Source organism: Paractinoplanes aksuensis (assembly GCF_024137025.1).
GTDB lineage: Bacteria > Actinomycetota > Actinomycetes > Mycobacteriales > Micromonosporaceae > Actinoplanes > Actinoplanes aksuensis.
On record NZ_JAMYJR010000026.1, the window covers coordinates 55,479 to 169,668 of the forward strand.

A 114,190-nucleotide genomic window follows, 5' to 3' on the forward strand; every position below is an offset into this window, starting at 1 on the left:
CACCCCCAGGGGGCCGCCGCCTAATCGCCTCCGGGCGAGCCGGGGAACCAATCTTTCCGGGGTGCATCCGCGCAAGCGGTAGGGATCACTTCCGTCCCGAACCCGTCAGCTAACTCGGTCGGCGGCCGACGGAAGGAACAGGTGTGCGGCACAACACTGTCCGGCGAAGATTGGCGTCCATGACGGCGCTGCTCGTCGCTCTCTCCGGCCTCATGGTCGCGGTGGCCGGTCCGGCCGGCGCGGCGCCCGGTGACAACGGTGACGACGGCGAGGGCGCTCCCAAGTCACTGATCCAGCAGCTCGAGGCGGCCTCCAAGGGCTTCGTCGAGGCCAAGGAGGCGCTGGAGCTCTCCCGCAAACGACAGACCCGGTTGGCGGCGCGGGTCAAGCAGCTCGACGCCGAACTCGCCCCCCGGCAGGCCGCGATCGACGAGATCGTCCAGCAGTCGTACCGGACCGGCCGCCTCGGCCCGATGACCGCGTTGCTCACGGCGAGCTCGTCCGGCAGCTTCCTCGACCGGGCCGAGACGCTCGAGACGGTGGCGGTTAAGGAGAACGCGGCCGTGGCCGAGCTCAAGGCCAACCGGGACGCGCAGCAGCGGGCCAAGCTGGCCATCGACGCCGAGGTGCGGAACCAGCAGAAGCAGGTCAACCTCATGGCCAAGCGCAAGATTCAGGCCGAGAACGCGCTGAAGGCGGCCAACACCGGCGGGGACGCCGACGAGCCGACCGACAAGCAGGCCAGTTCGAGCGACAAGGCCACTGCCGCCCCGCGGAACAAGGACGGCTCACTGCCCGACGAGAACTGCACCGAGAACGACCCCACCACCAGCGGCTGCATCACGCCCCGCATGCTGCACGCGCTGAAGCAGGCCCAGGCCGACGGCTTCACCCGCTACGTGGCGTGCTTCCGCGAGCAGAACAGCGGGGAGCATCCCAAGGGGCAGGCCTGCGACTTCGCGGCCGAGAAGAAGGGCTTCGGCGGGGTCGCGTCGGGCGGCGACAAGACGTACGGGACGAACCTGGCCAACTACTTCATCAGCAACTCGAGCCGGCTGGGCGTGCTCTACGTCATCTGGTTCAAACGCATCTGGCTACCGAGCAGTGGCTGGAAGGCGTACTCCCGCGGAAACGGGGACCCTTCCAGCGACCACACGAACCACGTCCATCTATCTGTTAGATAGCTTCGCTTCGCTCAGCAGGCAAACGCCTCTCTAGCTGGTGAGCAGGGGCGCGATTTTCCGCCGTCCGCAAACCCCGCGGCCGTCGAAAAACCGAGCCCCTGCTCACCAGCGGCGTTTGCGACCTACGACTCCTACCCCTACTTGCTGACGTAGGTCTCGTACTCCTTCAGCACGTCGTCGGTTGTGCCGTCGGCCCGGATCACGCCGGACTCGAGCCAGATGGTGCGCTCGCACGTGTCCCGGATCGACTGCTCGCTGTGGCTCACCAGGAACACCGTGCCGGCCTCTTTGCGCAGGTCGCGGACACGCTGCTCGCTGCGCTTGCGGAACTTGGCGTCACCGGTGGCCAGGGCCTCGTCGATCAGCAGCACATCGTGCTTCTTGGCCGCCGCGATCGAGAACCGCAGCCGGGCCGCCATGCCGGACGAGTACGTCTTCATCGGCAGCGAGCTGAAGTCACCCCGCTCGTTGATGCCGGAGAACTCGATGATGCCGGGCGCCTGCTCCTTGACCTGGGCCGGCGTCATGCCCATGGCCAGGCAGCCGAGTTCGACGTTGCGCTCGCCGGACAGATCGTTCATCAGGGCCGCGTTCACCCCCAGGAGGGACGGCTGGCCGGCCGCGAAGATGCCGCCGCCCCGCTCGACCGGCAGCAGCCCGGCGATCGCCCGCAGCAGCGTCGACTTGCCGGAGCCGTTGGTGCCGATCAGGCCGATCGCCTCGCCCTTGTAGGCCACGAAGCTGACGCCCTTGACCGCGTGCACCTCGCGCACGGCCCCGCTCTTCTTGCCCGTCACGATCCGCTTGAAGCTGGCCAGCGGGGTGTTCGAGCCCGCCGCGGCCGACCCGTAGATGCGGTAGACGACGTGCGCGTTGTCCGCGATGACGGTTGGTTCCCGCTGGTCAGCCACGGCCGTAACCCTTTTCTCCGCGCCAGAAGTACACATAGCCACCGAACCCGACGAGCACGGTCCAGATCGCGGCCTGGACCCACAGCCACGGAGCCGGAGTGGCCAGCTCGACGTTCTCCATCAGCGCGTGCCGGACGAGCTCGATGTAGATCAGCATCGGGTTGGACTCGACCAGCGCCAGCTGCCAGCCGTCGATCCGCTCCGCGAAGAACGTGACCGGGTAGAGCACGGCCGACCCGTACATCCAGATGCGCAGGATGTAGGGAATGAGCTGGCGGATGTCGGTGACCTTGGAGATCAGGCGGCTGACGAACAGGGCCAGGCCCGTGTTGAAGATCGTCTGGAAGATCAGGGCCGGGATCAGCAGCAGCCACTGGACCGTGATCGGCTCACCGGTGAGCAGCACGATCGCGATCAGCACGACCATCGAGGCGAGCATGTTGCGCACCTCGACCAGGCTGACCGCGATGGGCAGGCTGGCCCGGGGGAAGTGCAGAGCCCGGATCAGCGCGATGTTGGCCGTGATCGACTGCGAGCCGGCCTGAACCACCGACTGGGTGAAGCCGAAGATGAAGACACCGGCACACAGGTACGCGATGAAGTTGTCGACGTCCTGCTTGGTGTTGATCAGGACACCGAAGATCAGGTAGTAGACGCCCGCGTTGATCAGCGGCGTGAGGAGCTGCCAGACCACGCCCAGCTTGGTGCTGCCCAGCGAGGCGCTCACTTTGGCGTTGGCGAACGCGGCTATGAAGTGGCGGTAGGACCACAGGTGCCGGGTGTATTCCGGCAGCCGGGGCAGGCGCCCGGCCTTCGTCAGGCCGTGACTGCGGGCCAGCTCGGTGAGCGATGGCCCGGTGTCGGAATCGGCAACCGCCGTCTGAGCCATGGGGTGGTGCTCCGATCTCGTCGGCCCGTGCGGGGTGCTGGGCCCTGGTTCCTTAGGCGAGAACACATAAGCAGCATGTCAAGTCGCTGCCGATGGAACGGCTTCGTATCGACGTGCGGAGAGGTTATCCGACCAAACGGCGGAACGCAACCGTTACGTCCTGGCGTATAGTGACCGCGTGGCGACAGGAAAGCGTGCACCAGCCGGAGCGGCCGTACTGCGGAGCGACATCACCGTCGCGATCCGCGACGCCGTGATGTACGAGCTGGCCGAGGTGGGTTACGGCCGGCTGTCCATCGAGGCAGTGGCCCGCCGGGCCGGCGTCGGTAAGACCGCGATCTATCGGCGTTGGAGCAACAAACTCGAGATGGTTCTCGAGATCGTGTCGGACGTGGCCGGGCGCAGCGTGCCCCTGCCCGACACCGGCAGCTTCGCCGGCGACCTCCAGCTCATCATGATGATCGTCAGCCGGGCTCTGCAACACCGGATCGCGTCCCAGATCATTCCCGACCTGATGGCCGAGGCGGCCCGCAACCCGCAGATCGCCGAGACCCTGCAGAAGGCCCTGCGCACCCACCAGCAGGCCGTCGGCGAGAAGCTGGTCGGTCAGGCCGTGACCCGCGGCGAGCTGCCCCAGGGCACCGATCCCGACCTGGCCGTCGACCTCATCCTGGGCCCGCTGTACTGGCGGCTGGCCGTCTCGCGCAGCAAGCCCGACAGCGACTACCTCGACAAGTTGATGGCCGCGGTGACGGCCGCCCTGCGCAGCACGGCGGACTGACCGCAACCGGGTTGCACCGGCCGGTTGGTGCGAGACGGCCACCCGGCGGCCGAAGGGGAGGGCTCCATGCCCCCTGACTTCGGAGCCTTCATGCACCAACACGTGGACACCGCCGTTCTGGACGCGGCCGCCCTTTTCGCGATCGCCATGGGCGGGCAGGCGGCCGAGCAATCCGGCCCCCCGGGGCGTGGGCCCGCGAAGGTCGCTGTCTCGGCGCCGGTCGGTAGCTGGCTCAGCGCGGATGGCACAGTTCGTCTGGATATCAGGACTGACGGAACGTACGCGGGGAAGGTGGCGGGGCGCAAGCGCCGTCCGCACGGCACTTACGCCCTCACCGGCCGAACCCTGACCCTCAACGACGACTCCGGCCTGCGGACGCCGGTGGCCGTGGGTGACGACGTGCTCGAAATGGCCGGCCACCGGCTCGGCCGGGCCGGCTGACGCTCAGTGCTCCGGGCCGTCCGGCCGGGCCCGCCGGGGCAGCAGGAAGGACAGGCCGAAGGCCAGCGCCAGCAGCGCGAACGCGACCCCGGCGGTGCCGATCGTGGCGTCCTCGAAACCCTGCCGCGGCACCAGCGCGAAGAAGATCGTGCCGAGCACGGCCAGGCCGAACGCTCCCCCGAGCTGCTGCACCGAGGTGAGCGCCCCGGCGGCTGAGCCGGTCTCCTCGTCGTCGACGCCGGCCAGCACGATGTTGAAGAACGGCGCCATCGCCAGGCCCATGCCGGCCCCCATCACCAGCAGGGCCGGAGCCAGCCGCCACGGAGTGACGGCGGCGCCGGCCAGGCCCACCGTGGTCATGAAGCCGACCGTGCCGGCCATCATCACCGCCGTACCGGAAAGCAGCAGTTTGCGACCGTATCGCTCACTCAACCCCGAACCGGCCGCCACGAACCCGGCCAATGTGCCCAGGGCTTGCGGCAACGATGTGAGACCAGCTTTGAGCGGCGAATAGCCGAGCCCGACCTGCAGATAGATGGTGAAGACGAGCCCGGTGCCGATGAGGGCCGCGAAGAACACCAGGCCGACCGCCAGCCCACCGGTGAACGCGCGCTTGCGGAACAGGCTGAGGGTGACCAGCGGGTCGAGGCCCCGGCGCTCACGACGGCCCTCGTAGAGCGCGAACAGCCCGAACACGACCACACCGGCCGCCAGCAGCCCGAAGCACCAGGCCGGCCAGCCCAGCTCGCGGCCTTGGACCAGCGGATAGAGCAGCAGGAAGGCGCCGACCGCGGCCAGCACCACCCCGAGGCCGTCGAGGCGGGGGGAACGCTCGCTCTTGAACTCGGGCAGGAACTTGATCGCGCCGATGATCGCGAACAGGCCCAGCGGCAGGTTGATGAAGAAGATCATGCGCCAGCCCGAGCCGAAGAAGTCGGCGTCGACCAGCCAGCCCGCCAGAATCGGACCGGCGACCGAGGACAGGCCCAGGACCGGCCCGAACGTGCCGAACGCCTTGGCCTGCTCGGCCGGCGAGAACATCTGCTTGATCATGCCGAGGCCCTGGGGCAGCATCACGGCGCCGAACAGGCCCTGCACGGCACGGGCGGCGATCAGCTGGGCCGGGGTCTGGGCCAGCGCGCAGGCCAGCGAGGCCAGGGTGAAGCCGGTGGCGCCGATCAGGAACAGCCGGCGGCGCCCGTAGATGTCGCCCAGGCGACCACCGGTGAGCAGGCCGATCGCCATGGCCAGCGTGTACCCGGCGCCCAGCCATTGGATCAGGCTGTACGACCCACCGAGCTCGGTGCGGATGGCCGGGCCGGCGATGTTGGTGACGAGCGCGTCGAGCAGGTCCATCACCTCGACGGTGAGGATCACGAACAGCGCGACCCAGCGGTAGCGGTAGAGCGGGGGTTGTCTCGATTGCTCGAGTACGGCATCCATGGTGTGCGACCCTCCTGACGAACGGTGTTCGTTGACCGAACACCGTTCTACGCGCGAACAGTGTTCGTCGCAAGGTAAATTCGCCTACGTGACAGAACTGCCCTGGCCGCCCGGCGCCCGGCCCGCCCGGCCCGCGAAGACTCCCCTGGCCCGGGGACCGATCGTGCGGACGGCGCTGCGGATCGTGCGCGACGAGGGGGTCGACGCGGTGAGCATGCGACGGCTCGCGGCCGAGTTCGACACCGGGCCGTCCAGCCTGTACGCGCACGTGCGCAACAAGGACGAGCTGCTCCAGCTGATGTTCGACGAGATGTGCGGCGAGGTCGGCGTACCGGAACTCGATCCGCCCCGCTGGAAGGAGCAGATCAAGGAGCTCGCCCGGGCCGGGCACGCCGCCATGGTCAGCTACAACGACCTGGCCCGGGCCGCCCTGGCCACCATCCCCAGCGGCCCCAACGCGCTGCGGATCTCCGACGCCATGCTCGGCATGGCGCTGGCCGGCGGCGTCCCGTCGCGGATCGCCGCGCTGGCCCTCGACCGGATCTTCCTCTACATCACCGCCGACGCCTACGAGTTCTCGATCTGGCGCCGGCAAGCGGCCGGCGCCGCCAAGCAGACGTTCGTCGACTCCATCTCCGACCGGTACCTCGGCTACCTGCGCCGGCTGCCGCCCGCGGACTACCCGAACCTCGTCGCGCACGCCGACGACCTGGTCGGCGGCGGTCCCGAGGCCCGCTTCGACCTGGGCCTGGAGCTGCTCGTGGACGGCTTGGACAAGTACACGACAAAATCGGCTTGAGATAAGTCGACATCCCCGGTAGTTGATCGCACCGTCCAGTGTTGATACTGGGACCATGGAGGGCGAGATCGATCCGGGTAGACGGCTGCCGGTGCCGGTCACCGTGCTCGGCCCCCTGCACCTGCTGGCGCAACGTGTGCACCGTCTGGCCAACACCGGCCACGGTCACGAGGCGCTGAAGGCGGCCGACGCCTATCTGGCCATCGCGCACGCCGTCGGTGACAACCGCACTGTCCTGTTCCTCGTGCAGGGGCAGATGTACGCCAACCTCTACATGGGACGCCTGATCGAGGCGGCCGACCTCGGCGAGCGGCTGCTGCGGCTGCATCAGGCGGCCGGCTCGACGCTGGGCGAGGCCAAGTGCTTGTGCGACGTGGCCCAGGTCGACGTCCTGCGTGGACGCTACTTCGTCGCCATGCGCAATCTGGCCCGGGCGGCGGTGCTGCTCGATCTGCCGTACACCGATTTCGGGCGGCGCATCTCGGCCCTCTGCTCGTTCGCCGAGGCGGCCACGGCGGCTGAGATGTACGAGACCGCGGCGACCACGTACGAGAAGCTCAGCATCACGCACGCCAACTTCGGCCTGGTCCACGCGGCCACCCTGCTCTACTGGGGGCTGCGGCTCAGCCACGTCGGCCGGCACGACGAGGGGGCGACCCGGCTGCGGCGCAGCGCCGAGATCACCCGCCGCCAGGTCGAGCAGCGCCCCGACGACATGGTGGCCACCGCCATGCTGGCGCTGGCCCTGGCCAAGCTGGGTGACGTGGTGCCGGCCGAGAAACTGGCCCGCGAGGCGGTCATGCCGCTGCGCCAGTCCGAGAACTTCCGGTACGCGCGGGTGGCCCATCTGGCCCTCGGCATCAGCCTGCGTACCCAGGGTGCGCTGGCCGAGGCCCGGACAGAGTTCGTGGCCGCCCGCGAGCTGTGCGCGTTCAGCCCCCGCCCCGACGAGAAGCCGATCATCCGCTTCGAGATGGCGCTGACCGCCCTGGCCACCGACGACGGCCAGGCCGGGCGGGACATGTTCGAGGCGGTCGAGGGGCAGACCCGCGAACTGTGGCGGCTGCGCATGCAACGGCTGGCCATGTTGCGCCAGGCCCGTCAGCGCGAGGAGTCCGAGGCCGCCCGCGAACGGGCCGAGCGCGAGGTGCTGCGCGACCCGCTGACCGGGCTCGACAACCGGCGCCGCTTCGACCTGCTGATGGACCGCATCGACCGCGGCCTGACGGCGGCCCCGCTGGTGCTGCTGATCGTCGACGTCGACCACTTCAAGGCCATCAACGACGCGTACTCGCACGCCACCGGCGACCGCGCGCTGCGCGAGGTGGCCCGGATCGTGCGCGCGCACTGCCGGGCCGAGGACGTGCCGGTCCGCTACGCCGGCGACGAGTTCGCCGTGTTCCTGCAGGGTGATCTGGCCATCGGGCGCGAGGTGGCCGAGCGCATCCGGGCCGCCGTCGCCCGCACCGACATCATTCCCGGCGTACGCCTGACCGTCAGCGTCGGTCTGGCCGTGCTGGGCGAGGGCATGTCCGGCGAGACCCTGTTCCGCGAGGCCGACGATCGGCTCTACGCGGCCAAGTGGAGCGGCCGCAACACGATCTCGTCGTAGCCGGTGGCCCCCTTACTTCGGTTTGACGATCCCCGAGCGGCCGCTGTAGAGGCTGCGCGAATTGTCCGGACCGCGCGGGGTGTCCGGGGCGTCGAGCCACACGACGTACGCCGCGCCGGGCGTCAGCCCGCCGATGGTGGCACTGCCGCTGCAGCCGCTGCCGGTGGTCACCGTCTGCCACTTCGGCTCCGGCTGGGCCCCGCTGACGATCTCTTGCGGCACGGCGGCCACCCGGTAGACCTTGCCGTAGCGGGCGGGCCACTCGACCTTCAGTGAGCCCGCGCCCGGCGTCACGACCAACGGGATGAGGACCTGGCCGACGTCGATCTGCCAGGGGATCGCGCAGGCCGAGCTGGTGGGCAGGAACGAGACCGGGGGCAGCGCGGGCGGATACGAGCCGCCGCGCCGGGCCGCCGGGCTCGAGGTGGCCTGACCCGGCACGACGTTGACCCAGGCCTCGCCCGGAGCGGCGGTCGGGCTGGCACCGGTCGACGGGTTCGCACCGCCGCACGCGCCCAGCAGGAACGGCAGCACCGTGAGCAGGCAGACTCGGCGCATCTCTCCCCCCTTTCCCCTCCCGTTCGGCGCGGAAGAGCGGAGGCTTAGGCCTGGCCGGTCGTTCCGCGTACCACCAGGCGCGGCGGGATCACCATCTCGCGATGAGCGACCGGCGCGCCCTCGATGCGCTCGACCGCCCGGGCCACGGCCAACGTCGTCATGGTCTCGATGTCCTGCGCGACAGTGGTCAGATCGATGTGCGCGAGCCGGCTGAAGCTGCTGTCGTCGTACCCCACGACGCTGATGTCGCCCGGCACCGAGAGCCCGTGCCGCCGCAGCACGTCGAGCAGGCCGGTGGCGCTCAAGTCGTTGAAGACGGTCACCGCGGTCGGCGGCTGGTCGAGCAGCTCCCGGGCCGCGCGGGCGCCGTCCTCCTCGCCGAAACCGCCGATCACCACCCTTTCGTACGCCTGCAGGCCGTGCCCCCGCATGGCCTCGCGGTAGCCCTGCCGCCGTTCCGCCGACGACAGCCACCGCCCGCCGTCGACGTGCGCGATGTTCTGATGCCCGAGCGCGACGAGATGATCGACGGCGAGGTGGAGCCCGCGCCCGTCGTCGGTGCGCACGACGTCGACCTGCCGCTGCCGCACCGTCCGCATCATGGCCACCACGGGCAGCCGCCCGGCCAGGGTGGCCAGTTCGGCCGAGGGGATGCGCGGCCCCAGCAGCACGAGGGCGGCGCACCGGTCCTGCAGGAGGCCCGAGATCGCCGTACGCTCGTCGCGCCTGGGGGTGACGGCGCTCAGAGTGAGCTCGTAGCCGACCCGCTCGGCCGCGTCGTAGAGGCCGGTCAGCAGGTCGTCGTGGAACGGGTGCATAACCCCGAAGACCACGCCGAGCAGCCGGCTCTGCCCGCTGCGCAACAGGCGGGCCCGGCTGTCGGGCTGATAGTCGAGCTGCCGCGCCACCTCGAGCACGCGGGCGCGGGTGGCCGCGCTGGCCCCCGGCGCGTCCCGCATCACGATCGAGACGAGCGCCACCGACACGCCCGCCGCCGCCGCCACATCAGCCAGGGTGACCCGCCGCTCGCCGCTCATGATCCGCTCGCTGCGGCCGTCAGGTGTGGCCGGGTGACCCGCCGCTCGCTGCTCATGAACGGAGAATTTACCTGTGATCACTAGAACGTTCTAACCCCGACACGACTAGAACGTTCTAGAGTCGGAGTCGTGGAGAACCTCACCGCCGGCCGCCGCTGGGCGGCCCTGCTCGCCCTCGCCCTGGGCGGCTTCGGCCTCGGCCTGACCGAGTTCGTGGCCATGGGCCTGCTACCGAACATGGCGCAAGACCTGCTGCCCGAGGCGTACGCCCGATCGGCCCCCGACGCGGTCGCCACAGCCGGCTGGATGATCACGATCTACGCCCTGGGCGTGGTCGTCGGCGCCCCCACCATCGCCGCCGTTTCGGCCCGCCTCCCACGCCGGCGCCTGGTGCTCGTGCTGCTCTCGACGTTCGTCATCGGCACCGTCGCCTCGGCCCTGGCCCCCACATTCGGCCTGGTGCTGGCCGGACGCTTCGTGGCCGCGCTGGCCCACGGCGCCTACTTCGGCGCGGCCGGCCTGCTGGCCGCGACCATGCTCGGCCCCGGCAGCCAGGGCAAGGGCTTCGCCATCGTGCTCGGCGGCCTGACCGCGGCCAACGTCTTCGGGGTACCCCTGATCACGGCGTTGGGCCAAGCTGCGGGCTGGCGCATCGCCTACCTGGCGGTGGCTGGGGTATTCGCCTGCACGCTGCTGTTCGTGCTGTTCACCGTGCCCGAGGTGGCGGCCGCGCCGGGCGGTTCGCCACGTTCGGAACTGGCCGCCTTCAAATCCCCGCACGTCTGGCTGGCGGCGGCGGTGGCGGCGATCGGGTTCGGCGGGTTCTTCGCGGTCAACAGCTACATAGCGCCGGTCACGACCCACGTGACCGGGCTGCCGGAGTCGTACGTGCCGTGGGTCCTGGCCGTCATGGGCATCGGCATGACCGCGGGCAACGCCCTGGGCGGTTTCGCCGCCGACCACAACTTGCGGCGCAGCGTGCTGCTCGGGTTCGTCGCGATGATCGGGACGATTGCCCTGTTCGGCCTGGTGGCGTCCAATCCCATCGGGCTGTTCGCCGGGGTGTTCCTGGTGGGGGCGGCGGCGCTCTTCATCGGGCCGGCGCTGCAGGCGCGGTTGATCGCGGTGGCGCCCGGAGCCCAGCTGATGGGGGCGGCGGTCAACCAGTCCGCTTCCAACGTCGCCAACAGCGCGGGGGCGGCACTGGGCGGCGTGGTGATCGCGGCCGGCTGGGGTTACCTGTCATCGGTGTGGATCGGTGTTGCGCTGGCCGTGGCCGGTCTGGCCCTGGCCGTCGTGAGCCTTCGACTGGACCCGGCCACGTCCAGCACCGAACCGTCCCGGGAGCCGGCCACGGTCTGAGCCGCCGCCGCGGGCACACTCGTGCTCCGGCCGGCCGAACCGTTCCGTCCCGCGCTGGCGATGGTCTGGACTGCCGAAACTCCCTGCGTACCCGTTTCGCCCAATGTGGACGACGTGGCGGCCGTGCCGCTCGCCGCGGTCGGCTGGGGCCCCGCGACGTAGCTGGCCGGACTTTTCGACACGGTTGGCTGGGCTGCACGGCGCGAGTGGTCGGGCTGCACAGCGTGGCGGGTTGGATTGCGGGACGCGGTTGGCTGTCCCGGACGGCGGGTTGGGCTGCACGACGCGGTTTGGCTGCGCCGGGCGACGGGTTGGCCTGCGCGACGCGGTTTGGCTGCGCCGGGCGACGGGTTGGGCTGCACGACGCGGTTTGGCTGCGCCGGGCGACGGGCTGGGCTGCGCGACGCGGTTTGGCTGCGCCGGGCGACGCGGTTGGCTGGGCCGCGCGACGTGGCTGGTCGGGTCGCACAAGGCGAGCCGGCCCCGGGTTGAATATCCAGGGGCGCCACGTTATCGCGAAACGGGCGCCGATCTGGCACTTCGGAGTTCAGCGTGTGGATAACGCTCGAGCGAGCCAGCGGCAGCCGTTGCGCCTGTGGATAACGCGGGGGGATTTTCAGGCTCACGTCGTACCGTCTGGGCCCGCCCCCTGGTGGGGTGGGGTGGGCTGGTGGGTTGAGGTCTTGGTGTTGGCGCGGGTGGGGCGGCGGTGGGTCAGCCACCAGAGCATCAGGGCCGCTGCCAGCAGGCCTGGTCCCATGTGTACGGCGAGGACGCCGGCCAGGTGGGGGCCGCCCCAGTCGTTGCGGTAGGTCGACGGGTCGCCGAAGTCGATCACGAAGGGTTCGGCCACTGCGCGGACGATGAAGTACAGACCGATGACGAAGACAGGTATGCGCCACATGCCTCCGGACGCTAGGCCCGCAGCTCGCGTCCGAGGAGGGGGATAACCCCCAGATCGCCCCGAATTCGTCGGCCTCGCGCCGTCGGAAGGCGCCGGCCCTCAGCCGGGCCCGCAATCATCGGGTGCCTCCGGCAAGACCTGCGCCCAGCCCGCGCTCGGCACGCGTCTCGGGCAAGGGCAATGCCCACGCCCGGCTCGGGGGTGTGTGCCCCGGGCCGGGGTGATATTTACGCTGGGCTGGGGATTGTCGGGAGGCCGGCGTCGCGCCAAGCGGCGAAGCCGCCGTTCAGGTCGGTGGCTCGGTGCAGGCCGAGGTCTTGCAGGGCGGCCGCCGCCAGGCTGCTCGTATAACCCTCCTGGCAGGTGACGATGACCTCCAGGTCGTAGCTGTCCGCGAACGGCAGCCGGGCGTCGCTGCGGGGGTCGAGGCGCCACTCGAGCACGTTGCGTTCGATGATCACGGCGCCGGGGATCTCGCCGTATTGGGCCCGCTGCGCCGCGGGGCGGATGTCGACCAGCACGGCACCTCGGCCCACTGCGGCCGCCGTCTCCAGGGGGCCTACTCGGGTGAGGCGCGTGCGGGCGTTGGCCAGGATCTCGGCGATGCTCAGGGAGCCGGCCGGGGCCGCGGTCACCACTGGGCGCCGGCCCGTTCGACCGTGAGCACCTCGAGGCTTGCCGCGCCGAGGCGGTACTTGGTCATCGTGGTGAGGGCCGGGCCGTACACGTGGACGCTGATGGCGGGGCGGTGCGAGCGGTTCGTCATGCGGTGGACGTGGTGGGAGCCGAACCTGCGGCCGGCTCCTTCGCCCAGTTCGCGGGAGGTCACGCGGGGCGGGCGGCCGTCGGTCAGGGCCACCGTGTCCTCGGTGAGGGTGCCGCCGAAGACGTGGAACGCGCCGGCCGAGCCGCCGTGGTCGTGCCATTCGGTGCCCTGGCCGGGGAGCCAGGTCAGCAGCCAGACCTCGTGGTCGTCGGCGACGTGCAGGCGGTGGTACCAGCGGTCGACGGGGTTGAAGCGCGGGGCGACGGGCCACTGCTCGGGGGCGTCGGCGAAACGGGCGGCGACGGCGAGATGGTCGGGACGGGCGTCGACGACAGTCACGGGAGCTCCTCGCTTTTATACATTGCCTATCAGTCCTATAGGTTTAGGGCCACACTACCGTCCGCGGGGCCGGGGTGGCGGGAAGTCGGCCGAACAGGATCATGTGGTGTCGCGCACCACGGGGAAACCGCTGGTCAGCGGGGACAGCAAGCGCTGGCGCACCGCGCCAGATCGATCGCCAGGTCGGCGATGAGAGGGATACCCATCCGCTGCATGGTCAACATGCTGGCCCGCGGGCGGCGCCGCGTCAAACGCCTTCCAGAGTGTGAGAGCGAGGACAAATGGCGTCGGCCGAATCGCTGAAAGCGGGACAGATTCGCGAAACCGCGAGATCGGATATATCCGGATAGGTTGCGAGAATTTCGATTGCGCACAGTGACGGCTCGGCTGAAGTTGATATTGCGGTCCGTCGATCTGTCCCGAATCCGCCCCGGACAAGGGGATTCGCGCGCTCGAGGGGCACTGTCCACTGGCGGGATCTGAAAGAAGCTCACGGCAGTTAGCCTCTTTCTTTACCAAGCGCGAATGACGCCCTCCGGAGTCGTCCCGATACGCTCCGTAAATTAAATGCGCTGTTGTATCACCGGATCGGCTCACGGCCTCAGCCGTTAAGGCGGAAATCAAGCTGAGCAAGCGCTGGGCAATCGAGAAAGCTATATGGTGACCTCGCCGCCGAGAACCGGTGCCGGAGGCAGCCTCGCCCCCTCCTCCGACCCCCCGATCAACGAGGACGGACACGTGTTGAAGTCACGCCGCGGTCTCCTAGCCGCCGGCCTAGCGGTTGCCGTGGTCGGCGCCATCGGCGTCGTTTCTACGGTGAGTGCGGGCGCCGACCAGATCGCGAGCCCGCCTGAGGTGAGTGCGAGTGCGGCCGCGGGGGGCGCCGACGACTCGCCTGATGCCGAGAGCGACGAGAGTCCCGACGCCGACGCGGTGGTGGCCGGCGCCGCGCAAGCGATTGCGCCGCCGCCGACGCTGCCCTGGGGCGACAAGCCCAAGCGGATCAAGAAGGGCCGCGCCGGCGCCACCAGCAAGACCCTGAAGGCCGAGGGCCTGTCGGCCGCCGCGCCCGACGCGAGCGGTTCGCTCGTGCCGCGGCCCCGGTACGGCCCGAAGGGGCGCAGCGGCGGCAAGGCCGGCGTGATCCGCACCGAGCAGACCGAAGCCGTGCCGCCGAAGCCGGTGGGCCTGAAGGCCGCCGACAGCAACGTCAAGTACCTCTACAACGTGGGCTCGCAAGGCGCCGACACCGCGGGTGTCTTCGCCAACGTCACCATCGGCAAGCCCGATCTCGACCGGCTCGACTTCCACTCGCTGGCCGAGGTCGCGCTCCAGTCGAAGGACGGTAAGCAGATCGTCGAGATCGGCTGGACGGTCGACCGCCTGGTCAATGGGGACGACGACCCGCACCTGTTCGTCTTCCACTGGATCAACGGCGAGCCGACCTGTTACAACAAGTGCGGCTTCGTCCAGTCGAGCAGCACCATCAAGCCGGGCGACACCCTCACGTACGGCGTCACCAAGAAGTTCGGCATTCAGTACGTCAAGAACGCCTGGTGGGTCGCGTACGACACCGAGTGGGTCGGGTACTTCCCCGAGAGCATCTGGAACGACAAGGGCATCGAGTTCAAGCGCTCCGGTCTGCTCCAGGTATTCGGCGAGGTCGCCGCCGGTCGTGACTTCCCGTGCGGCACCGGCATGGGCAACGGCACCATCCCCGAGAAGGACACCGCGGCTCGGTTCTCGAGCGTCGGTTACGTCGACGGCCCGCCGGTCGACCTGTACATGCGCCCCGAGATTCCGAACACCAAGGCCGGCGAGGCCCCGTTCTTCAAGGTGATCGCGGCCAAGGACACGACGGTCGACCCGCCCGTCGACTCGAAGCGCTCGTTCCGTTACGGCGGCCCGTCCAAGCCCGATTCGTACTGCAAAAAGCCTGAGAGCTGACATGTGACGCGATGCCCGGTCCCGGCGAGGGGGACCGGGCATCGTTCTGTTCCGGGCCCGGTCGAACCGAGTTCACCATTGCGGTGTACAACGTGGTGGCGGATCGAGGTCGGGAGGGCGGGCGCGCATGAGGCGACGGGTGAGCCCCGACGAAGAGTTGATGACCGCGCTCTACACCGAGCACTACGCGGTTCTGCTCAGCTTCGTCCTGCGCTACGTGCACGACCGGCACCGAGCCGAAGACCTGGTGCAAGAGACCCTGTTGCGGGCCTGGAAACACATCGACCACCTCGATCCCGACCCCGGCCGCACCCGCTCCTACCTGCTGACCATCGCCCGCAACGTGGTCACCAACGCGTGGCGGGCCGAGCAGCGCCGTCCCCACCTGGTGGCCGACGAGGCCGCGGTCAACGCGATGCCGTCGGCCGACAACGTCGACCGGATGGTCGAGGGCTGGCTGGTGGCCGAGGCGATCGAGCGGCTCTCGGCCGACCACCAAGCCGTGGTCCGGGCCATGTATTACGAGGGGCAGAGCGTGGCCGACGCCGCTCGCCAGCTCTCGGTGCCGGAGGGCACGGTCAAGTCCCGGGCCTATTACGCGGTGCGGGCCTTGCGCACAGTGTTCGAAGAGATGGGGGTGCTGCGGTGAGCACCGACCACGATGAGCTGCACCGTCTGCTCGGCGGCTACCTGCTGGGCGGCCTCGACGAGACGGACACCGACCGGCTCGACGCCCACCTGCGCGACTGCGACCGCTGCCGTGACGAGCTCGACCGGCTGGCCGCCGTGCCCGAGCTGCTGCGCCGCCTGCCCGAGGCCGAGCGGGCCGATGATGACGACGACGTCGCCGCCGCGCCGATAAGCATGTCGGCCCGCCCGAGCCAGGCCAACATCGACGGCCTGCTGCGGCGCATGCGGGCCGAGCGTTCCCGGCAGAGCCGCATGGCCGGTTTCCGCTGGCTGGCCGCCGCAGCCGTGGTGCTGGTGGCGGTGGCCGTCGGGATCGGGGTGCTGCGCGGCAGCCGTGAGGAACGGCAGCCGCAGGTGCTGCCGAGCCCCGAGCTGGTGACCGCGCAGTTCCAGGCGGCCCAGGGCAGCGGCCTGGCCGGCCAGGCGGTGCTGACGCCGAAGACGTGGGGGGTCTCGGTCTCGCTCGATGTCAGCAAGCTCACCGGGGACGGCCCGTTCCACTGCCATGTCCGTGGATCGTCCGGGCAGGTCGAGCAGGCGATGGTGTGGGGACCGACCCCGAGCGGCAACGCCAAGGTGATCGGGGCCAGCTCGATCCAGCTGCGCAACGTGCAGCGGATCGAGGTGCAGGACGGCGCCGGCCACCTCCTGGGTACGGCCGACGTCGATTAAGTCACCCTTCGCAGCCGTACGAGATAGGTCTGGGCCACCACGACCAGGGCCAGGAACGTACCGCTGATGACCTGTTGCCAGTTGCTGTTGACGTTGCCGACCTGGTTGATCAGGTTCTGGATCACGCCGAGCAGCAGCACCCCGGCGATCGTCCCGGCGATGGTGCCGGCGCCCCCGGTCAGCAGTGTCCCGCCGATGACGACGGCGGCGATCGCGTCCAGCTCCATGCCGGTGCCGAGCACGGTCACGCCCGAGCCCAGTTTGGCCGCGTTGATCGCCCCGGCCAGACCGGCCAGCAGACCGGAAAGAACGTAGACCCAGACTTTTGTACGCCGGACCGGCACTCCCATCAGGCTGGCCGCGTCCTCGCTGCCGCCCACCGCGTAGACCGACGCCCCGAACCGGCTGCGCGCCAGCACCACCAGGCCGATCACGACCAGCGCCGCGACCAGCCACACCTGGTAGCCGATGTCGAGGAACGAGCCGTTGCCGAGCTTGCGGAATGCGTCGTTCCGCACCAGATAGGTGTCCGAGCCCTCGGAACTGATCGCCCGCATGAGTCCCCGGGCGCCGAGCAGCGCGGCCAGTGTCACGATGAAAGGCGCCATTCTCGTGTACGCGATGAGGAGCCCATTGACCACGCCGATCGTCCCGCACACAGCCAGGGGCAGCAGGAACGCAGCCAGGATCCCGTACTGCGAGGCCCAGGCGGCCAGCACGCCCCCGAGCACGTAGAGCGACCCCACCGACAGGTCGATGCCGCCCGTGATGATCACAAAGGTCATGCCCAGCGCGATCAGCATCGGCGGCGCGGCCGCGACCAGGATGGTGGCCGTGTTGTCGAGGCTGCGGAAGTTGGGGAACGTGGCCAGCGCGATCAGCACGACGACGATCAGCACGGCCGGAGCGCCCTGCCGCTGCACGGTGCCGACGATCCGGTCGGTGCGCTCGGCCTTGCGGACGTCCTCGACCACGATCGCTGAAGGCTCCGATGCGAGTCCCATGGTCATCGGGTCTTCCTCTCTCGGGCCACGTAGACCGCGACCAGGATGATCACGGCCTGCACCATCTCGGTCGTGGACGGCTGCAGGTTGTGCTTGATCATCGTGGCGATGACCAGTTGCATGAGCAGGGCGCCGGCCACGGTGCCCAGCACGCGGACCTTGCCGCCGGTGAGCGGGGTGCCGCCGACGACCACGGCGGTGATCGCCGACAGCTCGATCAGCAGCCCCACCGAGGAGGCGTCACTGGACTGGATGCGGGCCACCGAGAGCAGGCCGGCGATCGAGGCGAGCACCGCGCACACCACGTAGACGGTGATCAGCACCCGCTTGACCGGCAGACCGGCCAGTTCGGCGGCGGGCCGGTTGCCACCGATGGCCAGCAGCCGGCGGCCGAACACCGTGCGGCGGATGACGAACCCGACCACCAGCACCAGGACCGCAGCGACCCAGACCAGCACCGGGATGCCGAGCAGGTCGCCCGAGCCCAGGTAGAGGAAGTCCTGGTTGCGGATGTCGACGAGCTTGCCCTCGCTGATGACCACGGCCAGCCCGCGGCCGCCGACGAACAGGGCCAGCGTGGCCACGATCGGTTGCAGCCCGACCTTGGCCACCAGAATGCCGTTGATCAGGCCGACCGCGACCCCGGCCAGCAGCGCGACCAGGACGGCGGCGATCACGCCGTACCCGAGATAGAGCGGGATGAAGGCGGCGGCCAGGGCCATCACCGAGCCGACCGAGAGGTCGATGCCCTCGGTGCCGATCACCAGCGCCATGCCGAGGGCCACGATCACGATCGGCGCGACCTGGATCAGCTGGATGCGCAGGTTGCTCCAGGTCGCGAAGTACGGCGTGAAGAAGATGTTGTAGACGACGAGCAGGACGATCGCGGCGTACACCCCGTACTTGGGCAGCCAGGTCTTGATCTTGGCGGAGTCGACGACGGGCCGGGCGGCCACCGTTTCCGTGCTCACGGGTGGGCCTCCGTTGCGATGGTCGCCATCAGGTCCTCGGTGGTCACGTCGGCGCCGGTCAGGGTGCCGACCACGACACCGTCGCGCAGCACCACCACCCGGTCCGAGCCCTCGACCAGCTCCTCGGCGTCGGACGAGACCAGCACCACGCCCAGCCCCTCGGCCGCCAGTTCGTCGATCAGCGACTGGACCTCGGCCTTGGCGCCGACGTCGATGCCGCGGGTCGGCTCGTCGAGCAGCAGCACCTTGGGGTCGGTGGCGAGCAGCCGGGCCAGCAGCACCTTTTGCTGATTGCCGCCGGAGAGGTCGCCGACGGCCTGGTCGGGGCTGGACGCCTTGATACGCAGCCGTTCGATGTAGCGGTCGACGATCTCGTCGACCTTGCCGTCCGAGACGAAGCCGAACCGGGAGACGCGGGGGAGCACGGCCAGGGCGATGTTCTCGCGCACCGACAGCCCGGGGACGATGCCCTCGGCCTTGCGGTCCTCGGGCTGCACGGCGATGCCGAACTCCACGGCCCGTACGGGCGTGGGCTTCTTCAGGTCCTGGCCGTCGACCTGGATGTCGCCGCTGTCCAGGTGGTAGGCGCCGCCGATGGCCTTGATCGTCTCGCTGCGGCCGGCGCCGAGCAGCCCACCCAGCCCCACGACCTCGCCCGGCCGCACGTCGAAGCTGACGTCGTGCAGCTTGTGGCGGCTGTTCAGCTCGCTCACCCGCAGCACGGGCGCTGCCTCGGTGTCGCCGGTGGCCGTGCCGGAGAAGGCGGTCGCACCCTCGCGGCGTACTTCGGCCATGTCGCGACCGAGCATGAGCGAGACCAGTTTGATGCGCTCCAGGTCGGCGAGCTTGCCGGTGTGCACGAGCTTGCCGTCGCGCAGAATCGTCACCGCGTCGCAGATCTGATACAGCTCGTCGAGCCGGTGACTGACGTACACGATGCCGATGCCGCGCGCGTGCAGATCGCGGATGACCCCGAACAGGGTCTGCACCTCGCGTGGCTCGAGCGACGACGTGGGCTCGTCCATGATGACGACCTTGGCGTCGATCATCACGGCCCGGGCCAGCGCGACCATCTGCTGCGCGCCGAGGGCGAGTGTGCCCAGCCGGCGCCGGACGTCCGCGGTGACGCCGTACCCGGTGAGGATCTCGCGGGCCTCGCGGTCCATCCGCTTGCGGTCGATCAGGCCGAGGCGGGTGCGCGGTTCGCGGCCGAGGAAGAGGTTCTGGGCCACGCTCATCAGCGGGACGAGGTTGACCTCTTGATAGATGGTCGAGATGCCGGCCTGCTGGGCGTCCATCGGGGTGCCGAACCGGGCCGGTTGATCCTGGTAGCGGAGCTCGCCCCCGTCGGGTTGGTAGACCCCGGTCAGCACCTTGATCAAAGTGGACTTGCCCGCGCCGTTCTCGCCGACGAGCGCGTGCACCTCGCCCGGTTGCAGGGTGAAGGAGACCTGGTCGAGGGCGCGCACGCCCGGAAATATCTTCGAGACGTCGTTGACTTCCAGCAACGCCATTCAGTTCTCCTCCGTACCGGGGCCGGGCCGGGTGATCAGGGCACCACCCGGCCCGGCTGCTCTCGCGCTACCCCAGTGGGGCAGCGTTGTTCCAGGTGGCATCGGCGTTGTAGCTGCCGGTGCCGTCCCACGTGTTGCCACCGCCGTTGGTGGCGATGTAGACGGCTTCGGCGTAGTGCCGCCAGAAGTAGCCGGGGTAGTTGATCGATTCGAGCGAGACGTTGCCCGCCCCGCCGTTCAGCGCGGGCTGACCGCAGAAGGTGGCGTCCTGCTGGAACGTCGCCGACCCGTCGTTGGTCGCCGTCTGCAGGCGGTAGCCGGCGTGCCGCAGGAAGCGGCCCGGGTAGTTGACCGATTCGAACGTGTAGCAACTGTTGTCGGCCAGGCCGGTGCGGACCGTGAACGTGGCGTCCTGCCGGTCGGTGACCGCACTGCCGGTGGTGATCACGTCGGTGCGGGCCAGGCTGTCCCGGTGCCGCAGGTAGCGGGTGTCGTAGCCGGGCGTGGTGACCCGGAACGACCGGTTCTGCCCGACGGTCAGGTCGGCCCCGCTGCGCCACAGCGGCGCGCCGACGGCCCAGGTCGCGTCGTCGTTGAACGAGCCGCCGGTGCTCGCCTCGACCCACACCTGCTCGGCCCGGTGACGCAGGTAACGGCCGGGGAAGTTGGCCGACTCGAGCGACGTGCCGCCACCGGAGAGACCGGGCCGGGCACAGAACGTGGCGTCCCCGGCGAAGGAGCCGCCGGTGTTGGCCTCGCGATAGACCTGGGAATTGCGGTGCCGCAGGTATTGACCGGGGAAGTTGCGCGACTCGAACGAGTAGCAGGCCGCGTTGGACAGGCCCGGGCGCACCCACCAGGTGGCGTCCTGCCGGTCGGTGGTCGCGCTCGCCGTGGTCAGCACGTCGGTGCGGGCGGCGCCGGCCGCGTGCCGCAGGTAGCGGTTGGTGTAGCCGGGCGTGGTGACCTTGAGTGAGGCCAGCCGGTTGGTCGAGAGCGTCCCGCCACTGGCCGCGCCCAGCACCCGCAGGTTGACCTCACGGACGCGGGCGAAGTCCATCTTGCGGATCTGCCGGTCGTACGTGAAGAAGCCGTTGAGCTCCTCCTCGACGTCGGTCGGTTCGGTGTAGACCGAGCCGGACAAGCCGTTGCCGTTGATGAGGTCGACCATCCGGCCCGTGATCTGCACGTAGCGGCTGGTCAGGGCGTTGGTGTCGGGCAGCCACTCGTACGCGAACTTGCCGCTGGTCGGCCATTCGTGCCCGGCGACGCGCAGGCCCAGACCGCCGTACTCGCCGTTGACCGCGAAGCGGGTGGCCGTCGGCGGGCGGGTGATGCCCGGACCGACGTACATGTGGTCGTCGATCACGTCGCCGTTGCCCGGGTCGGGGTCGGAGTCGCAGCAGTTGGAGCCCGAGTTGTGGTTGACCATCCGGGTCGTGTCCCAGCTTTTGACCTCCTCGGCGATGCGGCCGGAGTCGTACTGGCCCCAGCCCTCGTTGAACGGCACCCACTGGACGATCGACGTGATGCCCTTGTGCTCGTCGACCATCTCCTTGAGCTCTTTCTCGAACCGCGTGCGGCCCACCGCCGACGGCTCGCGGCCGCTGGCCAGGGCGGGCATGTCCTGCCAGACCATCAGGCCGAGGCGGTCGGCGTGGTAGAACCAGCGGTCGTTCTCGACCTTGATGTGCTTGCGGACCATGTTGAAGCCGAGCGCCTTCTGCTGCTCCAGATCGAAGCGCAGCGCGGCGTCGGTGGGCGCGGTCGAGATGCCGTCGGGCCAGTAGCCCTGATCGAGGGTGCCGAGCTGGAAGACGAACTTGCCGTTGAGGGTCGGACGCAGCACGCCGCCGAGCACGGCCTTGCCCAGCGAGCGCATGCCGAAGTAGCCGCCGACAGCATCACCGCTAGCCAGGGTCACACGGAGGTCGTACAGGAAGGGATCGTCGGGGCTCCACAAGCGAGCATTGGGCACCGGTACGCGGAACGACGACCCGACCGTGCCGGTGGCCGAGCCGACGACCGTGCCGTTGGTGAGCACCTGCGCGGTGACCTGCTGGCCGCTCGCGTTGGCGGCCTGCACGACCAGGTCGAGCCCGCCGGCCGACACGTTGGGAGTGGTGTCGAGGCGGGTGATGCGGGCCGGATTGGTCGGCTCGAGCCACACCGTCTGCCAGATTCCCGAGTACGGCGTGTACCAGATCCCGCCCCGGCTGAGCCGCTGCTTGCCGACCGGGATGTCCTGGGAGTTGGTCGGGTCCCAGACGCCGACGATGATCTCGTTGCTGCCGCCGCGCAGGGCATTGGTGATGTCGTACGAGAACTTGTCGTAGCCGCCCTCGTGCGTGCCGAGCAGGGTGCCGTTGACCCACACCTTCGACTGCCAGTCGACGGCGCCGAAGTTGAGCTGCACGTTCCGGCCCGACCAGCCGGCCGGAATTGTGAACGTGCGCCGGTAGTAGGAGTAGTCCTGTCGCCGCATGATTCCCGAGAGCGCGCTCTCGATCGGGTACGGCACGAGGATCTCCTCGCCGAGGGTTTGACCCGTCGGCGGGGTGTTGATGTTGGACGCTCCCGCGAACTGCCAGATGCCGTTGAGGCTCTGCCAGTCGGTGCGGGTGAGTTGGGGACGGGGGTACTCGGGGAGCGGGTTCGTCGTGCTGACCTGGCCCGACCACGGGGTGGTCAGCGGCGGCGTCTTGGGGACGAACGCCGCGGCCGGTCCGCTGGTCGCGACGAGCGTGCCGGCGGTCGCCGTCAGCGCGGCCACGGCGAGGGCCAGCAGTCTTCGGGGATGTGCGGTCACGTTCTCTCTCCTTCTAAGAAGTGAGCCGTGCGGGGATGCACACATACTGACGTGAACGCACACAGTCAGCAATAGACATGCTTCAATGTCTGGACGGGCCCGGCGGCCTCGACCGCCGGGCCCCTGCTCAGTACGCGCTACCGATGTCCGACTTGGCGTTGTCTGTACCGTATTGCCGGTCCTCGATGATGATGTCCTGACCGACCGGTTCGCCGTTGAGGAACTTGGTCGCCGTCTCGAACGCGAGCGGGCCGAACCGCGGGTTCGACTCGATCACCGCGGACGCCCAGCCATCCACAATGGCCTGCACAGCGCCCTTGGTGCCGTCGATCGACACCACCTTGACGTCGCCGGCCTTCTTGCCCGCGCCCTTCAGCGCGGTGATGGCGCCGAGGGCCATTTCGTCGTTCTCGCCGTAGATCCCGTTGATGTCCGGGTTGGACTGCAGTAGTTGCTCGGTGACTTTCTGCCCTTCCTCGCGGGCGAAGTTGCCCGTCTGTTCGAACACGACCTGGATGTCCGGCGCGATCTTGGCGATCTGGTCCTTGAAGCCGCTCGTCCGCAGCGTGGTCACGTTGTTGCCGGGCGCGCCCAGCAGGATCGCGACCTTGCCCTTGTTGCCCATCGCCTCGGCCATCTCGTCGGCCGCGCGTTTGCCCTGCTCAGCGAAGTCCGAGCCGATGAAGGTCAGATAATCCTGACAGGGGTCGGCGTTGATTTTGCGGTCGATCGTGATGATCGGGACCTTCTTGGCCGCGGCCTTGGCGAAGACGGAATCCCAGCCGTCCGAGTTGAGCGGGGCGATCACCAGCAGCTGAACACCGGAGTCGATCATCTGCTCGACGTCGCTGATCTGCTTGTTGAACTGGGAGTTTGCGTTCGTTGTCGTGAGATTCGTGATGCCCTGCTTGGCCGCCTCGTCCCTGATGGACTGCGTCTCGGCGATGCGGAACGGGTTGGCCTCCTTCTCCGACTGGGAGAAGCCGACCTTGGCCGTCTTGAGGTCGAACTTGGTGCCGCCGAATTGCTCAAGTGTGCAGGTCGCAGCGCTGGGGTCGGCCGACTGCACAACCTGGGCGCCGGCCGACGCGGGCGTGTCGCTCGCCGTCGTGCCGTCGTCCTCGGACTTGGCGCAGGCGCTGGTGAAGAGAAGGGCCGCACCTAGAATCGCGGCTGCCGGCCTCCAGCGACCGGGGAAAACGCTCATGACAGAGCTCCTTAGCGGTGGATGTGACATCGGGGAGTAACCACCTCGAAACACATTCACGCACTATCAAACTTTTTCTGTCAAGACTCCGCACCATTGACGCGCACGAATGCACGCCATTCAAGATCGTCTTTGTCTGATCGGCTTGATCAAACCATGGGAGTCGATGTCCGCGCGACGTCCCAGCGCGCCGACATCGAGGCGTACAGGCGGCGGGCCTCCTCGGGCCGCTCGCCGCTGAGCGCCGCCGCGTCCTCGAGGGCGGCGGCCAATTCGAAGGTGCGGCCGACCTTCCGGTAGTGCTCGGCTGCGGCCCGGGCCGGCGCCGGATCGCCCAGCAGGAGCGCCTGACAGCGCAGGTTGGCCGCGTACGCGCGAGCCGGCCGGACCTCGCGCGCGGCCTCGGTCGCGCAGATCTCGGCCGCCCGCTCGGCCACCTCGGGCCGGTGGTGCCGGCGGGCCAGCCGCAGCACGTCGGGCAGCCACTGGTGGCGCAGCATCATCGGCGCGTACGCCGGTTGCAGCAGCGGCCCGAGCAGGTCGAGCGCCTCGTCCGGCCGGTTCCGTTGCTCGGCCGCCAGGGCCCGCGCAACCAGCAGGAAGTCGCAGTTCTCGCGCTCGGCCTCGCTGGCCGGCACCGCGTCGGCCGCGCCCAGGTGAGCCGCCGCGAGATCGCGCGCGTCGCGGTGCAGGGCGATCAGCGCGGCCACCCCGTGCAGCAGCATGGTCACCGCGCCCGGCTCGCGCTGGCCGTGGAACGTGATGCCCGGCCCGTCCTCGGTCACCGCGCCGATCTCGGCCAGCGCCTCGTCCCAGCGGCCTACCCAGTAGTCCTGCACCGCGGCCGCCACCTGAAGGCCGGCCGGCGCCGTACGCAGTGTCTCTTGTGCTTCGTCGAGACGGTCGAGGTTCTGCAGCGAGAACAGCCGGTTGTCGAGCAGGTCGACATACGTCCCGGCCAACTGCGGGCGGCCGCGCACCACGTCGAGGGCCCGATCGACGTACTCGAGCGCGCGCTCGTGGTCGCGGCGGATCGAGCTGGTCAGCCAGATCGTCTGCAGGGCGAAGGCTGTCTCGTAGGGCTGACCGGCCGCCACCGCCTCGTTGTAGACGGTCGTCGCCCGCCGTTCGGCCGTGTCGAGGTCGTCGAGGTCGCCACGGCGGAAGTTGGCCAGCAGAACCCGGTGCCGCGAACGCCAGATCGCCGGCACCCGGTCGTCGTCGACCGCCTCGTGCAGCATCGCCTCGGCTTCGACAGTCTCGCCGCGGTGATGACGCATGGTCGCGAGCAGTTGCCGCATCTCGGCCCGGTCGCCGGGATCACCGGCCAGGCTCATCGCCTCTTCCGCCTGGTGCAGCGGGACGCGTCCGCGCCGGTACTCGAGGCGCACCAGCCCGACCAGCAGAATCGCCCTCTCCTCGGCCGAGGGCAGATCGGTGGCGAGCGTACGCCGGATCAGGTCGCCCGCGATCTGCGGCGCCCGGCGCACGACCGCCGCGTGATGGGTCACCAGCCAGTTCAGCACCCACGAGTCGGCCAGCGGGGCCGACGCGTTGAGCTGCTCGGCGACCCGGGTCAGTGGGCTGCCGCCGGCCGCCAGCACCTCGGCCGCATGCCGGTGCAGCCCCGCCCGCAACGCCGGGGGCACGCTCGCGACCAGCGCCTGGCGCAGGAACGGGTGCCGGAACGCCAGGTCGGTGCCGCTGTCGACCAGCACCGAGGCCGCCAGCGCCTCCTCCAGCGCGCCGACCAGGTGCAGGGCTGAGCGCCCGGTGACGGCCACGACCTCGCTCACCGAGAACTCCGAGCCCAGCAACGCGGCCAGCCGCAGCACCTCGCGGGTCTCCGGCGAGAGCACGTCGAGGGCGGCGTGCACGGCGTCGAGCAGAGTCTGCGGTGGCTCGACGGTCACCTCGGGGCCGATGTCGGCCCGGCCGCCGTTGATCTCCACTGCGTCCCGCTGTCGCAGCGCCGCGACCAGTTCGCGGGCGAACAGTGGGTTGCCGCCGGAGCGGGCGGCCACCTCCCGCAGGTTGGGCCCGGGCGGGGCGCCGACCAGCGCGGTCACCAGCCGGTCGAGGTCGGCCGGGGCGAGCGGGCCGAGGTCGAGCGGCATCTGCTGACGAGCTTTGATGCGGCGGCGCAACTTGGCCTGGTGCGCGTCGGGCCGGGCCGCCGCGACCAGCAGCAGCGGCAGCTTGCCGACCAGGCCGAGCAGCCGCTCCCACACGCGCACGGTCGCGCTGTCGGCCCACTGCATGTCGTCGACCACCAGCACCAGCGACGACGCGGCACAGGTCGAGCGCACCGCGGCGACGATCTGGTCCTCGGCCGGCCCCTCGGTCTCTTGTGGACGCCGCGACGCCGTCTCGAGCCCCAGCGCCCGCGACAACACCTGCAGGGGTACGCGCGAACCCAGCTGATCGGCCGCACCCCAGGCCACCCGGCACCCGAAGCGGGCGGCGTCGGCGAACGCGTGGGTCAGCAACTCGGTCTTGCCGATGCCGGGCTCACCCGAGATCCAGACCGCGCCCCCGGTGCCCGCGGCGACCGAGCGGACCAGTCCGCGCAGATGATCGATCTCGGCCACCCGGCCCACCCACGAGCGGCCGCCGAGCCCGTCCCGCAGGGCCTTGGCGATCGGCGTCGGCACCACCGTGCGGAACGAGTCGGGGCCGGGCCGGGCCATGGGACGGTCGGCCGAGCCCGAGAGCAACTGCCGGTGCAGCGAACGCAGCGCCGGACCGGGCTCGATACCCAACTCGGCCACGAGCGTGCGGCGGGCCGTGCGGAAGACCTCGAGCGCCTCGCCGTGCCGGCCGGCCCGGTGCAGCGCGCGCATCAGCAGCTCGTGCAGCGGTTCGTGCAGCGGGTGATCACGGACCAGGGCGGTCAGCTCGGCGATCAGGCCGTCGTCGCCGCCCGCGTCGAGCATCAGCCGGGCCCGCTGCTCGGCCGCGGCCAGCCGCAGCTCGGCCAGCCGCTGCCGGTCGAGTTCGAGGAACGGGCCGGCCAGGGTGGCGTACGCATCCCCGTGCCAGAGGCCCAGGGCCTCGTCGAGCCGGGCCACGGCGGCTGTGGCGTCGCCCGCGGTCAGCAGTTCGGCCGCGGCCGCGCGCAGCCGCTGGAACCGGGCCGAATCCAGGTCACCGGTGTCAACCCGAAGCTGATAGCCGCCGGAGCCCGTGCTCAGGTTCTCCGGCTGCAGGACGCGGCGCAGCCCGGAGACGTACGTGTAAATGCTGCCGATTGCCGTGACCGGTGGCGAATCGCCCCAGATCGCGGTGATCAGCTCGTCCCGGCCGACCACCCGGCCCGCGTGCGCGGCGAGCACCGCGAACACCGCACGCTGCCGGGCCGGGCCCAGATCGAGCTCGATATCGCCCAGCCAGGCCCGCACCGGCCCGAGCACGGCGACGCGCAAGGCGTTCGTCACGTGTCCTCCCGCGTCGATGATGGTCAATGGAGACGGAGTGGGGTGCCAACGGATAACAGAAAGCGCACGGAGGGGCACTCCTGGACGGTCGCCCTTCCGCGTAGCCGCCGCCCTCTGCTCAACTGGTTCTTCGGCCTTCCCCTCGCGATGAAGGTTCCGTGAAGGTTCCCTGAAGGCGCTTTTCGCACACTGACCTCCCTGACCTTATGGGGAGGCAGCCATGGAACAGATCCGCGTCGCCGTCCAGGCGACCGACCCGCTCAGCCACGCCGGCCTCGCCGCGTTGCTCCAGTTCCGCGGCGACCTCACCGTAGTGCGCAATGCCCAGCGAGCGGAAGCGGATGTGCTGGTCGTGGCCGCGGAAAGGCTCAGCACGGAGGTCGTGGCGACGCTTCGGCGGGCCGGCGCGGAGACCGGCGCTCCGGTTGTGCTGGTGGTCGGCGAGATCGACGAGGGTGACTTGCTGACCGCGGTCGAGTGCCGCGTGGTCGCCATCCTGCCCCGCGGCGCCGTCTCGGCCGACCGGCTGGCCCACAGCGTCAAAGCGGCTGCCACGGGTGGCGGGGTGCTACCCCCGAATCTGGTCGGTGAGCTGCTGAAACACGTCGAGCGCATGCAGCGCGACGTGCTCACCCCGAACGGCCTCAACGCCTCCGGCCTGACCCCGCGCGAGATCGACGTGCTGCGGCTGATGGCCGACGGCTTCGACACCAACGAGATCGCCGGCAAGCTCTGCTACTCGGAGCGCACCGTGAAGAACGTCATCTATGGCGTCACCCACCGCCTGAAACTTCGCAACCGATCCCACGCTGTGGCATATGCGCTTCGCGCCGGCATGATCTAGCGGTTTCCTGGGGGGCATGAAAGCCCCACCCAAGCTTCAGCCCGGCGACCGTGTGGCCGTCGTCTCACCCTCGTGGGCCGGTCCGGGTGTCTTCCCGGCCCAGCACGAGCAGGCCCTGCGCCGGATCCGCGACGAGCTCGGCCTCGAGCCGGTCGAGTTCCCCACCACCCGTACGCCGGAATCGTCAGCGGCCGACCGGGCCGCCGACCTCATGGCCGCCTACGCCGACCCGGCCATTCGGGCCGTGTTCGCCAGCATCGGCGGCGACGACCAGATCACCGTGCTGCCGCATCTCGACCCGGCGCCGTTCGTGGCCGACCCCAAGCCGTTCTTCGGCTACTCCGACAACACCAACCTGCTCAACTGGCTGTGGTCGCACGGGGTGGCTAGCTATCACGGCGGCTCCACAATGGTGCATCTCGCCCGCGGCGGCGGCATCGAGGCCGAGCACGCCTCGTCCCTGCGGGCCGCCCTCTTCGAGACCGTCGACCTGCCGATCACGCCGGTGACCGAGTTCAGCGACGAAGAGGTGAGCTGGGAGGACCCCGCCTCGCTGACCGTCTCCGGGCCCAAGGTGCCGAGCCCCGGCTGGCACTGGCACCAGCCCGACACGGTGGTGACGGCGCCGACCTGGGGCGGCAACCTCGAGATCCTGCACTGGAACCTGGCCGCCTCGCAGTGGATCCTGCCGCCGGAACGCTACGCGGGCTCGATCCTGCTGCTCGAGACGTCGGAAGACATGCCATCGGCCGACGAGGTCTTCCGGATGTTGCGCAACGCCGGCGAGCGCGGCCTGCTCGAACAGTTCCCGGTCGTGCTGGTCGCGACGGCCAAGGCCAGCAACACCGGCCACCGCCCGCCGCAGCCGGAGCGGGCCCGCTTCCGCGACGACCAGCGCGAGGCGACGCTCCGGGCGCTGGCCGCCTACAACCCCGGGGCGATGGCCGTCTTCGGGATCGATTTCGGACACACCTCACCGCAGTGGGTGCTGCCCTACGGCGGCCGGATGACCGTTGACGGTCCCGGACGCCGCATCGTCGCGCACTTCTGATCAGGCCACCGTCTCGGCGGTTTTCGACTGGACCGGCGGCGCGCCCGGGTCGCAGAAGGTGCGGGCCGGCGGGTGGACCGGCAGCCGGGTCGGCACGAGCAGGAAGGCCAGGACGGCGCCGCCCACCATCAGCCCGGCACAGATCATCATCGTGTGCTGGTAGACCGGCTGGAGCTGGGCGGCGTCGGTCAGGCTGCCGCCGCCCAGGCCGGCCGCCAGCGGCAGCACGGCCACCGCGAGCAGACCGGCGGCGCGGGCGACGGCGTTGTTCACACCCGAGGCGATGCCGGCGTACGAATCCTCCAGCGCGCCCAGAGCGGTCGCGGTCAGCGGCGCCACCAGCGTCGAAAGACCCAGCCCGAAGATGATCACCGAGGGCAGGACGTCGGTCCAGTAGTTGGCGTCGGGCCCGATGCGCGACATCAGCACCAGGGCGACGGCGCAGATCAGCGGGCCCACGGTCATCGGGATGCGCGGGCCGATCCGCTGCGACAGCCCACCGGCGCGGGCCGAGAGCACGAGCATGATCGCGGTTGTCGGCAGCAACGCGATCCCACTGGCCAGCGGCGAATAGCCGGACACGACCTGCAGGTTGATCACGAACAGGAAGAAGACGCCGCCGTTGGCCGCATAGACGACGAACGTGACCAGGTTGGCGCCGCTGAAGGCCTTGTTGGCGAAGATCCGCACGGGCAGCATGGGGTGGGCCGAGCGGCGCTCGTACAGCACGAAGGTGACCAGAGCGGCCACGCCGACGGCCAGCGAGATCAGCACCACCGGGCTGCCGGGCCCGTCCACCGGCCAGGCCGTGAAGCCGTAGGTGAGACCGGCCAGCCCGAGCGCGCCGGTGATCACACCGACGTAGTCGATGTTGCGCGCGGCCGCCGGGTTGCGTGATTCCGGCACATGCTTGGCGCCGACCCAGATCACCAGCGCGGCCAGCGGCACGTTGATCAGGAAGATGTATCGCCAGTCGCCGATGTCGACCAGCCAGCCGCCGAGGAACGGGCCGATGGCGCCGCCGATGCCGCCCAGACCGGACCAGGCGCCGATCGCCTTGCCCCTGTCCTCGTTGGTGAACGACGCCTCGAGGATGGCCAGCGCGCCGGGGGTGAGCAGTGCCCCGCCGATGCCCTGCAGGATCCGGGCGAAGATCAGCGTCTCGATGTTGGGGGAGAAGCCGCACAGGAGCGAGGCCAGCGCGAACCACGCCACCCCGACGAGGAAGATCCGCTTACGGCCGTAGCGGTCGCCGAGCGAGCCGCCCAGCAGCACCAGCGCGGCCAGGCTGAGCGCGTAGCCGTTGACCGTCCACTGCAGGCCGGCGGCGTCGGCCCCCAGATCGCGGCCGATCTCGGGCAGCGCGATGTTGACGACCGTGGAGTCGATGAAGGCGAGGCTCGAGCCGAGAACGGTCGCGAACAGCACCCACCGGCCGGCCGCCGTGCTGTAACGGACGGGTTGTCCGGTGGTCAGATCCATGCGGCGACAGTAACTCTGACCAGGCCCGCAGGGGATAGGTCAAGCGACTGCGGAGGCTGTGTGTCTCGCTACCCTCTCGACCGGTCACAACCGGTTGCCGAGCCCGGTCAGGGCTGGACCGCGCGGAACAGTCCTACGCGTGTTCACGCTCCCTCATCGATGTGCACGTACGCGCACCTGGATCCTCATGTGTACGTACGTGCGCAGCGACAATAATGTGCGCGTACGTGCACACAGGCTAGGATGTGTACGTACGCGCACAAAGGAGGGCGCCATGCGTCTCAGCAATTCTGGCGATCTTGGTCTTTACGTGCTGGAACGGCGTCGGGCTGAGGGCATGACACAGGCCCATCTGGCCGCGCGGGCCGGCGTGAGCCGCCGCTGGTTGTCCGACCTCGAGGCGGGCAAGCCTACGGCCGAGGTCGGACTGGTCTTCAAGGTCTTGTCGGCGTTGGGCCTGCTCGTCGACGTCCGGCCCGAGCCCGAGCCAGAGATCGATCTGGATGCTTACCTCGACTCCCTGGGCGGAGGTCCGCAGTGAACCGCGCGCTTGTCGTTCTGCTCCGCGAACTGGTAGTGGGCAGGCTCGTTCAAGGTGCTGGTGGCGTGCTCAGCCTTCGCTACGAGGCGGACTATCGGGATGCGGTGTCGACCCTGCCGATATCGCTTTCGTTGCCACTTTCGGCCGACTCGTACAGCGGATCAGTTGTACGCGCTTACTGCCAAGGACTGCTGCCAGACAACGAGAACGTTCTGGAACGGTGGGGCCGGGAGTTTCAGGTCTCCGCCGGCAATCCCTTAGCCCTGCTGAGTTACGTCGGCGAGGACTGCGCTGGAGCAGTGCAGTTCGTTGCCGGCGATCGGGTGGCTGCCATGATCGCGCGCGAAGGTTCGGTCGCCGAGCTGACTGAGGATCAGATCGCGCGTCGTCTCCGTAACTTGCGGCTTGACCCGTCCGCATGGCATCCGGCCGGCACGGGGCAGTTCAGTCTGGCCGGTGCCCAAGCCAAAACCGCGCTGCATCTCGACCACAAGACCGGCCGCTGGGGCGATCCGTCCGGGGCGATTCCGACCACGCACATTCTCAAGCCGGCCATCGTCGGCTTCGATGACCACGACCTCAACGAACATCTCTGTTTGCGGGCCGCGCACCTGATGGGCCTGCGGGCGGCCGGATCGAGCGTGCAATCGTTCGGCGAGGAACGAGCCGTCGTGGTGGAACGGTACGACCGGCTTCCAGGCGGTCGAGGCCGGGTGGCGCGGATCCATCAGGAGGACATGTGCCAGGCACTCGGCCTTCCCCCGACCGCGAAATATCAAAGCGAGGGCGGACCGTCCCCCGAGAAGATCATCGAGCTGATCCGTGCGGCAGTCCGTCCGGCTGCGGTGGCTGAACTAGAAGTCGGGCGGTTCGTGGATGCGCTTGCTCTGAACTGGCTGATCGCCGGGACGGATGCGCACGCCAAGAACTATTCGTTGATGCTGCTACCGGGGCAGGTGCGTCTCGCCCCGCTCTACGACGTGGCCAGTAGCCTGCCGTACGACGACATGTATCTGCCCCGGTTGCGACTCGCGATGAAGATCGGCTCGGAGTATCGGGTGGCGGCGATCTCGGGGCGGCACTGGCGGGCCTTCGCCGAGGTCAACCGGCTCGACCCGGAGCGGCTGATCGAGCGGATCGCCGATCTGGCCACCCGGTTGCCCGGGGCGTTGGCCGAGGCCGCCCAGGCGAAGTCGGTGGTGGCGCTCGGCTCGAAGCTGCCGGAGCGGTTGGTGGCGAAGGTCGCCGAGCATGCCCGTCACTGTGTGGCGGCGCTTGACCACAGGTGAACATAGGGTGGGATGCATGATGCGTGCAGCCGTCTTCAGCGAGCCAGGTCCCGCGTCCGTGCTTCAGATCGTCGAGCGGGAGGTGCCGCCGCCGGGGTGGGGCGAGGTGCGGGTGCGGATCGTGCTGTCGGCGGTCAACCCGACCGACACCGGCACGCGGGCCGGCCGCGGGGTGCCCGACGGGGTCGCGCCGCCGCGGGTGCCCAACCAGGACGGCTCGGGTGTGGTCGACTCGGTCGGTGAAGGGGTGACCGGACTCGAGCCCGGCGACCACGTCTGGGTGTGGGATGCGAGCTACGCCCGGGCCGACGGCACCGCTCAGGAGTACGTCGTGCTGCCCCGCCGTCAGGTGGTGCGGATGGCCGAGGGCGTGCCGTTCGAGGTCGGCGCCGCGCTGGGCATTCCGGCCCTCACCGCCCACCGCTGCCTCACGACGGCCACCGACGGGCCCGAGCGGCTGGCGCCCGGAGCTCTCGAGGGCCGCACCGTGCTGGTGGCCGGGGGTGCGGGCGCGGTCGGCAACGCCGCCATCCAGTTGGCCAAGTGGGCCGGCGCGACCGTGCTGACCACCGTCTCGTCGAAAGAGAAGGCCGAGCTGGCCGCGGCGGCCGGGGCCGACACGGTGATCAACTATCGGGACGAGGACGTGGTGGCCCGGGTCCGCGAGGTCAGCGCGACCGGGCCGAACATCGTGGTCGAGGTCAACACCGACAACCTGGGGATCGACCTCGACGTGATCGCGCCGGGCGGCAACATCGCCATCTACGTCGGCGGCAAGTTCTCGGTGCCGAGCTTCAAGGCGATGCTGAAGAACGCCAGCCTCGACTTCGTGCTGACCTACACCACCACGGAACGCGAGAAGGACAACGCCGTCACCGCCGTGGCCGAGGCCGTCGACAGCGGCGCCTTCCGGGTCGGGGAGGACGTCGGGCTGCCGATCCTCCGCTACCCGTTCGAGCAGGTCGGCCCGGCCCACGAGGCGGTCGAGAACAACGCCGTGGGCAAGGTCGTCATCGAGGTGACGCAGCCTTGACCAGCAGGGCGTCGGCCACCCGTTCGACACCGCGGCCGTCCACCGCCGACCAGGCCCGGCGGGCCAGTTCGGTGCGGGCGGCGGCGTCGGTCAGCAACCCGTGCAGCGTGTCGACGGCGTCGGCGCCCAGGTGGCCCAGCCGGCCGAGCCCGGCGCCGTAGCCGCGGGCGATCGTCCGGTCGTACCCCAGGATCTGGTTGTCGACCACCCAGACCAGGGCGGCCGGCAGCCCGAGGCAGAGCAGCTCCCAGGTCGACGTGCCGCTCGCGCTCACCGCGAGGTCGGCCCCGGCCAGCAGCTTGGGCAGGTCGTCGGTGGGCGGGATGATCTCGAAGCGCTGCCCCTCGGTCGGCACGACCGCGTGCAGCTCGTCGCGCAGGCTCTCGTCGGCCCCGATGATCGTCGCGTCGAACGGCGCCCCGGTCTGGGCGAGCAGGACAGCGATGGCGGGTGCGGCCCGGTAGGCGTCGGTGCCGCCGAAAAAGGCCACGACCTTCGGCGTACGCGATGAGGTGTGCACCGGCGGGGCCGGCGGGCGCAAACTCCGGACCGAGCTGCGCAACAACGCGTAGTCGAGCCCGGCCAGCCCCAGCGCGTCCTCGACGTCGACCACCGAGTCGAGGTTCTGGTCGACGTAGATGTCCGCGGTCTGACCCCGGAAGTCGCCGTCCACGATCGCCAGCACCGGCCGCCCGGTCTTGCGGACCGCCACCGAGTGCGACGGCGGCAGCGTGTACGAGTCGATCACCAGCGCGTCCAGCTCGAGCCGCTCGACCGCCGCGACCAGCCCGACCTCGTCGAACGGCGGCGGGTGCCATTGCAGGCCACGTCGGGTGAGCTGGGACTCGGCCCACTCGACCCCGCCGAGGTCGCTCAGGAAGACGACCCCGGCGCCGCGGGCGACCAGTTCCTCGGCCAGCGCGACACACCGGACGAGATGACCGACGCCGGTCTTGGCGCCGGCGTCACAACGAATACCGACAACCGTCACTTACGCCTGCACCAGAGCCTTCTGCAGAACGTGCGCGTTGAGCTCGATCAGCTCGGGCCGGCCGGCCAGCCAGTCGGTGAGCTTGCGGACCGAGATGGGCTCGTCGCCGAAGTGCGTGACGATCGCCTCGATGAGCTTCCAGTCGTCCTCGGTGTCGAGTGTGAGCCGCAGGTGCGACAGGTCGGGCTGCAGGGTCAGCCCGAGCACGTCGAACTCTTCCGAGTGCGTGTAGATGTACGACGTCACGTGGGTGCGGTGGTGCTCGGTGGCCTTCGCGTCGATCTCGCGCAGCACCGGCGTCCGGACGATCTCGACGTCGAGGCCGCGGGGCAGCGTCTTGGTGATCGAGGTGGTCAGGTAGTCGACCCCGGCGGCCAGGAAGACCCGGTGGGTCAGCGCGATCAGCTCGGGGTCGAGCAGCGGCGAGTCCGCGGTGAATCGGAGCACGATGTCGCTCTCGTGCTCGTCGAGCACGCCCAGGAAGCGGTCGAGCACGTCGTCGACCGACCCGCGGAAGCAGGGCACGCCGATCGCGGCGCACTCGGTCGCGACGTCGTCGTCGTCCGCCTCGGTCGTGGTGGCCACCACGACCTTGTCGAGCACGCCGCTCTGCTGAGCCGCCCGGACGACCCGCTCCAGCACACTGCGGTTGCCCAGCCTGCGCAGCACCTTGCCGGGAAGCCGGGAAGAGCCCATCCGGGCCTGGATGATGCCGAGGGTTGTCATTGAAGTCCTTTTCGAAGGCGATTACGTGCCTTGCGGGCGACTCCCATACCCAGCTTCGCGACGCGGAAGCTGACGGAGCCGCTGAAGGTCGCGATCTGCGTACGAGCCTTGCGAAGTTCTTTGTCCCTTTTTTCGAGCTCGCGCTCGAACCGCTGGGCGCGGGCATCGGCGTCGGCCAGCTGCCGGCGCAACGCTCGGAGTTGCTCCTCCTGGTCGCGGCGCGACACCGGAAGCTCCTCCCGCGAATCGGTTGGCACATCACCGGCCCGGTCGGCGGCGGCGTGCAGGATCGAAGTCAGGGTCTCCAGAGTGACAGCAGCGGGCCAGGGGTGGGCGTAACCCCCGGTGAGCAGCGTCTGCGCGAACCGGCGGATCACGTCGGTCTGCGGCGGGACGCCGGGGTCGAGCAGGGCGTACGTGTCCTGGTGGACCACCACATTGTCAGCGGTGGCACCCGGTTGTGCGGTGGCCCAGCCGGTCAGCAGCCGTCGCACGATCGGGAGATCGTGCCGCAGGCAGGCGGTCAGTAGCAACTCCTCGAGCAGGCGACCCCGGGGCAGTGGCCCGTCGCCGCCGGACCCGTCGCGACCAGGCACTTCGCGCAGTACACGGCGGTTCCACAGGCCGTCACGACCGGGAGTCAGCTCGGTCACCGGGCCGTCACCCACGAGCACCGGCGGCAGGGTCGCGGCGACGCCCGGACCGGGGTCGCGGTGCGCGGTGACGACCCAGGCGGCGGCGAATTCGGGCCCGAGACCGTCGCGCACAGCCGCGGCGGCGAGCCGGCGGGGGTCGCTGAGAACTTCCTTCCCGGCGTACGCCCGACCGGCCGCACTCGCGGCCAGCGCGGCCAGCACGTCGGCCGGCCCGTCGCGCAACGCCTCGGCCGTGGCGATGAGCGCCGGCGCCTCGGGTACCGGCCAGGCCGTACCCACCCAGCCGGCGGTCAGCCCTTCGGCCGTGAGCCGGTCGGCGAGCCGGGCCGGGTTGCCGGGTTTGCTGCCGAACTCGCCGAGCGGACTCCAGTCGCTGTCGGTGTGGGCCGAGGTGGCGCTGGTCAGGTCGACCAGCCGGTGCAGGCCGAGCTCGTTCTCGACCGTGAGCAGCAGCGTGCCGCCCGGGCGCAGCGCGCGGACCAGGGCCTGCAGGCACTCGGCCCAGTCGAGCTGGGGGCCCTCGACCGAGCACAGCCGACCCAGCCCGTCCAGGGCGACGACGGCGTCGTACTGCTCGTCGCCGGTCAGCTTGGCCAGCGAGCCGCACAGCACCCGCCGGCCGCGCCCGTCGAGCGCCACCGCTTCGGGCTGGGAGCGGATCAGGCAGGTGACGTCGGAGCGGGCGGCGACGGCGTCGATCAGGGCGTCGTCGTGCGGCCCGGCGATCAGCACGCGGGCATCGGCGGGCAGCCGCTCGGCGAGGAGGCCGAACAGGGCCCCGCCGGCGCGAGGCCGGTCCTCGGTGAAGGAGGGCATCTCGCCCCCGATCATCTCGATCACGCGGGCACCCTAGCTGTCTGCGGGCTGTAGTGCTTTGTCCACCCCAGCATGGCGCGCAATTCGGCTGGGGAGGCGACAAACCCGTCACCCAGCTCGGCCAGCGCCGACGGCCGGGCGACGGCCAGGTCGAGCTGCTTGCCGTGCAGTTCGGGCCAGTCGCGGCGGATCCGCTCGGCGGTGGGCTGGTCTTCCCGGTCGAGCTGCATCGGGTCGCCGTACACGGCCGGCTCGCAGCCCGCCGCCACGCCGTGGAAGATCGCGCTGCTCAGGCGGTTGGAGGCCACGCGGCGGTGCCGGCGCATCTCGGCCAGCTGCTTGTCGAGGAAGTGGCGGTCGGTGTCGAGCCAGTGCTGACCCCGGTAGCCGTGGCACACGACCCGGCCGTAGGCCTCGTACGCCGTACGCACCTGGTCGTTGCGGTATTCGTTCCAGTACAGGCAGAACGTGACCGGACCGGGTTCGGTCTCGAGGATCTCGTCGACCTGGCGCTGGTGGTCGCCCAGGACCTGCTGCTTCTCCCACCCGTGGAAGGGGTAGTAGATCGTGCCCTCACGCGGCGGGGCGTCCGGCGCCTCGGGCCGCAGGGCGAGCAGATAGAGAAAGGGAGCGCCGATGACCGTGGCCTGCCGGCGCCCCATCGACCACGCTCGTCGCCGGGTCCGTTCGGAATAGACGAAGATGGGCCGGCCCGGCACATAGGGCGTGCCGAGCCCGAGCCCGTCCACCACGTTCCAGCCGTGCTGCACATACCCCTCGATCCGGGGCGGGTGCTCCGGATCGAGGCCGCAGTATTCCGCGAGGATGTGCGCGTGGCCGTAGAAGTGGTTGGCGTGGTGCACCGAACTAGCTCCCGAGGATGGTCCGCAACGCCTCGACGACACGGTCCTGGTCGGCATCGCTGAGGTCGACGAAGAGCGGCAACGACAGCTGCTCAGCGTAGAAGGTCTCGGCGACCGGGCACATCCCGCGCTGGTAGCCCAGGTCCTCGAAGACCGGGTGCCAGTAGACGGGGATGTAGTTGACCTGCACCCCGATGCCGGCCTCGCGCATGCGCTCGAAGACCTCGCGGCGGCGTCCGTCGAGCACCCGGACCGGATACAGGTGACGCAGCGGGTCGACGCCCTCACGCTGGATGGGCAGGCGCAGCCCCGGCACGTCGGCCAGCAGTTCGTCGTAGCGGGCGGTCAGCTGCTGGCGGCGGGCCTTGAAGGCGGCCAGCCGCCGGAGCTGCGAGCTGCCGAGCGCGCAGAGCACGTCGGGCAGCCGGTAGTTCTCGCCGAACTCGTGCACCTCGTAGAACCACGGGCCCTCGTCGGGACGGCGCAGGCCCTCCCGGACGACGCCGATGGTGCGGTAGGTGCGCGCCCGCTTGAGCAGGTCGGGCCGGATCGACGCGACCGCGCCGCCCTCGGCCGTGGTCAGGTTCTTCGTCGGGAAGAACGAGAACGTGGTCAGGTCGGCCAGCGAGCCGACCGGACGGCCGTGGACGGTCGAGCCGATCGAGTGGGCGGCGTCGCCGATCAGCACCGCGCCGACGCTCTCGGAGATCTTGCGCAGAGCGTCGTAGTCGGCCGGGTGACCCGCGTAGTCGACCGCACCGACGGCCCGGGTGCGCGTCGTGACCGCGGCCTCGACCGCGCGTGGGTCGATGTTGGCCGTCTCGTCCTCGATGTCGGCGAAGACGATCTTGGCGCCGAGCGTCGCGGCGGCCGAGGCCGTCGAGACGAACGTCATCGGGGTGGTGACCACCTCGTCGCCCGGCTTCACGCCCGCGGCCGCGTAGGCCGTGTTGAGCGCGGTCGAGCCGTTGGTGACCGTCACCGCCGGAGCGCCGGCGACGGCCTCGATGTCGGCCTCGAACTGGGCCACCCGGGGGCCGGTCGTCAGCCAGTCGCTGCCGAGGGCGGAGACAACCGCCTCGACATCGGACTGGTCGATCGACTGCCGTCCGTACGGCAGCATCAGTTCTCCTCGAGCAGCTTGCGCATGTCCTCGACGGAGAGCCACAGGTCGTTGTTGTCGGAGCGGTAGTTGAAGCCGTCCTCGACCTCTTCGCCGCCGGCGGGCGCCTCGTAGCCCCAGCTGGCCACGACCGGCTGCACCACGTAGCGGTCGGGGAAGCGCAGCGTGCGACGGCTGTCGTCGGAGGCGATCATCTCTTCGTGCAGCTTCTCGCCCGGGCGGACGCCCATCTCGTGGGTGGCCGAGTTCGGCGCCACGGCCTCGACCAGGTCGAGGATCTTCATGCTGGGGATGCGCGGCACGAACAGCTCGCCCCCCTGCATGACGTCGAACGAGTCGACGACGAACTTCACAGCCTGGGGGAGCGTGATCCAGAAGCGGGTCATGCGCTTGTCGGTGATCGGCAGGCTCTTGCCCTCGGCGGCGAGCTTGCGGAACAGCGGGACGACCGAGCCGCGGCTGCCCATAACGTTTCCGTAACGAACCACGGCGAGGCGGGTCGGGTGGGTGGCTGCGTAGTGGTTGCCGGCGATGAACAGCTTGTCGGCGACCAGCTTCGTCGCGCCGTACAGGTTGATCGGGCTCGACGCCTTGTCGGTGGAGAGCGCGACGACCTTCTTGACGCCCTTGTCGATGGCGGCGTCGATCACGTTCTGTGACCCGTTGATGTTGGTCTCGACGAACTCCGAGGGGTTGTACTCCGCCGTGTCGACCTGCTTGAGGGCGGCCGCGTGGACCACGTAGTCGACCCCGTGCATGGCGCGCTCCAGGCGGGCCTTGTCCCGGATGTCACCCAGGAAGAAGCGCAGCCGCGGGTCGTCGCCGAACATCTGCCGCAGCTCGTACTGCTTCAGCTCGTCGCGGGAGAACACGACGATGCGCTGCGGGTCCAGATGGGTGAGGGCGTAGTTCAGAAACGCCTTACCGAAGGACCCGGTGGCACCGGTGACCAGGATCGACGATCCGCTGAGTACAGACACTTGATTTTCTCCCGGGGGGTGGGCAGGACGCAGTACGAGGCGGAAGCATAACCACCTCACCAGCCGATTCGCGGGCCAACATCAAACGCTAACCGTAGTTCATCGGCGCTTCCGCTAGCATTAACGACTTCGTCGACACTTGCGACGAACTTGAGAGGCCTCTGTCCACCAGCCCCCCTTTGGAGTACCACCGTGAGTAACCTGCAGCGACTGCGCGAGGCGTTCCGCACCTCCCTGGACCTTCCGGCGGATGCGCCCGTGGACGACCTGCAGTACCAGGACAACGAGAAGTGGGATTCCCTGGCCCACATGTCTCTGGTGGCGGCGCTGGAAGACGAGTTCTCGGTGATGATTGACACAGACGACGTCATCAACATGTCGAGCTTCACCGAGGCGGTCAACATTCTCGGTAAGTACGGGGTTGACTTCAATGAGTGATCGGGCGGCGCTGGTCACCGGCGCTTCCCGCGGTATCGGCCGGGCCACCGCCACGCGTCTCGCGGAGCGGGGGTACGACCTCGTCCTGCACGGCCACCGCGCCGAGTCGATCACCCCGGTGGCCGAGGAGCTCGCGGCCAAGTTCGGCGTGACCGTGGTCAGCGGTCACGGCGACATCGCCGAGCCCGAGACGTCCAAGGCGCTCACCCAGCTCGCGTTCCAGAACTTCAAGCGCCTCGACGCGCTGGTCGTCAACGCGGGCACGCACGCGGCCGGCATGCTCGGCATGACCGACGACGCGACCATCCAGCGGCTGTTCGCGGTGAACTCGGCCGGCGCGGTCTACACGCTGCGCGGCGCCGCCCGCCTGCTGGCCCGGGGCAAGAACCCGGCCGTCGTGCTGGTCTCGTCGATCACCGCCTCGCGTGGCCTCGCCGGCCAGGCCGTCTACTCGGCCTCCAAGGCGGCCGTGGCCGCGCTGGCCAAGTCGGCCGCCAAAGAGCTCGGCAAGCAGGGCATCCGGGTCAACGCGATCGAGCCCGGCTTCATCGCGACCGACATGCTCGACACCCTCGACGAGAAGGGCCGCCAGGAGCGCATCGCTGACACGGCGCTGGGCCGGCTGGGCGAGGCCGACGAGGTCGCCGACGTGATCACGTTCCTCCTCTCCGAGCAGGCCCGGTTCGTGACCGGCCAGGTGCTCGGGGTCGACGGAGGACTGACGCTGTGAATCTGCTTCACCCCGGTGCCCGCGTGATCGACGCGGTCACCGGCGAGACGCTGACCGAAGACATGATCGCCGCGGCCGGGGCCGAGCTGGCCGCGGAGCCGGGCGGGGTCGTCTTCCTGCCGATGGAGACGACGCTGGCCGTCGTCGCCCGCTACCTCGCCGCGCTGCGGCTGGGCCGCCCGGTGCTGCTGCTCGACCCGGAACACGACAACGCCTCGTTCGTCGAGCGGTTCACCACCCCCGACGTGCACCCCGACCTGGCCGTGCTGCTGACCACCAGCGGCTCCACCGGCAACCCGAAGCTGGTTCGGCTGACCGCCGACGCCGTGCGGACCAACGCCGAGCAGATCGCCGAGGTCCTCGGCATCACCGGCGACGACGTGGCGATCACCACGCTGCCGCTCTTCTATTCGTTCGGCATGTCGGTGCTCAACTCGCACCTGCTCGCGGGCGCGACCGTCGTGCTCGAGCGCACCGGCATCATGCAGCGCGACTTCTGGACCGCGGTCAACGAGCACGGCGTGACCTCGCTGGCGTTCGTCCCGTCGCAGTACGAGATGCTCCGGCGGCTGCGCTTCGACCCGGCCAAGTACCCGACCGTGCGCAGCCTGACCCAGGCCGGCGGCCGCCTGCGGACCGACCTGGTGTCCGACTTCGCCCAGCGGATGGCGACCGTCGACGGCCGCCTCTACGTCATGTACGGGCAGACCGAGGCCGGTCCCCGCATGGCCACCCTGCCCCCGGCCCGGCTGGAGGAGAAGCTCGGCTCGGTCGGCCAGGCGCTGCCCGGCGGCGCCTTCGCGATCGAGGACGACGAGGTCGTCTATCGCGGCCCGAACGTGATGATGGGCTACGCCGAGACCGCGGCCGACCTCGCCCTGGGCGACGTGCAGGGCGGCGTGCTGCGCACCGGCGACCTGGGCCACGTCGACGACGAGGGCTTCCTGTTCATCACCGGGCGCATCAAGCGCATGGCCAAGGTCTTCGGCGTCCGCATCAACCTGGACGACGTCGAGAAGCACTTCCCGGTGGCTGCGGTGGCCGGCGACGACAAACTCGCCGTCTTCGCGGTCGCTGTCAGTGACGATGAGGCCCGCGACCTGCGCACCAAGATTGCCGAGTGGCTCGGGACACATTTCTCCGGCGTGATCGTGCGTAGTGTTGAGGCGCTGCCGCTGATGCCCAACGGCAAGACCGACTATCGGGCGCTGGAGTCGTCGCTGTGAGTAGTGTCTTCACCCTGTCTCAAGCCGCGAAGGAAGAGATCCTGCTCAAGGAACTCTCCGCGCTGACCGAACATCATCGGGAGAACTGCGAGCCGTACGCGCGGATCCTCGCGGCCAACGGCTACCGGAACGCCACGTCGGTCGAGGGCCTGCCCTGGCTGCCGGTGCGGCTGTTCAAGAACCTCGAACTCAAGAGCATCCCGGACGACGAGGTTTACAAGGTCCTCACCTCCAGCGGCACCACCGGGGGTGAGGTCAGCAAGATCTACCTCGACAAGGCCGCCGCCGCCGAGCAGACCCGCAAGCTGGGCGCCACGGTGCAGTCCGTGCTCGGCCCCAAGCGGCTGCCGATGATCCTGGTCGACACCAAGGCCATGCTGAAGGACCGCAAGTCGTTCAGCGCCCGCGGCGCCGGCGTGCTCGGCATGTCGAACTTCGGCCGCAACCACGTCTGGGCGCTCGACAACGAGGGCCACGTCGACGTCGAGGCGCTCAAGGGCTTCCTCGAGCAGTACGGCAAAGAGCCGTTCCTCATCTTCGGCTTCACCTACCTGGTGTGGCTGCACCTCTACGAGGTCGCGCTCGACAACGGGCTCGACCTCAGCAACGGCATCCTGATCCACTCGGGGGGCTGGAAGAAGCTGGTCGACCAGGCCGTCTCGCCCGAGGAGTTCCGCAAGCGGCTGGCCGCGGTCGGGCTGACCCAGGTGCACAACTACTACGGCATGATCGAGCAGATCGGCACGATCTTCCTCGAGGGCGCGTCCGGCGGCTCGCTCTACTGCCCCGACTTCGCCGACGTGGTGATCCGCGACCCCGAGACGTGGGCCGAGCAGCCGGTCGGTAAGCCGGGCCTGATCGAGGTCATCAGCACCCTGCCCACCTCGTACCCCGGCCACGTGCTGCTCACCGAAGACCTCGGCGTCGTGCACGGCGTCGACGACGGCGACTGGCCCGGCAAGCGCTTCTCCGTGCTCGGCCGGCTGCCGCGGGCCGAGGCGCGGGGCTGCTCCGACACCTACCGGGAGGCGGCGTGATCCAGTACCGCTTCGGGGCCGAGGGCGATCTCACCGCCCCCTCCGACGACCGTCTCACCGTCGGCGACCCCCGGGTCATCGACTTCCTGGCCAAGCTGGCCCGCAAGCTGCTGACCCCGGCCGTGGCCCGGCGGCACCCTGAGCTGGGCTCGCTCGGCTTCTTCCTGCGGCCCGCCGAGCTCAACCGCACGGTGGCCCACCTGCAGCGGGACGACGCGATCGTGTTCCCGCGGGGCAACGTCTTCCACATCCCGCCGGCCAACGTCGACACGATCTTCGTGTACTCGTGGGCGCTCTCGGCCCTGGCCGGCAATCACAACGTCGTCCGCATCTCGGAGCGCTCGGCCACCGCGGCCGACACGATCCTGACCGCGCTCAACGAGGTGCTGGCCGAGGCCGACCCGGTGATCGGCCGCACTCAGCGCATGATCACGTACGGCCGCGACGACAAGGTCACGGCGGCGCTCAGCAACTGGGCCGACCTGCGGGTCATCTGGGGCGGCGACTCGGCCGTCGAGGCGATCCGCAAGCACCCGCTGCGCCCGTCGGCCCGAGACCTGACCTTCCCCGACCGTACGTCCTGGGCCGCGCTGTCGGCGGCCGGGTGGCGCGCGGCCGAACCGGCCCGGCGGCGCGAGGCGGTGCTGGGCTTCACCAACGATTCGTACTGGTTCGACCAGGCCGCCTGCTCCTCCCCGCGCACGGTCTTCCTGGTCGGTGAGAACACCGACGACGTCCGCGAAGAGTTCATCGAACTGCTGCTGCAGACGGTCGGCCAGCGCGGCTGGGAGATCGACGCCGCCATGGCCGTCGAGAAGCGGGTCAACGCCTACGGGCTGGCCGCCACCGGCGCCGTCTCGGCGATGACGTTCCCGGCCAACTCTGTGACCGCGATGTCGCTGAACACGGTGCCCGACGCGCCGCGGCGCTGGATCGGGGCCGGGGCCTTCCCGTTCGCCGAGGTCGGCTCGCTGCTCGAGCTGGTGCCGGCGATGAACCGGCAGGACCAGACGTTCAGCCACTTCGGCTTCGGCCGTGACGAGCTGCGCGAGTTCGCGCTGGCCCTCGGCGGCCGCGGGGTCGACCGGATCGTCCCGTTCGGGTCGGCGCTGACCTTCGGCTCGATCTGGGACGGGTACGACCTGCCCCGCGAATTCACCCGGTTGACGACACTCGTCGAGTGACCGCCGTGCTCGAGGCTGTCGAGGCGGCGCCGAAACCGATCGTGCGCCCCTCGACAGTTCCCCGTCGACCCTCCAACGTTTACCGCCGCCTGCGGGCGCCGCTGGCGATCCTGCCGTGGCTGTTCCCGGCGGTCACCCTTGTCCTGACGCTGCTCGACACGGGCGTCTCGGGACGGGACATCGCGCTCTACGCGTTCTATTTCGCCTTCGACATCGTTCTGCCGGGAACGCTGGTCTACCGCGCGCTGCGGGGCAGCCGGGGCAACGTGCCCGAAGACCTGGGCCTGGGCGCCGCCACCGGCCTGCTGCTCATGCTGGGGTCATGGGCGCTCTCGGCCGCGCTCGACAAGTTCGTGCTGCTGCCGTGGTGGCCGGCGCTGATCGTGGTGCCGTTCCTGGCCGTGCCCCGGCTGCACCGCTACTGGCGGGTGAGCCGGCCCCGCCCGCTGCCGCTGCGGTGGTCGTGGATCGTGGCGGCCGGGCTCGTGCTGCTGGTGCTCTCGGAATACCCGGGCTGGATGACCACGCCGCTGCCGCCGGCCGGGGGCGTCATCTATCAAGACCTGTACTACCACCTGGCCCTCGTGCACGAGATGATGCGGCCGATGCCGTTCGAGGTGCCGCAACTCTCCGGCACCCCGCTGCACTACCACTACCTGTCGGACGCCGACATCGCCACGGCCAGCATGATCACCAAGATCGACCCGGCGATCGTGCTCCTGCGGCTGTGGGTCGTCCCGGTCGCGGGCACGGCCGTGTTCGTGGCGGCGACCCTCGTCCGCTCGCTCAGCGGCAAGTGGTGGGCCGGCGCGCTCGGCGGCACCGCGGCCATCCTCGGCCTGCCGCTGTTGCTGGGCACCGCGTACACCCCGCTCGGCGGCAGCCCGGTCAACGCCTTGAGCCCCTCCCAGGTGTACGTCCTGCCGTTGCAGGCGCTGATGGTCGTGTTCACCGTCGACGTGCTGCGAGGCCGTCCCCTCCGCTGGGCCTGGGTGCTGATCTTCCCGCTCGCCCTGGCCTGCGCCGGGGCCAAGTCCAGCGCGCTGCCGCCGTTCCTGGCCGGACTGCTCGCGGCCACGGTCGTCGTGCTGATCGGCTATCGGCGCCGGCTGCTGTCCGTGCTGACGCTGCTCGCGCTGACCGTGGCCGGGGTCGGCATCGGTTTTCGCCTGTTCGCCGGGGGCGGCGCGGGCACCCTGGGCTTCCAGCCGCTCTCGGTCCTCTACTGGATGGCGCCCTACCGCGACACCATCGGGCACGAGGACGTCATCGACGGGTCGCGGTTCCTTCCGTACGGGGTGGAGACGACCGGCACGATGGGCCGGCTCTTCATCGCCGGGTTGCTCGTCTGGTGGTTCCTGATGCAGGCCCCGCGCATGCTGGGCGTGTTCGGCATCGTCACCGGCACGACCAAGCGCGAGCCGGCGACGTGGCTGCTGGCCGGCATGGCCGCGGCCGGCGCGGGCGCGATGTTCCTGCTCTGGCACCCGTCGGCCAGCCAGGTCTACTTCTATGCGGGCGCGCTGCCGTTCGGCACGGTGGCGGTCGCCTGGATGATGGCCGACCTGGCCCGCGGCTGGCGGGCGGTGCTGGCTGGGGCGCTCGCGGGCGGCACCTGGGCCCTGCTGGCCCCGCAGATGTACGCGCCCCGGATGGACCGCGTGGTCAACTGGATCTTCGTGCTGGCCGAGCCGCTGATCCGGACGGCGATCATCGCCATCGGCCTGGGCCTGATCGGGCTGATCCTGCATCGCATGGTCACCGGGCGTACGCCGTGGAAGGCGATCATGCCCGCTCTGCTCGCCGCCGTGCTCACGGCCGGGCTGGTCGGCGGGGCCAAACGCCAGATCGAGGACATCGACTCGGCCGCGGCCGCCGTGCCCAGCGGCCCCCAGGACCCGGGCAAGCTGGTGCTGAGCGGCGAGATGGTCGCGGCCCAGTGGCTCGACCAGAACGCCGGCCGCGACGACATCGTGGCCACCAACGTGCACTGCATCCCCATCGACTGGACCCAGAGCTGCGACTCGCGGGCGTTCTGGGTGGCCGGGCTGACCGGCCGCCGTACCGTGATCGAGAGCTGGGGCTACACCGACGAGGCGGTGGCCCAGGACGGGGTCAACGGCGAGCGCTACTTCAAGCAGCCGGCCCCCGACCTGATGCGCTACATCCTCAACCAGCGGGTCTTCGCCCACGGGCAGCCCGAGGACGTGGCCGAGTTCCAGCGGCTCTACAAGGTCAAGTGGCTCTTCGCGGACGACCGGGCGGCGGGCGGCCGGTCGGCCAACCTGTCCGAGGTGGCGACGCTGCGCTTCTCGTCGGGGCCGGTGTCGATTTATGAGTTGCCCTGAGCCGTACGGTGGGGTTAACCCTACCGTCGTTCCGGCGGTGAGCAGGATCGGAACGGAGCGCCCCGATGCCTAGCGTCAACAGCATGACGACGCAAGCCTCCCTCACGCGCTCACCCCTGGCCCGGCTGGTGCGCCAGGTCGCCATCGACACCCAGTACGTGCTGATCGGGTTCCCGATCGGTCTGCTCACCGTGTCGCTGTTCATGGCCCTGTTCTTCACCGGCGTCGGCACGCTGGTCATCTGGGTCGGCATCCCCATCCTGATCGCGACGCTGATGACCGCCCGCGGCTTCGCCACCCTCGAGCGGGCCCGGCTCGGCCCGGTGTTCGGCTACAAGATGCCGCACCCGTACTACAAGAAGCAGGCCGAGGGCGGGTTCGTGCGGCAGTCGCTCGGTGTTCTGGGCGATGGGCAGTCCTGGCTCGACATGCTGCACGGGATGTTCCGGTTCATCCCCAGCACGATCTCGTTCAGCCTGGTCATCACCTGGTGGGCGGGCGCGATCGGCGGTCTGACCGTGGTGCTGTGGGACTGGTCGGTCCCGCATGGCCCCGACCAGCAGGATCTGCCCGAGCTGCTCGGCATGGGCAGCGGCACGGCCACCCGCATCCTCTTCTACTTCGCCGTCGGGGTCTTCTTCGCCGGCACGCTCTACCCCGTGGTTCGCGCGTCCGCGCTGCTCGAGGCGTGGTTCGCCCGCGGCCTGCTGAGCGGCGTCAACGAGCTGCGCGAGCAGGTGGCCGAGGCCAACGCGGCCCGCACGGTGGCCCAGCAGCAGAAAGCGGCCGCGGTCTCGGCCGAGGCCAACGCGCTGCGCCGGCTCGAACGCGACATCCACGACGGCCCGCAGCAGCGCCTGGTGCGCCTCGCGATGGACCTGGGCCGGGCCGAGCAGCAGTTCGCGACCGACCCCGAGGCGGCCCGGGCCACCGTGGCCGAGGCGCTGACCCAGACCCGCGAGACGCTCGACGAGCTGCGCGCCCTGTCCCGCGGCATCGCCCCGCCGATCCTGGTCGACCGCGGTCTGCAGGCCGCCCTGACCGCCCTGGCCGGGCGCAGCCTGGTGCCGGTCGAGCTGGACGCCACGCTGGCCGAGCGCCTGGAGCCGACCCTCGAGTCGACGGCCTACTTCGTGGTGGCCGAGGCCCTGACCAACGTGGCCAAGCACAGCCACGCCAACGAGGTCCAGGTCAGCGTCAAGCGCAACGCCACCGGCCTGATCGTCTCGATCGCCGACGACGGGGTGGGCGGGGCCAGCGTGGCCAAGGGGCACGGCCTGGCCGGCCTGGACGACCGGGTCCGCGCGGCCGGCGGCGTCCTCGACGTGTCGAGCCCGGCCGGTGGAGGGACGAGGCTCACGGCGGCCCTCCCCGTGTAGAACTCAGTTATCTGACAGCATGTCGGCATGCGGGTGGTGATTGCCGACGACGCGGTGCTGTTGCGCGAGGGTCTCGTCAGGCTCGTCGAAGAGAACGGCCACACGGTGGTGGCCGCTGTCGGAGACGGGCCTTCCCTCGTGACGGCGATCGCCGAGCACAAGCCGGATGTGTCCATCGTGGACGTCCGAATGCCGCCCTCGCACACCGACGAGGGGCTCCGGGCCGCGGTGGAGGCGCGCGGCCTGGTCCCCGGCACCCCGATCCTCGTGCTCTCGCAGTACGTCGAGGTCTCGTACGCCGATGATCTGCTGGCCGACCGCCTGGGCGCGGTCGGTTATCTGTTGAAGGACCGGGTGTCCCAGGTCGCCGAGTTCCTCGACGGGCTGCGCCGGGTGGCCGGCGGGGGCACGGTGCTCGACCCCGAGGTGGTCAGCCAGCTGCTCGTCCGCCGTCGCCGCGACGACCCGCTGCGCAACCTCACCCCGCGCGAGCGTGAGGTGCTCGGGCTGATGGCCGAGGGCCTGACCAACAACGCGATCGCCCGCAAGATGGTCGTCACCGACGGCGCGATCGAGAAGCACGTGCGCAACATCTTCACCAAGCTGGCCCTGCACCAGGACGAGGAACAACACCGCCGGGTCATGGCAGTGCTGGCCTACCTGCAGGGGTAGGGCTAGCACCACCACCGATACGCGGGTCTGCTGTATCGATTGGGAGCGCTGGGCTTCATAGCGTTCTCAGCATGGAGAACGAGGGAAAAGTCAAAGGGATCGCGGCCCGCGCCGCGCTGTGGAGCGCTCGCCACCGAGCGCTCGCGATCATCGGCTGGATCGCGTTTGTTGTCGGCGTGACCGTGCTCAGTGGACACTTCGGCACCATCGAGGCGACGTCGTCGGACCAGGGACACGGGGATTCTGGTAAGGCCGACCGGATCGTCGAGGCGGCCGGGTTCCCCGAGCAGCCGGCCGGCGAGATGGTCATCATTCAGAACCGGGCCGGCACCGACCGTGGGGCTGCGATCACCGAGCTGACCAAAGCGCTCAAGTCCACGGCGAACGTCGTCGACGTGCAGCCGCCGGTCGAGTCGCCGGACAAGCGGTCCTCGCTCGTCACGTTCAGCATCAGCGGCGACGCCGAGACGGCGGCCGACCGGGTGCAGCCCTCGCTCGACACGGTGGCCGCGGTGCAGGCCAAGCACCCCGACCTCTATGTCGCGCAGGGCGGCTCGGCCAGCGGGGACAAGCTGATCGGCGAGGACCTCGAGAAGGGCCTGACCCAGCTCGGCATCCTTTCCATCCCGGTGACCCTGGGCATTCTGCTGGTCGCGTTCGGCGCCGTGGTCGCCGCCCTGCTGCCGGTCGCGCTGGCCATCATGGCCGTGATGGCGGCCATGGGCCTGCTCGCCTTCGCCAGCCGTCTGGCCCCCACGGTCGACACCACAGCCCACGTGATGCTGCTGGTCGGCCTGGCCGTCGGAGTCGACTACTGCCTCTTCTACATCCGCCGGGAACGCGACGAGCGGCGCAACGGCGCCGACCCGCACCGCGCCCTCGTGATCGCCGCCCAGACCTCGGGCCGCTCGATCTGGATCTCCGGCCTGACCGTCATCGTCGCCATGGCCGGCATGTTCTTCACGTACGACGCCACGTTCGTCAGCTTCGCCGTCGGTACCATCCTCGTGGTCGCCACGGCCGTGCTCGGCTCGCTGACCGTGCTCCCGGCCCTGTTGTCGGCTCTCGGTGACAAGGTCGACGCGGTGAAGATCCCCGGCCTCTACCGCAAGCGCAGCGACGGCCGCATGTGGAACGGTTTCCTGCGCCTGGTGCTGGCCAAGCCGCTGCTCTCGGCCGTGCTGGCCGTCGGGGTGCTGGCCGCGCTGGCCGCCCCCGCGCTCGACCTCAAGACGAAGGGTGAAGGCATCGAGGACCTGTCGCCCGACGCGCCGATCGTCCAGGCCTACCTGGCCGTCGAGAAAGCCTTCCCGAGCGAGATCTCGCCGGCCGAGGTCGTGGTCGAGTCGCCCGGCGCCGGCTTCGAGCAGAAGGTCACCGCGTTCCGGACGGCCGTCGAGAACAGCGGCGGCAAGCTCGCCGGCCCGGTCGACGTCGAGCTCAACCCGGCCGGCACGGTCGCGGTCGTCTCGGTCGGCCTGACCGACGAGAAGGCACTCGACCTGCTGCGCGACGACGTGGCCCCGGCCGCCTTCGGCTCCGGCGCGCTGGTCACCGGCGAGGCGGCGGGCAGCGCCGACTTCAACGCCCGGCTCGACGCGAGCCTGCCCTGGGTGTTCGGCTTCGTGCTCGGACTGGCTTTCCTGCTGCTGCTGGTGTCGTTCCGCTCGGTCGTGGTCGCGCTGACCGGCGTGGTGCTCAACCTGATGTCGGTCGCCGCGGCGTACGGCATGCTGGTCTTCGTCTTCCAGTACGGCCACTTCGAGAGCCTGCTCGGCTTCCAGGCGTCGGGCGGCATCACCAACTGGATGCCCCTGTTCCTGTTCATCATCCTGTTCGGACTGTCGATGGACTACCACGTCTTCGTGCTGAGCCGGATCCGCGAGGGCCACGACCGCGGCCTGCCCACCCGGCAGGCGGTGCGCGAGGGCATCGGCCGCACGGCCGGCGTCATCACCAGCGCGGCGGTGGTCATGGTGGCGGTGTTCGCCCTGTTCGCCACGCTGCCGATGGCCTCGACCAAGCAACTCGGCATCGGCCTGGCGGCGGCCGTGCTGCTGGACGCCACCATCATCCGGGCCGTCCTGCTGCCCGCCGTGATGGCCATGCTGGGCGAGAAGAACTGGTGGCTGCCGCGCTGGCTGGGCTGGCTGCCGCAGATCGCCCACGAGCCGCCGCCGGCCCCCGCCTCCGAACCCCGCGACCGCGAACTGACCACCGTCTCCTGACCCAACGCCTCCCTGTCGGGGTCTCGGCTCACCGCCGAGGCCCCGACTTGCTGTGCAGCAGGATCTCGGCGCCGACGGGGCGGTAGCCGGCGGACTGGAAGGCGCGGATGCTGCGCGCGTTGCCCGCGGCCTGTTGAGACCAGAGCACCGCGCCCGCCGGGATCAGATGGCGGGCCGAGAGCGCGAGGGCCCGGCCCAGCCCACGGTCGCGCGCCTGCTCGTCGACCTCGATCGACACCTCCCACCGCCCCGCCACCCCACGCCCGACGGTGAGCAGGCCGCCCGGCGCTGACCAGGTGCGCACGTCGTCGCGGTGGCTCAAGGCCCGGCGTACCCGGGGATGGTCTTTCTCCTGCTCGGTCAGCGCCAGCGGCGGCGGCCCGGAAAGAGCGGGCGCCACAGTAAGAAGGTCGATCGTCTCGGTGGTGCGCCCGGTGCGAGCCATCAGCACGGCCAGGAAGACGGGGTTCATGGTGGCCGCGAGTGGATCACAGTCGAGCCCGGCGATCGTGGCGTGAATCCACGTCGGGTCGTCGTCGAGAAAGATCACGGTGTGCGCTGTGAAGGCCAGCACGCCCGCGTCGCGCTCGCTCGGCTGCGGCACCACGGTCGTGCCCCCGTCGGCCGGCGGGAAGATGCCACCGGCCGCCGCCTCCAAAATCTTGGCCAATTCCATGGGTCGATCCTGCATCCAGCGGGCGTCGGGTGTTGTCACCCAGCCGCCATCCCTGTGGACAGCCGCATTTTGTGGATAACTCAGAGGGCGGTGCCGGCCAGGTGGCCCAGCGAGGCGGCGGCCAGGCCCACGGCGAGGCTCGTCACCACGTACGCGAAGGCTTTCAGGCGCTCTCCGCTCTCGAAGAGCGTGAGGGCCTCCAGGCTGAACGTGGAGTACGTCGTGAGCGCGCCGCAGAAGCCCACCCCCAGCAGTGACCAGGCGGCATCGCTGACGGGCACCCCGATCAGGAAGCCCAGCAGCAGCGACCCGGCGATGTTGACCACGAACGTGCCCAGGGGGAACGTCCCGGCCCGGTGGCGCAGGGCCTGATCGGTCAGATAGCGCAGCGGCGCCCCGACCGCCGCCCCCAGCGCGACCAGTAGGGGCGTCATCGCCGCGCTCGCCGGGCCATCGAGCGGCCGGCCCAGACGGCCAGGAGCGAACCGGCGGCGGTGGTGACGAGATAGGCGAAGCCGATCACGGTCGGTGACACCACGACGTCGGTCATGGCCGTCGAAAACGTCGTATATCCCCCGAGAAATCCGGTGGTCAGGAAAAGCCGCAAGCGGCGCGGAGCGGGTACAAGCTCCGAAACGATGCCGATGGCCAAGCATCCGGACACGTTGATCAGCCAGGTCGCCCAGGGGAAGCCGCCCTCGAGATGGGGCCAGACCGTGGACAGGCCGTGTCGGGCCAGCGCGCCGAGCAGGCCACCGGCGGCGATCACGGACAGGTTCCGGAAGCTCACCCGGATCACGCTACCGGGGCCGTGACCGGGGCGAACGTGGCGGCGTCCGCCCCGGTCGGAGTGTCCACTGTAGGCCACGATCTTGATGAATCGGCGGGCGTGAAAGAAGTTACGGCTGTTGCTGGGTGATGTGTGACACACAGGTTTCGTACAGGGGTCGGGCGGGCCTCGTGGTCGGAGCCTCGTTTATTGGCCATTGCCGGGCATTTCGCCCACTCGACCCGGTGTGAGGACCGGGGAACGATTACCTAACGGTCCGCGCGGAACTTAACCTTGAGTGGTAAGTTTCGGCGTCCGACTTTGCAGGTCTTCGAGGACCTGGCGATATCGCGCGCCCGAGTGACACTAGATGGCAGCGCACCAGCAGCCGGCGATGGACGAGGGAATGCAGCACTTCAACAATCACTGCGGTCACGCCCGCCCGCCGGCCTCTCTGCAAAAATCGGGTCGGTCAGCTTCCACAGAGAGGGTGAAGTGATGTCGGAGCGCTCCGCTGCCCTGCTTCCCAACCAGGGTACGGACTTCGCTGCTGCGCTTAGCGCACCGCCGGTCAACAACCTGCGGCGCATCGGCGGCGAGATGTTCAACTGGAGCGACCGCGACTCGCAGCGCAGCGAGGCGCTGCCCCGCGGCGCCGTCCTGCGCCACCTGATCGGGCAGTACGCCGGTCCCGGACGCGCGGTGCTGGTCGCCGGGCCGCACGCCGACGAGGTCGTCGTCGCGCTGGCCGACAGCGGGGCCTCGGTCACCTGGCTGCTCCGCTCGCTGATCGACGCCGAGGACGCGGCCCGCAACCACTCGCGGGTCACGGTGCTGTCCGGCGCCGCGGTCAAGCTCGACGCCGGTGAGCGCTTCGACCTGGTGGTCGCGGCGGACGGGGTCGAGCGGCTGAACTCGACCGAGGGCGAGCAGATGTCCCCGGCCCGGCTGATCGACCGGCTGGCCGAGGCGGTCCGCCCCGACGGCGTCCTGCTGCTGGTCCACGACAACCACCTGGGCGTGCACCACACTGTCCGGCTCGAGCCGGGCGCCCGCGAGCGTCTCGACTCCGACTGGGACGCGCCCGAGGACGAGAACGACCCCCAGCGCCCGGCCTCGCAGGAGCAGCTGGCGGCCCGCCTGGCCGAGTCCGGTCTGACCGTCGGCGCGTCGTACGCGGTGTTCCCCGAGCCGTCCGTCCCGACCGTGCTGGTCGGCGGGGGTCTGCTCGGCACGGTCACCTCGCCGCTGCGGCCCCGGCTCGGCACCGCGCTGTCCCAGGCCATCACCGCGGCCTACCGCAACCGTCCGGTCCTCAGCGACCCGCGCCGCCTGGTCAGCCGGGCCCTGCGGGCCGGCGCCGAGGCCTCGGTGGCCCCGGCCTGGCTGGTCATCGCCCGGGCGGGCGAGGTCGCCGGTCTCGACCGGCACGAGCTGCTGGTCGGCGACCCGAGCGGCACCTTCGCGTACGAGGTCTCGTCGCACCAGGGCGACGTCCGCACCACCGTTCTCGAGCCGCTCTCGGGCCCGCTCGAGCGGGCCGGGCTGCGCCGCGTCAGCGAGCCGTCCGCGCCCGGCGCCGACGCCGGGTACGTGCTCGAAGAGCGCCTGCTGCACCACGCCGCCACCGCCGACCTGCGCGCCCTGCGCCTCGAGCTGACCCAGTTCGACGCCTGGCTGCGCGGGCAGGCCCAGGACGGTCTGCTGACCGGTCCGGTCGCGCTGGCCGGTCTGGCCGACGTGCTGGTCACCGATCAGGGCCCGGCCCTGCTGCCCACCCGCTGGGAGCCGATCGAGCCGGTGCCGGTCGACACGGCCGAGATTCGCGCGGTCTGGCAGTTCGCCGTCCAGCTGATCACGTCGAGCCAGCCCAACCCGTGGCAGATCACGTCGAGCGCGGTCGACCTGACCGCGATCATGCTCGGCATGGTGGGCCGGGGGGTCGACGCCGACCGGGTGCGGGCGGCGGTCGAGCTGCACGTTCAGCTCGAGGCGGCCGAGTTCGACCTGAGCCTGGCCGACCAGCACGACCGGCGGCTGCAGCTGCTGGCGGTGTCGCCCGGCACGGCCTCGGTCGACATCCCCGGTTTCCGCGAGCTCACCGAGGCGCTGTGGCGCCAGCGGTACGAGGCGAGCCATCTGCTGGCGATGATGGAGTGGACCGAGCAGATGATCAAGTCGCGCGACCTCGCGGTCAGCAAGATGGACTGGGAGGTCCAGTTCTACAAGAAGACCTGGCCGGGCCGGGTCCTCATGGTCGCTCGCAGCGGCTACCGCGTGATCATGCGGGACGGCCGCAAGTTCGTCCGTAGCCGGCGGGCCCGCAAGGCAGCCGCCAAGACGCAGGCGCAGACGCAGGTGTGAGAAAAGGGGGCCCCGAGGGGCCCCCTTTTTGGTGCGGTCTAGATCAGTTCCCAGCTGAGCGGCGTGCCCTTGGCCGCATCGGCCGTGAAGGTGCGGCCCATGACCAGGCCGATGGCGTCGGGCTCGAGCCCGCCGGTGGGGCGGATCGACCGTACGTTCTCGGGGGTGACCTTGTCGCCCGCCTTGACATCGGCCACGACGTAGAGCGAGCGGCGGAACCGCAGGCCCTCTTTCTCGGCCTCGGTCGGGCCGATGTGCGTGGTGCCCAGCGCCTGCCAGGCCCGTTCCGTCTCGATCCGCATGGCCTTGAGCTCGGCCGGATCGAGCGAGAAGGCCGAGTCGACGCCGCCGTCGGCCCGGTCCATCGTGAAGTGCTTCTCGATCAGGCAGGCGCCGAACGCGACCGAGGCGATCGGCACGCCGATGCCGTGCGTGTGGTCGCTGAGGCCGATCGGCCGCTCCAACATCTGGGCCAGGACCGGGATGCGGCGCAGGTTGGTGAACTCGGGCGGCGCCGGGTAGGACGCGGTGCAGCTCAACACGGTGATGTCGGTGGCGCCGGCGCCCTCGGCGGCCTCGACCGCGGCGGCGATCTCTTTCACCGAGGCCATGCCGGTCGAGATGATGATCGGCTTGCCCGTGCTCGCCGCGAGGCGGATCAGCGGCAGGTCGGTGATCTCGGACGAGGCGATCTTGTAGAGCGCGGCGTCGAGCTTCTCGAGCAGCTCGACCGCAGTGCGGTCGAAGGGGCTGGAGAACGGCGTGATGCCGCGCTCACGGGCGCGCTCGAAGATCGGCTGGTGCCAGTCCCACGGCGTGTGCGCGCGCTCGTACAGGTCGTACAGATAAGCCTCGGACCACAGCTCGTGGCCCTTGGAGATCTGGAAGCGCGGGTGCTTGACGTCCACAGTCATGGTGTCGGCCGTGTAGGTCTGGATCTTGATCGCGTCCGCGCCGGCGTCCGCCGCCGCGTCGACCAGGGCCAGCGCCCGGTCGAGAGAGCCGTTGTGGTTACCCGACATCTCCGCGACGATGTACGGCCGCTTCTCGGGCCCGAACTGAGTCATTACTTCCCTCTCTCCGTCCAGACGACGGTCTTCATCTCACCGTCGACGAGTCGTTCGTAGCGCCGCGTCTCTTTGAAGCCGAAGCGCCGGTGCAGGGCGAGTACCTGCTTGTTGTCGGCGAGTGTCTCGCCACCCAGGGTCTCCAGGCCGAGCGGGCCGAAGGCGTAGTCGACGGCCTCCTTCTCCAGGCGCATCCACGCGAAGAGCAGTCGGTCGCCCAGCCCCGCGGCGTCCAGATAGAAGGACCAGGTGTTGCCGTCGAAGATGACGACGCCGGCGGGCGTGCCTGCATCGTCTTCGTAGATCAGCACATCACGCCACCGCTTTTCCCACCACCTCGCATGCTCCTCGGGCTTGATCTCGTGCGTGGTCAGGCTCACGGCACGCACCGACTCGTGGTTGCGCCAGGGCAGGATCAGGTCCCGTTCGGCATAGGTCGCAGGTCGCAGCACAGTGTCAAAGTATGGCCGCTCGTCCCGCCTTCCCGCCGGGGACCTGGGTCACAGCGCAATTCCTCACCCCGGGGTGCCGTTCGCCGATCAAACGGGAGCATTTTCCTCGAGGAGGCGACCGGATGGGGCGAACACTGCGGGTGTCCGCGGCGCTGCTGGCGGTGGTGACCGCCGGCGTCATCGTGAACGCGGTCAACCCGGTGATCCCCTGGGTGCTGCTCTGGTTGCCCGGCGTGATCGGCGCGGCCGTCCTCGCCTTCGACAGCTTCCGCACCGGCCGGGCCGAGCATCTCCCACCGGCCGTACGCCAGTTCTGGCGACGGATCGGCGTGATCTGCATCCCGGTCGGCCTCGGCAATGCGGCTCAGGCCTACCACGTGCTGACCGTGCCCGATCCGGCCCGGCCCGGCGCCAACCTCGGGCAGATCGCCTTCCAGGGCATCGCCGTCGTGCTCGTCATGTACACGCTGCTGCGCCTCCCGTTCGGCCAGCAGACCCGGGGCGAATTGTTCCGGGTGGTGCTCGACGCGGGCACTGTGATGCTGGCCTGCGCGGTCTACCTGTGGCACTTCAGCGGCCGGTACGCGCTCGAGGACGGCGACCCGCGCCTGCTCTACACCTCGCTGGTGTTGAGCACGCTGGCCCTGCTGGCCGTCTTCGCCGTGGCCAAGTTCCTGTTGACCAGCCAGAACCACATGGACGCGGGCGCGCTGCGACTCATCGGCGTCGCCGTCGCGATCGGCGCGATCGGTCCCGTGCTGCGCCCCCTGTTCGAGTCGTGGAACCCCAACCTGTACCCGGACATGATCGACCTGCCCGCCCTCTACCTCTGCGCGGTGCTGGCCAACCGCCGGCAGCGGGCGGTGCGGCCCGGCCCGCGCCGCGGGGACAAACCGGTTCGCCGGCGCCCGTTCAGTTTCCTGCCCTACCTGGCCGTCGCGGTGGTCGACGGACTGCTGCTCGCGGTCACCTGGCAGGCCGACGGCGCCACCCAGCGGATCGTCGTGGTGGCGGCCGTGCTGCTCACTGCCGTCGTCGTGTTGCGCCAGATCACGGCCTTCCGTGACAACGGCCGGCTGCTGCGTCGCCTCGACCACAACGCCACCCACGACGCGCTGACCCAACTGCCCAACCGGGTGCTGTTCCACGAGCGGCTGCGGCGGGCGCTGGACAGCCCGGGGGCCCGTCCGGTCGCCGTCGCGCTGATCGACCTCGACGACTTCAAAGAGGTCAACGACACCCTGGGCCACGAGATCGGCGACCAGCTGCTGATCGCGGTCGCCCAGCGCCTGGCCGGCTGCCTGCGGGCCGAGGACACGGTGGCCCGGCTCGGCGGCGACGAGTTCGTGGTGGTGATCGACGGCGCCGACCCCGCCGCGGCCGACCTCGCGGCCCAGCGCATGATCGACTCGCTGCGGGCGCCGGTGCCTGTCGACGGGCACGAGCTGCCCATCCGAGCCAGCATCGGCATCGCCGACGGCCGGGCCGGGGACGACCCGAGCGTGTTGTTGCGACAGGCCGACATTGCGATGTACGCGGCCAAGGCGCTCCCCGGCACGGCCGCGCTGCACTACAACGCGGACATGGCCGCCACCTCCGTCGGCTCTGACCTGCAGGACGCGATCCGCGACGAGCAACTGTTCCTGCTTTTCCAGCCGATCGTGGCGCTCGACGAGGACCACCGCGTGCTGGGCGCCGAAGCCCTAGTGCGCTGGAACCACCCGGTCCACGGCACGCTCGCGCCGGACACGTTCCTGCCGCTGGCCGAACGTACGGGCCTGATCGTGCCCCTCGGTCGCTGGGTGCTGCGCGCCTCGCTGCGCCACCTGTCGACCTGGCCCGCCGGCACCCTCCTCAACATCAACATCTCGGCCCGCGACCTGCGCGAAGCGGACTTCGCCACCGCCGTGGCGGCCCTGCTCGAGGAGTACGGCGTAGCCCCGGCCCAGATCACCCTGGAGATCACCGAGTCGATGCCGGTCGAACCGGGCGAGTCGTTCACGGTGCTCAACGAGCTGCGCGCGCTCGGCGTCAAACTGGCCCTGGACGACTTCGGCACCGGAAGCTCGCCGCTCAGCCTGCTCCACGACGTGCCGCTGGACGAGGTCAAGCTCGACCGCGCGTTCACCCAGGCCGACCCGGACGGCCGGGTCTCGGTCGCCGCGGGCGTGGCCCACCTGGCCGGGGCGCTGCAACTGCACGCGGTGGCCGAGGGCGTCGAGACCCCCGAGCAGGCCGAGCGGTTGCGCGAGCTGGGCTACCGGGCCGCGCAGGGCTACCTCTTCGCCCGCCCCATGCCGGCCGCCGACTTCGAGGCCCTACTGCCGGCGGCGGCCCGCGCCTAAGGTCGGATCATGGAGACCTTCCACCGCCCGGCCGTACGCGTAATCTGCTTCGACGCCGACGGCCGGGTGCTCCTGATGAACTGGCGCGACCCGCACGACGGCGCCCGCCTGTGGGAACCGCCGGGCGGCGGCATCGAGGAGGGCGAGACGCCCCTCGAGACGGCCCGCCGCGAACTGGCCGAGGAGACCGGCCTCGACCCGGCCCGCGTGAGCGAGAACTTCATCGACGTCCACCGCGAGGCCCAGTGGAAGGGCCGGCTCTTCACGGGCAACGAGCAGTTCTTCGCGGCCCACTACGACACAGCGCGCCCGGCCCTCTCGGCCGCCGGCCTGATGCCGTACGAGGTGGAAGAGCTGCTCGGCCACGCCTGGGTCAGCCCCACCGACTTCCCCACCCTCCCCGACCGCCTCGAACCACCCCACCTGGCCGCCATCGTCGCCCAGCTCTACTCGAAGTAGGCCGTGAGGTAGCGGAGGGAGTCGTCGCGGTCGGGGCCGGCTGTGTGGGGGTGGCGGAGTTCGTCGGTGTAGATGGCCAGGTCGGCCAGGGTCCACCAGAGGCGGTAGAAGGCGAGCGTGCCGCGCGCGACCGAGTGGCCGGTGCGGTGCTCGTAGTGGGTCAGCACGGTGTCGTCGTTCTCCGGTGGGGCGCCGAACATCGTGCTGGTCAGCATCCAGAGGTCGCGTTCGGGCGGGGCCAGGCGGGCGGTGTCCCAGTCGATCAGCCGGGGGCCGCCGGGGGTTCGCAGGACGTTGCCGGGGTGGGGCTCGCCGTGGGTGACGACCCAGTCGGTTCTGGGGGAGACGGCGGCGGCCCGCTCGTCGAATTCCTGGAGCCAGTCCGCCACGCGGGGGGCATGACGGATCAGGGTCTGGCGGGCCGGTTCGGCGTACGGGCCGGTCGTCCACGGGTGGTGCCGGTCGGCCAGCGCTGCTTCCAGGTCTGCGCGGCCGGGCAGGCGCAGGTCGGTGGCGAGCGCGATCGGTGGCGGCGCCGCCCGGTGCAGGTCGATCAAGAGATCGAGTACGGCGGCCCGGTCGTCCGGCGCCCTCGCGGTCGGGGACCGGGGCCAGCACGAACCGGAGGCCGGCCTCGCTTAGTGCGGTGGCCGTGCCCAGCGCTCGCTGCAAGGTCGGCAGATCGGATCGCCCGTCGACGGTGACGAACCAGCGCCCGTCGACGGCCCAGTGGTAGCCGCCGGCGCCCACGGGGAGGAACTCGATCTCTCGCGTCCGCAGGTTCCAGCCCTCGGCCAGGCCGCGGATCAGATCGTCGTCGCTCAGGCCAACGGGTCGCTCGCGCACGGTCCGCATTGTCGCGCGGATCGCCGCGATCGGCGCGCTGTTGACAACCGGCTCAGCGCGGGCCGAGTCAGGGAAAGAGCAGGTCGCTGATGGCGGCGCCGGTCAGGGGCTCGGCGAAGTAGTAGCCCTGGCCCAGCTCGCAGTTGCCGCCGGCCAGCGACGTCAGCTGGCCCGCGTGCTCGATGCCCTCGGCGATGGTCGACAGTTCGAGCGCACGCCCCAGCTGGATGATCCCGTGGGTGAGCGCGGCCGCGGTGGGTTCGTCCACGACGTCGTCCACGAAGGATTTGTCGATCTTGATGATGTCGACCGGGAAACGGCGCAGGTAGGCCAGCGACGAGTAGCCGGTGCCGAAGTCGTCGATGGCCAGGCGGAGGCCGAGCGCCTTGAGCGCCCCCAGCCGTTCCAGCGTGGCCGCGCGGTGATCGACCAGCAGCGACTCCGTCAGTTCGAGGACGAGCCGGTCGGGGGCCAGGCCGGCCGACTTCAGGGCCGAGTCCACCACGTGGACCAGCGCCGCCTGCTCGAGTTGTACGGCCGAGATGTTGACGCTCACCGTCAGCGGCGGGCCCTCACGCCGGGCGTTCCACTGGGCGACCCGGGCGGTCGCCTCGCGCAGCACCCACTCGCCGATCGGCACGATCATGCCGGTCTCCTCGGCCAGCGGGATGAAGTCCATCGGCGGCACGATGCCCTTGTCGGGGTGCATCCAGCGGATCAGCGCCTCGACGCCGGTGATCTCGCCCGTGTGCAGGTGCACGATCGGCTGGTAGCGCAGCTCGAACTCGTGCCGCACGACGGCTCGGCGCAGGTCGGCCTCGAGCGCGATGTGTTCCTGGAAAGCCTCCTGCATGGCCGGCTCGAACACCTCGAACCGGTCCTTGCCGTGCTTCTTGGCCTGGTACATGGCGAGGTCGGCGTGGACCATGAGCTCGGCCACGGCGTGCTGGTCGGGCCCGCTGAACGCGACGCCGATGCTCGAGCTGATGAAGGTCTCGGAGCCGAGCAGGTCGAACGGCTCGCGCAGGGCGTCGAGGATGCGCTGGGCCACCGGCACGGCCTCGCCGGCGTCGAGCACGCCCGGCAGCAGCACCGCGAACTCGTCGCCGCCGAGGCGGGCGGCCGTGTCGCCGTCGCGCAGGCAGCTCTGGATGCGGTCGGCCACGCCGGTCAGCAGCGCGTCGCCCGCCGCGTGCCCGAGCGAGTCGTTGACGACCTTGAAACGGTCGAGGTCGACGAAGAGCACGGCCGCGCCCAGGCCGGTCGGGCCGAGGGCCTCCTCCATGCGGGTCTGGAACAGCGCGCGGGTGGCCAGGCCGGTCAGCGAGTCGAGGAACGCCTGGTTCATCGCCTCCAGGGTGCGGGCGTCGGTCAGGGCCAGGCTGAGGTGCTCGGCGAACGCCTGCAGGATCTCCTTGGCCGGCTTCTCCCAGACCCGGCGGGAGCCGAACGTGCCGACGGTGAGGCTGCCGACGGCGTGCCCGTTGACCCGCACGGGGGCGGCCATCACGGACTCGAGCTGGATGGCGGTCATCGGGGGCAGGGCGATCGGGCACGAGGCGTAGTCCTCGACGGCGACCAGCTCGTCACCGAGGATGGCCAGGCCGGAGACGCCGCCCGAGGCGATCGGGATGCGGTGGCGCTTGGCCGCGGCGCCGGGCGGCACACCGAGGGCGGCGACGGTGCTGCCGAGCGTACGGTCGTCCGGTTCGAGCAGGTTGATGGCGACCATGTCCACGCCGAGCAGGTCGCGCACGGCGGCCAGGACCATGTCGAAGATCTGCGGAACGGGCAGGCGGCGGCCGATCGCGCGCTGCACGGCGGCCATCTCCTCGAAGACGCGCCGGCCCTGGTCGAGGTAGCCGAGCAGACGGCCGTTCTCCTCGGCGTAGCGGCGCTCGGACTCGATCATGTGCAGCGACTGGAGGCTGAGTTCGAGCACCCGGGCCAGCCCACGGAGCAGGCACACCTCTTCGGCGGTGAAGGGCCCACGGGTACGCCCGAGGATCAGCACCCCGGTGGCCGACCCGCCGATCGTGGCGTGGGTGGCCGCGTACCGGCCGGACGGCAGCTCGAGGGTGCTCCGCCGACCGGCGGCGACCTCGGCCAGCGGATGAGCGGGCACCTTGTCGGCGGGCAGGCCGATGGCCGCCACGACGCCGCCGTCGATCATGAGGACGGCGATGTCGGCGCCGAGGGCGCGCGCCGCGCATTCCACGGCAGCGTGGTGCGCGGCCGGACCGTCGGGACGGTCGGCGACCGCCGAGAGGAACTCACCGAGCTGATCTGTCGCTAGCACGGCTTGTCAGTCGTCCCCGGACGCGGCGACCTGAGGGAAACGGGCCCGCCCGAGCTCACACGACCGGTCACGATGTGGGCATGATTTCCGGGGAAACGGTCAGGCGATTAGCGCGCTTGGTCGTACTTTGGAACGATCTTGAGCGACCTCGGGACCCGATCAAACGGGCAAGTAAACAACGAAGTCCGTGAGCTTGTGATGGAGGCCACAGGTTTCTCCGGTGTTACAAATAGGTCGGTCAACGAGGCGGGAGGTGGCGGCAATTGAATGCGGACGAGCGGCAGCATCAGATCGTCGCCCTGGCCCGCCGGCACGGTGAGGTCGAGGTCGCGAAACTCGCGGCCGAACTCGACGTGTCCGCCGAAACCATTCGCCGCGATCTGCGGCTGCTCGAGAAGCACGGCCTGATCCGGCGGACGCACGGCGGGGCCTACCCCGTGGAGACCGCGAAATTCGAGACCGACCTCGCCATGCGGACCATTCGCGGGGTGCCCGAAAAGCGGCGGATCGCGGCCGCCGCGGCCGGGCTCATCGGCGACGCGGAGACGATCTTCATCGACGAGGGGTTCACCCCTCAGCTGATCGCCGAGGCGCTGCCGGCCGACCGGCCGCTCACCGTGGTGACCGCGTCGCTCAACACCGCGGCCTGGATGGCGGCCAACTCGCCGGCCACGGTCCTGCTGCTCGGGGGCCGGGTGCGGGGGCGCACGCTGGCCACCGTCGACCACTGGGCGGCGGCCATGGTCTCCGGTTTCGTGATCGACCTGGCCTTCATCGGGGCCAACGGGATCTCCCGCGAGGTCGGGCTCACGACACCCGACCCGGCCGTCGCCGACGTGAAGGCGCGGGCGGTGGCGGCGGCCCGGCGCCGGGTCTTCGTCGGCATTCACACGAAATTCGGCGTTCGCACATTCTGCCGATTCGCCGAGATATCTGATTTCGAGTCACTGGTCACGGACACCGCATTACCGGTTTCCGAGGCGAACCGCTATTCCCGGTTGGGCCCCCAGGTCATCCGGGTCTGATTCAACAACTCCCCACTCGCCGTTTTCGAATAAAACGGAGGTTCCACCATGTCCAAAAAACTAGCTGTGGTGGCGGTCGGGCTGCTGGCCTTCACGGCCGCGTGCTCGGGCGCCGGCTCGACCACCAGCGGTGGCGGCGACTCGGCCGACAACACCATCACCGCCCTGATGGTCGGCAACCCGCAGATGGAGGACATCCAGAAGCTGACCGCCGAGAACTTCACGAAGCAGACCGGCATCACCGTGAAGTTCACGATCCTCCCGGAGAACGAACTGCGGGACAAGGTCACCCAGGACGTCGCCAACCAGGGCGGGCAGTACGACGTGGCCACGGTCGGCGCGTACGAGGTGCCGATCTGGGCCAAGAACGGCTGGCTGCACGAGGTGTCGACGCAGATGGACGCGGACACCGCCTATGACAAGGCCGACCTGATCAAGCCGATGGTGTCGTCGCTGAGCGGCGAGGACGGCAAGCTCTACGCGGCGCCGTTCTACGGCGAGTCCTCGTTCCTCATGTACAACAAGGAACTCTTCGACGCCAAGGGCATCACGATGCCCGAGAAGCCGACCTGGGCCCAGGTCGCCGAGTACGCGGCCAAGGTCGAGGACAAGAGCAAGGGCATCTCCGGCATCTGCCTGCGCGGCCTGCCCGGCTGGGGTGAGCTGTTCGCGCCGCTGACCACCGTGGTCAACACGTACGGCGGCACCTGGTTCGACAAGGACTGGAACGCCCAGGTCAACTCCCCGGAGTTCAAGGAAGCGACCAACTTCTACGTCAACCTGCTCAAGCAGCACGGTCAGCCCGGCGCCCCGCAGTCCGGCTTCACCGAGTGCCTGAACACGTTCGGCCAGGGCAAGGCGGCCATGTGGTACGACGCCACGTCGGCCGCGGGCACGCTCGAGGACCCGAACGCCAGCAAGGTCGCCGGCAAGGTCGGCTACGCGTACGCCCCGGTCAACAAGACCGAGTACTCGGGCTGGCTGTGGACGTGGGCCTGGGCGATGCCCAAGACCACCAAGAAGGCCGACGCCGCCTGGAAGTTCATGAGCTGGGCGACCAGCAAGGACTACGAGAAGCTGGTCGGCGCGCAACTCGGCTGGTCCCGGGTCCCCTCCGGCAAGCGCACCTCGACCTACTCGATCCCGGAATACAAGGAATCAGCGTCCGCGTTTGCCGACGTCACGCTGGGCTCGATCGAGCACGCCGACCCGACCAACCCAGGTGTGCAGCCGCGGCCCGCGCTGGGCGTGCAGTTCGTCGGCATCCCCGAGTTCGCCGACCTCGGCACCAAGGTGTCGCAGGAGGTCAGCGCAGCCATCGCCGGCAGCAACACGGTCGACAAGGCGCTGGCCGACGGTCAGAAGCAGGCCGAAGACGTGGCGAAGAAGTACAAGTAAGTGACCACTACGGTCGCCCGGCCGGGCAGGCGCACCCAGGCGCCTGCCCCGCCCACCAAGGGCGGAGCCAAAGACCGCTGGGTACGCCGGGCGCCGCTGCTGCCCGCGCTGATCTTCGCCATCATCGTCACGCAGGTGCCGTTCCTCTACACGATCTATCTGTCCACCACGAGCTGGAACGCGCTGCGCCCCGGGGACAAGCCGTTCGTCGGGTTCGACAACTACGTCACGGTTCTCTCCGACTCGCGTTTGCGGTCGGCGCTGTTCAACACCGTGGTGCTCACGGCCGGCGCGGTGATCTTCTCGCTCATCCTCGGCCTGGTGTTCGCGCTGCTGCTCGACCGCAAGTTCCTCGGCCGGGGCATCGTCCGCACCATGCTCATCACGCCGTTCCTGGTGATGCCGATCGCCGCCGCGCTGCTCTGGAAGCACGCTCTCTTCAACCCGACGTACGGCCTGATCAACGGCATCTTCGGCGGCTCGACCGACTGGGTCTCGTCGTATCCGAAGGCGGCCGTGATCACCACGCTGGTCTGGCAGTGGACGCCGTTCATGATGCTGATCCTGCTGGCCGGCCTGCAGTCGCAGTCGCACGAGGTGCTGGAAGCGGCCAAGGTCGACGGGGCCAACGCCTGGCAGATCTTCCGCCGGATGACGATCCCGCACCTGCGGCAGTACCTGGAGCTGGGCGCCCTGCTCGGTTCGATCTACCTGGTCAACACGTTCGACGCGATCTTCAGCATCACCCAGGGTGGTCCCGGCACGGCAACGACCAACCTGCCGTACGAGATCTACCTGACCATGTTCCGCAAGTTCGAGTACGGCGAGGCCTCCGCGGCCGGTGTCATCGTGGTGATCCTGACGATCATCGTCGCCACCTTCGCCCTGCGGGTCATCTCGAGCCTGTTCAAGATGGAGGAGAACCGATGAGGGCGCGCCTCCACAATTCGATCTGGGGCATCGCCGCCTGGATCGCCGGGATCGTGTTCGTCTTCCCGGTCATCTGGATGGTGCTGACCAGCTTCAAGCAGGAGGCCGACGCGGCGACCAACCCGCCGTCCTGGTTCTTCGCGCCCACCCTGGCCCAGTACACCCAGGTCTTCGAGCGCAACATCACGCCGTTCCTGCTCAACTCGCTGATGGCCAGCGTCTTCTCGACGATCCTGGTCGTGCTGCTGGCCACCCCGGCCGCGTACGCCCTGTCGTTGCGTCCCGTGGCCAAGTGGAGCGACTCGCTGTTCTTCTTCATCAGCACCAAGATGATGCCGGTCGTGGCCGCCTTCCTGCCCGTGTACCTGCTGGTCAAGCACCTGGGCATGCTCGACAACATCTGGACGATGGTCATCCTCTACACGAGCATGAACCTGCCGCTCGCGGTCTGGATGATGCGCTCGTTCCTGCTCGAGGTGCCGCGTGAGGTGCTGGAGGCGGGCGAGGTGGACGGCGCCGGCCTGCTCACCAGCATCCGCAAGATCATCCTGCCGATCGTCAGCCCGGGCCTGGCCGCGACGGCGCTGATCTGCTTCATCTTCGCCTGGAACGAGTTCTTCCTGGCCGTCAACCTGACCGCGACGAACTCGGGCACGTCGCCGATCTTCCTGGTCGGCTTCATCTCGTCCGAGGGCGCTTTCCTGGCCCGGCTGTGCGCGGCGGCCACGATCGTCTCGCTGCCGGTGCTCATCGCCGGCTGGGTGGCCCAGAACAAGCTGGTCCGGGGCCTCTCGATGGGAGCCGTCAAGTGAGAGCAGCCGTTGTCGTCACACCGGGAACGATCGCCGTCGAACAGGTGCCGGACCCGACCCCCGGGCCGACCGACGTGGTGGTCAAACCGGCCGCGACCGGCATCTGCGGGACGGACCTGCACATCATGGACGGCGAGTTCGCCCCGTCGTTCCCGATCGTGCCCGGTCACGAGTTCGCCGGCGAGATCGTCGCGGTCGGGTCCGAGGTCAGCGACTACGCGGTCGGCGACCAGGTGGCGGTCGACCCGTCGCTGTACTGCGGCTACTGCTACTACTGCAAGCGGGCGCGGGGCAACCAGTGCGAGAACTGGGCCGCGATCGGGGTCACGGTCAGCGGCGGCGCGGCCGAGTTCGTGGCGGCGCCGATGGCCAACCTGTTCAAGCTGCCCAGCCACCTCGCGGCCCGGGACGCGGCTCTGATCGAGCCGCTCTCGTGCGCCGTACGCGGGTTCGACGTGCTGCCGCGGGCGATGGCCACCTCGTACCTCATCTACGGCTCCGGAACCATGGGCCTGATGATGCTTGAACTGGCCAAACGGGCCGGGGCCGAGTCGGTGTCCATGGTGGATCTCAACCCGGCCCGGCTCGAGACGGCCGAGCGGCTGGGCTGCACGGCCACGACCACCTCGGCCGCCGAGCTGGACGCGCCGCGGGGCTTCGACGTGGTGATCGACTGTACGGGAGCCGAGGCGGCGATCCGGGATGGTTTGTCCAGGGTCGGGCGCGGTGGGACATATCTCCAGTTCGGAGTGTCGAGCTATGACGCCCGGGTCGCGATCGAGCCGTACGAGATCTACCGGCGCGAGATCACGATCACCGGCTCGATGGCGGTGCTGCACAGCTTCGATCGGGCCGGGCAGCTGCTCGCGGCCGGGGTGCTCGACCCGTCGATCTTCGTCAGTCACCGGTTCCCGCTGGACGACTACGCGCAGGCGCTCGACCAGTTCCGGGCCGGCGTCGGAAGGAAGATCCTCATTGAGCCGTGAGTGAAACCTTACGGCCAGTTGTCAGGTGGTCACTCTTCAGGATCAAATAGGGGCGTGGGTACGCCCGAGGAGTCGCCGCACACCCTCGCCCCCGGCCGTCTCGGCGCGGCCGCCGTCGTGTTCTTCGCGCTGGCCGTGACGGCGCCGATCGCCGTTCTGATCACCGTGGTGCCCGCCGCCTACGCCACCGGCGGCGGGCCTCTGGTTCCGCTGAGCTTCCTGGCTCTCGGCGTCGTCCTCCTGCTCTTCTCGGCCGGCTACGCCGCCATGGCCCACCGCGCGCCGTTCTCCGGGGCGATGTTCACGTACGTCGCCCGCGGGCTGAACCGCCCGGCCGGGGTCGGCGCCGCGTGGCTCGCCGTCGCCTGCTACCAGGCAATCCAGCTCGGCCTGTACGGCCTGGTGGGCGCGGCTGCGGCTCCGCTCCTGCGCAGCTGGTTCGACGTGTCGGTCGAGTGGTTCGTGGTCGCGGCCGGGTGCTGGCTGCTCGTCGCGCTGCTCGGCCCGATCCGGGCCGAGATCGCCGGCGGCCTGCTCGCCCTGCTGGTGCTGGCCGAGGTGGCCGTCGTCGCCGGGTTCGCCACGGCCAACGTGCTCGACCCGGCCGAGGGTGGCCTCGTCGCCGGCAGTGTGCTGCCGTCCACTGTCGACCTGCCCGCGCTCGGCCTGCTGCTCGCCGTGGGGGTGCTGGCGTTCGCCGGGTTCGAGACCACCGGCGCGTACGCCGAGGAGGCGATCCGCCCCCGCCGGGATCCCGGCTCGGCCACCTACGTCACCGTGGCCGCCTTAGCGATCCTGCTCGCCGTCACCTCGTGGTCGTTGAGTGCTGCGGTCGGCCCCGACCGGATCGCCGGGCTGGCCCGGTCCCGCGGCTCCGAGCTGCTGTTCGACCTGGCCGGGGCCCGGCTGGCGCCGTGGGCGGTCACCCTCGGGCGCCTGATGCTGCTCACCGGCCTGATCGCGGCGATCCTGGGGCTGCACCTGGTGGTCTCGCGCTACCTGTTCGCCCTCGGCCGCGAGCGGGTGCTGCCGGCCGGGCTGGGGCGCACGTCCCGGCGTACGTTCGCCCCCCGCGCCGCCTCGCTGGCCCAGACCGCCGTGGCCGCCCTGTTCCTGGTGGCCGCGGCCACCAACGTCGCCGACGCCCCGACGACCGGGCGCCGTCTCATGATCGCGGGCGGGCTCGGGCTGCTGGTGCTGCTGATCGTCACCTCGGTGACGGCGTTGCTGCACCTCAACCGCGTGCCGAACGGCGAGGGCGCGTTCACCCGGTTCGTCGCGCCGGTGGTCTCGACGGTGACCCTGGGCGCGGTGGCCTACCTGGCGTTCCGCGATCTGGCCCTGTTGTTCGGCGTGCCCGGCAGCTCGCCGATGCGCTGGATCGTGCCGACCGCGCTGGCCGTGGTGGCCGCGCTGGGCGTGCTGCACGCGCTGATCCTGCGCGGCGCTCGGCCGGTGATCTACGCGGGCATCGGGCAGGGCGGCGTCCCGGTGGTGGTCACGCCCGCGGCCCCACGCCCGGAATCGAAACCGGACCCGATCGATCCGCCGCCCCTGCCCCCGGCGCCGAAACCGAGCCCGGCGCAGGAGCCCGGCCCGGTCAAGGAGCCGAGCGCGGCCGAGGAGCCGAGCCCGCCGCCGCTGCGAGCGCCTGGTGCGCACCGGCCCGAGCGAGTGCAGCGCTGACATGCGTACGCCGGATCCGCGACCCGAACGGGCACGGATCCGTGCGCTGGGGATGGACCCGGCCACCGGCCGCTACCGCCCCAACGAGTCGGTCACGGCCGTCCTGATCGAGGCCGAACTCGGCGTACGCCTGACCCGGGCCGCCCCCGGCTGCCGGGCCGACTGGATCGACCAGGGCGGGCGCTCGTACGACGCGGTGGGCCCGTTCGCGGCGCACCGGTTCGAACGGCAGTGGGCGCGCTTCTCGCAGCAGATCGTGCTGCACCTGAAAAAGGCCGACCTGGTGCCGGTGGACGTCTCGCAGTTCACCGCCGACCAGGTGGCAAAGGTGGAAAAGTTCGTGACGGAGCAGGGCTTGGCACCGCGGGTCTTCATCCTGGGACGGCGACAATGGCGGCTCTCATCATGGTCCGGCCGGGCCACGACTGGCAGGCGACGGGCGGGCTCTTCGAATGGACGCTGGAATACCTCATCCCGCGCCTCGACGACCAGAAGACCGCCGCCTGGCTCCGCATGGTCGTGGCCGAGGACCTCGGCAGCCTGTGGATACCCGACCTGCCCGACGCGGGTCGCGAGGAGATCTATGCGCTGCTGCGCTCGGACCTGGTCGCGGCCGCCCACCGCGAGCTGCCCGAAGGGCCGGCCAAGAGCGATGCGCTCGCACAGCTACGCGAGCTCGTAGCCCTCGCCCGATCGGCTTCCTAGGCGAAGAACTCCTGGATCTGGGTGAGCGTCAGATAGCCCTGCACCTCGGGCTCGTGTGTGGGCTCGGGCAGGCGCTTGGCGGTGACCGGCACGTCGGGGACGTCGCGGGGCGGGCTCGGCAGGGGCGGGTCGGGCGGCAGCACGGGCAGTGTGAGGGCCTGGCGGATCACTTCGAACATCGCCCGCACCTCGTCGGCCGCGGTGCGCTCGGCCGAGGCCGTGCCGGTCGGCAGCGCGCAGGTGAAGTTGGCCTGCAGGCGGTCCTCGAGGCGGCGGATGTCGGCGCTGGGCCGCAGGTGGTCGAGCCGTCCCTCGGCCACGATGCCCAGCTCACAGGCGCTGAGGCCGGACTCGTGCCACCAAGAGCGCCAGCGCGGGTCGGCGTCGAGCGCCAGCGCGACGTGCTGCAGGGCCACCACGTACTCGCGCGGGGCGTGGCCGCCCCTGGTCGTGGTGCCCAGGTGCGGGTGCAGCCAGGAGTAGCGGTCCGCGGCGTCGACCATTTCTGCATGGTGACATTTCGGTCGCCCGCAGGTCTGCTGGACGGCCCCGCACGTTCGGGCGAATTCCGTCGTACATAAGCGGGTGATATAAATTGGATGTGCAGCCCGCCATCACGGATCAGACCATGCCCGCCGAGGACGCGGCCGTCGCCGCCGGTTTCGAGCACTTCTACGAGACGCTCCGCCGGCTGACGCCCCGCGGCCCGCTGAGCCTGACCGCTGCCTCCACGCTGCGCCGCCTCGAGCGTTCCGGCCCGCACCGCCTGTGTGAGCTCTACGCGCCCGAGGGGATCAGTCAGCCCGCCATGACGCAGCTGGTCACCCGGCTCGAGAAGGAGGGGCTGGCCGAGCGCACGGCCGACCCCACCGACGGGCGGGCCGTGGTCGTGAGCATCACCGACGCCGGCCGTGAGGCCGTCTCGCACCGCCGTCAGGTCCGCGCCGAGGCGCTGTCCGCGCTGCTCCAGGGCCTCACGCCCGAGCAGTACGAGGCAGTGGTGGCCGCGCTGCCGGCGCTGGAGCGGCTGAGCGACCTGGCCGCCGAGCAGGCCTCCTAGCGGCCGGCCGGGTCGCGTCGCCGGGTGGCGCGTGGCCCGCTCTGCCCGAAATGTACCTAGATGTGAGGAGATGAGCCGCGTGCTGTCCGTGGATCATCCGCGTTACAAGTGGATCGCCCTGTCGAACACGACGCTCGGCACCCTGCTGGCCACGATCAACGCGTCGATCGTGCTGATCTCGCTCCCGGCGATCTTCAAGGGCATCCACGTCGACCCGCTGCAGCCCGCCAACGTCAGCTACCTGCTGTGGATGCTGATCGGCTACATGCTGGTCACCGCCGTCCTGGTGGTCACGCTGGGCCGGCTCGGCGACATGTACGGCCGGGTCCGGATCTACAACGCCGGCTTCGCGATCTTCACCGTCACCTCGGTCGTCCTGGCCCTCGACCCGTTCGACGGCGGGGGCGGCGCGCTCTGGCTGATCGGCTGGCGCGTGCTCCAGGCGGTCGGCGGCGCGATGCTGATGGCCAACTCGGCCGCGATCATCACCGACGCCTTCCCGTCCGAGCAGCGCGGCATGGCCCTCGGCGTCAACATCGTCTCGGCCCTGGCCGGTTCGTTCATCGGCCTGGTGGCCGGGGGAGTGCTGGCCGAGTGGGACTGGCGCTCGATCTTCTGGGTCAACATCCCGCTCGGCCTGCTGGGCACGGTGTGGGCCTACCGCTCGCTGCACGACACCGGGATCCGGCGCAAAGCCAAGATCGACTGGTGGGGCAACGCGACCTTCGCGGCCGGGCTCACGGCCGTGCTGGCTGCCATCACGTACGGAATTCAGCCGTACGGCGGCCACACCATGGGCTGGACCAACCCGTGGGTGCTGGCCGGGCTGATCGGCGGCGCCCTGGTGCTGGTCGCGTTCGGGCTGATCGAGACCCGGGTGGCCGAGCCCATGTTCCCGCTCGCGTTGTTCAAGAACGCGGCGTTCACCAGTGGTAACGCGGCCAACCTGCTGGCCAGCGTGGCCCGCGGCGGCCTCCAGTTCATGCTGATCATCTGGCTGCAGGGGATCTGGCTCCCGCTGCACGGCTACTCGTACGAGTCGACGCCGCTCTGGGCCGGCATCTACCTGGTGCCGATGACGATCGGCTTCCTGGCCGCCGGTCCGGTCGCGGGCTGGCTGTCCGACCGGTTCGGCCCGCGACTGTTCGCCTCGGGCGGCCTGCTGGTGATGGCGTTGTCGTTCGCCGGCCTGCTGCTGTTGCCGGGCGACTTCAACTACGCCGTCTTCGCCGTGCTGATCTTCATCAACGGCGTCGGTGGTGGCCTGTTCGCCGCGCCCAACACGTCGCTGATCATGTCGAGCGTGCCCGCCACCATGCGCGGCGCCGCCTCGGGCATGCGCGCCACCTTCCAGAACGCGGGCCAGGTGCTCTCCATCGGCGTCTTCTTCTCGCTGATGGTGGCCGGTCTGGCCGACCATCTGCCGGGCGCGCTGAACAGCGGTCTGACCGGTCAGGGCGTACCGGCGGCGACGGCCTCGGCGATCGCCGCGCTGCCGCCGGTGGGCACGCTGTTCGCGGCGTTCCTGGGCTACAACCCGATCGGCGAACTGCTCGGCCCGCAGGTGCTGGCCGCCCTGCCGCCGGGCAACGCGGCCCGCCTGACCGGCCTGGAGTTCTTCCCGCAACTGATCGCCGAACCGTTCCACAGTGGTCTGGTGATCGTCTTCGGGCTGGCCATCGTGATGGCCGTGGTGGGCGCGCTCGCCTCCCTGGTGCGCGGCAAGCCCGTCCCCACCTCCGATTTCATCGCCCACGAGTCCGAGGTGCAGGCCGAGTTCGGCGCTCAGCCGCTAGCGCCGGCGACGGGGGTGTCCGAACCCTTGAAACCCTGAAGGCCGATCGCGCCCAGCAGGTCGAGCTTCCCGCGCGCATCCGTCCCCGGCCGCGGGGTGCTCACCACCAGCCGAAGGTCGGTGCCCTGGGTGGTCAGCACGTTCGAGTCGATCGGGATGTCGCCGACCTCGGGGTGGACCACGGTCTTGCTCGCGGTTTCGTGCTCGGCGACCTCGCGCAACTCCCACAGCCGGCGGAACCGGTCGGCGCGCCCGAGCCGGGCCACCAGGGCCGCGAGACCGGGATCGTCCGGATAGCGGCCCGTGGTCGCGCGGAGGTCGGCCACCAGGGACTTCTCGAACTCGGACCGCTCGGTCGGGGAGTAGCGGACCCGGGAGAAGCCGCCCTCGAACTGGCTGATCAGGGCGCTGCGCTCGGCCTCGGGTTGCCGGGTCGGATCGCCGAACGTGGCCGCGAACAGCGGGTTCCAATGCAGCAGTTGCCAGGTGGCGTCGTAGACACCGACCGGGCTGGCGGCCAGCTGGTCGACGATGCGATGCACGCTGCCGGGAACGAGGCGTGGCACCCGCCCCGGGTCGGCGGCGTGTCCGGCCAGGCGCATCAGGTGAGCCTGTTCGTCGTCGGACAACTGCAGGGCGCGGGCCAGGGCCGCACAGACCTGGGCCGACGGGGTGGAGGCCTTGCCCTGTTCCAGGCGGACCACGTACTCGACCGAGATGCCGGCCAGCATCGCCAGCTCCGACCGCCGCAACCCCGCCACTCGCCGCGGCGCGTGGTGGGGGAGGCCGAGCGCGGCCGGATCCAGCCGGTCGCGCCAGGACCGTAGGGCAGCCCCGAGTTGACTCATACCGCCATGGTGCCCCGGCCCGGCCGGCTCTGGGTGGTACTGCCTGTACCAGTAAGTTTGTTGGCTGCCGGGCCGGCCGGGGGAGCGGCAGGCTCGAAGCCATGAACAACACCGTCACCCTCGCCGAAGATCTGACCCTCTCCCGCATCGGCTTCGGCGCGATGCAACTCGCCGGCCCCAACGCCTTCGGGCCGCCGCGCGACCGCGCCGCCGCGGTCCGGGTGCTGCGCGAGGCGGTCGACCTGGGCGTCACGCACCTGGACACCAGCGACTACTACGGGCCCTTCGTGACCAACGAGATCATCAAGGAGGCGCTGCACCCGTATCCGTCGGACCTGCGGATCGTCACCAAGGTCGGCTTCCGCCGGGGACCGGACGGCAGCTGGGACCCGGCCGTCGACGACCTGCGGGCCCAGGTCGAATCGAACCTCGAGCACCTCGGCCTCGACGCCCTGGACGCCGTCAACCTGCGCGTCGAGGGCCCCGGCGCCCTGGCCCGGCCCTTCGCGGAACTGGCGGCTCTGCGGGAGCAGGGCTTGATCCGGCACCTCGGCCTGTCCAACGTCACCGCCGAGCAGGTGGACGAGGCCCGCGCGCTCGCACCGGTCGTCTTCGTCCAGAACATGTACAACCTGGTGCTGCGGGCCGACGACTCCCTTGTGGATGATTTGGCCGCGGCCGGCATCGGCTATGTGCCGTTCTTTCCGCTCGGAGGGTGGAGCCCGCTTCAGTCGACCGTCCTCGACGAGGTGGCGGCTTCGGTCGGCGCGACCCCGCAGCAGACCGCGCTGGCCTGGCTGCTGCAGCGCAGCCCGACCATGCTCCCGATCCCGGGCACGTCCTCCGTTGCCCACCTACGTGAGAACGTGGCCGCCGCGGATGTCTCGCTGCCCCCGGCCGCCGTCGACCGGCTCGACGCGCTGGCCGGTTAGTGGCCGGCCAGGAAGGCGCCGATACCCATTTCCGCGGCTACGGTTCGGGCGGTTTCGGTGGCTCGCTGGTTCAGCGTCCGCACGGCCTCGAGCTGGGCGAGCGGAGCGACGACGGTCCGGAGTGGACGTCGGCCGTCGGGTGCTTCGACCAGGGCGACGATAGCGTCGGAAACGGCCGTGGGATCGCCGGGATCCTGCGTCTGCCGTTCGGTGAGGGCGGCGACATAACGTCCGAAGCCTTCCCCGTACGCCGAGAAGCGGGCCGAGTCGGCCGGCAGCACGGCATTGGTGCCGATGCTGGTCGGGTACGAGGCGGCATCGACAATCACTGCCTCGACCCCGAAGGGCGCCAGCTCGTGGTGCCACGCCTCGGTCAGGCTGCCCAGGGCCGCCTTGCTCGCCGCGTAGAGCCCCGAATACGGAATGGTGACCCGGCTCGAAACGGAGCCGACCTGGATCAACACGCCGTGGCCCTGCTCCCGCAGTGTCGGCAGGGCGGCCCGGGCGACCCGCAACGCGCCGAAGACGTTCAGGTCGAACTGGCGCTGGGCTTCCTCGGCGGTGAAGGCCTCGACCGGGCCCGGGAAGATGCCGCCGGCGTTGTTGACCACTGCATCCAGGCGGCCCGCCGTTTTGAGCAAGACGGCGAGCGCTTCTTCGGCGGAAATCTGGTCGGTCACATCGAGCTCGACGACCTGCAGACTCAGGCCTTCGTCAGCGGCCAGCGCAGCCAGTTCGGCGGCGGCCTTCGTGTTCCGGCCGTTCACGTCCCGCAGCGCCGCGAAGACGTGATGCCCGCGGCGGGCCAAGGCCTCCACGGTCAGGCGGCCGAAGCCGGAGCTCGCGCCGGTGACCAGCACAACCTTCTCACTCATGTTCTTTCCTTCGGTAGTGGCTCAGGGTTCGCACGCCAAGCCGCCGGGTCGCCCCTGGCAGGTGGAATGCTGGGGCGGCCGTGGGCTGGGCGTGCGAAAGCGGGGTGGTCCTCCGCTTCTCTGTCGTACGATATGGGGGCCTGCCCCACTTCGTAAAGAAGAAGTGGGGTGACCCACCACTTTGGGAGAGGAGTTCGCGTGGCCCTCGCGAAGCCGAAGCGGGCGGACGCGCGCCGCAACTACGACCAGATCGTGGCCGCGGCCGAGGCCGAGATCGCCCGCCACGGGGCCGACGCGTCCCTCGAAGAGATCGCTCGACGCGCGGGAGTGGGCTCAGCGACCCTGCACCGGCATTTCCCGTCCCGGCAGGCGCTGCTGGAGGCGGTGTTCCACGACCGGGTCGAGGTGCTGTGCGAGCAGGCGCGCGAACTGGCCGGGCAGGCCGACCCGGGCGCCGCGCTGGGGGACTGGCTGCGGGCCGTCGCCCGCTACGGCGCGACCACGCGAGGGCTGGCCCGCTCGCTGCTCGACGGCGGCCGCGCGGTGGAGGCCCCACCGGACAGCACCTGCGAGACGATGCTGGTCGACGCGGGCGGTGAACTGCTGCAACGCGCGCACGCCGCCGGTCGGGTGCGGGCCGAGGTCTCGATCGTCGACCTGCTCACGCTGGTCAACGCCATCTCGCTGGCCACCGAGGGCAGCCCCGACGCGGCCGCCGAGGCCACCCGCCTGACCGACCTCGCCCTGGAGGGCGTGCGCCCGCGAAGCTAGCGGCGCTGCGCCGCCGGAGGGTGTTGGTGCGACGGCCCGCTCCGCCGGGGTCTGCTGATGGCGCGGACCGCAGGTGTCGGGCGATCTGGGAGCTGGTGACGCTCGTCAGAGGGTGGCGGCGGCCAGCAGCATGGTGGCGATCTCGCGGGCCTGGAGGGCGGCCGTCGAGCCCCTGTCCATGCGGCCGCCGACCGAGGCGCCGTCGTAGAGGATGACCAGCTGGTCGGCCAGCCGGGCCGGGTCGTGGGCGCCGGCGTCGCGGGCCAGCTCGTAGAAGAGGCCGCGGGTCCACGCGCGGTTGGTGTTCGAGACGTCCTCGATCGCGCCGCCGGGGGTCGACTCGGCGCTGGCGTTGTAGAAGGCGCAACCCCGGAAGCCGGGCGTGCCGGTCAGCTCGGCCAGCACCTCGAACACGCCGAGCAGGCGGTCGCGGGGGTCGTCGTAGCGCTCCAGGCCGGCCAGCAGGCGGGTCCGGCGCAGCGCGTGCCGGCCCTCCAGGTAGGCCCGGACCAGCTCTTCCTTGCTGCCGAAGGTGCTGTAGAGCGAGGCCTTGGCGACGCCGGCCCGCTCGATGACGCGGTCGATGCCGACGGTGTGGATGCCCTCGGCATAGAACAGCTCGTCGGCGGCGGCCAGCAGGCGGTCGCGGGCCGACGGCTTACGGGTGGCGGAGGGTGACGCAGCGGACATGCCGTTGACGATAGCAGACAGACCTGTCTAGTCTCATCCAGTCAGACAGACCTGTCTGTTATTTCTTTCGGAGGCACCCTCCATGACCACTGTTGCCGACGCTCCGCCGTCCACCCGCAGCCGGCGGCTGTCCCGCCCGGTCGCGTTCGCGGCAATCGCCGCGATTTTCGTGACCTTCTCCGCGGCGTCCGCGGCACCGTCTCCGCTGTACGTCGTCTACCAGCACCTCTGGAGCTTCTCGGCGACCACGCTGACCGCTGTCTTCGCCGTCTACGTGGTCGGGCTGATCGGCTCGCTGCTGATCCTCGGCGCGCTCTCCGACCACATCGGCCGCCGTCCCGTGCTGGCCGCCGCGATCGGGCTCGAGGCCGTGTCGCTCGTGCTGTTCCTGACCGCCGGCGACGTCGGCGTCCTGCTCGCCGCCCGGCTGCTGCAGGGCATCGCCACCGGCGCCGCGATGACCACGCTGGGCGCGGCCCTGGTCGACCTCAACCCGCCGCACGCACCGGGCCGGGCCGGTCTGATCAACGGCCTCGCCCCGGTGGCCGGCCTGGCCGTCGGCGCGCTCGGCACGGGCGTCCTGGTTCAGTACGCCCCCTCGCCCACCCACTTCATCTGGGCCCTATTGCTGGCCGGCATGGTGCTCGCGGGCATCGTCGTGGCCCGCATCCCGGAGACTTCGGCCCGTCGTCCCGGCGCTGCCGCCTCGCTCGCACCCAAGCTCGGAGTGCCGGCCCGCCTCCGCGGCGACCTGCTCGCCCTGGTGCCGATCATCGTGGCGAGCTGGGCCATCGGCGGTCTCTACCTCTCGCTCGGCCCGTCGGTCGCGGCCGGCGTCTTCGGCATCGGCAGCCACCTGGTCGGCGGTCTGGTCGTCACGCTGCTGTGCGGCACCGGCGCGCTGAGCTCGTTCCTGCTGCGCAACGTTCCCACCAAGCGGGTGCTGCTGCTGGCCGGTAGCCTGCTCACGGTGGGCGCGGCGGTCAGCGTGACCGGTCTCGAGCTGGGCAGCGCCCTGCTGGCGGCGATCGGCACGGTGATCTCGGGCGTGGGGTTCGGCGCCTCGTCGCTGGCCTCGTTCGGCACGCTGGCCGTGCTGGCCGCCCCGCACGAGCGCGGCGAGTTGTTCGCGGTCGCGCTGGTCATCGCGTACGTGGCCTTCAGCGTTCCCGCCGTGATCGCCGGCTTCGCCGCCACTTCGGCCGGCCTGCACGACACGGCCCTGGTCTACGGCCTGGTCGTGGCCGTCCTGGGCGCGGCCGCCCTCATCGCCCAGCAAATGCGCAAGCGCGTCACCGCGTAGCCGCTCGCCCCAAGAGCGCGCATGGCTGCCCGCCCCAAGAAGGCGCCAACGCACAGCCGCCCGGCCCCAGCGCCCGCGCATACTTGCGCGGGCGCTGGGGCGCAAGTCTGAAGCCGCCATGCCGCTCTTTCGTGGTGCCCCGGCGTGGGCGGCCCTCAGGTGACCGCTCACGCCCCACCATAGTGGGGCGTAACGGACACGAGAGGCTGGCATGAGAAGACTTCTGGCGGCGGCCACCACAATCGCCCTGACGGTGATCGCGGCCCCGGCGAGCAATGCCCGGGCCGCCCAGCCGAACGATCCGCGGGCAGCGCAACAAGGCTATGCAGCGGCGGCGGAGGGGACCGGGCCGGGTGCCCGGCTGGCGCCGACGATCAAGTGGAGCGCCTGCACCGAGCTCGCCCTCCGCCCGCACAAGGCCGACTGCGGCTTCCTGTCCGTACCGCTCGACCACGCCGCCCCGGACGGCGAGAAGATCCAGATCGCCGTGTCCCGGATCAAGCACACTGTGCCCGCGGCCAAGTACCAGGGCGTCATGCTGGTCAACCCGGGCGGTCCGGGCGGCAAGGGCCGGGCCCTGTCCGTGGCGGGCGCGCTGGTGCCCAAGGGCGCCGGGGCCGCGTACGACTGGATCGGTTTCGACCCCCGCGGCGTCGGCGCCAGCAAGCCGTCCCTGAGCTGCGACGCCGACTACGCCGGATACCGCCGACCGGCGTACGTGCCGACCACACCGAAGATCGAGCAGACCTGGCTGAAGCGGGCCGAAGGTTACGCCCAGGCCTGCGGGAAGGCCGGCGGCAAGCTCCTCGAACACCTGAAGACCCTGGACACCGTGCGCGACATGGACCTGCTGCGGCAGGCCCTGAACGCCCGGCAGATCAACTACTTCGGCTTCTCGTACGGCACGTACCTGGGCCAGGTCTACGCCACCCGCTACCCCGAGCGGGTCCGGCGCATGGTGCTCGACGGCAACGTCAACCCGGCCCGGGTCTGGTACGACTCGAACCTCGACCAGGACATCGCGTTCGACCGCAACATCAAGCTCTACTTCCGCTGGGTCGCCGAGAACCACCGGGTCTATCGCCTGGGCCGGACCGGTCGTGAGGTCGAGCGGCGCTTCTACGCCGAGCAGAAGTCGCTGACCCGCAAGGCGGCCGGCGGCAAGATCGGCCCGTCCGAGCTGACCGACATCTTCCTGCAGGCCGGCTACTACACGTTCGGCTGGGCCGACATCGCCCGCGCCTTCAGCGACTGGGTGCGCGACGACGACCCGTCCGGCCTGATCAGGCTGTACGACACCAACAACCCGCAGACCAAGGACGCGGACAACAACTATGCGGTCTACCTCGGCGTGCAGTGCACCGACGCGCAGTGGCCGCAGAGCTGGACCAAGTGGACCGCCGACAACTGGCAGGTGCATCGCCAGGCGCCGTTCGAGACCTGGGCCAACGCCTGGTACAACGCACCGTGCCGCACCTGGCCGGCTCGCAGCGGCATCCCGGTCACCGTTTCCGGCGAGACCGTGCCGCCGGTGCTGCTGATCAGCGAGACGCTCGACGCGGCGACCCCGTTCAGCGGCAGCCTCGAGGTCCGCAAGCGGTTCCCGCGCTCGGTGCTGGTCGAGAGCGTCAACGGCACCACCCACTCGGGTTCGCTCGCGGGCAACCGCTGCGTGGACGACACGATCGCCGACTACCTGGCCACCGGCAAGCTCCCGAAGCGGCAGCGGGGCGAGCGCTCCGACAAGCGTTGCCAGCCGATCCAGCCCCCGGCGGCCGTCTCGGGAGCCAGGGCCAAACGGGCACCGGCGCCTATCGAGGAGATGCGAAAGCTGATCGCCGCACGGTGACAGTGATCACGGCCCTCGCCTACGGGCGGGGGCCGTTGGCTATGCTCGGTCCCGCGAAGGGGAGTAGCTCCCAATGTCGCGGTCGACATACTGATCCTTGATTCATCTCTCGGGTCCGGCCGCGCGGCCTTTCCACAAGGCGAGCGAGACCTTCGACTTGGCTGTTGAGACAACGGCCGGGTCGAGGTCGCCCTGTGCTTCTTCCGCCCGGTCGGCTGATACCGGGAGAGTTATCTGTGGAAGGCTTCCTCGTCGCGACCGCGGTCAGTTTCGCGGTGATCTTCGTGGCCGAGCTGGGCGACAAGTCGCAGCTCATGGCCATGACCTTCGCGACCCGCTTCAAAACTGTGCCCGTGCTGATCGGCATCACCGTGGCCACGGCGATCGTGCACCTGGTGTCGGTCGGCATCGGCTACGGCCTCGGCGCCACGCTGCCGACGGGCTGGATCAACCTGGTCGCGGCCCTGGCCTTCCTCGCCTTCGGCGCCTGGACGCTGCGCGGCGACAAGCTGACCGACGACGAGAAGACCAAGGCCGAGCGCAGCACCGGCTCGGCCATCCTGGCCGTCGGTGGCGCGTTCTTCCTGGCCGAGCTGGGCGACAAGACCATGCTGGCCACGATCACGCTGGCCACCCAGTACGGCTGGTTCGGCACCTGGCTCGGCTCGACCGTCGGCATGGTCGCGGCCGACGCGCTCGCCATCGTCGTGGGCCGCATGCTCGGCCGGCATCTGCCCGAGAAGGCCATCAAGTACGGCGCGGCCGCGCTCTTCGCTATCTTCGGCATCTGGTTGCTGATCGAAGCGATCAGCGAGCTGAGCTGAGGGAGTCGCCGTGCAGCAGTACCGGGCGGAACTGACCGCCGACGTCACCTTCACCACCGGCGGGCGCCTGCAGACCCAGGGCCTGCGGGTCGAGGTGCCGCATCTCGAGGTCACCGAGGCCGACCTGGCCCGGATCCTGGTCGGCGCGCTGGGCTTGCGCGACGTCGAGCGGGTCGAGATCACCGGCGTCCGCACGTTCGCCGAACAGGTGGTGGCCGGCCCGCCCGCCTCCCCACGGCTGCGGTTCGTCGAGCTCAGCCACGTGATCTCGGACGGCCTGACGACGTACCCGGGCATGATGGCGCCGGTCATCACCGCGCACCAGAGCTGGGAGCAGTCGCGCCCGCACTACGCCGAGGGCACCGAGTTCAGCCTCGACCGGATCGAGATGCTCGGGCAGACGGGCACCTATCTGGACACGCCCCGGCACCGCTACGACGGCGGCACCGACCTGGCCGGGATGCCCCTGGAACGGCTGGCCGACCTGCCCGCGGTCGTGGTGCGCACGGCCGGCAGCGGGCGCCGGGCAGTCACCGAGGCCGACCTGGAGCCGCTCGCCGTGGCCGGGCACGCCGTGCTGCTGCACACCGGCGGCGACCGCGCCTGGGGCACGCCCGAGTACTCGGTCGACGCGCCCTACCTGACCGGGGAGGCGGCCGCGCTGCTGGTCGAGCGGGGCGCGGCACTGGTCGGCATCGACTCGGTCAACCTCGACGACGCGGTGCCCGGGGGCGAGCGGCCGGCCCACTCGGTGCTGCTGGCCGCGGGCATCCCGGTCGTCGAACACCTCACCGGCCTCGAGAACCTGCCGCCGCACGGTGCGCGCTTCACCGCCGCGCCGCCGCGGATCACGGCCTTCGGCACGTTCCCGGTGCGGGCGTACGCACAGGTCCCGTACTACGAGGCGCATGATCACACGCGGTCGGCGGGCTGGCTGCCGTCCTGAGGCGGGAACGCTCAATTCCGGGCCGAACCGGCCGAAGAGGTCAACGTGACCGCTAACCCCCTGCGGGCCGACCCTGAGCTCGACGCCGACGGGCCCCGCGCCCCCGGACCGCGTGCCTTCAACGGCCGGGCCGAGATGGCCTTCGCCCAGGCCGCCACCCTCTTCGAACAGCTCGAGCTGGAGCAGGCCGTCGCCGTGCTCCAGCCCGTGCTGGCCGCCGAGCCCACCGCGCGTGAGGGCTGGATCCTGCTGGCCCGGCTCGAGCTGGCCCTGGACGACGCCAAGGCTGCCCTCGATGCGGCCGACCGCGCCATCCAGCTCGACCCGGCCGACCCGCGCCCGCTGGCCCTGTCGAGCCGGGCGCTGACCGTGCTCGGCCGGCACGAGGACGCCGTCACTATGGCCTACCGCGCGGTCATCGCCGACCCGCGCAACGCGCTCTGGCACGACCGGGTGGCCTGGGCCCTGCTCTCGGCCGACCGGCAGATCGCCGACGCCGAGCAGGCCGCCCGCACGGCCATCGGGCTCGACCCGACCGAGGCCCACTACTACTACACGCACGGCGTGACGCTGGACGCGCTCGGCCACCTCGACCAGGCCCGGCAGGCGCTGCTGACCTCGCTGCGGATGGAACCCGAGAACCCGGTCGCCCAGCACCGGCTGGCCATGCTCAACGGCGAGGCCGAGCGCCCGGCCGCGGCCAAGAAGCGCGGCTGGCGCCTGTTCAAGCGCTAGGAACGTTGCGGTATTTGTAGCGGATGCCGAGCCACACCAGCCAGCCCAGGCCGATGATGAAGCCGAAGCTGATCATGCGGTAGAGCACCACCGCGGCCACCGCGTACCCGCTGGCCAGACCGCCCGCGACCAGGCCCAGCACCAGGGCCGCGTCGACCACACCGAGACCGCCGGGCACGATCGGCACGCTGGCCGCGGCCATCCCGGCGCAGTAGGCGATGACCAGGCCGACCGGGTTGATCTCACCGGCGCCCACGGCGACGCAGCACAGCCACAGGCAGAACGCGTCGAACAGCCAGTTGAGCAGGGCCAGCACCACGGCCAGGGCGAAGTTGGCCGGATGCACACGCACCTCGCGCAGCTGCCCGACGAAGCCGAGCAACCGGTCGTGGCCGTGCTCGGGCGGGCGCCGGCGCACCCGGTTGACCCCGCCCAGCAGGGCCCGCACCGGGCGGTCGAGCAGCTGCGGATGCTCGGCCAATTGGCGTACGCCGAAAGCCACCACCACGGCCCCGATCGCGTACCCGGCCAGCGAGTGCCAGCTGCCGCTGTTCCGGGCGAGCAGCCCGCCGACCGCGCCGATCACCACCAGGGCACCGGCCGACAGCACCCCGCTGAGCGCGATGCACCACGACGCTACGGCGGGCGCGACCCCGTACCGGCGCAGCTGCTGGAAGTTGAAGGTGGTCGAGAAGACCGGGCCGCCCGGCAGCGTGGCGCTCAGCGAGTGGGCGGCGTACGCCGTGGCGACGTGCTTCTTCATGCTGACCTTGGTGCCCGCGCCGCGCAGCAGGGCGCGCTGCATGCGGGCGTACGTGCCCATCGAGGCCAGTTCGGCCGCGAGCGCGGCGGCCACCCAGTTCCACTCCGGCGCCCGCAGCTGGCGGAGCGCCCCGGCCAGCGCCGACCAGCCCAGGGCCAGCTCGGCCCCGAGCACGACCACGACGATCACGGCCACGGAGGGCCCTCGCCGCCACCACGGCGGCGCCCCGGTCGCGGGCCGGGCGATCGGTTGCTGCACGGCCATCGGGATCATCGTCGCACTCCGGGCCGGGGCGCGCCGGGGATCAGCGGGTGTAGGCGATCAGATCCAGGTCGCGCACCGTGGCCGGCTCGGTGGCCTGCACCTTGAGCGTGTTGTCCGGCCCGAACAGCGACAGCACCCGCTGACCGTCCTCGTCGGTGCGCACCAGCAGGTTGCCCTCGGCGTCGAACACGGCGCCGACCACCGTGCCCCGGACGGGCAGGTCCTCGAGTTCGCCGGTGGAGGTGTCGACGATCGTGTCGGCCGTGTCGGTGCCGGTCGTGCTCTCGCCCGTGGTCTGCAGCGGCACGGTGACCCGGCGGCCGGTGGCATCCACGCTGGTCGGTTTGCAGGCGGCCAGCCCGTCCGGGTTGTCGCGGGTCTGGGTGTTGCCGAGCACGGGCACGCTGGTGCTGGTGTCGTCCCCAGTGCTGCTCGTGGTCAGTTTCAGGCCGCAGTACGAGGTCGCGTAGACCAGCGTGGTGCCGTCGCCCGACCAGCGGAAGTGCTGCCCGGTGGCCAGCCCGGCCGGCAGCGCGGTGACGGTACCGGTCTCGACGTCGAGGATGCCCGGCGCGGAGCCGAGCTCGGTCGCGTCGATCAGCAGCTGGTCGCCCCGCGGGGACCAGACCGGGGCCTGCTCGGTGGCCACCACCCCGGCCAGCACCGGCTCGGGCTCACCGCCGGCCTCGCTGACCAGCAGCGTCCCGTCGGCCACGTAGGCCACCCGGTTGCCGTCGGGCGAGATGCCGACCGAGGACGGCGCGTCGCGCAGCACGACCTCGTGGGCGCCGTCGTCCGGTGACATGCGCACGACGTCGGGCTGGCTGTCCCGCTCGGAGTAGAAGACGTGACCGGTCATGTCGGAGAGCACGCGCGACTGCGGCTTGGCCGGGCGTGGCTTCTTCTTCTTGCCGGCCCGGCCGCCCTTGTCGCGCGAGCGCTCCGGGGCCGGGCGGGTCTCGGGGGCCCGGCTCGGCGTGGCCGTCGCCGCGGGCGGCGCGGCCGACGACGAGGACGGCTGCTCGGCCACCGCGGAGTGCGAGCCCGCCGCGGCGGTCGGGACGTCGGCCGTCTTGTGTTGCGGCAGCTGCCACAACCCGCTGGCCAGCACGCCGAGCACGAGCACGGCGGCGCTGGTGCCGACCGCGGCCTCGCGGCGGGCTATCCGGCGCGAGCGGTGCACGGCCCGGTCGTACATGTCGACCGGTTCGGCGACGTCGGCCAGGTCGTGCAGCGAGGACCGGAGCCGGTCGTGATCGGCGCTCATCGGCCCCCCTCCGGCACTTCGGTCAGCACCCGCAGGTCGGGCAGCAGGGCGCGGAGCCGGTCGAGAGCCCGGCCGGTCTGGGTCTTGACGGTACTGACCGAGACGCCGAGCAGTTGGGCCGCCTCGGCCTCGGTGTGGTCCTCGAAGAAGCGCAGCACGACCACGGCCCGCTGCTTGGCGCTGAGCGTCAGCAGGGCCCGCCGCAGCACCAGGCGCTCGACGGCGGCGTCGGCCGGATCGTCGGCGCCGCGGCGGTGGTCGGGCTCGAAGTCGGCCGGCAGCACCTCGGCCACCTTGGGCCGGCGCCAGATCGACACCTGTGCGTGGTACATGACCTTGCGGGCGTACGCCTCGGCGTTCTCGACCCGGTCGAGCCGCGGCCACGCCCGGTGGGTGCGGGCCAGCGCCTCCTGCACCAGGTCTTCGGCCAGGTGTTGATCTCCGGTCAAAAGGTACGCCGAGCGCAACAATGCGTGCGTCCGTGTGCGGACGAAATGCGCATAGTCGGCCTCGCGGGCGTCCATTCGAAGGTGTCCGTTCGAGGTGTCGAGGGAGACGTGAGCGTACCCAGGCGGCTCAAGCACCGCGCTGCCGGTCACGTCTGCCCCCTTCACCCCACAAATGCCGGGCGATGCCACCCCGTGTGGGCACCGACCAGCGGTTTCCTCCGTGCAGTGCCGCCCCGTGCAGGCACTGTCCGGCGCCATTCCAGACGCAGATCGGGCGCTTGCCGGACGACAACCGTTCGGCCGATTTTGAGACTGGCCGAACGGTCAACATGCCAGCGTCGGTGAATGTCTCCCGGCTCACATCGCCGGTGACGCGGTCTTCGGTAGCGTCGGTCGGGGCGTCGGTGGCGCCCAGGAGGAAAGGATCCTCAATGGCACGCCCTCGCATCGTGGTCGTCGGGGCCGGCTTCGCCGGTTTCACCGCGGCCCGCGCCCTGGCCAAGCTCTCCCGCGGCGGCGCCGAGATCGTCGTGATCAATCCGACCGACTACTTCCTCTACCTGCCGCTGCTGCCCGAGGTCTCGGCCGGCATCCTCGAGCCGCGGCGGGTCACCGTCTCGCTCCAGGCCGCGTTGCCGGGCGTCCGCCTGGTGCTGGGCGAGGTCGACGGGTTCGACCTCGCGGCCCGCACGGTCTCGTTCGTCGACCCCGACGGCCGGGCCGGCTCGATCGGCTACCACCGGCTGGTGATCGCGGCCGGCAGCGTCAACAAGCTGCTGCCCGTGCCGGGGGTGACCATGTACGCGCACGGCTACCGCGGCATTCCCGAGGCGCTCTATCTGCGCGACCACATCACCCGCCAGATCGAGCTGGCCGTCAACGCCACCACCGAACAGGAGCGGCGCGCCCGGTGCACGTTCGTGGTGGCCGGCGCCGGTTACACCGGCACCGAGGTGGCGGCCCAGGGCGTGCTCTACACCAGGGCGCTCACCGCCGAGCGGCCCGAGCTGCGCGACAAGGTGCGCTGGCTCCTGCTCGACACCGCCGACCGGGTGCTGCCCAGCCTCGACCAGCGGCTGGCCGGCGCGGCCGACGGGGTGCTGCGGGCTCGCGGGGTCGAGGTGCTGCTGCGCACGAGCGTCAAGGAGGCCACCGAGGACGGTGTCCATCTGTCCACGGGCGACTTCGTGGCCACCCGCTCGCTCATCTGGTGCGTCGGCGTGCGTCCCGACCCGCTGGTGGCCGATCTGGGCCTGCCGCTCGAGCACGGCCGCCTGGTGGTCGACGAGTTCCTGGGCGTGCCCGGCCACCCCGACGTCTACGCGATCGGTGACGCCGCCGCCGTGCCCGACCTGACCCGGCCCGGCGAGCTGACCGGCATGACCGCGCAGCACGCGACCCGGCAGGGCACCACGGTGGCCCGCAACATCGCGGCCTCGTACGGGCAGGGGCGGCGGCGGGCCTACAAGCACCACGACCTCGGCTTCGTGGTCGACCTGGGCGGTCTCGACGCGGCCGCCAACCCGGTCGGCGTCCCGCTCCGGGGTTTCCCGGCCAAGGTCGTGACCCGCGGCTACCACCTGCTCTCGATGCCCGGCAACCGTGTGCGGGTGGCCACCGACTGGCTGCTCGACGCGGTACTGCCCCGGCAGGGCGTCCAGCTGGGCCTGGTGCGGGGCACGGCCGTCCCGTTGGAGAGCTCATCGGTGTCGGGTTGATGCCTGTTCGGGGGCGACCGGAGGTACCCAAGGGATTGCAAACCGTTCACAAGCCATAATTAGGACATGGGATCCCGATGGTGCGGCGTGCTGGCTGCGGTCGTCTCGGCCGCTGTCGTGATGGGCCCGGGCGCCCCCGTGTCCGCGCAGAGCCGACCGGCCGGGGAGACGCCGGCCGTGCTGATGGCCCGGTACGCCTTCAACGAGCACCCGATAGTGGACGGGTCGGGTCGTGGCCACACGCTGCGGATCATCTCGGGCCACGGCGGCGCGGTCCGCAAGGTCGCGCACGGGCAGGGTTCGGCGCTGCTGTTCCCGTCCCGCTGCCTGCTGCGCGTCTGCCCGCACGTGGCCCTGCAGACCCCGTCGACCCCCGACCTCAACCCGGGCCCGCGCGACATCTCCTTCGGCGCCGACGTCTATCTGAGCCCGACGCAGACCAGCAAGGGCCAGAACGTCATCCAGAAGGGCTTCTCGAAGACGAGCAGTCAGTGGAAGCTGCAGATCGACGGCGTGGCCGGCCGCCCGAGCTGCGTGCTCGTGGGTGACCGGCTGCGCCGCATCCGCATGGCCACCAGCACGGTCTCGGTGGCCGACGGCCGCTGGCACCGGGTGCGGTGCTCCCGGGTCGGCAGCGTCCTGGCCGTCTTCGTCGACAACACGCTGCGCGGCCGCACGATCGTCCCGGCCTCGCTCTCGGTCACCAACAACCGTCCGATGAGCATCGGCGGCAAGGGCGCCTTCGCCGACAACGACCAGTTCAACGGCGCCCTCGACAACGTCTGGGTGCAGGTCGGCTAACGGGTCGCGTCGGACAGTCCGTCGGTGACCGCGGTGAGCAGCTCGGCCTTCGTCGTGTCGCCCGAGAGCTCCCACGCGAACGCGCCGCCCAGGGCCTTGCTGCGGGCGTACGCCATCTTGGCCTTGATCGTCTCGGGGGTGTCGTAGGACCACCACTGGGTGCCGCAGCGGGCGTAGGCCGTGCCGCCGATCGTGCCGGTCGGGGGGCACCGCTTGACCAGCGCCTCGTAGTCCTCCAGGCCCTTCTCGTAGCGACCGGCGGCCGGTCCGGTCGCGTCACCGCCCGGCTCGTCGGCGGTGACCCCGGTCCAGCCCCGGCCGTAGAAGCCGATGCCGAGCAGCACCTTCGACGGCGGGATGCCCAGCTTCAGCAGCTCGTCGATCGTGACCGAGGTGGTCGCTGTCTCGCGCGGGATGCCGGGATAGGCGGTCAGCGGCGAGTGGGGCGCGGTCTTCGGCGCCTTGCGCGTGTCGCCGCCGGCGCCGAAGTAGTCGTACGTCATGGCGCTCAGCCAGTTCGCGGTGCCGGCCGCCGCCCGGTAGTCGGTGGCGGTCAGCTTGGACACGTCGGCCGGCACCGCGGCCGTGATCACGGAGTCCGGTCCGAACTTCGCCCGCAGCGCCCCGAGCATCCGGGGCAGGGCCTGCGGACCGCTCGTGTCGCATTTCAGGCCGCAGGCGTTCGGGTACTCCCAGTCGATGTCGATGCCGTCGAAGACGCCGGCCCAGCGCGGGTCGGTGACCAGGTCGTGGCACGAGGCGGCGAAGGCCTCCGGGTCCTGGGCGGCCCGGGTGAAGCCGGCCGAGCCGGTCCAGCCGCCGAACGACCACAGCACCCGCAGGCCGGGGTGCTTCTGCTTGAGCTTGCGGAGCTGTCCCAGGTTGCCCCGCAGGGCCGTGTCGCGCTCGTCGGCCACCCCGTCCACGCTGTGCGCGGCCTCGATCGGCTTCTCGTAGTCGGCCCAGCGGTCGGCGGCGGTGCACCGGCCCCCGGTGACCTTGCCGAACGCGTACAGCAGGTGGGTGAGCCGGCTCGCGGCTCCGCTCGCGTCCAGGTCTTTCACCTGGAAGTCGCGGGCGTAGACCCCCCATCCGGTGAAGTAGCCGACCACCTTGGCCGGTGGGGCCGGGGCGGGATCCTCCTCGGGGGCGCCGCAGGCGGCGAGGCCGAGCAGGATAAGGATGATCAAGACGAATCGGGCGCGCACCGCTCCGAAGCTATCCGGACGGGGCACGCCCGCCCCAGGTGATCACTCGTCCGGGTGTACGGCCGGGCCGGGTGATTCCGGGCACGGTCGGTCACCATCCGCCGTGGTTGTGCGATCGTTTGCCGGTGGCCATCAGCCCTCGCGATCCCGTCGCCGCCCCGGTCGCCCGCAGTTGGCGGGCCGAGCTCCGTGTCCTGCTGAGCTGGCGCCGGATCCTCAACCGGCTCCGCGCCGTGCTGCGCAGCGCGCTGGTCACCTTCGTCGTGCTCACCGTCACGCTCTGGTTGATGCCGGGTGTCGAAAGCAACGACGTTGTCGACACCCTGGGCCTGGTGGCGATCGTGGCCGGGGTCGGCGCCGTGCTGCGCCCGCTGCTGCTGCTCGGCATCACCGCGCTCGGCGGCTGGGGCGCGATGCTGCTCGGGGTGATCGCCCAGGTCGTGGTCATCGTGGTCGCCCTCGAGCTCGACCCGGCGAACCGGATCAGCGGGCTGCCCTCGCTGGTCGTCACCGCGATCCTGGCCGTGGTCTTCGCCGCCATCGTCGACTGGATGGCCGACAGCGGCACCGAGGACACGTTCGTCCGCGAGGCCCGGCGGCTCATGCGCGGCGTCCGCCGGCGGCAGGCCCGGCTGGCCGGCGGCCCGCTGCTGACCTTCCGCCGGCCCCGTCAGGGCACCGAGCCCGGGCTGCTCATGGTCCAGCTCGACGGCCTGTCCGAGCCGGTGCTGCGCTGGGCCGTCCGCGCCGGCAACCTGCCCACGCTGGGTCACTGGCTGCGCTCCGGCAGCCACACCATGCGGGGCTGGCACACCGGCCTGCCCTCGACCACGCCCGCGTCGCAGGCCGGCATCCTGCACGGCGCGACCCGGCAGATCCCGGCCTTCCGGTGGTTCGAGAAGGACACCGGCAAGCTCATGGTGACCAACCGGCCCCGCGACGCGGCGGTGCTCGAACCGCGGCTCAGCGACGGCCGCGGCCTGCTGCGTGACGGCGGGGTGAGCATCGGCAACGCCTTCAGCGGCGACGCGGCGGTCAGCCTGCTCACGGTGAGCCACGCCGCGCTGCCCGGCCGGTCGGCCCGGGGCTGGGCGGCGTTCATGGCCTCGCCCTACGGCTTCACCCGCGCCCTGGTCCTCGGCGTCGGCGACGTCTTCACCGAGCTCTACCAGGCCCGCCTGCAGCGCCGCCGCAACCTGCAGCCCCGGGTCAGCCGGTCCGGCGCGTTCCTGGCCCTGCGACCGGCCTCGATGCTGCTGCGCGACGTGAACGTGTCGCTGATCGCCGAGCAGATGGCCCGCGGCGCCCCGTCGATCTACTGCGACCTGGTCGACTACGACGAGGTCGCGCATCACGCGGGCCCGGCCCGGCCCGAGTCGATGCGCCAGCTCGAGAGCCTCGACCGCATGCTCGGCGTGCTCGAACGGCTGGCCCCCGAGGCGGCCCGGCGCTACCACCTGGTGGTGCTGTCCGACCACGGGCAGAGCCAGGGGGCCACGTTCAAGCAGCGCTACGGCGAGACCCTGGACGAGGTGGTCGAGCGCTTCTCGGCCCCCGACCAGGCCGACGCGCCCCAGACGCCGGCCGAGAGCGAGGCCACCCAGGAACCCGACTTCCCGGAGCCGCCGCTGGCCCCGCTGCTGGTGGTCTCGTCGGGCAACCTGGCCCTGGTCTATCTGACCCGCTTCCCCGAGCGGCTCGACCGGGCCGAGATCGACCGGGTCTACCCGCGGCTCGTCCACGGCCTGGTCGCCCATCCGGGCATCGGTCTGGTGATCGTGCAGACCGCGGACGGGCCGGTCGCGCTGGGCGGCTCCGGCCGCCACCGGCTGACCGACGGGGTCGTCGAGGGAGTGGACCCGCTTCTGCCGTACGGTCCCCGCGCCCGGCACGACCTGCTGCGTCACCAGCAGGCGGCCCACATCGGCGACCTGGTCCTGATCAGCTGCGTCGACCCGGTGAACGACGAGGTGGCCGCGTTCGAGGAGCTGGTCGGCTCGCACGGCGGCCTGGGCGGCTGGCAGACCGACGCCGTGCTGGTGCACCCGGCCCGCTGGCCGGTCACCGAGGACGACCTCGACGGCCCGGACGCCGTGCACCGCCAGCTGGTCGAGTGGCTGGCCATGCTCGGCCTGCGCACCCAGCCCCCGGCCGCGGACGAGCAGCTCGCGCTCGAGCACGAACACATCCAAGATCAAGACATGGCGAGACTTTCGAGGACGCACGACGGTTAGGCTCTTTGTGCCTCGTCTTCTCGTCCCCCTGGTCGTCCTGATCGCTCTGCTCGTCCCGCCGTCCGCCGCGCCCGCGGCGGTCCCGCAGGCCCGGTCCTCCGCACCCACGTTCAACGGTGGTGTCTACGCGATCGCCCACCGCGGTGCGACGGTCTATGTCGGGGGCTCGTTCACCACGGCCACCGCGGCTGGGCGTACCTACCCGCGCGACCGGCTGGCCGCGTTCGACTCGCGCACCGGCAAGATGCTCGACTGGTCCCCGCGCGCCGACGGTGTGGTCCGAGCCCTGGCCGCCACCCCCGACAGCGTCTACGCGGCCGGCGACTTCCACCGCGTCGACGGCGAGCACCGCGACTCGCTGGCCCGCCTCCACCCCACCTCCGGCGACCTCCGGTCGTTCCAGCACACCCTGGCCGGTACGGCCTACGCGCTGGCCGTCGGCAACGGCCGGCTCTACCTGGGTGGCAGCTTCGCCGACGTCTCCGGCCAGAAGCGCAGCAACCTGGCCGCCTTCTCGTTGACCACCGGCAAGCTCGACCCGGTCTGGCGCCCGGCCGCCGACGACACCGTGCACGCGCTCGCGGTCACCGGCCCCCGGGTCTATCTGGGTGGTGGCTTCCACACCGTGAACGCGGTCAAGGGCACTTTGCGGCTGGCCGGCGTCAACGGCACGAGCGGGGTGGTCGAGCCGCGCTTCCGGCCGCGGGTGCCGGCCGAGGTGCGGGCGATCTCGCTCGACCCCCTGGGCGTGCACGTGGCCACGGCCGGTCAGGGCGGACGGGCCATCGCGTACGGATGGACCGGCGCGATGCGCTGGCAGCGGGTGTTCGACGGTGACGCCTCGGCCATCGCCACCACCGGCGGCATCACCTACGTGGGCGGGCACTTCGACAACGCCTGCGTCACCGAGCGCAACGGCCTCAAGGGCGGCTGCGTGGACGGCGCCCGGGCCCGGTTCAAGCTGGCCGCCGTGACCTCGAAGGGCCAGCTCACCGGGTGGGCGCCGACGGCCAACGGGGTGATCGGCGTCCGCGTGCTGAGCGTCAACCACGTGGCCGGCACGATCGAGGTCGGCGGCGACTTCACGACGATCAACGGCCAGGACCGCCGCCGGTTCGCCGCTTTCTGACGACGTCACGCCGATCACTCCACGGTCCGCGAGCGGGGCCCGGCCCATAAACTCCGGTTCATGACCGCGCCCCGCTCCGTCGGCCCGACCGTCGCCTCGCAGGCCGTGCTGGCCCCGCTCACCGACGCCGCGATCTTCCTCGTGGCCACCGTCCGCCCCGGCGGCGAACAGGCCGTGCGCGACCTGCTCGAAGACCTGAGCGGGCTGCAGCGTACGGTCGGTTTCCGGCTGCCCGCGGCCCAGCTCTCCTGCGTCACCGGCATCGGCTCCGACCTGTGGGACAGGCTCTTCGCCGGCCCCCGCCCGGCCGAGCTGCACCGCTTCCGGGCCTGGAAGGGTCCGAAGCACAGCGCGCCGTCGACGCCGGGCGACCTGCTCTTCCACATCCGGGCCGGGCAGATGGACGTCTGTTTCGAGCTGGCCGCCAAGATCGGCGAGCGGCTGCGCGGCGCGGGCGACATCGTGGACGAGACGCACGGCTTCAAATACTTCGACGAGCGCGACCTGCTCGGCTTCGTCGACGGCACCGAGAACCCGAGCGGGGCCAAGGCGATGGCCGCGGTCGTGATCGGCGACGAGGACGAGGCCTTCTCCGGCGGCAGCTACGTCATGGTGCAGAAGTACATCCACGACCTCGAGGCCTGGAACGCCCTCAAGGTCGAGGACCAGGAGGCCGCGATCGGGCGCCGCAAGCTCGACAACGTCGAGATCCCCGACGAGGACAAGGCGCCCAACTCGCACGTCAAGCTCAACGTGATCGAGGACGAGGACGGCAACGAGTTCAAGATCCTGCGGGACAACATGCCGTTCGGCTCGGTCAAGGAGGGCGAGTTCGGCACGTACTACATCGCCTACGCGGCCACTCCCGACGTGCCCGAGCTGATGCTGCGCCGCATGTTCCTCGGCGAGCCCTACGGCACGTACGACCGCATCCTCGACTTCTCGACCGCGCTCACCGGGTCGTTGTTCTACGTGCCGACCGTCGACTTCCTCGACGACCTGCCGCCCTCAGCCCAGCAACCGGGCCAGGTCGGCCAGGGTGTCGAGCCTTAGGTCGCCGTCGAGGCCGCGCAGGGCGGCCGTGTGCGCGCCCGCGGCCCGGCCCGCGGCCAGGCCGACCTCGGCGTCCTCGATCACCAGGCAGTCGGCCGGGTCGACGCCGAGCTGTTCGGCCGCGCGCAGGTAGCCCTCGGGGTCGGGCTTGCCGGCCGCGATGTCGTCGGTCGTCACCAGCACCGGCGCGGTGATGCCGGCCGCGGCCAGGCGGGCCTTGGCCAGCCGGCTGTCGGCGCTGGTGACCACGGCCCAGGGCAGGCCGCGCAGGGTGAGCTGCACGAGCAGCTCGTGGGCGCCCGGGGTGGCCGTGATGTCGGAGAGATCGTCGTACTGCAGCTCGAGCTGGCGGGCCGAGGCCACCACCATGGCCGCCTCGTCGAGGTGGGGCAGCAGCTTGCGGACGGTGGTCGCGCTGGGGCTGCCGTGAGCCATCTCGTACGCCTGCTCGCCGTCAACGCCGTACTCGGCGGCCCAGGCCAGCCAGGAGCGCAGTACGGCCCCGTCCGAGTCGACCAGGGTGCCGTCCATGTCGAACAGCACCGCCCGCACCTGGCTGACGTCGAATTGCTCCTCGGGCACCTGAAACCTCCACCGATCGCGCATAGTCCCGGCGATCATTGTCCCTGGTAGTACGCGACGGAAGGCGTACGGGTAGCCCACGGCCGGATCGGCGCGCGGGCTGCCCGCGTACGAAATTATTGAGTGCGCTTGCGGGGGACGCCGCGCCGAGCGGTCGTGGCCGGCGCCGGCGTTTCGGCCACCGCGGCCGTCTTGCGCGGAGCACGCGTGCGCGGCGTCGCGGCCGCCGACGAGGCGGCGTTCGCGGCAGTCCGGCGAGCGGCCGTGGCCCGGGCGGTGTTCGAGGTGGCCGGGGGAGCGGTCTCGGCAGGAACCGCAGCGGCGCTCTCGGCGGGCACCGGCGGAATCACGGCCGGCAGCGCGGGGCTGACCGGCGCGACGGCCGGAGCCTCGGACCCGGCGGCCGACGCCCGGTCCCTTTCCTTCTCGCGCCGGATCAGGTCGGCGAGCAGGCTTTTGCCGTACTTGTCCTCGAGCGCGGATGCCTTGTCGTGCGCCTTGCTCGCCTTGGTCACGGCCTTCTTGTGGGCCTTGGTCAGCCTGTCCTTGTCGCGGGCCTGAGTCTTGAGCGCCCGCTTGAGCCGCCTCGCCTCGGCCTCGGCGTTGCGCAGGGCCTGCTTCTGCTGCGCGGTCAGGTCGGCGTTGGTGCGCAGCCTGTTCTCGAGTTCGGTGACGGTCGTCCTCGTCCGCTCCACGGCGGTGTGCGCGGCCGCGGTCTGCTCCCGGCGGCGGTCGAGCTGTTTGCTGGTCACGGCTTCTCCTTCCCTCTCGATGGCCCTACCCCAGCCGCGGGCGGGCAACCGTCAGGAGGGTGTGTCCTGCGCCGCGGCGGGATCGGCCTTGCGCGCGCGACGGCGGCGGATGTGCCGCACGTGCAGCGCCACGTAACCCGCCACGGCCAGCACGACGGCCGTGATGGCCCACCACTTGTATCGGTGGGCGTGCTCGATGATCTCGACGAGATGGGTGCCGAGCAGGTACGCGATGGTCGTCCAGAAGCCTACCCAGAGGGCGGCGCCGATGGCGTTGTAGAGCAGGAACGTGCGCCACGGCATAGCGGTGATGCCCGCGATCACACCGTTGAACTGGCGCAGCCCGTCGATGAACCGGGCCACCAGCACCACCCGGCCGCCGCGGCGCGCGAAGAAGCCCTCGGCCCGGGCCAGCCGCTCGGGGGTCAGGAACACGTATTTGCCCCAGCGCAGGGCCAGCTTGCGACCGCCCCGGACGCCGATCCAGTAGCCGATGTTGTCGCCCACCACGGCCGCGACGAACGAGATGGCGGCCACCGCGACGATGTTCATCCGGCCGGCGCCCGCGTAGATGGCCGCGGCCACCATGATCGTCTGACCGGGAGCGGGCACCCCGAAGCTCTCGACGCCGATCACGCCCGCGATGGCGTAGTAGCCCCAGCGATCGAGAATCGGGGCCACGCCGTGCAGGAATCCGGGAAGGTCGGCTACAGGTGGCATCGCGTCAACGGTAGCCCCAGGCACTAATCAGGTTGCTCTTTGGTGCGGTGCAGGAGCCAGTTGACCCCGTCTGTGTGGATCAGGGCGTACCGGTGTGACCCCTCCCGCCCGTGCAGGGTGAAAACGAACCGCTTGTCGTTGCGGTCCTCTTCCTGCCACCAGCCGATGTCCGCGATCGACTTGTCCGCGTCGGTGTAGGTGAGGTGGTCGAGATCGTGGTCGGGCACGGCCACGGCCAGCCGGTTACGGGCCGGGTCGGTCGGCAACCCGCGCGGTACGGCCCACGACCGCAGCACGCCGTCCGCCTCGAGCCGCAGGTCGAAGTGCGGCCGTGGCTTGCGGTGGTCATGCAGCACGAAGGCAGGCTCCACCCCGCCGACGCTACCCTTCTGCCAGAGTGTCCCGATGGCATCGCGCTCGGCACTCGCGCTCACCGCTCTGGCCGTCGGCACGTTCGCGTTGGGCATGACCGAATTCGTCATCACCGGCCTGCTGCCGCCGATCGCCGGCGATCTGTCGGTCTCGATCCCCACGGCCGGCCTGCTTATCTCCGGTTATGCCCTGAGCGTGGTGATCGGCGGCCCGTTGCTGACCGCCGCCGTGGCCCGCCGGCCCCGGAAACCCGTACTGATCGGCCTGCTCGGATTCTTCGTGGCCGGCAACCTGATCTCGGCCGTCGCCCCGAACTTCGCCGCGATGATGACCGGCCGGGTCGTCGCCGCGCTGTGCCACGGCGCGTTCATCGGCATCGCCACCATCGCCGCGGCCGACCTCGTCCGCCCCGACCGTCGTAGCAGCGCCATCGCCGCCATGCTCAGCGGCATCACCATCGCCAGCGTGGCCGGCGTGCCGCTGGGCACCCTGCTCGGGCAGCAGGCGGGCTGGCGGGCCACGTTCTGGGCGATGGCCCTGCTCGGTGTGCTGGCCGCCCTGGCCACGGCCGCCTTCGTGCCGGTGACGGCGGCCGGCGACGCGGCCCGGGCCAACTGGGCCGCCTTTCGCAATCCCGTGGTCTGGCTCGCGCTGGGCATGACCGCGCTCGCGTTCGGCGCCGTCTACGCCCCCTTCACGTACGTGGCGCCGCTGATGACCGACGTGGCCGGGTTCGGGGCGGGCGCGCTGCCCTGGCTGCTCGTACTGTTCGGCCTCGGCCTGGTGCTGGGCAACGTGATCGGCGCCCGGGCGGCCGACCGTCATCTCATGCCGACGATCGTCGTGGCCGCCACGATCATGCTGATCATCCTGGTCGCGTTCGCCTGGACCGCGCACTCACGGGGGCCGGCCGCGGTCACGCTCTTCGTGCTGGGCGTGGCCGCGTACGCCACGGTGCCCGGCCTGACGACCCGGGTGATCGCCGCGGCCGACGGTGACAACCTCATCGTCTCGGCCGCCGCCGTCTCCGCCTTCAACCTCGGCAACGCGGCCGGCGCCTACCTGGGCGGCCGGGCCATCGCCGCCGGTTGGGGGTACGACTCGACGCCGCTGGTCGGCGCGGGCATGGAACTGGGCGCGCTGGTGCTGGCGGCGGCCCTGCTCCTAGTGGGTCGGATGTCTACCCGGACGGGTGACAAGGGCCGTTCGGCCGAGGTGTTCTAGGCCGCGGCTTGCTTGGCTCGGCAGTCATGTCCGTCCTGACCCCCGCCCGGCGCAAGATTGCTGTCGGGACGCTGATCACCGCCGTGGTCGTGGCCGCGTCCTCGTTCGCGCTGAAACGGGCCGATGCCGCCGCCTGGACGACCGTGCAGCCTGGCGCGTTCACCGGTGAGGCTTTCGATGCCTGCACCGCGCCGACCAGCGCGGCCATGAAAGCCTGGCGGGCCAAATCGCCGTACAAAGCAATTGGCATTTACATCGGCGGCGTCAACCGGGGATGTGCTCAGCCGCAGTTGAGCGCGGCCTGGGTCAAGCAGCAGGTGCAGGCCGGCTGGAAGCTGCTGCCGCTCTACGTCGGGCCGCAGGCGACCTGCACGACCATCGGTGGCGGCCGCAAACTGATCGACAACGCGCACGCCGAGACCCAGGGCCGGGTCACCGCGTCCGACGCTGTCGCCCAGGCCACCAGGCTCGGGCTGGCCCGCGAGAGCGTGCTGATCTACGACATGGAGTCGTACCGGACCGACGATGCCGCCTGCCGCAAGGGTGTGCTGGCGTTCATGAACGGCTGGACGGCCCGGCTGCACGACAACGGCTACTTCTCGGGCTTCTACTCCAGCGTCTCGTCCGGCGTGGCCCACCAGGTCGCGAACTACTCGGTCCCCGGCTACACGCGGCCCGACTACCTCGACTTCGCCCGCTGGGACCTGGTCTCCACGGTCACCGACAAGGCCATCCCGGCCACGGTCTGGCCCGGAAAGCGCCGCATGAAACAGTGGCGCGGCGGCCACAAAGAGACGTACGGCGGCGTCACGATCAACATCGACAACGACTACGTCGACTTCGCGCCGCTCCCCAAGACCAAGGCAGCCGACTTCAACGGCAACGGCTGGTCCGACGTGCTGGGCCGCTCGCCGACGGGGGCGCTGTCGGTCTTCCACGGCAACGGCTCTTTGATCGACAACAACCAGCGCCGCACCCTGGCCGCCGACTTCCGCGCCATGAACGCCGTAGTCCGCATCGGCGACCTCAACCGCGACGGCCGCGAGGACGTGGTCGCTCGCCAGACCAACGGCGACCTGTGGTTCTACCCCGGCACCGGAACCGGCCTGGGCCCGCGCAAACGGCTCACTCAGGGCTGGCAGAACATGCGCGAGATAACCCCGGTCGGCGACCTTACCGGCGACGGCCGCCCCGACCTGCTGGCCCTCTCGAAGGGCAACAACCTTTTCCTGTACGCCGGTCAGCCCGGCCCGAAACTGTCCGGCCAGAAACTGGTCGGCAGCGGCTGGTCCGGCCGCACCGAACTGGCCGGCGCCGGCGACTTCAACCGCGACAGCGTGCCCGACCTGGCCGCCCGCGACACCGACGGAAAGCTCTACCTGTGGCTGGGCCGCCGGAACGGCTTCACCGGCACCAAGGTAGCCCTGAACATGCCGGCCACCGACCTGCGCGACCTCACCGGCCTCGGCGACTTCGACCGCGACGGCTACCCCGACCTGGCCGCAGTCCAGAAATCCACCGGCAACCTGGTCCTACTGGCCGGCACGGGAACCTCGGTCCGCCCCCCGTTCCGCCTGGCCACCGGCTACGCCGAAGTCACGCCGTTGGCTTGACCCCGCACTTAGCACACGACAACTAGCTTCGTGCTTTCATAAAGGGCGTCGAAGTGAAACTCTGACGGTCATGGCCTGCGAACCGCGCATCGTGTCCGCCCTGTCCAGTGCTACGCGGGGCCAGTTGGCCTGTTGGCGTCGTCAGGGTCTGCTCGTTCCGGAGGTTTCGGCGACCAGGCCGGTGGCCTACTCGTTCCGCGATCTGGTCGCCCTGCGCACTTTCGTCTACCTGCGAGAGGCGTGTCCGTTGCCGAGCATCCGGCGAGCCCTGGACAGGCTGAGCGTGACCGGTCACCTTTCGCAATATCGACTGGTCGATCGAGGCCGCCGAAGGATCGCCCTGGTCCACAACGCCGGAGACGGCCCGGGCCGTGCGCAAGTCGGCCCAGTTGACCTCGTCGAACAGCCCGGTCAACAGATCACGGTGATCAAGTTTGGCGACGTTTTGCGCTCATTCTCGCTCGGCGACGTCGAGATCCCCGACCTCGTCCGTCCGCGACAGCGAATCTCGGTGGACCCGTCCGTGCGACATGGCTGTCCGGTGGTCGCGGGAACTCGCGTCGACTTTGACCTGGTCGCCGGTCTGGTCCGCGATGGTGTGCCGCCGAAGGCGGTGAAGGAGTACTACCCAGGCGTCACCGCCGCTGCGGCCCGTGATGCGGCGTCGTTCGCCGACTACGTCGATCTAGGGCGTGCCGCACAGCAACCTGACGCGCTTCGCCCAGCCCTTGTCCGATCGGCCTCGCCACGTGCCGTGTGTCGGGTTCTCGCCCACATGTCGCGCCGCGAACTGGGCCGGTTCAGGCGTGATGCTCGCGGGTCGCGGGTCGCGGGTCGCGGGTCGCGGGTCGCGCGTCGCGCCCGCGGTTCGGTCTCCGCTCGGCTCCAGCTCGAGAATGCTGGGCGTTCGAAGTGCCTGTGGATAGGCGCGCGTGTGGGCGCAACCGTTGCCGGTCACCTGTGGACGACTCACGTCGGCGGCTGGCCAAAAATGCAAGAATCCCCCGTCCCTTGGGAGGGCGGGGGAGGCGGTGGCACCCCGGCGAGATCATCGGTTGTGAAGGCCGAGCGCGAGCTTCAGGCCGAGATCGACTGCTGCGGACTTGATGCGCCTCCCAAGGCATCACGCTGAGGGCGGTCAACATCGGCGGGGTACGGGTCTTCGAGCAGGTCGGGCCGGTGGACGAGGGACGCGATCGGGGGCGGAAAACACTCGTGGCCGGCCCGAACCGGGCCGGCCACGAAGAATGTGGTGTTTGTTTTACAGGGTGTCGGCGGCGAGCTGGCCGCGCAGCTTGGTCAGGGCCTTGGTCAGCAGGCGCGAGACGTGCATCTGGCTGATGCCGATCTGGTCGGCGATCTGCGACTGGGTCAGGTTGCCGTAGAAGCGCAGCGTCAGGATCTTCTGCTCGCGCTCGTCCAGCGTGGCCAACGCGGGGCCCAGGGCGACCCGGGTCTCGGCCAGTTCGTACTCGTAGTCCTCGCCGCCGAGGGTGTCGCCCAGCTCGGTGGTGCCGTCGGCGCTGATCGGGGTCGACAGCGACGTCGCGTTGTAGGCGCGGGCGCCCTCGAGGCCTTCCAGCACGTCTTCCTCGGTGACGCCCAGGTGGGTGGCCACGTCGGCGACTGTCGGGGAGCGGCCCAGGCTGTGCGTGAGCGTCGCGTTGGCCTCGGTGATGGCCAGCCGCAGCTCCTGCAGGCGGCGCGGCACCCGCACCGACCAGGTGCGGTCGCGGAAGTGGCGCTTGATCTCGCCGATGATGGTCGGGATCGCGTAGCCCGCGAAGTCGACGCCGCGCTCGGGGTCGAACTTGTCGACGGCCTTGATGAGGCCGACGGTCGCGGTCTGGATGAGGTCGTCGGTGGGCTCGCCGCGGCCGGAGTAGCGGTGGGCAAGGTGGCGGGCCAGCGGCAGCCAGGCTTCGATCGCGCGGTCGCGGAGCGAGGCTCGCGACGGGTGACCGGCGGGCATCGCGGCCATCGCGTTCAGCAGTTCGGCGGCGCTGTCGACCGGCGCCTTGGCGGCGGCGGGGACGGCGTCAACGCTCGTGGTGGTCTCGGTGACGGTCATGTCGGTGGTCCTCCCTGGCACCTGTCCGGAGAGCCGGCTCCGCTTCGAGAAGCGGGGCCCGGGTCGGTCGGGTGTCCCTATCTAACTGGTCGACGGCGGTCGATGTGATCACCGCCGGCCAAGCGCACTAGGCCGTTCGGATATGACCAACCTAGCCGACAAGGCCAAGGAAGACTAGCCGAAAGTATGAGTTACTTTGCGTGATAGCAAATATACGCAGCGGATCTTGATGAAGATCGAGAACCCTGGATCGCCTGTTGAAGGGATTAGTCCGTACGGTGATAGCAGTGACCCGCACGGGCCAGTGTCAAACCAGTCGGACCCGGAAAGATGAACACCATGTCTGCATTGCAATCCTCGGCTCCTCACCCCGCGGCCGCCGAGCTGCACTGCTGGACGCTCGGCACCTTCGGCGAGCTGCGCAGTCTGCGGGCGGCGCTGCGCGAGGCGATCGAGGACCACACCGACGAGGTCGACGACCTGTTCGACCGGATGGCCGTGGTCGCCACCGAGCTGGCCACCAACGCGCTGCGGCACGGGCTGCCGCCGACCGAAGTGCGGCTGCTGCGCGAGGACGACCACTTGATCCTGGACGTGGCGGATCACGATCTGGGAACGCTCCCAGCCGTCGACGAGGGTCGCCCGCTGGGCGCCGGCGGGCTCGGGCTGCAGCTCACGAAGACGTTCGCGATCGACGTCGGCTGGTACCGGACGGGCACGACCAAGCATGTCTGGGCCAGCTTCCCGGGCTGAATCCGCGTGGTGCTGGTAGAAAGTTCCCCGTGGTGGACTCCTACCGGATCGACGAAGGCCAGGCGGCGACGGTTCTGCGGCCTACCGGCGAGCTGGACATCAACGCTCGCGACGAGCTGCACGCGACCATCGTCGAAGCGCTCAGCACTTCCCCGCGGGTCGTCGTCGACCTGACCGACGTCACCTTCATCGACTCCGAGGCCCTGGGCGCGCTGATCGACGGCTACAACGCCGCCCTCGCCTCCGGCACCGGCTTCCGGGTGATCAACGCGGCGTCGGCGGTGGCCCGCGTGCTCAACGTCTCAGGTGCACAGGAGCTGTTCGACTCGTAGCCTGCGGCGGTGCCCCTGATCATCTCGGCGGTTCTGCTGGCTGTCGTGCTGGCCTTCGCCGTCGTCCGGCCTCGTGGCCTGCCCGAGGCCGTCGCCGCCGTGCCCGCGGCCGGTCTGGTGATCGCGTTCGGGCTCGTGTCGTGGGACGACGCCTGGGCCGAGTTCCGTGAGCTCGGCCCGACGGTCGGCTTCCTGGCCGCCGTACTGGTGCTGGCCCACCTCGCGGGCGAGCACGGCGTTTTCCGGTACGCGGGGACGATCGCGGCCCGCCGCGGCGGCGATCACCCGCCCCGGCTGCTCGCCGCCGTCTTCGTGGCCGCGGCCCTCACCACGGCGTTCCTGAGCCTGGACGCGACCGTCGTGCTGCTCACCCCGGTCGTGCTGGCCACCGCGACCCGGGTCGGCGCGAGGGCCCGTCCGCCCGCGTTCGCCGCCGCCCACCTGGCCAACTCGGCGTCGCTGCTGCTGCCCGTCTCTAACCTGACCAACCTGCTCGCGTTCGCGGCCAGCGGGCTCACCTTCCTCGGCTTCACCGCGCTGATGATCCTGCCCTGGCTGGCCGTGATCGCCGTCGAGTACCTGGTCTTCCGCCTCTATTTCGCCGGTGACCTGCGGGCCCGCGAGGAGCCCCGCCCCGAGCCCGGCAACGGTCCGGCCCCGCGGTACGCGCTGATCGTGCTGGCCGTGACGCTGGTCGGCTTCGCCGCTTCGCACTCGTTCGGCGTACACCCGGCCTGGATCGCCGTGGCCGGCGCGCTCTTCCTCGCTGTGCCCCGCCGGGTGCCGGTGACCACGCTGATCCGCGAGACCAATCCCGCCTTCTGCGCGTTCGTGCTGGCCCTGGGCATCGTGGTGCTCGCCGTGCAGCAGCACGGCCTCGAGGACCTGCTGCACGCGATCACGCCCGATCACGCCGACCTGCTGGGTCTGCTCGCGGTCGCCTTCCTGGCCGCGGGCCTGGCCAACGTGCTCAACAACCTGCCCGCGACGCTCGTGATGCTGCCGGTCGTGGAGTCGAAGCCGGCCCTGCTGCTGGCCATGCTGATCGGGGTGAACGTCGGCCCGAATCTGACCTATGTGGGCTCGCTGGCCACGCTGCTGTGGCGGCAGATTCTGCACACGCACGACGCGGCGCCGGATCCGCGCGACTTCTTGCGGCTGGGGGTGCTGACCGTGCCCCCGGCCCTGGTCGCGGGCGTGCTCGCACTGTGGCTGAGCCTGAAGGTGGGCGGTTAGGGGCGCACCCTCGCCGCCGCGCCGGTATCGGTCCGGGGAACGGCCGAGGTGATCCGGTGGGGGATTCGGCGGCGGGGTGCGTCCGACGAAGTCAGTCTTGTCGATGTAACTGTTACAGGCAAGTAAAACCGGTTACGGAACCGTTTACGAGGGCGGGCGGCCGCCGCCGCTGGGCTGGGTGGTCGTGTCGATCTTCACGGTCAGCGTCACCGCGAACCCCTTGGTGACGTCGCCGGAGACCGCGCCCATCTGCAGGGCCGCCTCGTCGTCGCCGAACACGTTGTCGGACGACAGGCTGAGCTGGCTCAGGTTGCTCACCGAGGACGAATAGCCGGTCGTCGCGTACACCTTGTCGCTGGCGTCCTTGGGCAGGGCGACCTGGGAGGTGGCGATGGCCTTGGCCGAGTCGGTGATGTCGGCCTGGCTCGGGTAGACCTCGAAGTGGATGTGCGGCCACCGCCCGGTGTAGCAGGCGGGGAAGATGCTGGCGAACTTCACCTTGCCCGAATCATCGGCGATCTGGACGCCCCGCAGGTAGTTCTGGTCGGTGACGCCGTCGGTGTACATCGAGTACCGGCCTTCGCGGTCGCAGTGCCAGACGTAGACCGCGACGTCTTTGAACGGCGCATCGCTGTCGGCCATGTCGAGGATCGTCAGTTCGAGGGTCATGGGTACGCCCTGAGCCGTGCCACTGGCCGAGCCGAAGCTCGACCGGATGTCGCTGCGGACCACGCCGCTCTGCTCGAGGACGTCGGGCCCGTTCGAGCCGTCACCGGGGTACGGGCCGGCGGTCTCGTCCGGGATCTCGCCCGAGGCGGCCGGCGATGTCGAGGCGGCCGGGGTCGTCGCGCTGTCCGAGGTCGAGGTGCTGCTGCACGCCGCGAGCCCGAGCACGGCCGCGCCGAGGCCGAATCCCCGCAGCACGTGCCGCCGGCTGGCCAGCGTGCCCAGGTCGAACCCGAGGCCCTGGTCGACGACCTCCTCGTCGGGCCGGGGCAGGCGCCGTCCCTCGTACGTCGGTCTCGGATCCTTGGCCATCGCTCTCTCCCATCGTGTTTTGGCTACCGTAAGTCCGTTTCTTGTGGATTCCCTTTGACTTCGCTGTGACAGCCGGGTTACTGGGGAAGTTTTCCTACCGGTTTAGAAGAGATAATTCTGCCGGACTGTTGACGGAAAAATTCGGGCCCGCCTACGGTGGCCTCGTGTCCGGATCCGGAGGCGTACATGCGCTGGTCAGACGCGCTCATGAGGAGCGTGTGCTGGCGATCCTGCGTGAGCGCGGCGGGCTCAGCCGGGCTCAGATCGCGGCCCGTTCCGGGCTCTCGCGCACCACACTGTCGGAAATAACTTCGGAACTTCTCGCCCGCGGCGCGATCGTGGTCGTCAACACCGACGCCCGCGACCGGGCCGGCAGCGGCCGCCCGGCTGAGCTGCTGGCGCTCGACCCGCGATCGGGACAGTTCCTCGGCGTCGACATCGGCCACAACCGGGTGCGGGTCGCGGTGGCCGACGCCGCCCACGAGATCATCGCGAGCGGGGTCGAGGAGTACCGGCCGGCCCGCCCGTGGCCGCACCGGCTCGCGGCCGCGGTCGGCCTGGTCGACCGGATCGCCCGCGAGCAGGGCATCAACCTGGCCGCGCTGCAGGGCATCGGCGTGGGGGTGGCCGGTCCCGTTCCGGCCGGCGGCTCCCGGGCCGACGTGCTCGCCGCGTTCTCGGCCCGCTTCCCGGCGCCGGTGCTGGTCGACAACAACACCCGGTTCGCCGCGTTGGCCGAGGCCGGCCACCTGGGCCGGAACCGGCGCGCCGGCGAGACCGGCAACGACGCCGAGGCGGGCGACGTCCTCTACGTGCGGCTGGCCGACGGCGTCGGTGGCGGGCTGGTGGTGGCGGGCCGGCTGGTCTCCGGGGCGGGCGGGGTGGCCGGCGAGTTCGGTCACGTCAAAGTCGACCCGGCCGGGGGCGTCTGCCGTTGTGGCAAACGCGGCTGCCTCGAGACCGTGGCGGCGGTGCGTCCCGTCCTGGCCGCGGCTGGGGTCGACAACCTCGGTGAGCTCGCGGTCCGGCGACATGAGCCGCACGTACGGGCCGTGATCGACGATGTCGCCGAGGCGCTCGGCCGGGTGCTGGCCGACGCCGCGCTGATCCTCAACCCCGAAGTCGTCGTCATCGGCGGCCCGCTGCCGTTCGCCGTGCCCGAGATCGTCACCGGGGCCGCAGCCGTGATCAGGGCCGAGATGATCCCCGGCGAGGCGCACCCGCTGGTCCGGCCGGCCCAGCTCGGTGACGACGACGGCGCCCGCGGCGCGATCACCGCCTGCTTCCGGCAGTCGCCGCTGCTGACCGACTATCCCAACCCACGAGTCCCGGGGAGCCTGTCATGACCGTGGTCCAGGCGGACGCCGAGGTGACCACCGGCAGCCCGGCCCCGCCCGAGCGCCGTCATCGCGGCGTACCGAAAACGCTCTTGAATCTGCTCTCGGTCGTGCTCGGCGTCGGCGTCTGGTGGGGCTTCTCGCTGGGCGGGTTCGACATCCCGGCGCCGCCCGAAGTGCTGAAGCGCGGCGGCGAGCTGATCGCCGACGGCACCCTGGCCGACGACGTGCTGGCCAGCCTGGGCCGGGTGCTCGCGGGCTTCATGCTCGGGGTCGCGCTGGCCGTGCCGGTCGGCTTCCTGATGGGCTGGTACGGGGTCGTGCGCGGCCTGGTCGAGCCGTGGGTGCAGTTCTTCCGCACGATCCCGCCGCTGGCGATCATTCCGCTGGCCGTGGTGCTGATGGGCATCGGCGAGACCCCGAAGATCTTCGTCATCTTCCTGGCCTCGTTCCTGGCCTGCGTGATCGCCACCTTCCAGGGTGTCGTCGGGGTCGACAAGACGCTGATCAACGCGGCCCGGGTGCTCGGGGCCAAGGACGGCACGATCTTCGCGCGGGTCGTGGTGCCGGCGTCGACCCCGTTCATCCTGGTCGGCATGCGGGTCGGCCTCGGCTCGTCCTGGGCCACCCTGGTCGCGGCCGAGCTGATCGCGGCCCAGCAGGGGCTCGGCTATCGCATGCAGAGCGCGCAGCTCTACTACGACCTGCCCACGATCTTCGTGGGGCTGATCAGTATCGGCGTGCTCGGCCTGCTGATGGATCGCGTGTTGTTGTTCGCCGAGCGCCGTCTGACGAACTGGCAGGAACGCCGATGATCACCATCGACCGGGTCGGCAAGTCTTTCGCGATGAAGAACGACCGTTTTGTCGCGCTGGAAAACGTGTCGCTGGAGGTGGCCGAGAACGAGTTCGTGACCATCGTCGGCCCCAGCGGCTGCGGCAAGACGACGCTGATGAACATCCTGGCCGGCCTGGAGACCCCCGACGCGGGGCAGGCGCTGGTCCGGGGGGCGAGGATCACCGGCCCGGGGCCCGACCGCGGCGTGATCTTCCAGCAGTACGCCCTGTTCCCGTGGCTCACGGTCCGCAAGAACGTCGAGTTCGGACTGCGTACAGCCGGCGTGCCCAACCCCGAGCGGCGCGAGCGGGCCCAGCACTTCATCGACCTGGTCGGCCTGCACGACTTCGCCGACGCGCTGCCCCGCATGCTCTCCGGCGGCATGAAGCAGCGCTGCGCCATCGCCCGGGCCTACGCGGTGAACCCGTCGATCCTGCTCATGGACGAGCCCTTCGGCGCGGTCGACGCGCTGACCCGCGTACGCCTGCAGGAACAGCTTCTACAGACCTGGAGCCAGGAGAAACGCACCGTCGTCTTCATCACCCACGACGTCGACGAGGCGGTCTTCCTGGCCAACCGGGTGGTCGTGATGGCCGCCCGCCCGGGCCGGATCGTCGAGATCGTCGACGTCGACCTGCCCTATCCCCGCACCGAAGAGCTGCGGCTCAGCCCCGACTTCACGGCCCTGCGCAACCGCGTGTGGAGCGCCGTCTATCACCAGGAGCCTGTTGCATGAAACGCCTGCTCGCTCTGATCACCGCCGCCTCGTTGCTCGGCGTGGCCGCCTGCGGATCATCCGACGATTCTTCTTCCGGCCCGACCGAGAAGGTCAACTTCGGGTACATCGCCGACTACAACGGCACCAGCCTGCTCGCCGTGGCCGACGACCAGAAGCTCTGGGCCAAGCACGGTCTCGAGGTCAGCACCAAGGTCTTCACCAACGGGCCGCTGCAGATCACCGCCATCAACGCGGGCGACCTCGACTTCGGTTACATCGGGCCGGGCGCGGTCTGGCTGCCGGCCTCGGGCAAGGCCAAGATCGTCGCGCTGAACTCGCTGGGCAACGCCGACCGGGTGATCGCCCAGCCCGGCCTCACCGATCTTGCGCAGCTCAAGGGCAAGAAGGTCGGCGTACCCGAAGGCACCTCGGGCGACATGATCCTCACCCTGGCCCTGGAGAAGGCGGGCCTGTCGGCGACCGACATCGAGCGCGTGCCGATGGACCCGGCCACGATCGTCTCGGCCTTCGCCGCGGGTCAGATCGACGCCGCGGGCATCTGGTACCCGCTGCTCAACAACATCAAGCAGAAGAAGCCGGACCTGGTCGAGCTGGCCAAGAACGAGGACTTCTCGGCCACCGTCTCGTTCCCGACGGCGTTCGTGGCCGGTAACGAGGCAGTCGACCAGAAGGCCGGGACGGTCACCAAGGTGGTGCAGGTGCTGCGCGAGGCGATGGACTACCGCGCGGCCAACAGCGACAAGACTGTCGAGCTCACCGCCGCTCTGCTCAAGCAGCCGGTGGACGCGGTCAAGGCCGACGCCGGCAACAGCAAGATGCTCGACTCGAAGACGCTGGACGGGTACACGGCCGACGGAACGGTCGACAAGTGGCTGACCGGCATGGGCGACTACTTCGTCGGGGCCAAGAAGCTGACCGAGAACCCCGACCCGAAGACGTACTACCTGGGCGAGACGTTCACGGGCGCGGCCTCGAAGTGAACTTCCTCTTCCTCATGACCGACCAGCACCGGGTCGACTCGCTCGGGGCGTACGGCAACCCGCACGTGCGCACGCCGAACCTCGACCGCCTCGCGGCGTCGGGCACGCGGTTCGACCGGTGGTACACCCCGACCGCGATCTGCACCCCGGCCCGGGCCAGCCTGCTCACCGGGCAGGCCCCGTTCCGGCACAAGGTGCTGGCCAACCACGAGCGCAACGTCGGCTATCAGGAGGATCTGCCCGACGGCACGTTCACCTTCCCGGTCGCGCTGCGCGAGCAGGGCTACAACGTGGGCCTGATCGGCAAGTGGCACGCGGGCACGCTCAAGGCGCCGGCCGACTACGGGTTCGACGGGCCGCACCTGACGGGCTGGCACAACCCGGTCGAGCACGAGGATTACCAGGCCTACCTGAAAGATAACGACCTTCCGCCGTACGCCATCACGGATCACATCCGGGGCACGTTGCCCAACGGTGGCCCGGGAAACCTGCTGGCCGCGCGGCTGCAGCAGCCGGTCGAGGCGACGTTCGAGTACTACATGGCGACCCGCACGATCGAGATGCTGCGCAACTATGAAACCGACGGCAAGCCGTTCTATCTGGCCACCCATTTCTTCGGGCCGCACCTGCCGTACATCATTCCGGACGAGTACTTCGACCTGATCGATCCGGCCGTCGTCGAGCTGCCGAAGTCGATCGCCGAGACGTTCGAGGGCAAACCGCCGGTGCAGCGCAACTACAGCGAGCACTGGACCTTCGACACCATGCCGATCGAGGTCACCCGCAAGCTGATCGCCGTCTACTGGGGCTACGTGACGCTGATCGACGAGCAGGTCGGGCGGATCCTCGACGAGCTCGACCGGCTCGGCCTGACCGACCGGACCACGGTGTTCTTCACCTGCGACCACGGCGAGTTCACCGGCTCGCACCGCCTGCACGACAAGGGCCCGGCGATGTACGAGGACATCTACCGGACGCCCGGGATCATTCGCATCCCGGGCGAGGCGCCGCAGGTCCGGCGGGAGTTCGTCTCGCTGCTGGACAGCACGGCGACGATCCTCGACCTGGCCGGTCTCTCCACCGCGGACGCCGTCGATTCGCGAAGTCTCGTGCCGATCGTGCGCGGCGAGCACCCGGCGTGGCCGCCGGACATCGTGGCCGAGTTCCACGGGCACCACTTCCCGTACCCGCAGCGGATGCTCCGCGAGGACCGCTACAAGCTGGTCGTCAACCCGGACTCGACCAACGAGCTGTACGACCTCGAACGTGACCCGGACGAGCTGATCAACATCTACCGTCACCCGGAGATGGCCGACGTCGTCCGTCGCATGATGCGCCGCCTCTACACCCTGCTGGTCGAGCGGGACGACCGGTTCTACCACTGGATGACGTCCATGTACGACGTCGGCGCGATCGACCACGACCCGACGCTGAGCGGGCTCGACGAGGCGTCCTACCGATGAGCGGGCGCCGGCCGGACATCGTCATGATCCTGACCGACGACCATGCCGCCCACGCCATCTCGGCGTACGGCTCGAAGGTCAACACGACACCACGGATCGACGAGATCGCCCGGCTCGGCCGGCGCTTCGACAACTGCTTCGCCACCAACTCGCTGTGCTCGCCGTCGCGGGCCAGCATCCTGACCGGCACCTACAGCCACATCAACGGCGTCACCACGCTGGTCACACCGATCGACGCGGCCCAGCCGAGCTTCGTCAGCGCGTTGCGGGCGGCCGGCTACCGCACCGCGATGGTCGGCAAGTGGCACATGGGCGACGGGCCCGGGCACGACCCGCAGCACTTCGACTACTGGGACGTGCTGATCGGCCAGGGGGAGTACGTCGACCCGGTCTTTCTCAGCGAGTCGGGCCGGCGAGTTGTCGAGGGTTACACGACCGACATCATCACCGACCTCGCGCTCGACTGGATCTCCTCGTCGGACGCCCCGTATTGCGTGCTGATCTATCACAAGGCCCCGCATCGGCCCTGGGTCCCGTCGCCCGCCCATGAGCACTTGTTCACCGACCCGATCCCGCTACCGCCGACCTTCGACGACGACTACTCGACCCGGACCTCGTCAGCCCGGCGCGCCGCCATGCGGATCGCCGAGCACCTCACGCTGGAAGACCTCAAAGGGCCGCCGCCGGAGGGGCTCACGTACGAGGAAGAGGCGTTGTGGAAGTACCAGCGCTTCATGGAGGACTATCTGCGCTGCGTGGCATCAGTCGACGACAACGTCGGGCGGGTCACCGATTTCCTGCGGGCGCGCGGCACCTTCGACGACACCCTGCTGATGTACGCGTCGGATCAGGGCTTCTTCCTCGGCGATCACGGATGGTTCGACAAACGCTTCATGTACGAGGAATCGCTGCGCATGCCGCTCGTGCTGTCGTACCCCAGGCGGGTCGCCCCCGGTGTGGTCGACGAGATGGTGACCAATGTGGACTGGGCTCAGACCATCCTCGAGGCGACCGGGGTCGAAGCCCATCCACGCATGCAGGGCCGCAGTTTCTGGCCGCTTCTGACCGGAGATTCCTTTCAGCCGGCCGACGGCATCTACTACCGGTATTGGGAGCACGACGACGTTTTCCACAAGGCGCCCGCGCACTACGGCTACCGGACCGCGCGCTACAAGCTGATCTACTTCTACAACGACGGCCTCGACCTGCCCGGCACCGGGTGGGGGACCTATCCGCCCGAGTGGGAGCTCTACGACCTGCGCGAAGACCCGGCCGAACTGCACAACGTGTACGACGATCCGGCGTACGCGACCGTGCGGGCCGAGCTGACGGTCGCGATGTGGAACGAGCAGGCCCGCCTCGGGGACCAGCCGCACCCCAGCCAGCCCCGGCCGGTGACGCCGTGAACCACTGCTGCAGCCCGTCGGCGGGCCGTCCGCCCCGGCCCGCGGTCGAGATCGTGGGCCGCGGCCCACATCGGTTGCCCCAGGTCTCGGTGCCGGGGCAGACGTTCGCGATGGGCGATGCGTCCGGCGACGGTGTCCGCCCCGACGGGGAGCAGCCGGTGCATCCGGTGCGCCTGCCCGCGTACTCGATCGATGCGACCACCGTGACCGTGGCCGACTTCCGCGCTTTCGTGTCCGGCACCGGCTATCGGACCGAGGCCGAGGCATTCGGCTGGTCGGCCGTGTTCCACCTGGCCGTGGAGCCGTCGGCCGAGGTGATCGGGAGCATGGCCGGTACGCCGTGGTGGCTGGGCGTTTGCGGAGCGGACTGGGCCCACCCGTCGGGGCCGGGATCGGTTGCGCTCGACGACCACCCGGTGGTGCACGTCAGCTGGAACGACGCGCACGCCTACTGCGCGTGGGCCGGGCGGCGGCTGCCCACGGAAGCGGAATGGGAATGTGCTGCGCGCGGAGGGAAGCCGTCGCTGCGTTATCCGTGGGGGCATGATCTGCCGGCCGAGTGGGCCTGCAACATCTGGCAGGGCACGTTCCCGACGGTGAACACGGCCGAGGACGGGTGGGTGACGACGGCGCCGGCCCGGTCGTACGAACCCAACGACTACGGCCTGTATCAGCCGGTCGGCAACGTGTGGGAGTGGTGTGCCGACTGGTTCTCGCCGACTTATTACGCCGAGTCCCCACTGGACGATCCGAGCGGGCCGCCGGTGGGCGCGGCTCGGGTGATTCGCGGTGGTTCGTATCTGTGCCACGACTCGTACTGCAATCGGTATCGCAATGCCGCCCGCTCGTCCAACACCCCCGATTCGTCGACCGGCAACACCGGCTTCCGCACCGTCGCCCGGTAGCCGGGGTCGCGCCGGACAGCGCCGACAGGGAAGAATCCCATCGACAGTTGTCACGGGGGAAGGATTCACGAGTGAAGTCTGTTCTGGCGGTGCTTCTGGTGGCGGCGACCGTGGGCACAGCAGCCCCGGCCTACGCGGCCCCGGCAGCCAAAGAGCCGGTGACCATGACGTTCGAGCTGGTCACGCCGAGCGTCCAGTACGGCTACGGCGTCAAGGTGGCCGGCCGGGCCGCGGCCGGGCCGACCGGCAACGCCGGCAAGGTCGACATTCTCTTCAAGTCCATCGGCGCCGAGGAGTTCACCAAGCACAAGACGCTCAACGTCAAGGACGACGGCACGTTCACCGGCTGGGACACCGCCGGGTACACGACCGACGCCGGCTACCACTTCCCGGGCGCCTGGCAGCGCGGCACCTACCAGGCGGTCTACCGCGGCAACGCCGAACGCGAGGGGGCCACCGCGACGGCCGAGCTCGGGGTGTACGACTGGCGCCTGGTCGACGTCACCAGCCCGCGCGCATTGTGGTCGTGGGAGCACACCTGCCTGCCCGACGACGGCTCGGACAACTGCTACGCCTTCAGCCCCAAGATCACGGTCGACAATGGCCCGGTCAGCGTGCGGTACGAGCAGAACTGCTACCCCGAGGGGGCCGAGCGCTACATGAGCTTCGCCTTCCTCAAGAACAACAAGTCCACGGTCCGGCCGTCGCCCCGCGCCAACGAGGCGTTCCGGCTGCCGCAGTGGGTCGAGCGCCCGGCCGTCCAGGGCAGTGTCTACGGCGGCACGATCCTCACCGGCCTCAGCCTCACCGGCAACTTGTTCGTCCGCATCCCGTACGGCTGCTGGATCACGGTCGACATGACCCAGGCCCGCTACGAGAAGAACGTCTACGGCGAGCCCTTCCCGACCGCCTAGGTCGCAGGCGGCCCGGTATGCCGGGCCGCCTGGCTCAGGTCGATGTCCTCGATGAGCTCGCGGGCGATCTCCTCGCTCAGCTCGTGGTTGCGGACGGCCGTGGCCACCGCGAGCCGCTGCGCCTCGAACCCGGCGTCGACGTCGGTGGCCGGTTGGGCGGCGGCCGCGGCCGCGATCCGGGTTCCGCGCTCGCGTTCGGCCTCGGTCGCGGCCCGCTCCGCGTCCAGGTCGAAGTTCAGCCGGCGGGCCAGCCAGCCCACCGTCGTGCCCTGCAACAGCAGGGTGCCCAGGGTGACGAACAACGCGATGGCCTGGATCGCGGTACGGCCCGGGAACTCCTCGCCCGAGGCCGTGTGCTCGGGGATCGAGGCCGCCGCGGCCAGGGTGAGGATGCCGCGCATGCCGGTCCAGCCGACCAGCAGCCGCTCCTTGCGGGTCGGCGCGGGCAGCGGGTCCTGGCCGCGCCGCTGCCGGTGGCGTTCCTGCATCCGCTGCAGCCGGGAGCGGTAGTAGACGTCCTGCTCGGCGCGCCGCTGCACCTGCCGCTCGCGGACGGTCCAGCGGCCGAAGAGAAACTCCACCCCGACCAGCCGGATGACGACCGCGGCGACCAGCAGCACCCCGGCCGCGACCAGCGTGCGGCCCAGCCCCGGGTCGTCCGACTCGGCCAGTTCCTCCAGCACCCACTTCAACTGCAGGCCGATGTACGCGAAGACGAACGTCTCGAGCAGGAAGTCGATGACCGGCCAGACCTCGTTCTCGCGCAGCCGGGTGCGGTAGGCGCCCGGATACTGGTGCTTCGGGTCGAGCGTCAGGTTGATGCTCAGCGAGAACGCGGCCACGACCACGGCCAGGATGCCCGAGGCGTGTACCTCCTCGGCGGTCAGGAAGGCAGTGAACGGCACCAGCATCACCAGCGCCGTCTCGAGCGTCGGGTTGCCCAGCCGCTTGCGGATCCAGAGCGCGATCACGGCGTACAGCGCGCCGATGCCGACGCCGATCGACGCGTTCCGGAAGAACTCGCCGACCCCGCCCTGCCAGGTGGTGTGCTCGCCGTTGGCGGCGGCGATCGCGATGCTGAACAGGGTGAGCGCGGTCGCGTCGTTGACCAGGCTCTCGCCGGTGAGGATCGAGGTCGCCCGCTTGGGCAGCCCGATCTCGTCGCCGTGGGAGACGGTGGTGATCGTGTCGGGTGGCGCCAGCACGGCGCCGAGGACGAACGCCACGGTCAGCCCGAGCGAGGGCAGCAGCCACGACGAGAGAAAGCCCAGCGCGCCGGTGGTGATGACCACCAGCACGACCCCCAGCGTCCAGATCGAGCGAAGGTTGGCCCCGAAGTTCGAGAACGACGCCACCCGGGTCGCCGAATAGAGCAGTGGCGGGATGACGATGGCCAGGATCAGCTCGCTCTCGAGCTCGAGCCGCGGGACGCCCGGGATGAAGGACGCGGCCGCGGCCAGCACCACGATGATCATGCCGGGCTCGACGCCCCGCTTGCGCGCGAGAGCCGACACCGCGATGCCCACACCGATGATGAGCAGGATCTGAACACCGTTCACGAGATCACCCTAGTTCTGCCCGGGCGGAAGAACGGTATGCTCTGCGGTGGGCCGTGACTGGCGCGTCAAGGTGGTCAACCATCGGGGAGCGGCCTCGTCTCAACGACGAC

104 protein-coding genes and 2 riboswitches (1 of these 106 running past the window's edge) are annotated in these 114,190 nt (G+C 70.3%); of the genes, 61 read left to right on the plus strand and 43 right to left on the minus strand.

All coding sequences use genetic code 11. The features are described 5' to 3' along the window. Window positions 1–7: 7 nt before the first annotated feature. Window positions 8–140: riboswitch (cyclic di-AMP (ydaO/yuaA leader) on the plus strand. 39 nt (window positions 141–179) lie between these two features. After that, window positions 180–1,184 (plus strand): coiled-coil domain-containing protein, encoded by a 1,005-nt coding sequence (locus tag M1L60_RS22745; protein ID WP_253239492.1) that lies wholly within the window; start codon window positions 180–182, stop codon window positions 1,182–1,184. Between the two features lie 137 nt (window positions 1,185–1,321). On the opposite strand, the gene M1L60_RS22750 is transcribed toward M1L60_RS22745, so the two are convergent. Beyond that, window positions 1,322–2,131 carry an ABC transporter ATP-binding protein gene (locus M1L60_RS22750; RefSeq protein ID WP_438862145.1) on the minus strand — a complete coding sequence of 270 codons (810 nt, stop codon included), beginning with the start codon at window positions 2,129–2,131 and terminating at the stop codon, window positions 1,322–1,324. Continuing rightward, window positions 2,088–2,984, minus strand: a complete 897-nt coding sequence (locus tag M1L60_RS22755) for an ABC transporter permease (RefSeq protein ID WP_253239494.1) — start codon at window positions 2,982–2,984, stop codon at window positions 2,088–2,090. The genes M1L60_RS22750 and M1L60_RS22755 overlap by 44 nt, the downstream gene beginning before the upstream one ends. Window positions 2,985–3,162: 178 nt before the next feature. Between M1L60_RS22755 and M1L60_RS22760 the strand changes: the two genes are divergently transcribed. Both M1L60_RS22760 and M1L60_RS22765 read left to right on the plus strand, forming a co-directional pair. After that, window positions 3,163–3,765 carry a TetR/AcrR family transcriptional regulator gene (locus M1L60_RS22760; RefSeq protein ID WP_253239495.1) on the plus strand — a complete coding sequence of 201 codons (603 nt, stop codon included), beginning with the start codon at window positions 3,163–3,165 and terminating at the stop codon, window positions 3,763–3,765. A 90-nt stretch (window positions 3,766–3,855) separates the two neighbouring features. Further along, on the plus strand, window positions 3,856–4,206 hold the full coding sequence (locus M1L60_RS22765) for an Atu4866 domain-containing protein (RefSeq protein ID WP_253239496.1): 351 nt from the start codon (window positions 3,856–3,858) through the stop codon (window positions 4,204–4,206). Window positions 4,207–4,209: 3 nt separating this feature from the next. Here the strand turns inward: M1L60_RS22765 and M1L60_RS22770 are convergent, their stop codons facing one another. Next, window positions 4,210–5,649: an MFS transporter gene (locus M1L60_RS22770; RefSeq protein WP_253239497.1), complete on the minus strand. Its 1,440-nt coding sequence runs from the start codon at window positions 5,647–5,649 to the stop codon at window positions 4,210–4,212. 88 nt (window positions 5,650–5,737) lie between these two features. On the opposite strand from M1L60_RS22770, the gene M1L60_RS22775 reads away from it, so the two are divergent. Continuing rightward, entirely contained in the window at window positions 5,738–6,448 is a 711-nt protein-coding gene (locus tag M1L60_RS22775; RefSeq protein WP_253239498.1) for a TetR/AcrR family transcriptional regulator, read from the plus strand. Between the two features lie 55 nt (window positions 6,449–6,503). Beyond that, window positions 6,504–8,060: a GGDEF domain-containing protein gene (locus M1L60_RS22780; protein WP_253239499.1), complete on the plus strand. Its 1,557-nt coding sequence runs from the start codon at window positions 6,504–6,506 to the stop codon at window positions 8,058–8,060. 12 nt (window positions 8,061–8,072) lie between these two features. Here the strand turns inward: M1L60_RS22780 and M1L60_RS22785 are convergent, their stop codons facing one another. Next, complete coding sequence (locus tag M1L60_RS22785; RefSeq protein WP_253239500.1) at window positions 8,073–8,618, minus strand: hypothetical protein; 546 nt, start codon at window positions 8,616–8,618, stop codon at window positions 8,073–8,075. A 44-nt stretch (window positions 8,619–8,662) separates the two neighbouring features. Further along, window positions 8,663–9,655 carry a LacI family DNA-binding transcriptional regulator gene (locus M1L60_RS22790; RefSeq protein WP_253239501.1) on the minus strand — a complete coding sequence of 331 codons (993 nt, stop codon included), beginning with the start codon at window positions 9,653–9,655 and terminating at the stop codon, window positions 8,663–8,665. A 129-nt stretch (window positions 9,656–9,784) separates the two neighbouring features. Here M1L60_RS22790 and M1L60_RS22795 point away from each other — a divergent pair, with 129 nt between their 5' ends. Then, a complete protein-coding gene (locus M1L60_RS22795; RefSeq protein WP_253239502.1) occupies window positions 9,785–11,017 on the plus strand; it encodes an MFS transporter in 1,233 nt (410 codons plus the stop codon). 622 nt (window positions 11,018–11,639) lie between these two features. Here the strand turns inward: M1L60_RS22795 and M1L60_RS22800 are convergent. The 3 genes from M1L60_RS22800 to M1L60_RS22810 form a co-directional block, all read right to left on the minus strand. Continuing rightward, on the minus strand, window positions 11,640–11,921 hold the full coding sequence (locus M1L60_RS22800; protein WP_253239503.1) for a hypothetical protein: 282 nt from the start codon (window positions 11,919–11,921) through the stop codon (window positions 11,640–11,642). A gap of 227 nt (window positions 11,922–12,148) precedes the next feature. Further along, window positions 12,149–12,556, minus strand: a complete 408-nt coding sequence (locus M1L60_RS22805) for a rhodanese-like domain-containing protein (RefSeq protein WP_438862149.1) — start codon at window positions 12,554–12,556, stop codon at window positions 12,149–12,151. Continuing rightward, window positions 12,553–13,026, minus strand: a complete 474-nt coding sequence (locus M1L60_RS22810) for a cysteine dioxygenase (RefSeq protein ID WP_253239505.1) — start codon at window positions 13,024–13,026, stop codon at window positions 12,553–12,555. The genes M1L60_RS22805 and M1L60_RS22810 overlap by 4 nt, the downstream gene beginning before the upstream one ends. An 855-nt stretch (window positions 13,027–13,881) precedes the next feature. Between M1L60_RS22810 and M1L60_RS22815 the strand changes: the two genes are divergently transcribed. The 3 genes from M1L60_RS22815 to M1L60_RS22825 all read left to right on the plus strand — a co-directional run bounded on the left by M1L60_RS22815 (window position 13,882) and on the right by M1L60_RS22825 (window position 16,335). Next, complete coding sequence (locus tag M1L60_RS22815; RefSeq protein WP_253239506.1) at window positions 13,882–14,973, plus strand: neprosin family prolyl endopeptidase; 1,092 nt, start codon at window positions 13,882–13,884, stop codon at window positions 14,971–14,973. 127 nt (window positions 14,974–15,100) lie between these two features. Then, window positions 15,101–15,622: a sigma-70 family RNA polymerase sigma factor gene (locus tag M1L60_RS22820; RefSeq protein ID WP_253239507.1), complete on the plus strand. Its 522-nt coding sequence runs from the start codon at window positions 15,101–15,103 to the stop codon at window positions 15,620–15,622. Then, complete coding sequence (locus M1L60_RS22825; protein WP_253239508.1) at window positions 15,619–16,335, plus strand: zf-HC2 domain-containing protein; 717 nt, start codon at window positions 15,619–15,621, stop codon at window positions 16,333–16,335. Before M1L60_RS22820 ends, M1L60_RS22825 begins: the two co-directional genes overlap by 4 nt. Here the strand turns inward: M1L60_RS22825 and M1L60_RS22830 are convergent. From M1L60_RS22830 to M1L60_RS22855, 6 genes are all read right to left on the minus strand, one after another. Then, window positions 16,332–17,345 carry an ABC transporter permease gene (locus tag M1L60_RS22830; protein ID WP_253239509.1) on the minus strand — a complete coding sequence of 338 codons (1,014 nt, stop codon included), beginning with the start codon at window positions 17,343–17,345 and terminating at the stop codon, window positions 16,332–16,334. The genes M1L60_RS22825 and M1L60_RS22830 overlap by 4 nt on opposite strands. Beyond that, window positions 17,342–18,310 (minus strand): ABC transporter permease, encoded by a 969-nt coding sequence (locus M1L60_RS22835; protein WP_253239510.1) that lies wholly within the window; start codon window positions 18,308–18,310, stop codon window positions 17,342–17,344. The genes M1L60_RS22830 and M1L60_RS22835 overlap by 4 nt, the downstream gene beginning before the upstream one ends. Further along, on the minus strand, window positions 18,307–19,824 hold the full coding sequence (locus M1L60_RS22840) for a sugar ABC transporter ATP-binding protein (protein ID WP_253239511.1): 1,518 nt from the start codon (window positions 19,822–19,824) through the stop codon (window positions 18,307–18,309). Before M1L60_RS22840 ends, M1L60_RS22835 begins: the two co-directional genes overlap by 4 nt. 67 nt (window positions 19,825–19,891) lie before the next feature. Then, on the minus strand, window positions 19,892–22,633 hold the full coding sequence (locus tag M1L60_RS22845; protein ID WP_253239512.1) for an AbfB domain-containing protein: 2,742 nt from the start codon (window positions 22,631–22,633) through the stop codon (window positions 19,892–19,894). 127 nt (window positions 22,634–22,760) lie between these two features. Beyond that, window positions 22,761–23,840: an ABC transporter substrate-binding protein gene (locus tag M1L60_RS22850; RefSeq protein ID WP_253239513.1), complete on the minus strand. Its 1,080-nt coding sequence runs from the start codon at window positions 23,838–23,840 to the stop codon at window positions 22,761–22,763. 149 nt (window positions 23,841–23,989) lie between these two features. Then, on the minus strand, window positions 23,990–27,277 hold the full coding sequence (locus tag M1L60_RS22855; RefSeq protein WP_253239514.1) for an ATP-binding protein: 3,288 nt from the start codon (window positions 27,275–27,277) through the stop codon (window positions 23,990–23,992). Between the two features lie 220 nt (window positions 27,278–27,497). Between M1L60_RS22855 and M1L60_RS22860 the strand changes: the two genes are divergently transcribed. Beyond that, window positions 27,498–28,121, plus strand: coding sequence for a helix-turn-helix transcriptional regulator (locus tag M1L60_RS22860; RefSeq protein WP_253239515.1), 624 nt, complete (start codon window positions 27,498–27,500; stop codon window positions 28,119–28,121). A 16-nt stretch (window positions 28,122–28,137) separates the two neighbouring features. Beyond that, a complete protein-coding gene (locus tag M1L60_RS22865; RefSeq protein ID WP_253239516.1) occupies window positions 28,138–29,172 on the plus strand; it encodes a S66 family peptidase in 1,035 nt (344 codons plus the stop codon). Here the strand turns inward: M1L60_RS22865 and M1L60_RS22870 are convergent, their stop codons facing one another. Then, window positions 29,173–30,654, minus strand: coding sequence for a DHA2 family efflux MFS transporter permease subunit (locus M1L60_RS22870; RefSeq protein WP_253239517.1), 1,482 nt, complete (start codon window positions 30,652–30,654; stop codon window positions 29,173–29,175). Between the two features lie 274 nt (window positions 30,655–30,928). Here M1L60_RS22870 and M1L60_RS22875 point away from each other — a divergent pair, with 274 nt between their 5' ends. From M1L60_RS22875 to M1L60_RS22885, 3 genes are read left to right on the plus strand one after another with little or no spacing between them, the layout of a single operon-like run. Next, window positions 30,929–31,195: a helix-turn-helix domain-containing protein gene (locus tag M1L60_RS22875; protein WP_256516905.1), complete on the plus strand. Its 267-nt coding sequence runs from the start codon at window positions 30,929–30,931 to the stop codon at window positions 31,193–31,195. Next, complete coding sequence (locus M1L60_RS22880; RefSeq protein ID WP_308208524.1) at window positions 31,192–32,484, plus strand: type II toxin-antitoxin system HipA family toxin; 1,293 nt, start codon at window positions 31,192–31,194, stop codon at window positions 32,482–32,484. Before M1L60_RS22875 ends, M1L60_RS22880 begins: the two co-directional genes overlap by 4 nt. A 19-nt stretch (window positions 32,485–32,503) precedes the next feature. Then, window positions 32,504–33,517: an NADPH:quinone reductase gene (locus M1L60_RS22885; RefSeq protein WP_253239699.1), complete on the plus strand. Its 1,014-nt coding sequence runs from the start codon at window positions 32,504–32,506 to the stop codon at window positions 33,515–33,517. Here M1L60_RS22885 and M1L60_RS22890 read toward each other — a convergent pair. Genes M1L60_RS22890 through pseB form a run of 6 tightly spaced genes read right to left on the minus strand, consistent with a single transcriptional unit; the run spans window position 33,495 to window position 39,672 of the window. Next, the gene (locus M1L60_RS22890; protein WP_253239520.1) at window positions 33,495–34,508 is read right to left on the minus strand and encodes a PseG/SpsG family protein; all 1,014 of its coding nucleotides are present in this window, start codon (window positions 34,506–34,508) and stop codon (window positions 33,495–33,497) included. The genes M1L60_RS22885 and M1L60_RS22890 overlap by 23 nt on opposite strands. Beyond that, window positions 34,509–35,234 (minus strand): cytidylyltransferase domain-containing protein, encoded by a 726-nt coding sequence (locus M1L60_RS22895; RefSeq protein WP_253239521.1) that lies wholly within the window; start codon window positions 35,232–35,234, stop codon window positions 34,509–34,511. Next, on the minus strand, window positions 35,231–36,721 hold the full coding sequence (locus M1L60_RS22900) for a hypothetical protein (RefSeq protein ID WP_253239700.1): 1,491 nt from the start codon (window positions 36,719–36,721) through the stop codon (window positions 35,231–35,233). The genes M1L60_RS22895 and M1L60_RS22900 overlap by 4 nt, the downstream gene beginning before the upstream one ends. Before the next feature lie 5 nt (window positions 36,722–36,726). Next, entirely contained in the window at window positions 36,727–37,569 is an 843-nt protein-coding gene (locus M1L60_RS22905) for a hypothetical protein (protein WP_253239522.1), read from the minus strand. A gap of 4 nt (window positions 37,570–37,573) precedes the next feature. After that, window positions 37,574–38,692 (minus strand): DegT/DnrJ/EryC1/StrS family aminotransferase, encoded by a 1,119-nt coding sequence (locus M1L60_RS22910; RefSeq protein WP_253239523.1) that lies wholly within the window; start codon window positions 38,690–38,692, stop codon window positions 37,574–37,576. Further along, on the minus strand, window positions 38,692–39,672 hold the full coding sequence (gene pseB, locus M1L60_RS22915) for a UDP-N-acetylglucosamine 4,6-dehydratase (inverting) (protein WP_253239524.1): 981 nt from the start codon (window positions 39,670–39,672) through the stop codon (window positions 38,692–38,694). The genes M1L60_RS22910 and pseB overlap by 1 nt, the downstream gene beginning before the upstream one ends. A 192-nt stretch (window positions 39,673–39,864) precedes the next feature. On the opposite strand from pseB, the gene M1L60_RS22920 reads away from it, so the two are divergent. From M1L60_RS22920 to M1L60_RS22960, 9 genes are all read left to right on the plus strand, one after another. Then, window positions 39,865–40,110, plus strand: coding sequence for an acyl carrier protein (locus tag M1L60_RS22920; RefSeq protein ID WP_253239525.1), 246 nt, complete (start codon window positions 39,865–39,867; stop codon window positions 40,108–40,110). After that, window positions 40,103–40,840, plus strand: coding sequence for an SDR family NAD(P)-dependent oxidoreductase (locus tag M1L60_RS22925; RefSeq protein ID WP_253239526.1), 738 nt, complete (start codon window positions 40,103–40,105; stop codon window positions 40,838–40,840). Before M1L60_RS22920 ends, M1L60_RS22925 begins: the two co-directional genes overlap by 8 nt. Next, a complete protein-coding gene (locus tag M1L60_RS22930) occupies window positions 40,837–42,066 on the plus strand; it encodes an AMP-binding protein (protein WP_253239527.1) in 1,230 nt (409 codons plus the stop codon). The genes M1L60_RS22925 and M1L60_RS22930 overlap by 4 nt, the downstream gene beginning before the upstream one ends. Beyond that, window positions 42,063–43,103: a LuxE/PaaK family acyltransferase gene (locus M1L60_RS22935; RefSeq protein ID WP_253239528.1), complete on the plus strand. Its 1,041-nt coding sequence runs from the start codon at window positions 42,063–42,065 to the stop codon at window positions 43,101–43,103. The genes M1L60_RS22930 and M1L60_RS22935 overlap by 4 nt, the downstream gene beginning before the upstream one ends. After that, window positions 43,100–44,287, plus strand: coding sequence for an acyl-CoA reductase (locus M1L60_RS22940; protein WP_253239529.1), 1,188 nt, complete (start codon window positions 43,100–43,102; stop codon window positions 44,285–44,287). The genes M1L60_RS22935 and M1L60_RS22940 overlap by 4 nt, the downstream gene beginning before the upstream one ends. Beyond that, window positions 44,284–46,635 carry a hypothetical protein gene (locus M1L60_RS22945; RefSeq protein WP_253239530.1) on the plus strand — a complete coding sequence of 784 codons (2,352 nt, stop codon included), beginning with the start codon at window positions 44,284–44,286 and terminating at the stop codon, window positions 46,633–46,635. Before M1L60_RS22940 ends, M1L60_RS22945 begins: the two co-directional genes overlap by 4 nt. Window positions 46,636–46,700: 65 nt before the next feature. Further along, complete coding sequence (locus M1L60_RS22950) at window positions 46,701–48,014, plus strand: sensor histidine kinase (RefSeq protein ID WP_438862146.1); 1,314 nt, start codon at window positions 46,701–46,703, stop codon at window positions 48,012–48,014. A 27-nt stretch (window positions 48,015–48,041) separates the two neighbouring features. Further along, the gene (locus M1L60_RS22955) at window positions 48,042–48,686 is read left to right on the plus strand and encodes a response regulator (RefSeq protein WP_253239532.1); all 645 of its coding nucleotides are present in this window, start codon (window positions 48,042–48,044) and stop codon (window positions 48,684–48,686) included. 71 nt (window positions 48,687–48,757) lie between these two features. Continuing rightward, the gene (locus M1L60_RS22960; RefSeq protein ID WP_253239533.1) at window positions 48,758–50,914 is read left to right on the plus strand and encodes an MMPL family transporter; all 2,157 of its coding nucleotides are present in this window, start codon (window positions 48,758–48,760) and stop codon (window positions 50,912–50,914) included. 28 nt (window positions 50,915–50,942) lie between these two features. Here the strand turns inward: M1L60_RS22960 and M1L60_RS22965 are convergent, their stop codons facing one another. The 3 genes from M1L60_RS22965 to M1L60_RS22975 form a co-directional block, all read right to left on the minus strand. Next, complete coding sequence (locus M1L60_RS22965) at window positions 50,943–51,590, minus strand: GNAT family N-acetyltransferase (protein WP_253239534.1); 648 nt, start codon at window positions 51,588–51,590, stop codon at window positions 50,943–50,945. Window positions 51,591–51,670: 80 nt separating this feature from the next. Next, the gene (crcB, locus tag M1L60_RS22970) at window positions 51,671–52,024 is read right to left on the minus strand and encodes a fluoride efflux transporter CrcB (RefSeq protein WP_253239535.1); all 354 of its coding nucleotides are present in this window, start codon (window positions 52,022–52,024) and stop codon (window positions 51,671–51,673) included. After that, window positions 52,021–52,380, minus strand: coding sequence for a fluoride efflux transporter FluC (locus M1L60_RS22975; protein ID WP_253239536.1), 360 nt, complete (start codon window positions 52,378–52,380; stop codon window positions 52,021–52,023). Before M1L60_RS22975 ends, crcB begins: the two co-directional genes overlap by 4 nt. A gap of 477 nt (window positions 52,381–52,857) precedes the next feature. Between M1L60_RS22975 and M1L60_RS22980 the strand changes: the two genes are divergently transcribed. Then, window positions 52,858–54,723: a class I SAM-dependent methyltransferase gene (locus M1L60_RS22980; protein WP_253239537.1), complete on the plus strand. Its 1,866-nt coding sequence runs from the start codon at window positions 52,858–52,860 to the stop codon at window positions 54,721–54,723. A gap of 38 nt (window positions 54,724–54,761) precedes the next feature. Here the strand turns inward: M1L60_RS22980 and pseI are convergent, their stop codons facing one another. Next, entirely contained in the window at window positions 54,762–55,790 is a 1,029-nt protein-coding gene (gene pseI, locus M1L60_RS22985; RefSeq protein WP_253239538.1) for a pseudaminic acid synthase, read from the minus strand. Further along, window positions 55,790–56,242, minus strand: coding sequence for a GNAT family N-acetyltransferase (locus tag M1L60_RS22990; protein WP_253239539.1), 453 nt, complete (start codon window positions 56,240–56,242; stop codon window positions 55,790–55,792). Before M1L60_RS22990 ends, pseI begins: the two co-directional genes overlap by 1 nt. Before the next feature lie 122 nt (window positions 56,243–56,364). On the opposite strand from M1L60_RS22990, the gene M1L60_RS22995 reads away from it, so the two are divergent. Together M1L60_RS22995 and M1L60_RS23000 are read left to right on the plus strand one after the other, a co-directional pair. Then, the gene (locus tag M1L60_RS22995; protein ID WP_253239540.1) at window positions 56,365–58,587 is read left to right on the plus strand and encodes a putative bifunctional diguanylate cyclase/phosphodiesterase; all 2,223 of its coding nucleotides are present in this window, start codon (window positions 56,365–56,367) and stop codon (window positions 58,585–58,587) included. A gap of 9 nt (window positions 58,588–58,596) precedes the next feature. Next, a complete protein-coding gene (locus M1L60_RS23000; protein WP_253239541.1) occupies window positions 58,597–59,046 on the plus strand; it encodes an NUDIX hydrolase in 450 nt (149 codons plus the stop codon). On the opposite strand, the gene M1L60_RS23005 is transcribed toward M1L60_RS23000, so the two are convergent. Further along, window positions 59,034–59,603 (minus strand): phosphotransferase family protein, encoded by a 570-nt coding sequence (locus M1L60_RS23005; RefSeq protein ID WP_253239542.1) that lies wholly within the window; start codon window positions 59,601–59,603, stop codon window positions 59,034–59,036. The two genes, M1L60_RS23000 and M1L60_RS23005, sit on opposite strands and share 13 nt — an antisense overlap. 356 nt (window positions 59,604–59,959) lie before the next feature. Continuing rightward, window positions 59,960–62,191, minus strand: coding sequence for a putative bifunctional diguanylate cyclase/phosphodiesterase (locus M1L60_RS23010; RefSeq protein WP_253239543.1), 2,232 nt, complete (start codon window positions 62,189–62,191; stop codon window positions 59,960–59,962). A 263-nt stretch (window positions 62,192–62,454) separates the two neighbouring features. On the opposite strand from M1L60_RS23010, the gene M1L60_RS23015 reads away from it, so the two are divergent. The 7 genes from M1L60_RS23015 (at window position 62,455) to M1L60_RS23045 (ending at window position 69,733) form a co-directional block, all read left to right on the plus strand. Beyond that, window positions 62,455–63,216 (plus strand): DeoR/GlpR family DNA-binding transcription regulator, encoded by a 762-nt coding sequence (locus M1L60_RS23015; RefSeq protein ID WP_221379669.1) that lies wholly within the window; start codon window positions 62,455–62,457, stop codon window positions 63,214–63,216. 48 nt (window positions 63,217–63,264) lie between these two features. After that, window positions 63,265–64,614 carry an ABC transporter substrate-binding protein gene (locus tag M1L60_RS23020; RefSeq protein WP_253239544.1) on the plus strand — a complete coding sequence of 450 codons (1,350 nt, stop codon included), beginning with the start codon at window positions 63,265–63,267 and terminating at the stop codon, window positions 64,612–64,614. Continuing rightward, complete coding sequence (locus M1L60_RS23025; protein ID WP_253239545.1) at window positions 64,615–65,544, plus strand: carbohydrate ABC transporter permease; 930 nt, start codon at window positions 64,615–64,617, stop codon at window positions 65,542–65,544. Then, on the plus strand, window positions 65,541–66,356 hold the full coding sequence (locus tag M1L60_RS23030) for a carbohydrate ABC transporter permease (RefSeq protein WP_253239546.1): 816 nt from the start codon (window positions 65,541–65,543) through the stop codon (window positions 66,354–66,356). Before M1L60_RS23025 ends, M1L60_RS23030 begins: the two co-directional genes overlap by 4 nt. Next, window positions 66,353–67,342, plus strand: a complete 990-nt coding sequence (locus tag M1L60_RS23035; RefSeq protein ID WP_253239547.1) for a zinc-dependent alcohol dehydrogenase family protein — start codon at window positions 66,353–66,355, stop codon at window positions 67,340–67,342. The genes M1L60_RS23030 and M1L60_RS23035 overlap by 4 nt, the downstream gene beginning before the upstream one ends. A gap of 54 nt (window positions 67,343–67,396) precedes the next feature. Continuing rightward, a complete protein-coding gene (locus tag M1L60_RS23040; RefSeq protein WP_253239548.1) occupies window positions 67,397–69,028 on the plus strand; it encodes an APC family permease in 1,632 nt (543 codons plus the stop codon). A gap of 390 nt (window positions 69,029–69,418) precedes the next feature. Continuing rightward, window positions 69,419–69,733: a hypothetical protein gene (locus M1L60_RS23045; RefSeq protein WP_253239549.1), complete on the plus strand. Its 315-nt coding sequence runs from the start codon at window positions 69,419–69,421 to the stop codon at window positions 69,731–69,733. Here M1L60_RS23045 and M1L60_RS23050 read toward each other — a convergent pair. Then, window positions 69,730–70,236, minus strand: a complete 507-nt coding sequence (locus M1L60_RS23050; protein WP_253239550.1) for a hypothetical protein — start codon at window positions 70,234–70,236, stop codon at window positions 69,730–69,732. The two genes, M1L60_RS23045 and M1L60_RS23050, sit on opposite strands and share 4 nt — an antisense overlap. Window positions 70,237–70,334: 98 nt before the next feature. Here M1L60_RS23050 and M1L60_RS23055 point away from each other — a divergent pair, with 98 nt between their 5' ends. Together M1L60_RS23055 and M1L60_RS23060 are read left to right on the plus strand one after the other, a co-directional pair. Then, complete coding sequence (locus tag M1L60_RS23055) at window positions 70,335–70,793, plus strand: MarR family winged helix-turn-helix transcriptional regulator (RefSeq protein WP_253239551.1); 459 nt, start codon at window positions 70,335–70,337, stop codon at window positions 70,791–70,793. A gap of 70 nt (window positions 70,794–70,863) precedes the next feature. Then, window positions 70,864–72,627 (plus strand): MFS transporter, encoded by a 1,764-nt coding sequence (locus M1L60_RS23060; protein ID WP_253239552.1) that lies wholly within the window; start codon window positions 70,864–70,866, stop codon window positions 72,625–72,627. Here M1L60_RS23060 and M1L60_RS23065 read toward each other — a convergent pair. Continuing rightward, entirely contained in the window at window positions 72,579–73,436 is an 858-nt protein-coding gene (locus M1L60_RS23065; RefSeq protein WP_253239553.1) for a helix-turn-helix domain-containing protein, read from the minus strand. The two genes, M1L60_RS23060 and M1L60_RS23065, sit on opposite strands and share 49 nt — an antisense overlap. Before the next feature lie 101 nt (window positions 73,437–73,537). Here M1L60_RS23065 and M1L60_RS23070 point away from each other — a divergent pair, with 101 nt between their 5' ends. Beyond that, the gene (locus M1L60_RS23070; protein ID WP_253239554.1) at window positions 73,538–74,368 is read left to right on the plus strand and encodes an oxidoreductase; all 831 of its coding nucleotides are present in this window, start codon (window positions 73,538–73,540) and stop codon (window positions 74,366–74,368) included. Here the strand turns inward: M1L60_RS23070 and M1L60_RS23075 are convergent. Then, complete coding sequence (locus M1L60_RS23075) at window positions 74,365–75,243, minus strand: SDR family oxidoreductase (protein ID WP_253239555.1); 879 nt, start codon at window positions 75,241–75,243, stop codon at window positions 74,365–74,367. The genes M1L60_RS23070 and M1L60_RS23075 overlap by 4 nt on opposite strands. A gap of 198 nt (window positions 75,244–75,441) precedes the next feature. Here M1L60_RS23075 and M1L60_RS23080 point away from each other — a divergent pair, with 198 nt between their 5' ends. Then, window positions 75,442–76,014 carry a TetR/AcrR family transcriptional regulator gene (locus M1L60_RS23080; RefSeq protein WP_253239556.1) on the plus strand — a complete coding sequence of 191 codons (573 nt, stop codon included), beginning with the start codon at window positions 75,442–75,444 and terminating at the stop codon, window positions 76,012–76,014. A gap of 105 nt (window positions 76,015–76,119) precedes the next feature. On the opposite strand, the gene M1L60_RS23085 is transcribed toward M1L60_RS23080, so the two are convergent. Beyond that, complete coding sequence (locus tag M1L60_RS23085; RefSeq protein ID WP_253239557.1) at window positions 76,120–76,704, minus strand: TetR/AcrR family transcriptional regulator; 585 nt, start codon at window positions 76,702–76,704, stop codon at window positions 76,120–76,122. Window positions 76,705–76,786: 82 nt separating this feature from the next. On the opposite strand from M1L60_RS23085, the gene M1L60_RS23090 reads away from it, so the two are divergent. From M1L60_RS23090 to M1L60_RS23110, 5 genes are all read left to right on the plus strand, one after another. Continuing rightward, complete coding sequence (locus tag M1L60_RS23090) at window positions 76,787–78,007, plus strand: MFS transporter (RefSeq protein WP_253239558.1); 1,221 nt, start codon at window positions 76,787–76,789, stop codon at window positions 78,005–78,007. Window positions 78,008–78,218: 211 nt separating this feature from the next. Beyond that, entirely contained in the window at window positions 78,219–79,856 is a 1,638-nt protein-coding gene (locus M1L60_RS23095) for an alpha/beta hydrolase (protein WP_253239559.1), read from the plus strand. Between the two features lie 236 nt (window positions 79,857–80,092). Then, window positions 80,093–80,680, plus strand: a complete 588-nt coding sequence (locus M1L60_RS23100; protein WP_253239560.1) for a TMEM165/GDT1 family protein — start codon at window positions 80,093–80,095, stop codon at window positions 80,678–80,680. 10 nt (window positions 80,681–80,690) lie between these two features. Further along, the gene (locus M1L60_RS23105) at window positions 80,691–81,626 is read left to right on the plus strand and encodes a cyclase family protein (RefSeq protein ID WP_253239561.1); all 936 of its coding nucleotides are present in this window, start codon (window positions 80,691–80,693) and stop codon (window positions 81,624–81,626) included. 45 nt (window positions 81,627–81,671) lie between these two features. Beyond that, complete coding sequence (locus M1L60_RS23110; RefSeq protein ID WP_253239562.1) at window positions 81,672–82,361, plus strand: tetratricopeptide repeat protein; 690 nt, start codon at window positions 81,672–81,674, stop codon at window positions 82,359–82,361. Here the strand turns inward: M1L60_RS23110 and M1L60_RS23115 are convergent. Genes M1L60_RS23115 through M1L60_RS23125 form a run of 3 tightly spaced genes read right to left on the minus strand, consistent with a single transcriptional unit; the run spans window position 82,351 to window position 85,179 of the window. Beyond that, window positions 82,351–83,388: a lysylphosphatidylglycerol synthase transmembrane domain-containing protein gene (locus M1L60_RS23115; RefSeq protein WP_253239563.1), complete on the minus strand. Its 1,038-nt coding sequence runs from the start codon at window positions 83,386–83,388 to the stop codon at window positions 82,351–82,353. The genes M1L60_RS23110 and M1L60_RS23115 overlap by 11 nt on opposite strands. 40 nt (window positions 83,389–83,428) lie before the next feature. Next, the gene (locus M1L60_RS23120; protein ID WP_253239564.1) at window positions 83,429–84,655 is read right to left on the minus strand and encodes a TolB family protein; all 1,227 of its coding nucleotides are present in this window, start codon (window positions 84,653–84,655) and stop codon (window positions 83,429–83,431) included. Next, a complete protein-coding gene (locus tag M1L60_RS23125; RefSeq protein WP_253239565.1) occupies window positions 84,652–85,179 on the minus strand; it encodes a SigE family RNA polymerase sigma factor in 528 nt (175 codons plus the stop codon). Before M1L60_RS23125 ends, M1L60_RS23120 begins: the two co-directional genes overlap by 4 nt. A 356-nt stretch (window positions 85,180–85,535) precedes the next feature. On the opposite strand from M1L60_RS23125, the gene M1L60_RS23130 reads away from it, so the two are divergent. Continuing rightward, window positions 85,536–86,822 (plus strand): NAD(P)/FAD-dependent oxidoreductase, encoded by a 1,287-nt coding sequence (locus M1L60_RS23130; RefSeq protein WP_253239566.1) that lies wholly within the window; start codon window positions 85,536–85,538, stop codon window positions 86,820–86,822. 66 nt (window positions 86,823–86,888) lie between these two features. Further along, window positions 86,889–87,623: a LamG-like jellyroll fold domain-containing protein gene (locus M1L60_RS23135; RefSeq protein ID WP_253239567.1), complete on the plus strand. Its 735-nt coding sequence runs from the start codon at window positions 86,889–86,891 to the stop codon at window positions 87,621–87,623. On the opposite strand, the gene M1L60_RS23140 is transcribed toward M1L60_RS23135, so the two are convergent. Then, complete coding sequence (locus tag M1L60_RS23140; protein WP_253239568.1) at window positions 87,620–88,831, minus strand: glycoside hydrolase family 18 protein; 1,212 nt, start codon at window positions 88,829–88,831, stop codon at window positions 87,620–87,622. The two genes, M1L60_RS23135 and M1L60_RS23140, sit on opposite strands and share 4 nt — an antisense overlap. Before the next feature lie 125 nt (window positions 88,832–88,956). Here M1L60_RS23140 and M1L60_RS23145 point away from each other — a divergent pair, with 125 nt between their 5' ends. From M1L60_RS23145 to M1L60_RS23155, 3 genes are read left to right on the plus strand one after another with little or no spacing between them, the layout of a single operon-like run. Then, on the plus strand, window positions 88,957–91,065 hold the full coding sequence (locus tag M1L60_RS23145) for an alkaline phosphatase family protein (RefSeq protein WP_253239569.1): 2,109 nt from the start codon (window positions 88,957–88,959) through the stop codon (window positions 91,063–91,065). 7 nt (window positions 91,066–91,072) lie between these two features. After that, a complete protein-coding gene (locus M1L60_RS23150; RefSeq protein ID WP_253239570.1) occupies window positions 91,073–92,194 on the plus strand; it encodes a hypothetical protein in 1,122 nt (373 codons plus the stop codon). A gap of 60 nt (window positions 92,195–92,254) precedes the next feature. After that, entirely contained in the window at window positions 92,255–93,247 is a 993-nt protein-coding gene (locus M1L60_RS23155; RefSeq protein WP_253239571.1) for a Dyp-type peroxidase, read from the plus strand. Here M1L60_RS23155 and M1L60_RS23160 read toward each other — a convergent pair. From M1L60_RS23160 to M1L60_RS23175, 4 genes are all read right to left on the minus strand, one after another. After that, window positions 93,203–93,829, minus strand: a complete 627-nt coding sequence (locus tag M1L60_RS23160; RefSeq protein ID WP_253239572.1) for an HAD-IA family hydrolase — start codon at window positions 93,827–93,829, stop codon at window positions 93,203–93,205. The two genes, M1L60_RS23155 and M1L60_RS23160, sit on opposite strands and share 45 nt — an antisense overlap. 116 nt (window positions 93,830–93,945) lie before the next feature. After that, window positions 93,946–94,581, minus strand: a complete 636-nt coding sequence (locus M1L60_RS23165; RefSeq protein ID WP_253239573.1) for a flagellar biosynthesis protein FlhF — start codon at window positions 94,579–94,581, stop codon at window positions 93,946–93,948. Between the two features lie 51 nt (window positions 94,582–94,632). Continuing rightward, window positions 94,633–95,301, minus strand: coding sequence for a DedA family protein (locus M1L60_RS23170; protein WP_253239574.1), 669 nt, complete (start codon window positions 95,299–95,301; stop codon window positions 94,633–94,635). A gap of 23 nt (window positions 95,302–95,324) precedes the next feature. Then, window positions 95,325–95,672, minus strand: coding sequence for a DNA polymerase ligase N-terminal domain-containing protein (locus M1L60_RS23175; RefSeq protein WP_253239575.1), 348 nt, complete (start codon window positions 95,670–95,672; stop codon window positions 95,325–95,327). Window positions 95,673–95,706: 34 nt separating this feature from the next. On the opposite strand from M1L60_RS23175, the gene M1L60_RS23180 reads away from it, so the two are divergent. The 3 genes from M1L60_RS23180 to M1L60_RS23190 all read left to right on the plus strand — a co-directional run bounded on the left by M1L60_RS23180 (window position 95,707) and on the right by M1L60_RS23190 (window position 99,642). Beyond that, window positions 95,707–96,897 carry an MFS transporter gene (locus M1L60_RS23180; RefSeq protein WP_253239576.1) on the plus strand — a complete coding sequence of 397 codons (1,191 nt, stop codon included), beginning with the start codon at window positions 95,707–95,709 and terminating at the stop codon, window positions 96,895–96,897. A 26-nt stretch (window positions 96,898–96,923) separates the two neighbouring features. Then, window positions 96,924–98,510 carry a glycoside hydrolase domain-containing protein gene (locus tag M1L60_RS23185; RefSeq protein ID WP_253239577.1) on the plus strand — a complete coding sequence of 529 codons (1,587 nt, stop codon included), beginning with the start codon at window positions 96,924–96,926 and terminating at the stop codon, window positions 98,508–98,510. Between the two features lie 181 nt (window positions 98,511–98,691). After that, a complete protein-coding gene (locus tag M1L60_RS23190) occupies window positions 98,692–99,642 on the plus strand; it encodes a DUF433 domain-containing protein (RefSeq protein WP_253239578.1) in 951 nt (316 codons plus the stop codon). A 129-nt stretch (window positions 99,643–99,771) separates the two neighbouring features. On the opposite strand, the gene M1L60_RS23195 is transcribed toward M1L60_RS23190, so the two are convergent. Then, a complete protein-coding gene (locus M1L60_RS23195; RefSeq protein ID WP_438862147.1) occupies window positions 99,772–100,581 on the minus strand; it encodes an RNA polymerase sigma factor SigF in 810 nt (269 codons plus the stop codon). Between the two features lie 339 nt (window positions 100,582–100,920). Here M1L60_RS23195 and M1L60_RS23200 point away from each other — a divergent pair, with 339 nt between their 5' ends. From M1L60_RS23200 to M1L60_RS23210, 3 genes are read left to right on the plus strand one after another with little or no spacing between them, the layout of a single operon-like run. Next, window positions 100,921–101,334: an ATP-binding protein gene (locus M1L60_RS23200; protein ID WP_253239579.1), complete on the plus strand. Its 414-nt coding sequence runs from the start codon at window positions 100,921–100,923 to the stop codon at window positions 101,332–101,334. Window positions 101,335–101,363: 29 nt separating this feature from the next. Next, complete coding sequence (locus tag M1L60_RS23205) at window positions 101,364–101,666, plus strand: STAS domain-containing protein (protein WP_253239580.1); 303 nt, start codon at window positions 101,364–101,366, stop codon at window positions 101,664–101,666. A 9-nt stretch (window positions 101,667–101,675) separates the two neighbouring features. Then, window positions 101,676–102,902, plus strand: a complete 1,227-nt coding sequence (locus M1L60_RS23210) for an SLC13 family permease (protein WP_253239581.1) — start codon at window positions 101,676–101,678, stop codon at window positions 102,900–102,902. 144 nt (window positions 102,903–103,046) lie between these two features. Here the strand turns inward: M1L60_RS23210 and M1L60_RS23215 are convergent, their stop codons facing one another. Further along, a complete protein-coding gene (locus M1L60_RS23215) occupies window positions 103,047–103,940 on the minus strand; it encodes a dioxygenase family protein (protein WP_253239582.1) in 894 nt (297 codons plus the stop codon). Between the two features lie 164 nt (window positions 103,941–104,104). Between M1L60_RS23215 and M1L60_RS23220 the strand changes: the two genes are divergently transcribed. The 8 genes from M1L60_RS23220 (at window position 104,105) to M1L60_RS23255 (ending at window position 112,521) form a co-directional block, all read left to right on the plus strand. Further along, window positions 104,105–105,286, plus strand: a complete 1,182-nt coding sequence (locus M1L60_RS23220) for an ROK family transcriptional regulator (protein ID WP_253239583.1) — start codon at window positions 104,105–104,107, stop codon at window positions 105,284–105,286. Beyond that, the gene (locus M1L60_RS23225) at window positions 105,283–106,092 is read left to right on the plus strand and encodes an ABC transporter permease (protein WP_253239584.1); all 810 of its coding nucleotides are present in this window, start codon (window positions 105,283–105,285) and stop codon (window positions 106,090–106,092) included. The genes M1L60_RS23220 and M1L60_RS23225 overlap by 4 nt, the downstream gene beginning before the upstream one ends. After that, window positions 106,089–106,850, plus strand: coding sequence for an ABC transporter ATP-binding protein (locus tag M1L60_RS23230; RefSeq protein WP_253239585.1), 762 nt, complete (start codon window positions 106,089–106,091; stop codon window positions 106,848–106,850). The genes M1L60_RS23225 and M1L60_RS23230 overlap by 4 nt, the downstream gene beginning before the upstream one ends. Further along, window positions 106,847–107,833 carry an aliphatic sulfonate ABC transporter substrate-binding protein gene (locus M1L60_RS23235; protein WP_253239586.1) on the plus strand — a complete coding sequence of 329 codons (987 nt, stop codon included), beginning with the start codon at window positions 106,847–106,849 and terminating at the stop codon, window positions 107,831–107,833. The genes M1L60_RS23230 and M1L60_RS23235 overlap by 4 nt, the downstream gene beginning before the upstream one ends. Continuing rightward, entirely contained in the window at window positions 107,830–109,296 is a 1,467-nt protein-coding gene (locus tag M1L60_RS23240) for a sulfatase family protein (protein ID WP_308208526.1), read from the plus strand. Before M1L60_RS23235 ends, M1L60_RS23240 begins: the two co-directional genes overlap by 4 nt. Continuing rightward, window positions 109,293–110,702, plus strand: a complete 1,410-nt coding sequence (locus M1L60_RS23245; RefSeq protein ID WP_253239588.1) for a sulfatase family protein — start codon at window positions 109,293–109,295, stop codon at window positions 110,700–110,702. The genes M1L60_RS23240 and M1L60_RS23245 overlap by 4 nt, the downstream gene beginning before the upstream one ends. Next, window positions 110,699–111,607: a formylglycine-generating enzyme family protein gene (locus tag M1L60_RS23250; protein ID WP_253239589.1), complete on the plus strand. Its 909-nt coding sequence runs from the start codon at window positions 110,699–110,701 to the stop codon at window positions 111,605–111,607. Before M1L60_RS23245 ends, M1L60_RS23250 begins: the two co-directional genes overlap by 4 nt. A gap of 71 nt (window positions 111,608–111,678) precedes the next feature. Then, window positions 111,679–112,521 (plus strand): hypothetical protein, encoded by an 843-nt coding sequence (locus M1L60_RS23255; RefSeq protein ID WP_253239590.1) that lies wholly within the window; start codon window positions 111,679–111,681, stop codon window positions 112,519–112,521. On the opposite strand, the gene M1L60_RS23260 is transcribed toward M1L60_RS23255, so the two are convergent. After that, window positions 112,518–114,080, minus strand: coding sequence for a cation:proton antiporter (locus M1L60_RS23260; protein ID WP_253239591.1), 1,563 nt, complete (start codon window positions 114,078–114,080; stop codon window positions 112,518–112,520). The genes M1L60_RS23255 and M1L60_RS23260 overlap by 4 nt on opposite strands. 43 nt (window positions 114,081–114,123) lie before the next feature. Next, window positions 114,124–114,190, plus strand: a riboswitch (ZMP/ZTP riboswitch) (it continues 26 nt past the right edge of the window).

Bases quoted from the DNA above. Each gene is read 5' to 3' on its own strand.
- M1L60_RS23185 (WP_253239577.1), top strand. From the start codon at position 96,924: ATGTCCGTCCTGACCCCCGCCCGGCGCAAGATTGCTGTCGGGACGCTG.
- M1L60_RS22750 (WP_438862145.1), bottom strand. From the start codon at position 2,131: ATGTGTACTTCTGGCGCGGAGAAAAGGGTTACGGCCGTGGCTGACCAG.
- M1L60_RS22860 (WP_253239515.1), top strand. From the start codon at position 27,498: ATGGAACAGATCCGCGTCGCCGTCCAGGCGACCGACCCGCTCAGCCAC.
- M1L60_RS23200 (WP_253239579.1), top strand. From the start codon at position 100,921: ATGTCTGCATTGCAATCCTCGGCTCCTCACCCCGCGGCCGCCGAGCTG.
- M1L60_RS23000 (WP_253239541.1), top strand. From the start codon at position 58,597: ATGGAGACCTTCCACCGCCCGGCCGTACGCGTAATCTGCTTCGACGCC.
- M1L60_RS22875 (WP_256516905.1), top strand. From the start codon at position 30,929: ATGCGTCTCAGCAATTCTGGCGATCTTGGTCTTTACGTGCTGGAACGG.
- M1L60_RS23070 (WP_253239554.1), top strand. From the start codon at position 73,538: ATGAACAACACCGTCACCCTCGCCGAAGATCTGACCCTCTCCCGCATC.
- M1L60_RS23130 (WP_253239566.1), top strand. From the start codon at position 85,536: ATGGCACGCCCTCGCATCGTGGTCGTCGGGGCCGGCTTCGCCGGTTTC.
- M1L60_RS22830 (WP_253239509.1), bottom strand. From the start codon at position 17,345: ATGACCATGGGACTCGCATCGGAGCCTTCAGCGATCGTGGTCGAGGAC.
- M1L60_RS22950 (WP_438862146.1), top strand. From the start codon at position 46,701: ATGCCTAGCGTCAACAGCATGACGACGCAAGCCTCCCTCACGCGCTCA.
- M1L60_RS23155 (WP_253239571.1), top strand. From the start codon at position 92,255: ATGACCGCGCCCCGCTCCGTCGGCCCGACCGTCGCCTCGCAGGCCGTG.
- M1L60_RS23135 (WP_253239567.1), top strand. From the start codon at position 86,889: ATGGGATCCCGATGGTGCGGCGTGCTGGCTGCGGTCGTCTCGGCCGCT.
- M1L60_RS23245 (WP_253239588.1), top strand. From the start codon at position 109,293: ATGAGCGGGCGCCGGCCGGACATCGTCATGATCCTGACCGACGACCAT.
- M1L60_RS22955 (WP_253239532.1), top strand. From the start codon at position 48,042: ATGCGGGTGGTGATTGCCGACGACGCGGTGCTGTTGCGCGAGGGTCTC.
- crcB (WP_253239535.1), bottom strand. From the start codon at position 52,024: ATGACGCCCCTACTGGTCGCGCTGGGGGCGGCGGTCGGGGCGCCGCTG.
- M1L60_RS22765 (WP_253239496.1), top strand. From the start codon at position 3,856: ATGCACCAACACGTGGACACCGCCGTTCTGGACGCGGCCGCCCTTTTC.
- M1L60_RS22885 (WP_253239699.1), top strand. From the start codon at position 32,504: ATGCGTGCAGCCGTCTTCAGCGAGCCAGGTCCCGCGTCCGTGCTTCAG.
- M1L60_RS23030 (WP_253239546.1), top strand. From the start codon at position 65,541: ATGAGGGCGCGCCTCCACAATTCGATCTGGGGCATCGCCGCCTGGATC.
- M1L60_RS23180 (WP_253239576.1), top strand. From the start codon at position 95,707: ATGGCATCGCGCTCGGCACTCGCGCTCACCGCTCTGGCCGTCGGCACG.
- M1L60_RS23215 (WP_253239582.1), bottom strand. From the start codon at position 103,940: ATGGCCAAGGATCCGAGACCGACGTACGAGGGACGGCGCCTGCCCCGG.
- M1L60_RS23095 (WP_253239559.1), top strand. From the start codon at position 78,219: ATGAGAAGACTTCTGGCGGCGGCCACCACAATCGCCCTGACGGTGATC.
- M1L60_RS22995 (WP_253239540.1), top strand. From the start codon at position 56,365: ATGGGGCGAACACTGCGGGTGTCCGCGGCGCTGCTGGCGGTGGTGACC.
- M1L60_RS22870 (WP_253239517.1), bottom strand. From the start codon at position 30,654: ATGGATCTGACCACCGGACAACCCGTCCGTTACAGCACGGCGGCCGGC.
- M1L60_RS22960 (WP_253239533.1), top strand. From the start codon at position 48,758: ATGGAGAACGAGGGAAAAGTCAAAGGGATCGCGGCCCGCGCCGCGCTG.
- M1L60_RS23120 (WP_253239564.1), bottom strand. From the start codon at position 84,655: ATGAGCGCCGATCACGACCGGCTCCGGTCCTCGCTGCACGACCTGGCC.
- M1L60_RS22820 (WP_253239507.1), top strand. From the start codon at position 15,101: ATGAGGCGACGGGTGAGCCCCGACGAAGAGTTGATGACCGCGCTCTAC.
- M1L60_RS22965 (WP_253239534.1), bottom strand. From the start codon at position 51,590: ATGGAATTGGCCAAGATTTTGGAGGCGGCGGCCGGTGGCATCTTCCCG.
- pseI (WP_253239538.1), bottom strand. From the start codon at position 55,790: ATGACTCAGTTCGGGCCCGAGAAGCGGCCGTACATCGTCGCGGAGATG.
- M1L60_RS23065 (WP_253239553.1), bottom strand. From the start codon at position 73,436: ATGAGTCAACTCGGGGCTGCCCTACGGTCCTGGCGCGACCGGCTGGAT.
- M1L60_RS23085 (WP_253239557.1), bottom strand. From the start codon at position 76,704: ATGTCCGCTGCGTCACCCTCCGCCACCCGTAAGCCGTCGGCCCGCGAC.
- M1L60_RS23230 (WP_253239585.1), top strand. From the start codon at position 106,089: ATGATCACCATCGACCGGGTCGGCAAGTCTTTCGCGATGAAGAACGAC.
- M1L60_RS22840 (WP_253239511.1), bottom strand. From the start codon at position 19,824: ATGGCGTTGCTGGAAGTCAACGACGTCTCGAAGATATTTCCGGGCGTG.
- M1L60_RS23235 (WP_253239586.1), top strand. From the start codon at position 106,847: ATGAAACGCCTGCTCGCTCTGATCACCGCCGCCTCGTTGCTCGGCGTG.
- M1L60_RS23020 (WP_253239544.1), top strand. From the start codon at position 63,265: ATGTCCAAAAAACTAGCTGTGGTGGCGGTCGGGCTGCTGGCCTTCACG.
- M1L60_RS22770 (WP_253239497.1), bottom strand. From the start codon at position 5,649: ATGGATGCCGTACTCGAGCAATCGAGACAACCCCCGCTCTACCGCTAC.
- M1L60_RS22900 (WP_253239700.1), bottom strand. From the start codon at position 36,721: ATGATCGGGGGCGAGATGCCCTCCTTCACCGAGGACCGGCCTCGCGCC.
- M1L60_RS23170 (WP_253239574.1), bottom strand. From the start codon at position 95,301: ATGCCACCTGTAGCCGACCTTCCCGGATTCCTGCACGGCGTGGCCCCG.
- M1L60_RS23225 (WP_253239584.1), top strand. From the start codon at position 105,283: ATGACCGTGGTCCAGGCGGACGCCGAGGTGACCACCGGCAGCCCGGCC.
- M1L60_RS23125 (WP_253239565.1), bottom strand. From the start codon at position 85,179: ATGGACGCCCGCGAGGCCGACTATGCGCATTTCGTCCGCACACGGACG.
- M1L60_RS23060 (WP_253239552.1), top strand. From the start codon at position 70,864: ATGAGCCGCGTGCTGTCCGTGGATCATCCGCGTTACAAGTGGATCGCC.
- M1L60_RS23050 (WP_253239550.1), bottom strand. From the start codon at position 70,236: ATGGTCGACGCCGCGGACCGCTACTCCTGGCTGCACCCGCACCTGGGC.
- M1L60_RS23045 (WP_253239549.1), top strand. From the start codon at position 69,419: ATGGCGGCTCTCATCATGGTCCGGCCGGGCCACGACTGGCAGGCGACG.
- M1L60_RS23115 (WP_253239563.1), bottom strand. From the start codon at position 83,388: ATGGCCGTGCAGCAACCGATCGCCCGGCCCGCGACCGGGGCGCCGCCG.
- M1L60_RS23195 (WP_438862147.1), bottom strand. From the start codon at position 100,581: ATGACCGTCACCGAGACCACCACGAGCGTTGACGCCGTCCCCGCCGCC.
- M1L60_RS22925 (WP_253239526.1), top strand. From the start codon at position 40,103: ATGAGTGATCGGGCGGCGCTGGTCACCGGCGCTTCCCGCGGTATCGGC.
- M1L60_RS22800 (WP_253239503.1), bottom strand. From the start codon at position 11,921: ATGTGGCGCATACCTGTCTTCGTCATCGGTCTGTACTTCATCGTCCGC.
- M1L60_RS22785 (WP_253239500.1), bottom strand. From the start codon at position 8,618: ATGCGCCGAGTCTGCCTGCTCACGGTGCTGCCGTTCCTGCTGGGCGCG.
- M1L60_RS22790 (WP_253239501.1), bottom strand. From the start codon at position 9,655: ATGAGCGGCGAGCGGCGGGTCACCCTGGCTGATGTGGCGGCGGCGGCG.
- M1L60_RS22780 (WP_253239499.1), top strand. From the start codon at position 6,504: ATGGAGGGCGAGATCGATCCGGGTAGACGGCTGCCGGTGCCGGTCACC.
- M1L60_RS23075 (WP_253239555.1), bottom strand. From the start codon at position 75,243: ATGAGTGAGAAGGTTGTGCTGGTCACCGGCGCGAGCTCCGGCTTCGGC.
- M1L60_RS22745 (WP_253239492.1), top strand. From the start codon at position 180: ATGACGGCGCTGCTCGTCGCTCTCTCCGGCCTCATGGTCGCGGTGGCC.
- M1L60_RS22865 (WP_253239516.1), top strand. From the start codon at position 28,138: ATGAAAGCCCCACCCAAGCTTCAGCCCGGCGACCGTGTGGCCGTCGTC.
- M1L60_RS22755 (WP_253239494.1), bottom strand. From the start codon at position 2,984: ATGGCTCAGACGGCGGTTGCCGATTCCGACACCGGGCCATCGCTCACC.
- M1L60_RS22910 (WP_253239523.1), bottom strand. From the start codon at position 38,692: ATGCTGCCGTACGGACGGCAGTCGATCGACCAGTCCGATGTCGAGGCG.
- M1L60_RS22980 (WP_253239537.1), top strand. From the start codon at position 52,858: ATGTCGGAGCGCTCCGCTGCCCTGCTTCCCAACCAGGGTACGGACTTC.
- M1L60_RS22850 (WP_253239513.1), bottom strand. From the start codon at position 23,840: ATGAGCGTTTTCCCCGGTCGCTGGAGGCCGGCAGCCGCGATTCTAGGT.
- M1L60_RS23090 (WP_253239558.1), top strand. From the start codon at position 76,787: ATGACCACTGTTGCCGACGCTCCGCCGTCCACCCGCAGCCGGCGGCTG.
- M1L60_RS22895 (WP_253239521.1), bottom strand. From the start codon at position 35,234: ATGACAACCCTCGGCATCATCCAGGCCCGGATGGGCTCTTCCCGGCTT.